This window comes from Allorhodopirellula heiligendammensis (assembly GCF_007860105.1).
GTDB lineage: Bacteria > Planctomycetota > Planctomycetia > Pirellulales > Pirellulaceae > Rhodopirellula > Rhodopirellula heiligendammensis.
The window spans coordinates 138,179-253,521 of the sequence record NZ_SJPU01000002.1 but is presented as its reverse complement, the minus strand read 5'-3'; the positions used below and the strand labels follow the sequence as shown (position 1 = coordinate 253,521).

Annotated in this window: 71 protein-coding genes, 1 tRNA gene, 1 other RNA gene and 1 pseudogene (2 of these 74 running past the window's edge); 31 read left to right on the top strand and 43 right to left on the bottom strand. The window is 57.1% G+C overall.

What is annotated here, in order from left to right; all coding sequences use genetic code 11:
- A protein-coding gene (locus Poly21_RS11270; RefSeq protein WP_146407154.1) for a sulfatase family protein crosses the window boundary here: on the top strand, window positions 1-856 show its 3' portion. It extends 809 nt beyond the left edge of the window; 856 of the gene's 1,665 nt are visible here — the last part of the coding sequence; its start codon lies off the left edge, out of view; its stop codon occupies window positions 854-856.
- 140 nt (window positions 857-996) lie between these two features.
- On the opposite strand, the gene Poly21_RS11265 is transcribed toward Poly21_RS11270, so the two are convergent.
- The 3 genes from Poly21_RS11265 to Poly21_RS11255 form a co-directional block, all read right to left on the bottom strand.
- Window positions 997-2,673, bottom strand: a complete 1,677-nt coding sequence (locus Poly21_RS11265) for an alginate export family protein (RefSeq protein WP_302118675.1) — start codon at window positions 2,671-2,673, stop codon at window positions 997-999.
- Window positions 2,674-3,075: 402 nt separating this feature from the next.
- Entirely contained in the window at window positions 3,076-5,682 is a 2,607-nt protein-coding gene (locus Poly21_RS11260; protein ID WP_146407153.1) for an alpha/beta hydrolase-fold protein, read from the bottom strand.
- Between the two features lie 219 nt (window positions 5,683-5,901).
- A complete protein-coding gene (locus Poly21_RS11255; RefSeq protein WP_302118674.1) occupies window positions 5,902-6,921 on the bottom strand; it encodes a glutamate--tRNA ligase family protein in 1,020 nt (339 codons plus the stop codon).
- 186 nt (window positions 6,922-7,107) lie between these two features.
- On the opposite strand from Poly21_RS11255, the gene Poly21_RS11250 reads away from it, so the two are divergent.
- The 5 genes from Poly21_RS11250 to Poly21_RS11230 all read left to right on the top strand — a co-directional run bounded on the left by Poly21_RS11250 (window position 7,108) and on the right by Poly21_RS11230 (window position 22,773).
- On the top strand, window positions 7,108-7,677 hold the full coding sequence (locus Poly21_RS11250; protein WP_302118672.1) for an RNA polymerase sigma factor: 570 nt from the start codon (window positions 7,108-7,110) through the stop codon (window positions 7,675-7,677).
- A complete protein-coding gene (locus tag Poly21_RS11245; protein WP_146407152.1) occupies window positions 7,674-10,541 on the top strand; it encodes a vWA domain-containing protein in 2,868 nt (955 codons plus the stop codon). Before Poly21_RS11250 ends, Poly21_RS11245 begins: the two co-directional genes overlap by 4 nt.
- Window positions 10,542-10,733: 192 nt before the next feature.
- Complete coding sequence (locus tag Poly21_RS11240; protein WP_302119748.1) at window positions 10,734-17,657, top strand: hypothetical protein; 6,924 nt, start codon at window positions 10,734-10,736, stop codon at window positions 17,655-17,657.
- A gap of 310 nt (window positions 17,658-17,967) precedes the next feature.
- Entirely contained in the window at window positions 17,968-21,504 is a 3,537-nt protein-coding gene (locus Poly21_RS11235; protein ID WP_146407150.1) for a PPi-type phosphoenolpyruvate carboxykinase family protein, read from the top strand.
- A 192-nt stretch (window positions 21,505-21,696) separates the two neighbouring features.
- The gene (locus tag Poly21_RS11230; RefSeq protein ID WP_146407149.1) at window positions 21,697-22,773 is read left to right on the top strand and encodes a transposase; all 1,077 of its coding nucleotides are present in this window, start codon (window positions 21,697-21,699) and stop codon (window positions 22,771-22,773) included.
- A gap of 1,058 nt (window positions 22,774-23,831) precedes the next feature.
- On the opposite strand, the gene Poly21_RS11215 is transcribed toward Poly21_RS11230, so the two are convergent.
- The 4 genes from Poly21_RS11215 to Poly21_RS11200 form a co-directional block, all read right to left on the bottom strand.
- Window positions 23,832-24,713: a rhomboid family intramembrane serine protease gene (locus Poly21_RS11215; protein ID WP_146407148.1), complete on the bottom strand. Its 882-nt coding sequence runs from the start codon at window positions 24,711-24,713 to the stop codon at window positions 23,832-23,834.
- Window positions 24,714-24,889: 176 nt separating this feature from the next.
- Window positions 24,890-25,591, bottom strand: a complete 702-nt coding sequence (locus Poly21_RS11210) for a YceH family protein (protein ID WP_146407147.1) — start codon at window positions 25,589-25,591, stop codon at window positions 24,890-24,892.
- Between the two features lie 250 nt (window positions 25,592-25,841).
- Window positions 25,842-27,686 (bottom strand): alkaline phosphatase D family protein, encoded by a 1,845-nt coding sequence (locus tag Poly21_RS11205; protein WP_146407146.1) that lies wholly within the window; start codon window positions 27,684-27,686, stop codon window positions 25,842-25,844.
- Window positions 27,687-27,731: 45 nt separating this feature from the next.
- Window positions 27,732-28,700, bottom strand: coding sequence for a hypothetical protein (locus tag Poly21_RS11200; RefSeq protein ID WP_302118670.1), 969 nt, complete (start codon window positions 28,698-28,700; stop codon window positions 27,732-27,734).
- A 318-nt stretch (window positions 28,701-29,018) separates the two neighbouring features.
- On the opposite strand from Poly21_RS11200, the gene Poly21_RS11195 reads away from it, so the two are divergent.
- The 3 genes from Poly21_RS11195 to Poly21_RS11185 are packed head-to-tail and all read left to right on the top strand — an operon-like array spanning window position 29,019 to window position 32,060.
- Window positions 29,019-31,304: an AMP-binding protein gene (locus Poly21_RS11195; RefSeq protein WP_146407145.1), complete on the top strand. Its 2,286-nt coding sequence runs from the start codon at window positions 29,019-29,021 to the stop codon at window positions 31,302-31,304.
- A 20-nt stretch (window positions 31,305-31,324) separates the two neighbouring features.
- On the top strand, window positions 31,325-31,888 hold the full coding sequence (locus Poly21_RS11190; protein WP_146407144.1) for an FAD-dependent monooxygenase: 564 nt from the start codon (window positions 31,325-31,327) through the stop codon (window positions 31,886-31,888).
- Window positions 31,875-32,060 (top strand): hypothetical protein, encoded by a 186-nt coding sequence (locus tag Poly21_RS11185; RefSeq protein WP_146407143.1) that lies wholly within the window; start codon window positions 31,875-31,877, stop codon window positions 32,058-32,060. Before Poly21_RS11190 ends, Poly21_RS11185 begins: the two co-directional genes overlap by 14 nt.
- Window positions 32,061-32,214: 154 nt before the next feature.
- Here the strand turns inward: Poly21_RS11185 and Poly21_RS11180 are convergent, their stop codons facing one another.
- The 7 genes from Poly21_RS11180 to tsaB form a co-directional block, all read right to left on the bottom strand.
- Entirely contained in the window at window positions 32,215-32,607 is a 393-nt protein-coding gene (locus Poly21_RS11180) for a hypothetical protein (protein ID WP_146407142.1), read from the bottom strand.
- A 182-nt stretch (window positions 32,608-32,789) separates the two neighbouring features.
- A complete protein-coding gene (locus Poly21_RS11175; protein ID WP_146407141.1) occupies window positions 32,790-36,101 on the bottom strand; it encodes a serine/threonine-protein kinase in 3,312 nt (1,103 codons plus the stop codon).
- Between the two features lie 99 nt (window positions 36,102-36,200).
- The gene (locus tag Poly21_RS11170; protein WP_146407140.1) at window positions 36,201-37,109 is read right to left on the bottom strand and encodes a 1,4-dihydroxy-6-naphtoate synthase; all 909 of its coding nucleotides are present in this window, start codon (window positions 37,107-37,109) and stop codon (window positions 36,201-36,203) included.
- On the bottom strand, window positions 37,106-37,963 hold the full coding sequence (dapB, locus tag Poly21_RS11165; RefSeq protein ID WP_146407139.1) for a 4-hydroxy-tetrahydrodipicolinate reductase: 858 nt from the start codon (window positions 37,961-37,963) through the stop codon (window positions 37,106-37,108). The genes Poly21_RS11170 and dapB overlap by 4 nt, the downstream gene beginning before the upstream one ends.
- A gap of 54 nt (window positions 37,964-38,017) precedes the next feature.
- Window positions 38,018-39,049 carry a ThiF family adenylyltransferase gene (locus tag Poly21_RS11160; protein ID WP_146407138.1) on the bottom strand — a complete coding sequence of 344 codons (1,032 nt, stop codon included), beginning with the start codon at window positions 39,047-39,049 and terminating at the stop codon, window positions 38,018-38,020.
- 48 nt (window positions 39,050-39,097) lie between these two features.
- An RNA gene (gene rnpB / locus Poly21_RS11155) (RNase P RNA component class A) lies at window positions 39,098-39,530 on the bottom strand.
- A 191-nt stretch (window positions 39,531-39,721) separates the two neighbouring features.
- On the bottom strand, window positions 39,722-40,531 hold the full coding sequence (gene tsaB / locus Poly21_RS11150; RefSeq protein WP_302118665.1) for a tRNA (adenosine(37)-N6)-threonylcarbamoyltransferase complex dimerization subunit type 1 TsaB: 810 nt from the start codon (window positions 40,529-40,531) through the stop codon (window positions 39,722-39,724).
- Window positions 40,532-40,667: 136 nt separating this feature from the next.
- Between tsaB and Poly21_RS11145 the strand changes: the two genes are divergently transcribed.
- Window positions 40,668-41,426: a metallophosphoesterase family protein gene (locus Poly21_RS11145; protein WP_146407137.1), complete on the top strand. Its 759-nt coding sequence runs from the start codon at window positions 40,668-40,670 to the stop codon at window positions 41,424-41,426.
- Between the two features lie 4 nt (window positions 41,427-41,430).
- The gene (locus tag Poly21_RS11140; protein WP_146407136.1) at window positions 41,431-42,189 is read left to right on the top strand and encodes a metallophosphoesterase family protein; all 759 of its coding nucleotides are present in this window, start codon (window positions 41,431-41,433) and stop codon (window positions 42,187-42,189) included.
- A gap of 317 nt (window positions 42,190-42,506) precedes the next feature.
- Here Poly21_RS11140 and Poly21_RS11135 read toward each other — a convergent pair whose 3' ends face one another.
- The 4 genes from Poly21_RS11135 to ilvB form a co-directional block, all read right to left on the bottom strand.
- On the bottom strand, window positions 42,507-47,144 hold the full coding sequence (locus Poly21_RS11135; protein WP_146407135.1) for an Ig-like domain-containing protein: 4,638 nt from the start codon (window positions 47,142-47,144) through the stop codon (window positions 42,507-42,509).
- A 265-nt stretch (window positions 47,145-47,409) separates the two neighbouring features.
- Window positions 47,410-48,324: a serine/threonine protein kinase gene (locus Poly21_RS11130; protein ID WP_146407134.1), complete on the bottom strand. Its 915-nt coding sequence runs from the start codon at window positions 48,322-48,324 to the stop codon at window positions 47,410-47,412.
- A 2-nt stretch (window positions 48,325-48,326) separates the two neighbouring features.
- On the bottom strand, window positions 48,327-49,184 hold the full coding sequence (gene accD, locus Poly21_RS11125) for an acetyl-CoA carboxylase, carboxyltransferase subunit beta (RefSeq protein WP_302119746.1): 858 nt from the start codon (window positions 49,182-49,184) through the stop codon (window positions 48,327-48,329).
- A gap of 111 nt (window positions 49,185-49,295) precedes the next feature.
- Window positions 49,296-51,077, bottom strand: a complete 1,782-nt coding sequence (ilvB, locus tag Poly21_RS11120; protein ID WP_146407132.1) for a biosynthetic-type acetolactate synthase large subunit — start codon at window positions 51,075-51,077, stop codon at window positions 49,296-49,298.
- Between the two features lie 179 nt (window positions 51,078-51,256).
- Here ilvB and Poly21_RS11115 point away from each other — a divergent pair, with 179 nt between their 5' ends.
- Both Poly21_RS11115 and Poly21_RS11110 read left to right on the top strand, forming a co-directional pair.
- Window positions 51,257-51,700 (top strand): fluoride efflux transporter FluC, encoded by a 444-nt coding sequence (locus tag Poly21_RS11115; protein WP_146407131.1) that lies wholly within the window; start codon window positions 51,257-51,259, stop codon window positions 51,698-51,700.
- Window positions 51,697-54,906, top strand: coding sequence for a DOMON domain-containing protein (locus Poly21_RS11110; RefSeq protein ID WP_146407130.1), 3,210 nt, complete (start codon window positions 51,697-51,699; stop codon window positions 54,904-54,906). Before Poly21_RS11115 ends, Poly21_RS11110 begins: the two co-directional genes overlap by 4 nt.
- Window positions 54,907-55,006: 100 nt before the next feature.
- Here the strand turns inward: Poly21_RS11110 and Poly21_RS11105 are convergent, their stop codons facing one another.
- Window positions 55,007-56,125, bottom strand: coding sequence for a DUF1559 family PulG-like putative transporter (locus Poly21_RS11105; protein ID WP_146407129.1), 1,119 nt, complete (start codon window positions 56,123-56,125; stop codon window positions 55,007-55,009).
- 884 nt (window positions 56,126-57,009) lie between these two features.
- Here Poly21_RS11105 and Poly21_RS11100 point away from each other — a divergent pair.
- Together Poly21_RS11100 and Poly21_RS11095 are read left to right on the top strand one after the other, a co-directional pair.
- Window positions 57,010-58,128 carry a hypothetical protein gene (locus Poly21_RS11100; RefSeq protein ID WP_146407128.1) on the top strand — a complete coding sequence of 373 codons (1,119 nt, stop codon included), beginning with the start codon at window positions 57,010-57,012 and terminating at the stop codon, window positions 58,126-58,128.
- A gap of 442 nt (window positions 58,129-58,570) precedes the next feature.
- On the top strand, window positions 58,571-59,068 hold the full coding sequence (locus tag Poly21_RS11095) for a DUF1569 domain-containing protein (protein ID WP_146407127.1): 498 nt from the start codon (window positions 58,571-58,573) through the stop codon (window positions 59,066-59,068).
- 363 nt (window positions 59,069-59,431) lie between these two features.
- Here the strand turns inward: Poly21_RS11095 and Poly21_RS11090 are convergent, their stop codons facing one another.
- Entirely contained in the window at window positions 59,432-60,760 is a 1,329-nt protein-coding gene (locus Poly21_RS11090; protein ID WP_146407126.1) for a Trx7/PDZ domain-containing (seleno)protein, read from the bottom strand.
- 182 nt (window positions 60,761-60,942) lie between these two features.
- The gene (locus tag Poly21_RS11085; RefSeq protein WP_146407125.1) at window positions 60,943-61,848 is read right to left on the bottom strand and encodes a metallophosphoesterase; all 906 of its coding nucleotides are present in this window, start codon (window positions 61,846-61,848) and stop codon (window positions 60,943-60,945) included.
- Between the two features lie 33 nt (window positions 61,849-61,881).
- On the opposite strand from Poly21_RS11085, the gene Poly21_RS11080 reads away from it, so the two are divergent.
- The 3 genes from Poly21_RS11080 (at window position 61,882) to Poly21_RS11070 (ending at window position 65,298) form a co-directional block, all read left to right on the top strand.
- The gene (locus tag Poly21_RS11080; protein ID WP_146408605.1) at window positions 61,882-63,606 is read left to right on the top strand and encodes an outer membrane protein assembly factor BamB family protein; all 1,725 of its coding nucleotides are present in this window, start codon (window positions 61,882-61,884) and stop codon (window positions 63,604-63,606) included.
- A gap of 18 nt (window positions 63,607-63,624) precedes the next feature.
- The gene (gene bshB1 / locus Poly21_RS11075) at window positions 63,625-64,365 is read left to right on the top strand and encodes a bacillithiol biosynthesis deacetylase BshB1 (RefSeq protein WP_146407124.1); all 741 of its coding nucleotides are present in this window, start codon (window positions 63,625-63,627) and stop codon (window positions 64,363-64,365) included.
- Window positions 64,366-64,506: 141 nt separating this feature from the next.
- Complete coding sequence (locus Poly21_RS11070) at window positions 64,507-65,298, top strand: endonuclease/exonuclease/phosphatase family protein (protein ID WP_146407123.1); 792 nt, start codon at window positions 64,507-64,509, stop codon at window positions 65,296-65,298.
- Window positions 65,299-65,586: 288 nt separating this feature from the next.
- Here Poly21_RS11070 and Poly21_RS11065 read toward each other — a convergent pair whose 3' ends face one another.
- From Poly21_RS11065 to Poly21_RS27430, 3 genes are all read right to left on the bottom strand, one after another.
- Window positions 65,587-66,324 carry a DUF8091 domain-containing protein gene (locus Poly21_RS11065; RefSeq protein ID WP_302118664.1) on the bottom strand — a complete coding sequence of 246 codons (738 nt, stop codon included), beginning with the start codon at window positions 66,322-66,324 and terminating at the stop codon, window positions 65,587-65,589.
- 198 nt (window positions 66,325-66,522) lie between these two features.
- Window positions 66,523-66,789, bottom strand: coding sequence for a hypothetical protein (locus Poly21_RS27435; RefSeq protein ID WP_302118662.1), 267 nt, complete (start codon window positions 66,787-66,789; stop codon window positions 66,523-66,525).
- A gap of 72 nt (window positions 66,790-66,861) precedes the next feature.
- On the bottom strand, window positions 66,862-67,029 hold the full coding sequence (locus tag Poly21_RS27430) for a DUF1559 family PulG-like putative transporter (protein ID WP_302119743.1): 168 nt from the start codon (window positions 67,027-67,029) through the stop codon (window positions 66,862-66,864).
- A gap of 391 nt (window positions 67,030-67,420) precedes the next feature.
- Between Poly21_RS27430 and Poly21_RS11055 the strand changes: the two genes are divergently transcribed.
- The 3 genes from Poly21_RS11055 (at window position 67,421) to pgi (ending at window position 72,849) form a co-directional block, all read left to right on the top strand.
- Window positions 67,421-68,593, top strand: coding sequence for an MraY family glycosyltransferase (locus Poly21_RS11055; protein WP_146407122.1), 1,173 nt, complete (start codon window positions 67,421-67,423; stop codon window positions 68,591-68,593).
- Window positions 68,590-71,157 (top strand): O-antigen ligase family protein, encoded by a 2,568-nt coding sequence (locus Poly21_RS11050; protein ID WP_146407121.1) that lies wholly within the window; start codon window positions 68,590-68,592, stop codon window positions 71,155-71,157. The genes Poly21_RS11055 and Poly21_RS11050 overlap by 4 nt, the downstream gene beginning before the upstream one ends.
- Window positions 71,158-71,223: 66 nt before the next feature.
- Window positions 71,224-72,849, top strand: coding sequence for a glucose-6-phosphate isomerase (gene pgi, locus Poly21_RS11045; RefSeq protein ID WP_146407120.1), 1,626 nt, complete (start codon window positions 71,224-71,226; stop codon window positions 72,847-72,849).
- Between the two features lie 481 nt (window positions 72,850-73,330).
- Here the strand turns inward: pgi and Poly21_RS11040 are convergent, their stop codons facing one another.
- Together Poly21_RS11040 and Poly21_RS11035 are read right to left on the bottom strand one after the other, a co-directional pair.
- Window positions 73,331-73,630, bottom strand: coding sequence for an FmdB family zinc ribbon protein (locus Poly21_RS11040; protein WP_146407119.1), 300 nt, complete (start codon window positions 73,628-73,630; stop codon window positions 73,331-73,333).
- A gap of 251 nt (window positions 73,631-73,881) precedes the next feature.
- On the bottom strand, window positions 73,882-74,115 hold the full coding sequence (locus Poly21_RS11035; protein ID WP_146407118.1) for a hypothetical protein: 234 nt from the start codon (window positions 74,113-74,115) through the stop codon (window positions 73,882-73,884).
- A 68-nt stretch (window positions 74,116-74,183) separates the two neighbouring features.
- Here Poly21_RS11035 and Poly21_RS11030 point away from each other — a divergent pair, with 68 nt between their 5' ends.
- Window positions 74,184-74,510 carry a hypothetical protein gene (locus Poly21_RS11030; protein ID WP_146407117.1) on the top strand — a complete coding sequence of 109 codons (327 nt, stop codon included), beginning with the start codon at window positions 74,184-74,186 and terminating at the stop codon, window positions 74,508-74,510.
- 8 nt (window positions 74,511-74,518) lie between these two features.
- Here Poly21_RS11030 and grpE read toward each other — a convergent pair whose 3' ends face one another.
- The 5 genes from grpE to groL (Poly21_RS11005) all read right to left on the bottom strand — a co-directional run bounded on the left by grpE (window position 74,519) and on the right by groL (Poly21_RS11005) (window position 80,338).
- Entirely contained in the window at window positions 74,519-75,109 is a 591-nt protein-coding gene (gene grpE / locus Poly21_RS11025) for a nucleotide exchange factor GrpE (protein WP_146407116.1), read from the bottom strand.
- Window positions 75,106-76,266 carry a molecular chaperone DnaJ gene (gene dnaJ / locus Poly21_RS11020; RefSeq protein ID WP_146407115.1) on the bottom strand — a complete coding sequence of 387 codons (1,161 nt, stop codon included), beginning with the start codon at window positions 76,264-76,266 and terminating at the stop codon, window positions 75,106-75,108. The genes grpE and dnaJ overlap by 4 nt, the downstream gene beginning before the upstream one ends.
- 216 nt (window positions 76,267-76,482) lie before the next feature.
- Window positions 76,483-78,105 carry a chaperonin GroEL gene (gene groL / locus Poly21_RS11015; RefSeq protein WP_146407114.1) on the bottom strand — a complete coding sequence of 541 codons (1,623 nt, stop codon included), beginning with the start codon at window positions 78,103-78,105 and terminating at the stop codon, window positions 76,483-76,485.
- A gap of 56 nt (window positions 78,106-78,161) precedes the next feature.
- Window positions 78,162-78,467, bottom strand: coding sequence for a co-chaperone GroES (groES, locus tag Poly21_RS11010; protein WP_146407113.1), 306 nt, complete (start codon window positions 78,465-78,467; stop codon window positions 78,162-78,164).
- Window positions 78,468-78,631: 164 nt separating this feature from the next.
- Window positions 78,632-80,338, bottom strand: coding sequence for a chaperonin GroEL (groL, locus tag Poly21_RS11005; RefSeq protein ID WP_146407112.1), 1,707 nt, complete (start codon window positions 80,336-80,338; stop codon window positions 78,632-78,634).
- Between the two features lie 500 nt (window positions 80,339-80,838).
- Between groL (Poly21_RS11005) and Poly21_RS11000 the strand changes: the two genes are divergently transcribed.
- Window positions 80,839-80,912 (top strand) — tRNA-Arg (locus tag Poly21_RS11000).
- A gap of 154 nt (window positions 80,913-81,066) precedes the next feature.
- Here the strand turns inward: Poly21_RS11000 and Poly21_RS10995 are convergent.
- Genes Poly21_RS10995 through Poly21_RS10985 form a run of 3 tightly spaced genes read right to left on the bottom strand, consistent with a single transcriptional unit; the run spans window position 81,067 to window position 84,639 of the window.
- On the bottom strand, window positions 81,067-81,720 hold the full coding sequence (locus tag Poly21_RS10995) for a hypothetical protein (RefSeq protein WP_146407111.1): 654 nt from the start codon (window positions 81,718-81,720) through the stop codon (window positions 81,067-81,069).
- A 27-nt stretch (window positions 81,721-81,747) separates the two neighbouring features.
- The gene (locus tag Poly21_RS10990) at window positions 81,748-83,766 is read right to left on the bottom strand and encodes a serine/threonine-protein kinase (protein WP_302118652.1); all 2,019 of its coding nucleotides are present in this window, start codon (window positions 83,764-83,766) and stop codon (window positions 81,748-81,750) included.
- Between the two features lie 42 nt (window positions 83,767-83,808).
- Window positions 83,809-84,639, bottom strand: a complete 831-nt coding sequence (locus tag Poly21_RS10985; protein WP_146407109.1) for a coiled-coil domain-containing protein — start codon at window positions 84,637-84,639, stop codon at window positions 83,809-83,811.
- A 365-nt stretch (window positions 84,640-85,004) separates the two neighbouring features.
- On the opposite strand from Poly21_RS10985, the gene Poly21_RS10980 reads away from it, so the two are divergent.
- The 3 genes and pseudogenes from Poly21_RS10980 to Poly21_RS27425 form a co-directional block, all read left to right on the top strand.
- On the top strand, window positions 85,005-85,232 hold the full coding sequence (locus Poly21_RS10980; protein WP_146407108.1) for a hypothetical protein: 228 nt from the start codon (window positions 85,005-85,007) through the stop codon (window positions 85,230-85,232).
- Between the two features lie 108 nt (window positions 85,233-85,340).
- Window positions 85,341-86,729, top strand: a complete 1,389-nt coding sequence (locus tag Poly21_RS10975; protein WP_146407107.1) for a VWA domain-containing protein — start codon at window positions 85,341-85,343, stop codon at window positions 86,727-86,729.
- Window positions 86,730-86,994: 265 nt separating this feature from the next.
- Window positions 86,995-88,143 (top strand): annotated as a pseudogene (locus tag Poly21_RS27425) (serine/threonine-protein kinase); the annotation flags it as partial.
- Window positions 88,144-90,519: 2,376 nt separating this feature from the next.
- On the opposite strand, the gene Poly21_RS10965 reads toward Poly21_RS27425, so the two are convergent.
- Window positions 90,520-91,152 (bottom strand): sigma-70 family RNA polymerase sigma factor, encoded by a 633-nt coding sequence (locus tag Poly21_RS10965; protein ID WP_146407105.1) that lies wholly within the window; start codon window positions 91,150-91,152, stop codon window positions 90,520-90,522.
- A gap of 207 nt (window positions 91,153-91,359) precedes the next feature.
- Between Poly21_RS10965 and Poly21_RS10960 the strand changes: the two genes are divergently transcribed.
- Window positions 91,360-104,541 (top strand): dockerin type I domain-containing protein, encoded by a 13,182-nt coding sequence (locus Poly21_RS10960; RefSeq protein WP_146407104.1) that lies wholly within the window; start codon window positions 91,360-91,362, stop codon window positions 104,539-104,541.
- A 56-nt stretch (window positions 104,542-104,597) separates the two neighbouring features.
- The gene (locus tag Poly21_RS10955; RefSeq protein WP_146407103.1) at window positions 104,598-105,293 is read left to right on the top strand and encodes a hypothetical protein; all 696 of its coding nucleotides are present in this window, start codon (window positions 104,598-104,600) and stop codon (window positions 105,291-105,293) included.
- Between the two features lie 210 nt (window positions 105,294-105,503).
- Here Poly21_RS10955 and trpD read toward each other — a convergent pair whose 3' ends face one another.
- Window positions 105,504-106,511, bottom strand: coding sequence for an anthranilate phosphoribosyltransferase (gene trpD, locus Poly21_RS10950; RefSeq protein ID WP_146407102.1), 1,008 nt, complete (start codon window positions 106,509-106,511; stop codon window positions 105,504-105,506).
- 110 nt (window positions 106,512-106,621) lie between these two features.
- Between trpD and Poly21_RS10945 the strand changes: the two genes are divergently transcribed.
- Window positions 106,622-107,563, top strand: a complete 942-nt coding sequence (locus tag Poly21_RS10945) for a nucleoside hydrolase (protein WP_146407101.1) — start codon at window positions 106,622-106,624, stop codon at window positions 107,561-107,563.
- A gap of 9 nt (window positions 107,564-107,572) precedes the next feature.
- The gene (locus tag Poly21_RS10940) at window positions 107,573-108,376 is read left to right on the top strand and encodes a TerC family protein (RefSeq protein WP_302118646.1); all 804 of its coding nucleotides are present in this window, start codon (window positions 107,573-107,575) and stop codon (window positions 108,374-108,376) included.
- 100 nt (window positions 108,377-108,476) lie between these two features.
- Here the strand turns inward: Poly21_RS10940 and Poly21_RS10935 are convergent, their stop codons facing one another.
- The 3 genes from Poly21_RS10935 to Poly21_RS10925 all read right to left on the bottom strand — a co-directional run bounded on the left by Poly21_RS10935 (window position 108,477) and on the right by Poly21_RS10925 (window position 111,997).
- Complete coding sequence (locus Poly21_RS10935) at window positions 108,477-109,082, bottom strand: nitroreductase family protein (RefSeq protein ID WP_146407100.1); 606 nt, start codon at window positions 109,080-109,082, stop codon at window positions 108,477-108,479.
- Between the two features lie 51 nt (window positions 109,083-109,133).
- The gene (locus Poly21_RS10930) at window positions 109,134-110,141 is read right to left on the bottom strand and encodes an alpha/beta hydrolase (protein WP_302118643.1); all 1,008 of its coding nucleotides are present in this window, start codon (window positions 110,139-110,141) and stop codon (window positions 109,134-109,136) included.
- Between the two features lie 74 nt (window positions 110,142-110,215).
- A complete protein-coding gene (locus Poly21_RS10925; RefSeq protein WP_302118641.1) occupies window positions 110,216-111,997 on the bottom strand; it encodes a sodium:solute symporter in 1,782 nt (593 codons plus the stop codon).
- Between the two features lie 183 nt (window positions 111,998-112,180).
- Here Poly21_RS10925 and Poly21_RS10920 point away from each other — a divergent pair, with 183 nt between their 5' ends.
- Complete coding sequence (locus Poly21_RS10920) at window positions 112,181-113,152, top strand: calcium/sodium antiporter (RefSeq protein WP_146407098.1); 972 nt, start codon at window positions 112,181-112,183, stop codon at window positions 113,150-113,152.
- A 349-nt stretch (window positions 113,153-113,501) separates the two neighbouring features.
- Here the strand turns inward: Poly21_RS10920 and Poly21_RS10915 are convergent, their stop codons facing one another.
- From Poly21_RS10915 to galE, 4 genes are all read right to left on the bottom strand, one after another.
- Window positions 113,502-113,813: a hypothetical protein gene (locus tag Poly21_RS10915; protein WP_146407097.1), complete on the bottom strand. Its 312-nt coding sequence runs from the start codon at window positions 113,811-113,813 to the stop codon at window positions 113,502-113,504.
- A 41-nt stretch (window positions 113,814-113,854) separates the two neighbouring features.
- On the bottom strand, window positions 113,855-114,307 hold the full coding sequence (locus tag Poly21_RS10910) for an HU family DNA-binding protein (RefSeq protein ID WP_146407096.1): 453 nt from the start codon (window positions 114,305-114,307) through the stop codon (window positions 113,855-113,857).
- A gap of 314 nt (window positions 114,308-114,621) precedes the next feature.
- Window positions 114,622-115,068, bottom strand: coding sequence for a YkgJ family cysteine cluster protein (locus Poly21_RS10905; protein WP_146407095.1), 447 nt, complete (start codon window positions 115,066-115,068; stop codon window positions 114,622-114,624).
- Window positions 115,069-115,081: 13 nt separating this feature from the next.
- Window positions 115,082-115,343: the end of a UDP-glucose 4-epimerase GalE gene (gene galE / locus Poly21_RS10900; protein ID WP_146407094.1), read on the bottom strand. 722 nt of this gene lie beyond the right edge of the window; 262 of the gene's 984 nt are visible here — the last part of the coding sequence; its start codon lies off the right edge, out of view — the gene reads right to left on this strand; it ends in the stop codon at window positions 115,082-115,084.

Here is a 115,343-nt window from a genome sequence, read left to right as displayed (position 1 = left end):
AGAGCATCTACCCGATACTCCCGACGTCCGGGAGGACTTGCGATTGTACTACGACGAAATCGGCAGACTCGACGGGTACGTGGGCAAGGTGATGAGTGAACTGGAGTCGCAGGGCATTGCGAACAACACCCTAGTGTTATTCATCAGCGATAACGGACGTCCCTTTCCACGCGACAAAACCACACTTTACGACGGTGGCATTCGCACTCCTTGGATCGTTCGCTGGCCAGCAAAGGTTGCTGCCGGGAAAACAACCGATGCCGTGGTCAGCTCGGTTGATATTGCCTCCACCCTGATGGAGCTCGCGGGACTGCGTACGGCCGCGAGATCGACGGAGGGTAAGAGTTTCGCAGCGGTGCTCGCCGACCCGACCGTGTCAGCGCGGCGGTACGCATTCGCGGAAGACCACTGGCACGATTACGAAGACCACGCACGCTGCGTCGTCGGTGAGCGATTCAAACTCATCCGCAATGACTACGTGGATCTGCCGGCGACGCCGTCGGCAGATGCGGGACGCGGGTTGTCATGGCAAAGTATGTTGAAATTGCAAGCCGCCGGCCAACTCACCCCAGCACAGCAAGCGTGTTTTCGCACGCCTCGGGCCAGGTGGGAGCTCTATGATTTGGTGCGCGATCCTGGTGAGCAGAACAACGTCATCGGTGACCCAGCCTACGCGGCAATACAATCTCGACTTCGATCCGCTATGGACACTTGGACAACGCAAACCGGCGACTATCTTCCCAGTAAACGAACTCCTGATGAATTTGACCGCGTGACAGGAGAGCCCGATAATACCGTCCGGAGACGTCCCAGACCCTCTAAGAAAGAGATGTTTGGGACCAACGGAAAGTACTGAGGCATACCGCATCGGGACGCTTGCGCGTGAGAGCGGCAGCGTCGTACTCGCCCCTTGGCATGTTCACGGCTGCCAGTTCCTATTTACCGCTTTACGCCGCGGTACTCCCACGGCGGATGGGGCGCCGAGCTGCTTTACGTTCAATAGCGAGTCGTGTATTGGAAGTAGAAAAAGTCCGCGTTGTTGTTGGCATTGGCGGGACGGATCCCGGGCGTCTCGTAGTAGTCGCCGGCATTGAAGTGCGAGTATCCCAGGACAACGTTGTTCCGCGGATTGACGTTGTAATTAAGTAGTACGTCAATTTCGTGTCCCAGGTCCTTTGATTGGGCCTGTGTGGTATCGTTGTACGGTGTCATCACGACGCTGTAAGGCGTGGTTTCTTCGACCAAGCGGAAATAGTGATACCATAAAATCAACGAGATTTTTTCCGTCAACGGCGTCTGTGCCAGCACATTGAAGTCGTCGATGTTGCGGCGACCAAACAAGTCCATGAAACCCAGGTATTTGTGAGCGAGCGGATAGAGGTGGTCGTAGCCCCCGTCACCGACACTGACTTCGTTGAAGTCCTTTTCCCCGGAGGCGTGGTCCCAGTAGCACCATACCGTTGGACTGAAAAGATTGGTCTCAATGTTACGTCCCAGCCCGGCGGTAAAGAATCCGGCCGAATGTCGGTCCGGTGTGGCGTCGGAACCGAACTGATAGGCACCTTCAAAATCATAAAGAGTACCTCGCTCGGTTGCGCCACTGACGCGGCTACCGATGGTGTGTTCACTGAATCCAGCAATATGATTGTCGGATCCGAGGTAGTAAGACTCCAGCGTCCCCAATGCGGTATCCTGCTTCGTCAGGTAGGTCCCATAAAACTGAATCTGCGAGCTGACGTCGTCGGAACCCTTCGGATCGACACGCACTAATTCTGTCCAGAACGCGTCGATCGAAGTATCGCCTTTTTTATACAATCCACGCACACCTTGGAATGTTCGACGGGTATTTGCCCAGTCCAGTGGCGAAACAGTGCGCTGGGCACCGTAAAGCAACTCCTGGCGACCGATCCGCGCCGTCAGGGAGCCATCGGGGCCGTCGAGAAGCTTGACGTCGACAAACAGGTTTTGAATGTCAAAGTCATTCTCCTCGATGGGGCGTGGTGCGAATACTTCGCCTCCCGAATTCGCATCGAGTGTTTCTGCATACACCCGAAATGTTTCGTTGATATGCCAATCAGCATACAACCGGTTTCGTGTCAGCCAAAACGTATCATCGTTCCCAGTAATGCCGAGACCGCGAAAATTGCGTTCATTATGATACCGGTACCGAGACTCGCCCCCGAGGCTGAGCGTACCGTAGCGTGTATGCATGTTCTTGAAATGATCTGAAAAGAACCTCGGTCCGTTGTAGTAGGGATCTTCGAGATAGGAAAAGTTGTTGGCGTAGAATACACCCGCATAGGCGTTCTTCATTTGCGCCATCGCGGCAGCTTGTTTCTCCTTGACCTCTGCAGCCGACAGGCACGCCGGGCCTGAGGATCTCGACCCAGCTGAAGGCATCGTTTGGTAAGACGACTCTAGCTGTTGGTCCGTTGGATCGAAGTCGTCGTCACTCGCTGGCTGTTGTAGCTCCGACGGATCGGCAGACGAGTTGGGATTCGACAGTTCCGCGACACTCTCGGAGTCCTGAGCATTGGTCTGCACAAATACGGTTTCCAAACCGCTCTCGCTGATTCCTTGAGCACCTGCGGGTACCGGTGAAAGTCCCGCAATTGCGAGCACGGGAAACGCTGCAATTAATAATTTTCGGCAGCGGTACAAGACAACTGACATGGAAAAGCATCCTTACTGGGGCGTGTCTTAGATGGCGAATCTCGCCGCTCACTAGCAAACTCGTTCATCATTTCGCCGCCCGCGATATGAACCGCTCGTTTTCACTCGAGATAGAATTCGACGTCGGACCCCCGTGTCCGCATGTTTCGTCGCAGATGAATCTCGTGTGGATCTTGTCGAAGGTCCTGGCAGTGCGAGGATCGTTCACAAGATCCTTGGCCACTCATTCGATTCTTTTCAGTGCCGCAACGTATCAGCCGCTGGCGCAAAGAGCACCAGTGAGGGTCGTCGTGTGTTGCTATCGACGGGAATTTGTCGTTGCAGAAGTTGATCTCTCGCCTAGCGAGTGTGTTTCGCCAAATTCCACATTTGAAATCACGAAATACACCACAATCGTTAAACTCAATCTCGCGATGCGGGTTTCACCTTGAGATGACGGCGATAAACGGTGTCGCCGTTGGTGACGTAAAGATACTCATGCCCGGGTCCCGCCAATACGCAGCTGGTAACCGGTTTGGCTGGATTGGGGCTGGGAAGTACCCCGCACAAACGTCCCGTCGGATCGAAGACTGCGATGCCGACCGCGCTGGTCACGTAATATCTATCGGACTTATCGACCGCGGACCCATCGCCGCGCGACGCGGATAGGTAAGGCGGCGGCTCGTTAAACCTAAACTCACCGTCCGGATTGATCGGCAACCGCATTGTCATCGACGGCAGTTTGGCATCGAGCGACGCATCCGCCGCTACGCGGAATGTCCAAGTGAATTCGCCACCATGGTCGGACACCACCAGCGTCCCCCCGTCGCGTGACAGAACGATACCGTTGGGGCGTGTGATCCCGGTATCGACGGCAGTCGTTTCGCCGGATGCCGGATCGATACGGGTTACTTGTTGAGCCCTCGTTTCCGTAATCAAGATGATTCCGTCATCCGTCACCGCGAGGTCGTTGGGCGCTACACCGTCTGCCACGCTGCGAATCTCACCCGTTTTCGTGTCGACGGCAATCACGCGTTTTTGTGCTCCCTGGCAGCCATACAATGTCCCGTCAGGACCGAACTCCAGACCACTCACTGCGACAGGGGCGAGCGTTTCACGCTCCCCTTGATTATTCGCAGGGACACTGTAGATCGCGGGAGCACGCATGTCTGAAAAATAGAAATTGCCGTCTGCATCAGTGCAGGTTGCATCGGCAAAACCAAGCTTGTCGGCCACGATCTCCCATGTCTCACCAGGAATCAATAAGTTCAAAAGCGTCAAGTCGCCACGCAGGTCATCCTGCGTGTCGATCGATGGGGTGTGGGCTTCGCTGCGCCACAGCCAGCGCATCGCGTCGGGGAACCGTGAGCTGCCATAGTCCGCATTGTGGGCGTAGCCCTCTGCCCAGTCAAAACGAGAGTCGTATCCCATGTACTGCAAACTCGAAGCCATCCGTTGGTTCGCCCACGGCCAGCTACCAAACGCATTGTCGATATCTCCGCTCGTATCGGCCATGTAGACGCGGATCGGTTTCGGTTCCGTCTTCCGCACTAACGCCGGATAGACATTCCCGCCACGCAGGTTCGTAAAGCTGCCGACACTTGAGTACACCTTTGAGAAGCTGTCCGGGCGTTCCCAGGCTGCCGTGAACGCGCAGATCCCTCCCGAACTTGAACCGCCGATAGCACGCATCTTCGGATCGTCAGAGATGTTGTATTTTCGCTCTACCTCTGGCAAGATTTCCTCTAGCAGAAATCGCGAGTAACGATCGCCGAGACCGTCATACTCGAGGCTGCGGTTAGACGATTTATTCTTGACACGTTTTCGATTTTTATCGTGACCAGGGTTGATCAACACGGCAATTGTCGGTGGCATCTCCCCCTGAGCAATCAAGTTGTCAAACACGATGGGCACTCGCCAGCGACCTTGCTCGTCGCCAAACCGTTGGCCGTCTTGAAATACCATCAGTGCCGCGGGCTGGTTGGCGTTGTACTGCGCTGGAACGTAAATCCACCAGTCCCGGATCGTATCTTTAAAAATTTTTGATTCCCATTCCGGCATCTTGATGAGCTCGCCTTGCGGGACATCGTCGCGGCGAACCGCTTCGGGGGCAGGTTGCCATTCGGGTTTCGTTTGCGGGTTCTCCGGTTGATCACTCTCAGCATCCTCGTCCCATAGCCAACGCAGGGCAGATGGAAGTTCGATGCCCGCGTGATGACCGGAGTGGCCACCTTCGGTAAAGACGAGCTTGCTCTGATAACCCGCGAACCGCAGTGCTGCAGCCATGTCATGGTTGGCCAATGGCCAGTTGCCATGCAGATTGTTCAGATCATCTTTACCGTCTTGCAGGTAGACCTTGATCGGTTTCGGGTTGTCTTTGGTTTTACGGATCAAGCCGGGGTAGGCCCAACCGCCGCGAATGTTCGTGAAACTGCCGATATTGCTGAGCACCTTGCCAAACTGATCTGGCTTTTCCCATGCGACGGTCCAGGCACAGATACCACCTGACGAGATACCGCACACCGCCCGATGCTGCGGATCGTCCGAGACTTCAAGGCCCTCCAACGCCACTGGCAGAAACTCATTTACTAAGAAGTTTGCATAGTGGTCCGACAGTGAATCGTATTCGAAGGAGCGGTTGCTACGATTACGGGCGCCCGGCTTCGTGGCGTTGATCGTGCCTGGATTTACGAACACGGCGACGGTGACCGGCATCTCACCCTTGGCAATCAAATTGTCAAACACCACTGGAACGCGGAAAGCGCCGTTCTCTTTGGCGTAGTTAATTCCGTCCATGAACACCATCAAGCTCGCCGGCTTTTTAGCGTCGTACTGAGCGGGCATATAAACCCGGTAATCACGTGTCGTGCCCGGGAAGATTTGGCTTTGGTCAAACACCCCCGAAGTGACTTTGCCGTGCGGCACGTCTGACTGAACCTCGCGATCAGCAGCGTCGGGCTGCTCGCCGAGGACAAGGTCGCCAGCAAGACCGATATGCCAGATGAGAGCGATTGCAACCAAGAACTTCATATTAGACGAACCGAAAACGCGAGGATGATCATTGGGAGTGTTGAGAATTCCGCCAGAGCGAAGCCGTATCATCGTCGCTGACGCGTCCATAATCAACAGTGGAGTTAGCACGGCAGCGTATTGCCGCGACGTCAGTCCGGTACAATGCTACAAGTGAGTGGATCGGTTACGGACGGGACAGCGATCTCATCCTACCGACCGATTCGAACGATAGCTTGTTTAAGAATACCGAACTTGCTCACGAGACAGACGAGTCCAGTCGATCCGCTCGATCATTTCAGCATGCCACCGACTCAGCTCCCAGGCTGCGGTTGCTTCTGGACTCGGCAAGCAGGCAGGGTCACTCATGGCGGAGCGGGCGGCCCAGGCGACGATTGACTCCGGTGCAACCCCTTGCTTGCGGTAGTGCGCCAGCCGTGTGTCGCCATGACGCTTGGCCAGCCGACGACCGTCTTCACCAACGACCAGGGGGACGTGAGCGAATTCTGGGGAGGCAACGCCGAGGTGCTCGTAGATTTGCAACTGCCGGAAAGTACTCAGCAGCAGGTCGTCGCCGCGGACCACTTCGCTCACGCCTGCATCGATGTCGTCGACCACGACGGCGAGCTGATACGCGGCCACACCTTCTTTGCGGGTGACAGGGAAGTCACCGATCGCGGTGCCGAGGTCGCAGCAGATACGGCCTGCAACGAGGTCATCGAAGCACCGGCGGGCAGAGACGATGCGAAATCGCCAGCAATACGTGCCGGGCGCCGGCAGTGGATCGCCGACGCGCCAGCCGCTACAGGTGCCGGGATAGATCGTCGACTCAGCCGTGATCGTTCGCTCCTGCCCGGTTGCCTGCAGCACGGTCGATGTTTGCGGCGGGCCCGTCGAATGCTCGTGGGGTGCCGAGGAGGCGGACTCGATATCTGTCCGGGTGCAGGTGCAGGGGTAGACGCGATCGTCAGCGATCATGCGATCCAGGACGGCTTGATACCGATCTGTACGCTGCGTTTGGATGATGGGTTGGCCATCAAAGTCGATTCCCAGCCACGCGAGATCCTCGATGACTTGGTCGGTAGCCCACGGTTTGACTCGCGGCGAATCAATGTCCTCAATCCGGAGAATCAGCTCAGCGTTCTGAGCCCGGGCACTCCAGTAGGCGAGCAAGAACGTCCGTGCGTTGCCGAGGTGCTGGGCGCCGGTCGGCGAGGGTGCCAAGCGGCACACTGGTGGTTTTATCGCGGGGATGGTCATGGCGGCATCGTACCATGAAGCTTTATGGGGATCGCAGGCTTGCTGGTGTACCAATCTCAACGATTTAGCGACCTAGAGCTATCCCGACCTTACACCGAACCCTGAGACCCAGGGGATTTCAACAATTTGTGAGTTTTCTCCTAATATAATCGGTCACTGCGAGTCTTCTCTGTTGAGAGGATGGCCATGACCGCAATAGCGACAAAATTCATGTTGGAACCGACTCCTGAGGTTGATCAACCAAGCAGCGAGGGTGAGTGCACGCTCACTCTACGCGACTTGTTTGACTCCGAGGAGACGCCGCTGCTGCGATACGCGTTCTCGTTGACGGGTCGCCGGGCAGTGGCTGAGGAGATTGTGCAGGAGGTGTTTTTACAATTGCATGGTCGTTTTGACGAAGTGGCATCACCGCGAGCCTGGCTGTTTCGCAGCGTCCGCAACAAAGCCTTCGATTATCACCGCAACCACCGCCGGGAGGTGTTCGTCGCCGAGCAGCCCGACTCACCCGCGGGCGATGAATCCCCCGAATCACTGGTGGTGCGGATGGAAGCGATGGGTGTGCTGCGACTGGCGATGCGGGAACTCAGTGAAACCGACCAGCAGCTCATCCGTCTGAAGTATTTCGAAAACCTCAAATACAGCGAAATTAGTGCTCAGTCGGGGCTGGGGATGGGCAACGTGGGCTACCGACTGCATCACATTTTGAAAGAGTTATCCGCAAGACTCCAACGCATGGGGGTCGACGCAGCGTCATGAACGATCCAACATCCAATTTATCGTCTGAGCAAGAACTTGAGACGCGCATTACCGCGCTCGTCTTGGGAGAGGCGTCCGCATTCGAACGCGATCAGATTGCCCGCCTGATTGAGCAACGCCCAGATCTCGCTGAGATGAAAGCACGGCTGGAGATGGTCCACGGGCTCCTACACGATGTTGGGAAAGGAGACTGGGCTGGCGAAGAGGCTGGCGATTGGAAATTGCCTGCGAGCAAACGAAACGCACTGATGGCAGCGTTGGAGTCGGAGACGATTGCCGATCTGACGGAGAGCTGGCGTCCTGTGCCTCGATTCTCCAGGTTCACGTTGATTGCCAGTCTGGTCTGTGCTGCGTGCCTAGTCGTTGTGGTGGGACTGTGGAAGATTTCGGGATCTCAACAAGTGGCGATGGTGCGATCGCTCTCGCAAGCCACGTCAGAATTGTCGTCTGGTTCTGCGGTCGAGTACGTGCTCGATGAGGAGAGTGTCGCCGAATATGCGGCTGCCGACGATGCACCCGCGGTTGCTTTTCAGCGTCCCGGTGGCCCCGAGGGCATGGGCTTCGAAATGGGCGGAATGGGCGGTGGAGTTGAGTTGAGTCTACCGATGAGCGAGGCAGAAGGTCTTGCTGAGCGGCGTACTAAAGACGTGGACGCACGCTTTTATCGCTCGGCCTTGAATGACACCGCGGAGTTCGACAGCGGTAGGGTGAGTGGACGGTTCGATGTGATGTTGGGAATGCCGCTGCAGGAGATGCCTTCGGCGGAGACGGCAACGAGGGACAAAGCGGTGGCCCCGTTGGCGGCGATGCCGCAAGCTCGCTCGCCCGACAGCAAGCAGGGATTTCCTACGGTGAATGATTTCGCTGAACCGCTCTGGGCTGCCGGTTCTCCGGTTCCATCCACTCAGGATACCGCCGGCTCTCGCGAGTACGCTGGCCGTGGATTGGGAAGATTGAGCGAGTCGGCCTCGGAGTCATTCGAGTTCGCCGACAGTTCGAACGGAGTCGCGCCCCTGTCAGCTCCGACCTCCTCGGTACAAACATTTGATCGATCGACCAACAACGGGCGTGGTTCGACCGTGGAAACGCTGGTGCCACAAGAGCCACAGGCCGCCGTAGCGGGTAAGCCTCAGTCAGGAGAGAGTGAACAAGAGGAGCGTGCGTTTGATCTTCGAACAGCTTCGGATTGGGACGAGTTGTCGCGGCGCAGGCTTTCCGATGCGGACGTGCGTGCACAGTCATCTGTCGAGAACGAGGTCGCCGAAATGGCTTCTGGACAACAGCAGGAGTTCAAGACCGATCAGCTCAGAGATTCGCTCGAGGATGACTTGGATTTATACTTTGGTCGTGAGGGAGGCGATCATCAGCCTCTGTCGAAGAGATCGGAGGAACTTTCAGCGTTAGACGCCGATCGACCACTCGAGCAGAAAGAGGCCAATCTTCCGCAATTGAGTGAAGAGGCCGGGAAGAAACTGGATGGAGTTGCACGCGGCGAGGTGCGGCGTGAGCTGCAAGAGCGTGTGGTGGTAATCCCCCCGGAATCGGACGCCGCTGCGGAGCCATTTTCGACCTTCTCGCTCCACGTCAGCGATGTTTCGTTCAAGCTCGCCGCTGCAGCGCTGGCAGAGGGCCAGTGGCCCGCTGCGTCCGAGGTTCGGATCGAAGAATTCGTCAACGCACTGGACTACGGCGATCCGCTGCCGAGCCAACATGAAAAGGTGGCCTGCCAAATCGAGCAATGTATCGATCCGTTTGCGCAACAACGCAATCTATTGCGAGTCTCGCTGCGAACCGCTGCTGCCGGACGTGCTGCGGCAACGCCATTAAGGCTAACATTGCTGCTGGATAACTCTGGTTCCATGGAGCGGATCGATCGTCAGCATACCGTTCGTCGTGCCTTCGTGACGCTTGCCGAACAGCTGCAACCGAACGATCAGATTACGTTGATCAGTTTTGCCCGGACACCGCGACTGCTCGCCGACCGAGTCAGTGGTGCGGGTGCGAAGGAACTGGTCGATCTTATTGAACATCTTCCCAGCGACGGAGGTACCAATATCGAGGCCGCCCTGCAGCTAGCGTGGGAAAAGTCTCGGGAACAGTGGACTGAAGGTGCGCAGAACCGGATCATTTTGCTCACCGATGGAGCAGTCAATCTTGGCGACGCCAACCCCGAGCGACTGGCAAATATGGTCAGCTCCATCCGCGATTCAGGAATTGCATTTGATGCAGCCGGTATCAGCGCCAACGGACTTAACGATGAAGTCTTAGAGGCGCTGACGCGAAAGGGCGACGGACGATACTACCTGCTTGATTCCGCCGAGTCGGTCGATGACGGCTTCGCTCGCCAGATCGCTGGTGCGTTACGCCCCGCGGCAATGAATGTAAAGGTGCAGATTGAATTCAATCCACTTCGAGTGGGGAATTACCGTCTGCTGGGTTTTCAAAAACACCGGCTTAATGAAGAGGACTTTCGCAACGACCAAGTCGACGCGGCCGAGATGGCAGCGGCGGAAGCGGGCGTGGCGGTCTATCAGTTCGAGGCCAAACCGGACGGCCAGGGGGATGTTGGATCGATTTCGGTACGATTCCGCGACATGGCAAGCGGACAAATGGTGGAACGTCGTTGGCCGATCGTCTATCAACCCAATCCGCCCCGTGCTGATCAAACCTCCGCCTCACTGCGGCTGGCGACCGTGTCGGCCTTGTTCGCCGCCAAGCTGAGCGGAGGGCCGGTGGGCGAGTCCGTTGACCTAAAAGTGCTTTCTGAGCTACTCGCGGGGTTGCCGCCACAAAATCGAGTCGCCAATCGAGTCCGGCAGCTTGAACAAATGATCCAGCAAGCTCGACAGATCAATGGACAGTGAAATTCCCACAGAGATGAGATTCCCAAAGAGATACGCGCCCTGTCGGTGGCTCACCAATCGTTCGTTTACGAGTTCCGCTGCAAGTCCACCATCAAGATCTCGACTTGTTTCAAGTCGTGAGCATGTTGTTCGAATCGTTGTCAGCTCGGAGAGCTGAGCGATCATCCTCAAGTCCGTACGTCCGTGAATACTATGTTTCCACAATTCTCCTTGCGTCTGCTCATGTCACTTGTGATGCCGTTCGTATTCGTCGCCAAGGGCGTCGGCCAGGAGACATCTGAGCGGGCGACGATCGACAGTTCTGTCGGCAAAGATGGCACGGGGGTGATTGTGATTGAAGCCCGCGGCAAGGCTCCCGAACCGCCCGTTTTTTATTCTGCGACGGCTCACGCCAACGTGGATGTGAATGCCGAACAGGTCACACAAACGATTGACGTGCGCTTCCGCGTGATCCAGGGACATGCTCAGACGTTGAGTTTGGGAATTCAGGGTAACGGTGAGATCAGTGATGTCTCCAGCGAAGTCGAGGGGCTAAAGTCTTGGTCGGTACGGCAAGCCGATGGGAGTCGATTTCTCGATCTGCAGTTGAACGAGGATGTCAGCGATCTGAAGGTCACGATCACCAGCCGATCAGAAGATTTGCACTTGCCCGCGGAAATCGAGCTGATGCACCTAACCGGCGATCAAGCTGTTGGATTTGATTCCGTTGTCGAGATTCATGACCGCGATGGTGTGCAGGGAGTGGTTACGCAGGCCAGTGGCTTTTCGCCGATCAAGTCAGACGGACAAGCACGGCGTTTTCAGACCAGTGTGGGTGGACAGCTCACGTTGTCAATTAGCCGTAGTGGGGCCGCTCCAGCACCGGTCGAGTTCGATGACTCAGAACTGATTGGTGAACTCGATCCCAGTGGTGATTCAATGCAATTCAAGCTTTCTGGCAATGCACATGTCAGCCAACCGGGAGTGGAACTCGTCATACTGAGGGGGCGGGCAGCAATCAGTGAGATACCACAAGATCCAAACTACCGCCTGAGCTTGACAACAGAAGGCGATCAACCGGTATACAAACTCGCGTTCCCGCAAACGGGTGTCTTCCCGGTGGAGATCAACTTTGTTGCTGCTCTTGGGACTGCTGAGAAGGTTGGACGCGGCTTAGATTTCACCGTCGCCGCTGGCGCGGTGGTCCCATTAACACTCGAGGGGCTGGAAGAGGAGCTACTCTTTGTTCGAGACCAGAAATTCGTTTCACCCGAGCACCGTGAAGATGCATGGATTGGATTTCTGCCGGCCTCCGGTCACGCCAAGTTGCAGTGGAAACCCGCCCGTCAGGCTGGCGAGGGAAAGTTGTTTTTCACATCGACAGGTCGTATCGAGGCGACCGTAGGCGCTGGGCTGCTCCGCCAAGATCATCAGATTCAGTACCGCGTGTTACAAGGCGAGCTGAAAACGCTGCAACTTGGCCTCCATGGCCCCGGCGAGATTCTCGATGTCAGTGGCGGCAATCTCGTTGGATGGAACATTACCGGCGAAGGCGAAGCACGAATCCTGAATATCACGCTCAGCCAGGCGATGACGGGGGAGAGCCAAATTGATGTACGGAGTCAAACGCCACTTGGGGCGTTTCCGGTGCAGGTGAAAGGTTTGCGGCTCGAACCGATCGGCTCGATTCGCCATTCGGGATTGTTGCGGGTGAGTAACGCCGGGTCGGTGCGGCTGGAACCGACCGATCTCGTCGGTTTGACACAGCTTTCACCGGATCAATTCCCAGGACCAGCAGCACGTCAAGTTTTCGTCTATCGTTTTCCCGCCGCGGAATACTCCTTTGCTGTCGTGGCCGATCGAATTCAACCAGAAGTCCATATCTCAGAACTCGTGACATATGAGTTGTCCGAATCCGATCGCGTGATTCACGCGGACATCGAGATGGACATTCGCGAGGCGCCCATTCGAGAATGGGACTTTGCCATTCCGCCGGACTACTCCGTCGTGGCGGTCACGGGGGCGAGTGTCGCCGATTACGTCTCCGCCACCGTGATTGAAAATGAGCATCGCAACCTGAAGGTGCTCTTTTCGCAGGACGTGAGTGGTCGTCAGCTCGTATCGCTGTATTTGGAAAAGAGCGAGCCCGCCTCGGAAGCAGACTGGGCGTTACCGCGAATTGGCTACCCTAACGCCAAGACGGTTCGAGGTGACATCGGTATCAGTGCGGCTGCGGGATTTCGCGTCACCGTCGCTGATACGGACCAGTTGACGGAGAAACCACTTTCATATTTCCCGAAGCCTTCGCCTCGTCTGCAACAGGCGTTTCGCGTTCGTCAGCCTGACTGGTCTGCGACGATGCATGTTGAGTTGCTTCAGCGGAGCGTCCAGGCGGATGTATTTCATTTGTACTCGCTCAGCGATGAAACGTTGTATGGCAGCGCACTGATCAACTACTTCGTAACGGGATCGCCTGTCTCGCAGTGGAAAATCTCGGTTCCCGAGACGCTCGGGAATGTCACCGTCGATGGTCAAGACGTGCGGACGTGGCGGCGCGAAGGCGACACGTTGATCATTGCTCTGCATCAGGGAGTGATGGGGGCAAGTACGGTGTTGGTGACCTTCGAGGAAAAAACGAACGTCGAACACCATTCGTTTCACGCGGGTGTGATCACACCACTGGATGTGCAGAGCGAACGCGGCTACATCCAGATCGTCAGTCCGATGCAAGTCAATGTCGATAGCCTATCGGTTTCCGATGACTTGTTGAAACTCGATCCACTCGAACTGCCGGCCGAACTTCAATTGTTGAGCACCGCACCCGCCCTGGGAACATGGCAGTACACCGAACGTCCGTTTGTACTCAACCTCAAGGTCGAATGGTTCCAGCCCGGCACGATGGTATCGCAGGTCGTCGAGTTTGCGGAGGCGGACAGCCACGTGTCAGTCGATGGCGAGTTGGTCACCAACGTGACGTACTTTGTAAAGTCTCGTGGGCAACGAACACTGAAAGTCAAACTGCCAGAGGCCCCGGTGCGTCTGTGGGAGGTCTCTGTTGACGGCAAGCCTGTCACAGCCCGGCAGGCCGACACATTCACACTCATTCCACTGCCCGGTGGCGCCGATCCAAACGTTCCTGTCGAAGTTCGACTGCGTTTAGGAAAACCAAGTGTGAGTGAATCGCGACCAATGTTGGCACTGCCAAGTGTCGACGCACCCCTGCTTAAGGTCGAGTGGAGTATCGCTGGCGATGAGAATCGTGTGCTCGCACCCGGAAGTGGTACTGTCTCCCCGCCACGACCGATCCTTCCTCCATCGGGTTTTCAGTGGACCGCCCGGCACGGCCTCGTCCCGTTATTGTTCATTGGACTCTTAGCGGGGGTTGGAGTCTGGGTATACGAGTGGACTAGGTATTGGCAAGCTGCGGGATTGGTTTGTTTGGCAATTTCAATCGGGATATCGTTGTTGACTGCTGCTGCGGCCGTTGCCGATATCCGCGCCGTACTGCCACTCCAACTCAGCCTGCCGATTTTATCCGCCGGTGCTCCCATCGAGTTGCAGGTTTCAAACATTCCTCGTTGGCGAGCCAACCTGTCATGGTTTGGTTTGGTGTCCATCATTGTCGGCGCGTCTTGTCTTGTTTGGTCTTGCTTCTCGGAGTCGATGCGTAAGCGGATTCGATGCGTTGGTGGCTTCTTAATCGCACTTGGAGTGCTGTGGCAGGGAGACGCCGCAGGATGGTTCTTCGCGTTGGTCGCCTGGGCAACTCTGCTGTTCTTGTTTCTTTCCCGAGCTACCCAGTCCATGCGTCGGTTGTCTGGTCAGAGCCGCGAATATCAACGCGACAAACAGTCCGGCGCAGGACGCGGCCCAGTGGGCCCTGTAACATCGGCCATCGTGATCTTCGCGTTTACGGTCGTTGCTTCAGGTAGTTCGGTGGCTGAGGTTCCCAGCGGTTTCTTGGCTGCCGATTCGATCAAACAGGAGTGGCAGCTGACGCATCGAGACGGACGTCTGAGTGCTGGCGGGACGATCACAGTCTCGGGGGACCCCGGAGATCAATTCGTGCTTGTTCGGGCCCCGGCGGTATTGACTCGATTTGAGGGGGAGGGTTTGCGGCTGACCAAACAAGAAATTCCTGGGATGGGGCTCGCTTACATCGTCTCCATTGCGTTGAAGGATGAGCAGGAAGAGTCCGTCCGCGTGGAAGCGTCGTTTGAGTATCAACTCGAATCGATCCAGGTGCATCAGAGTATTCCTGTCCTTACCGGAGATGCTGCGCTCGCGGAGATTAGCTTTCACTATGACGAAAGCGGTTGGGACATTCACAGTACCAATGCGGTTCGTATGGAAACGGTGACTGCTCAGGACTCGACCCAGGCCATCGTGTTGCTCGGACCAGGAGAGGCGAGTCTCTCGCTGAGCCCGCAAGCCCGTGATGCGGCAACCGAGCACACGCAGTTCTACGTCGAGGCGTCCAACTTGTATTTGCCCGCGCCAGGTGTGGTCGATGGTCGGCATCGTCTGCACATCCGCATGTCCCAGGGACAACTTCGTGAAATGCGGGTGGTGATTCCTGACGGATTGACGGTGAGTAGCGTCAATGGGCCGGTTAGCGCCTGGCAGTTTGATGCCGAGCAGGGCGACTTAAAGTTGGAGCTCGAACCACCCCAGTCTGATAGCTTCGATGTCACCATCGAGACGCAGCGGGGGATGGCATCGCTGCCTACCAACGTCACGCTCGCTCCACTGAGAGTTGCCGACGCGAATGGCGAGATTGGCTTTCTTGCAGTTGCCTTCGGCCCTGACGCGCAACCTGAGAAGCTCACTCCTCAAAGCATGTCAGTGGTCAATCTCAGCGACTTCGATGCCAGTCTGCTGCCAAACCGAGACGTCGTGCTGCACCGAGTCCTGCGCTACGGTGCCGCCGGTGGTGAGGTGGTCGCCCGTGTTGCACCGGTGGCTCCGGAGGTTCGTGTTAGCAGCAAACAGGTGATCTCACTCGGTGAGGAGCGGATTGTCATGGGAGTGAATTTCACTGCAGAGATCACCCGGGCGGGCCTGTTTCAACTGAGTTTTCCCTTGCCGAGCGGATTGGAGGTGGAGTCGCTCTCGGGGAACTCACTCCACCACTGGGCCGAGCGTAGCGATGGCGAGCAACGCCAGATTGTGCTGCATCTTAATGGTAAAACCATTGGGCCACAGAGTTTTGCTCTCACCCTCGCGGGCACGTCGCCGAAAGGCGTTCCCGAATGGAAAGTGCCCCGGTTCGAACTCCACGAAGCTGCTCGTCAGAGCGGGGAGTTGGTCGTCCGCCCCGCCACTGGCATTCGTTTGCGGACGATCACGCGGCAAAACGTTTCAGAGTCTGATGTCCAGCACATGATTGGACCAATGCCGACCTCGGCGACTCCCGGAGGCTTGGCGTTTCGTCTGTTGCAGCGAGACTGGTCGCTGGTACTGGGGATCGAGAAGCTCGATCCTTGGGTGACCGGCCAGGTTCTGCATGAAGTGACTTTGCGTGAGGGCCAAACTCGCACTGCACTTCTCGCAAAATTCGAAATTCAAAACGCATCGATTCGCTCTCTGAATGTCGTCTTGCCGGTTTCAGACGATGATGAAGTCAAGACCCTGCGCGCCAGCGGGAGTACTGTGAGCGATTTGGTTCGCACCGCTCCCAATTCCAATACGTGGGAACTGCGATTTAAACGTCGCGTGATTGGGGATATTGAATTTCGGATTGAGTATGAGCGGCGAGGCGATCGTGAAGAGGAACGCGAGCATATCACTCCGGTTGCATTCCCGCAGTCTCGCCAGCTGTCATACTTCGTCGCTGTGCGTGCGGGAGGCCGACTGGAACTTCACTACGACGACTTGCCGGACGGGTGGCAGCGCATCGATTGGACGAGTGTGCCCTCCGCTCTGCGGGATGCGGGGACTCGCGCCGCCCCCGTGTTTGTGCTACGAAGCGTTGCGGCGTCTGGAAATCTTACCGTCCATGCAAAACGTCATTCGCTCGCCGACGCGCTGAAGTTGCGCGTGTCCAAGGGCACTCTCACCACGGTACTCTCGGCGACAGGCGACCAGTTGACCGCCGTGGAACTGACCGTCGACGTGATCCAACGCAGCAGTCTGAGGGTCGGATTACCATCAGATGGCAATCTTTTTAGCATTTTCGTCAACGGCGAAAGCGTTCATTCCATCCACCAACGCGGGGACGCCAGCGTATGGCAGTTCACCATTTTGCCAGGGATCGATGACCGCACTGCAAATGTCCGCTTTGTGTACTCAGTTAGCGGCGACCAAGTAGGCAAGGTTGAGTTAACCAGCCCCGAGCTGAATGTGCCGTTGGAGAATATCGAGTGGAGCGTGGTCGCCCCGGAGGGCTACACTCTGTCGGATCACGACGGAAACCTCGAGTTAGTACGGTTGAGAACCCAAGGCCACTACGACCGCAGTTCGTATTTGTCAATCGCGAGCGGCGCTCGAAAAGCGAGAGCCGAGCAGGCAGCTGAACTATTCGCTAAAGCCAATCAGTTGATCCAAGCTGGTGAACAATCGAAAGCGAGCTGGGCACTGAACAGCGTCGCCAATCAGAATGCACTCGATGCGGCGTCGAACGAAGACGCCCGTGTGCAGTTAGAGAACCTGCAAACACGGCAAGCCATTATTGGTCTCAATACGCGTCGGCAGCGGCTCTACCTCGATAACAACCCGAGCGTTGACGTGTTTGCCGGGGACCAGCAACTTCGCGATGCAGCGACCGATAATCCCATTCTGCAGCAGAATCAACTAAACTTGCGTCCGGGTCAGTTCAGTGAGTTGCTGCGAGGCAATACCACACAAGACAACGCATTTTTACAACGCATCGCGACCAAATTGGTCGATCATCAACGCACGACCGAACCCGCTCCCCAAGCGATCGTGATCAGTCTGCCGCAAGAGGGCGTGATCTCGACATTCACACGCAGCGTGCAGGTTGATGAAGATTCCCCCATGGAGCTCGACCTCGAGTTCGACTGGAAATACGGCCTGCCGTTTTGGAGGTCAGTTTGTCTGTGCACATTCGTGGCGGTGATGGTGATGGCCTTCGTCTCAGTGGCCGGTCGCCCGGGGCGCTGGGCACAACGGGACTGAGAATGCGGACGGGCTATTGATGCGACGAAAGCGTTGACCCCAAAATTTGGTACTCCCGATTCATCTGATGCCCCATGAAAACCACCCGGTTAGGACAACGACCGCAGCGGTTGGGGGGATTGCTGACGTCGAGCTGGAATCCACTAAGAGTGGGTTAAAGGTGATCTGTACGCACAACCGGTCGTTGCTCTCAATCTGCCCGCTGTCTCTGGGGCGGCAATTTGTTAAGCTAGCAACGCGACGGGGTCCTGCTGCCGGCGGGATCTGCCGCTCTTGCTAAACATCGATTCCACCATTGAGAGGCCGCTCCATGTCCTTGCTTCGTGATTCCGCTGAACTGCAAAGAACCGTGGGTTGGGACGCTGAATTGGCTTCATCGCCTGCCGAGCGTCAGCGACGACAAAGTTACCTAACGTTTCAGCTTGCGATGGCGGGCCTCACCCCGCCTCACGAATCGGGGCAGGCGCAACCCGAATCGGCAATGCCTCGGGAATTGCTGGAAAGTTTTCGGGAGCGTAACGCGATCTTACGTCAGATTCAGCCGCCGATCGATGGCCGTATCGAGGCTTTTCTGAAGCGATACTTTGCAGATTGTGCGGGTGTTGGATCGCTGAAGTTGCCTAGCCGATCTCTTTCCCTGGACCGTCACGGACAGGCTCGCGAGCTCAGTCTGCCGCTGGGGGAAAATAGTTTCGAGAGTGACCTCGTTAAGTCCTACCGGTGTTTCAATGGTGTGTTGAACAATCCCCGCGCCGATCGCCGGACCACGGCGGGGACGTTCCATGTCGTCGAGGGCAGTCTGCCCATTCCGAATGACAAACGCGCCGTGCCTAAGTCCGTGTTTGTGAAAATGTTTGCTGCGGCGATGAATCCGCCCACCGAGGATCTTGAGCTACCGTACACCAGTGGTTCACCGGATCCAGCTCGAACGTGGGTGTCGTTGATGTTGCGGCCTCTCGTCGCGCCCAAGGTGCCGGGCGTTAGCGAGGCCAAGTCGATGGAGACGCGATTCTTTGCCCCCGGCGTCCATTGCAGCAACTTGGATTTTGTAGAGTCAATTTTTGGCAATGCAGGTGATCCGCTGGTCGCGGGCGCCGATGCGGGGCTCGATGCACGGCACTGGAGCGGACATACGGGATGCGTGATCCTGGCCACGCACCTGGTCAAATTGACCAAGAAGGAAGTTGGCCTGCCGCATTATGATGATGCGACAAAACGCCAGCGTCGCGATGGTATGTGCTGGAAGTCTGAGACGGAACTTTACAATGACGGCTCCGCGTTCAAGTTAACGTGTCGCGATGAATCGGGTGTGATTGTGACGCTGATTGCGGATAACTACTACGGTTACTGCAAAAAGGAAGTCAAAACACAACTCAGTTTCGCGGCTAACTTGATGGGGGGCGCCGAGGAGGAGCATGCTGGCGGTGCGCTCGCATTCGCTTCGTACTCACTCGGGGACCATTTCCAAGTCAACAGCCGCTTGTACAACGGCCAAACCTTCGCCGATGTTGCTGAGCGGTACAGTGATTTTGTCGACGTTCAACGCGAGGGGTATGGAATCGATAAGAACTTTCCTGAGGTTCTGTATATCCCTGAAAGTGCATTTGCTTCGCTGCACCATCGCCACATTCGCTGGAAAGATGCCAATGGGGTGACCCAATCCATCCCGCTATCGCCAGACCAGGTTTATATCGCGCCGAGCGGCTACAAACTGCAACTCGAGAAACACACGCACGCACCGAGCTGGCGGCTGATCGGGACGTCAGCGGAAGGCGTCTTTTGTCATAAGCCATGCACCGTCAGCGGCGGTGGGAAGAGTGAGATCAGCAAGAGCTTACGCGACTACATGCTCTACGGCCCAATTTTCGTCAAAGATCAAGAGAAAGACTTCGCGTTGGTCGACGAAATTTTTGCCAAAGATTACAGCACCCGATGGGCCGAGGGTGCCGAAGGACCCAAGGTGTACGCCAACCGTCCCAGTCGAGGCGTGCTCGACCACAAGCGTTCACTTGGCAGTGTGATTCAGCTGTTGACACCGTCACCGGAGTACAACGATGCGTACAATGAGTGGCTGCGTTCGATTCCCGAGCACGTTTACGCGATTGCATTGATCGTCAAGCGTTTCAGTGGAGCGACTGTCGACGTGAGCTGGCGAGAACATTTCCGCGTGGATATTGTCAACGGCTCGCCGGGGCACGAACTCAAACTCGGCGATCGTACGCTCGTCGGAAGTTACCTGCGGGTGGGACTCGAAGACACGCGTTGGCGCACCTTCAAGCTTCGCCAGGACTTCATTGCGGCTGCCAAGGTGCAGCGTGAAGACGACATCTCCTGCAGCGTTGTCGTCCCAGCGGGCAGTGTGCGTTCACTCGGCAACATGATTAGCGAAGCTGGAAGTTACAAGTTCGTCGAAAACTGTGAGTACCGGCTATTCCAACGACCGGATGACGCTGTTCATCGTGGCCTCGATAAGCAAACCGAACTTGATCTCTCAGGGCCGGGAAACTTCATCAGCAATTTCGAGCCGCTGACGAGCAAACAAGCACGCGAGATCATGCGTGACGCGATCGAATTCGATAAGTTCACGGGGCCGATGGAGCAGTTGATCGAGCAGGCTGCCAGTGCCAATGATGGTTTTGTCGTCAGCACTGCGGATCCGCGGATCGTCAACGGTGCTCGCACAAAGAATCCTCGTTACCTGCAAGATCGTCCCGACATGGTGCGAGAATTGGATACCTATGTGGCCATGCGAGGCATTCAATTGCACCGGAAACTCGAAGCCAACGAGAGCGTCCTGACGCCAGTGGGCGCCGTGCTGTCCGGTCGCCGTAATAATCCACCGGACCGGGAAGCTGGCATTCGGTCACTCGCGGTTTACTCCCCGCTGCATTACCAAGAGATGCCCGAATTGATCATGGATTGGGTCTGTTCGTTGACAGGCAAGAGTCCTAGTACGACGGGTGCCGGCAGTGAGGGTGCGTTGACGAAAGGGCCATTCAATGCCCTCCACCCAGCGATTGATATGAACTCTGCCATCGTTTCGATGATTTTGACGGAACTGGGTGGGTTCAGTACTCCGGCAGGACACGTCGGCTCAAACTTCGAGGTGGGGCACGATATTTCTCTGCTGATTCCAGAGGTATGGTGTCGGATGTCCGCGGAGGAACGCGATCCAGCACACCTGATTGCCGAGGGAATGCTCGAAAGGGTCAAGGATTTTGAACACAAAGGCACCTTGATTCCTGCGAGTCGCCTTGGCTATCGCGTCACCCAGAAGTTTGTCCGCACCTATCTGGCTCGAGTCTTTGATAACCCAGTCAAGATTTTCCCTGAGTCGATTTTGCGACCGGAGAAACAAGATTTGGATGCGTTTGCAGATGGGATTCTGCAGATTGCCGAGGCACAAACTCGAGTGTCCCAGAGTTACTTCAGCGATTTCGGCTACGAGTTGGCCTGCCCTCCCCTACGCGCCGTCCTTGATATCATGGTGAAGGGGGAGCACAACGGTCATACGATTGATTCGCCAGAGGTGCGAAAACTGTTTGATCGCGATGAGCTAATCGCCAGCGATTGGTATCGGCGGCGGTTGTTAACCAAGCAAACTCACGATATCGCACATTGGAAGTCCTTCGAAGAGCGATTGCAGAAGTTCATCGACCGACCCGAGAATGAGGAGGCCGTTGAACGTCTTGGTCTTCGTGAACGGTTGGCCTATGCCACCTCCCAGCGTGAGGCGGCCGAGTCAGACGCATATGTTGATTCACTCGTCGGCACCTTGGGACTCGATCCCATGAGTCCGGTAGCGAACGACCCTGTTCTACTCAATCGCCTCGCCGAAGCGAAATGATAGGCGAGCCTCGGGACCGCTCCGTGGGGTGTCGTCATGAGGTCAATCGTAAAGGCGGTGCTAGGCGCTGCTTGTCAAAGTAATCAAATAGGGACAGGCAATCTTTGGCTGACCGTGTGGCTTACTGCTGTAATATGGGGGGGGGTGCAGCGGTAATGCGGCCCTGATGTTCCTCTTTCCGGAGTCGATGTGATGCCTCGTCAAGCTCGTGGTGAAGTTCTCGATCCATCCGAGGTGCAAGTAGTGCATTGCATTCAGAGATGCGTGCGACGTGCGTTTCTCTGTGGAGACGATCCGTTGACGGGCAATTCCTACGAGCACCGGCGAGCTTGGATTCGTGATCGACTGGAGTTCCTAGCTTCGGTCTTCGCGGTGGATTGCTTGACTTTTTCGGTGATGCACAACCACATTCATCTGGTCCTACGCAGTCGGGCGGATGTGGCGGCAGCTTGGTCGGACGAAGAGGTGGCCCGGCGTTGGCTGCGATTATTCCCACGGCGGCGAAACGAAGATGGTTCTCCCGCCGAACCCAGCAAACCGGAACTTGATATGATTCTCAATCAGTCTGAGGTGCTGTCCGAACGTCGCACTCGACTGTCCGATATCAGCTGGTGGATGCGGTGCACCGCTGAGAATATTGCGCGGAGGAGCAATGCTGAAGACGAGGTTCGCGGGCACTTTTGGGAAGGTCGTTATCGAGCACAAATTTTGCTCGATGAGTCCAGCTTGCTCGTGTGTGCGGCGTACGTTGATCTGAATCCGATTCGTGCGGCGTTGGCGGAAACGCCGGAGACCAGCGACTACACCGGAGCGAAGGATCGGATCGATGATCTTAGCGAACGAGAAGATCGGAGTCGGCCGAGCACTCACGACTGGGAGCGGAGTCGTCGTCGACGGCGTAGCGGTTGGATGAGTCCCATCGAGATTGATGAGCGATTCGATGACGTCGGTCCCGCAGTGGAGCCATCTGGACGTCGGGCGAGCAATAAGGGATTTCTACCGGTACCGATGGCGAGGTATTTGGAATTGCTCGATTGGACAGGCCGCCAGTTGCGTGCCGATAAGATCGGTCGCATTCCAGATCACCTGACCCCGATCTTGCAGCGGATCGGCTTGGACACCCACGGTTGGTGCGACGTGGTGCGAAAGTTTGGTCGCATCTTCAAGCGGGCGGCAGGCACGCCGGAGAGTCTCGCGAGTGAAGCATGCCGTCGCGGTCAGAGTTGGCTGTGTGCTCGTGAAAACCCGCTGGGCCTCTCGTCAGTCTGAACCAACACTGGTCTTTTGGTTTCGCAGGAAGTCTTCGAGGTGCCCGCTGCGCAGTCAGTCGCTTTTGCTGGCATCGTCCGCATCAGATCGTCGTTTTCCCAGGGATGCACATGGATTTCAGTTGTCCATTGTGCGAGTTAGCTCCCTACAGGACTATTTACCGGCTGGAAAATACGGGCGGCCCTTTCTGAGGGTGCAGATCACCTGACCCCGATCTTGCAGCGGATCGGCTTGGACACCCACGGTTGGTGCGACGTGGTGCGAAAGTTTGGTCGCATCTTCAAGCGGGCGGCAGGCACGCCGGAGAGTCTCGCGAGTGAAGCATGCCGTCGCGGTCAGAGTTGGCTGTGTGCTCGTGAAAACCCGCTGGGCCTCTCGTCAGTCTGAACCAACACTGGTCTTTTGGTTTCGCAGGAAGTCTTCGAGGTGCCCGCTGCGCAGTCAGTCGCTTTTGCTGGCATCGTCCGCATCAGATCGTCGTTTTCCCAGGGATGCACATGGATTTCAGTTGTCCATTGTGCGAGTTAGCTCCCTACAGGACTATTTACCGGCTGGAAAATACGGGCGGCCCTTTCTGAGGGTGCAGATCACCTGACCCCGATCTTGCAGCGGATCGGCTTGGACACCCACGGTTGGTGCGACGTGGTGCGAAAGTTTGGTCGCATCTTCAAGCGGGCGGCAGGCACGCCGGAGAGTCTCGCGAGTGAAGCATGCCGTCGCGGTCAGAGTTGGCTGTGTGCTCGTGAAAACCCGCTGGGCCTCTCGTCAGTCTGAACCAACACTGGTCTTTTGGTTTCGCAGGAAGTCTTCGAGGTGCCCGCTGCGCAGTCAGTCGCTTTTGCTGGCATCGTCCGCATCAGATCGTCGTTTTCCCAGGGATGCACATGGATTTCAGTTGTCCATCGTGCGAGTTAGCTCCCTACAGGACTATTTACCGGCTGGAAAATACGGGTGGCCCTTTATGAGGGTGGGCTAGTAATAAGGGTGGCCCTTTCTGAGGGTGGCCGTTTCTGTTGCGTTTCCGTCCGATCTTGGCCTGGAAACCGCCAATCAGCTGTTCACCTAGCTCCAGCGGCCAGTACCCACGCAACCACCAAAGTGGCGAGGGTGGCGGTCGCCGCACCGAACTGCACACGCTCGCAGGTAAGCATGCGTGTGGGCAGTAGACTGCATAGACCGCCGATGACGAGTCCCGACACGAAACCTGACACATGGGCGAGCACATCGGTTCGGTCGCCTTCGAGGCCAAGTGTCGCCAGCAACAAGATTCCCGCGACCAGTGGACTCCAACGCTGCATGGGTGTCTCGGATCGACGATCAACCTGAGGTCGCAGCGCCAATGCAACCAGGGTGCCGAGGGCGGCGAACACCGCCGTCGAGGCACCAATTGAGATGTGAGTGGGGTCGCGCAGGGCTGCGTTAAGTAGATTCCCGAATCCACCTCCTAGTACGATCGCGAGCCACGCCACACCGCCGCCCAGAATTCGGCCTGCCAATAAGCCAAACACGCTGCCAAAGACAAGGTTGGAGATCAGGTGGAGCGCATCGGCGTGCAGCGTCAGTGCTGTGACAGTTCGCCAGAGCTGACCGGACATCACTGGGCCTGCACGCATCTCACCAGCCGCCATCCAATGCACACCATACGCGGAAATTTCGTTGAGTACGGCCACCGATACAAGAATCGCGACGTAGAAGATCACACCAATAAACGCGCCGCCGAGCAGTGGGTCACGCGTTGCGACCGATATCGGTTCAGAGGCCTTGTCTTGTCCATACGCATCAACTTCGGCGTTCGCCGCAGCAAGGTCATCATTGCTGACCACCACCCCCCAGCCCAACTCTGTCCGAGCGAGCTCGGACGCGATGCCGACGGACTCCAATACCATGCAAATCTCTTGGCTTGCGGCGCGGTGTCGAGATTGGAAGACGATGGCTTGCATGCTGGTCGGTGTTAAATTCGTGGTTGATTTTGTTGCCGGGCCGGCGATTTATTCGTATTCGCGAACCCAAGGTGCAACGACCAACCCGCATCGCGAACGAGGAGTGATGTGGGTTTCCTTACTGTCGCGTTGGGTTCGTCACTCAAGAGCAGGTCAAAAATTCCCACCATAGTTTCTCACTTCTCCCAGTCGGCAAGTTTTTGCTCGAGCGATTCCAGTCGTGTCACAACGTCTTCAAGTCGTTGCTGAATTTTGTCGATGCGACTCTCGTTGGCCGCGGACGCCGGTGCAGAAGATGGTGCCGCCGTCGACGGGGTTGCACCGGACTGCTTTTCGATCTTTGCCGCCAGGTGTTGTCGTTCGGTCGGGGTGTAGAGTGTGTGTGCAAATGTTTGACCTCGGCCCGGCGGCGTGATCGCGAACACCAGCTCTTTTTCGACAAGTGCATCTAGTTCTGCCTGAGTGGCGGTCAGGTCTACGAAGGGATGCATGCGTGAGGCGCGAGTGCGAATCTCACCCACCGTTTGTGGTCCGCGAAGCATCAACTCAGTCATGATGGATGCCCCTGGGCTATCACAGTCAAACCATTCGTAGGCAGCATGGCGATACTTTGTCACCCGGCCGCTACCCTGAATTTCTCGAACCGCGCCAGCTTCGCGCAGCTCGTCCAGAGCGAGAAGTGCGTCGCCCTCGCTGATGTTCATCTGGGGATCACGATTGGATTTCTGGTTGCTGCCAGTGACGATCGCCGCCAGACTGAGCGGATAGGAATCAGGGGTCGTCTTGGCCTTTTCAATCAGCACGCCGAGACAGCGACGAGCGATTGCGGAAATTGGTTTTGCAGGTGGTTTGGCGCCGGAGGCTGTGTCATCGCTCATGGGATGCCGTCGGGATGAGAGTAGGAATAGATTAAAAACGAGAGCGACAGGATTGCTCGAATTGCAGAGTCGTCTGGTCGCGAAACCCATCAATCGATTCGCGAACAATAAAGATTTACAACGGAACTCATCGAGAGTTCCGAAAATTCTTCAGCCTCATCGCTGCGAAGCGAACGCGACTCATGACGATGCTTATGCGGAACGGTAGAAGACGCTAGGAAACGCTTAGCCCATGCCTCGGTTGAGCGTTTCAGTCCAAGGACACCGTTATCGGGTCGCCGCCCACTTTGGCTTGCTTAGAAACGACGATGTTGGGTGTTTCCTTGCCGGCTTTGACAATGAAGCTCTTTCCTTGAGGAGCACCTGGGGTGAAGGTTTTGCCTGGGACGCGGACGGTGTACAGCACCTCGTTGCTGGCCGCATCGATCAACTGCACGACGGGGGCTTCCACGTCAAAGGTTAATTCTCCCAACTTTCCCCAGCTTGGCGGATTGTAGTTGTCGAATTGTGAGATCGTTCGCGGCCATCCGGGATACTGTTGCGCAGCGGGGTCGGTCACATCGACATTTCGCGGCCAACATTCCATTTCAATTTCGCGTTTCTTCGTATTGAACCGCACGATACCGAATCCAGCGGCGCGAGTATTGAGGAGCTTGCCCGCCGGTCTCTTGTCTGGATTGGCAGCAGCATAGTTGGTGATTTTGTTCGCAAAACCGTCGAGTTGATCACCGGTGTAGTCAGGGGCGCCGGGTTCGCGGTTAGCACCTGGTTCGCGCGGCTCCCACCAACGCAGGTACAGATTCGCAATGGAGGGTACGCAAAACGACCAAATGGCGTCGCGGTACTCGTCGATACCGTGATGAAAGAGTGTCGCTAGGTGCTGGTCGCCGGCGAGGTGAAATGCGAATGCCTTGCGGAGCCCGGCGAGGGCACGATTGCGGCCGGTTTGGGGCCAGCCATTGGAATCCATGTCGGCGTGAAGACGCCCATTGGCATCGCCGTGGATGTGGGCGCCACCACAGAAGATGGTTTGCGACAGAACAACTTTCATATCCGCATCCTGCCAATCCTGTGCCCATTCGTCAATGAACTTCAGTTGGCGATCGCCCAGCAGGATCGCCCCCGGAACATCCACACTGGCGGGATCATAATCTGGGTTACGAATATGGTCTGGGCGAGGACCTTGCTTAGGTACTCTACCTGCCGGACCGGTCTTGAACTTGCGGTCTTCCAGGATCGCGAAATCGATGTTTCCCCAATTCAAATTCGTGAAGTAGACACCAATGCCCTGTCCGACTTTGCGTGGATCCACCGGATCGGGAAGATGGCTGGTTTGGGCTCGTTCGACCTCTTTGACATAGGCGGCAGGCTTTGAGTATCCGCCATCGGCGGCACCGCTGAGGGTCGAGATCTTACCGGATTCACCCCACAGGTTTGGTTGGCCAGCGTCGTGGTCGTCGGGCAAGCAGATGGTGGGACGATCTTTAATGATGTCACCAAAATCGCGACCAAATTTGAGCCATGCGGCGAGATGTCGATTATGGTCGTAGACCTGGTCTCCCGAGAAAAACAGGATGTCGGCATCGACTTTCTTAACGTTGTCGATGAGGTCTTGACGAGAGATGTCGCCACCATGGGCGGGCTGGATCGAATTGCCAGTAAAACCCGCGACGACAATCTCATCTTTGTCAGTGGGATTTTTGCGAATGGTGCCCTCGTAGAACGCTTCGGTGCCGTGGGCAACGCGATAACGCGCGGATGTTGAATCATCCCAGTTTTCGACTCGGAAGGGTGCCGTCCAGCCCGGTTCGATCACATTCGTTTGGGCCACCTGGGTCCACTGTCCGTCTTTCTCAATCTCCAACCGGACCAGCTTCGGATCACTGGCCGATAGCGGGTACAGCTGGGCGGTGAGTTTGAGCGTGTGATCGTGGACGGTGTAGAGTGCGAAGCAAATGAGGTCCTGCTTCTCGACATCGGGGATACTCAGATCGGCACGCTGATTACCTCGCGGTCGATTCTGCTGAGCAAGGACAGGACTATAGGTCAATAACAAAGCCAGGCAGCCGAAAACGCTGCGATGGAGTAACTTCATGGTGCTTCCTGTAAAGGGATGTTCGGAACTCTGCGGTAGACGCGTTCACGCGGTGACGGTGGAGGAACTTTCGGTGATGCTGATCGAGTCGTGGTCAGAACCAATGTCAGCAGGCTGGGAAATCGGCTTCGCTGCGGGCTGGCGGCCCCACAGGATAACAAGATAGAGCGGTATGAGAAAATGTGGGGCTCGCAGCACCGCTTCATGCAGGAATTGGTCAGCTCCCCAGTAGTTCAGACCCCACGACATCCCCGCAACGGGCCGTGCGACGGCGGTGAGAAATCCCCACACGACCGCATACATCGCCGCTGGCCGACGCAGCGCTGGAATGAACATCGCAATACATACGGCGAAGTCGAGGACTCCGAAACAACGCAGCATGGTATGCGCTGTCTCGTACTCGACGCCCAGTGAAACACAGATCATCCCATAAAAGGTGCCAGGCGTCGGCCACCATCCCAGCGCATAACTGCCATGGCCAGCAAATGTCATCACGACAGCGAGAATCGCGGTACCGACCGTGATGCGATGGCGAGCTCCCAGTGCGAGGGCAATCACCAGCAGAATGGGCGAGAGCATTTGACCTCCGTGCTCAACGAACATGGGAAGCTGGTACTGAGACGAGACGTACTTTGCGTAGCTCAGAATAGTGAGCAGGCCCGCACCCCCGATCAGCGCGGCCATTTGCAAGTAGGATTTGGCACGTACCGTGAGCGTAAATACGGTGCAGGCGAGATAGAGCCACCCGATCCGCGCGATCCATTTTTGCAGCCATCCATCGTCATTGCCCGTACCGACGAATTCGTCCCAGCTGATGCCAAAGCGATTGGCGAGTTCGTAGGTGCTGTCGTGCCAGAGTAAAATCCCGTACGGGCCTTCCCAATAGAGATGCACCCACGTCCAACCCGCGAAGCACATCAAGGCAGACAAACGCAGCACGAAGACCAACGTGCGATCGGCGTTGCGTGGTTCGTCTACGAGGTGGCCGGCTGATTCCATTAAGGTTGCTTTCATCGTGAGCGGTAGCGAGAAACACACTGCGTCCAAACTAGCCGCGCTCGCCAGGGGGGCGGATCCACATTCTCAGCACGCTGAAACTCACGTTTGGGCGGATCGTCGCAGGGCGGTTGATTCCAACATGGGTGGTTTTCCGAAGGTGGAGAGAGCGTCACGGCGATGTGGAACGCACCATCATAGTCTTTTTTTGGCGCATCGGCCTCTGCGCCGTGGGCACTGAATTGCTATCATCGTGAGTTTGGCCTATTGTCGCGATACTTCCGTCGTCGCCAGGGCTGGCGACAATCACGGCGTGTTTGCCATGGGGATTTTGCATTGAATACATTTTATACCGTCCTGATTATCTTCGCGGTCCTGTTTGCGATCCTCGGTTTTATCGCGTGGAAATTCCCGCGGCGATTCGTGCGTGCCATTTTTCGCCCGCTGCTGGAGATATTTTATCGCGGTCGCACAGTGGGACTGGAGAATTTACCAGCCGAGGGCGGCGTGATGATCGTTAGCAACCATGTTTCCTGGATCGATGGAATCTTGATTTTATGGCTGCTGCCACGGAACGTTCGTTTCGTCGTCGATGGAGGTAATTTTCACTCCGCCCTGGCGAAGTACCTGTCGGGTGCCTTTGATACGATTCTCATGATGGGCGGGCCCAAAGCGATCGGCCGCGCTCTGCGAAGTGCCCGTGAGGGACTCAACAATGGAGACGTGGTCGGTATTTTTGCGGAAGGCACGATCACGCGGACCGGCCAATTGCAAGCCTTCAAGCCGGGGATGACCAAGATTCTGCAGAAGACGAATGCGCAAGTCGTGCCGGTGTACCTCGAAGGCATCTGGGGAAGCATTTTTAGTTTTTCGGGCGGTCGTTTTTTTAAGAAATGGCCGACTCAATTTCGTCGCACGATCACGTTGTACGTGGGGGAACCACTGCCGCCGGAAACTCCAATCTCGACAATTCGCACCCGTGTGCAAACCCTCGGCTCGAAGGCTCAGATTGATAATCGTCAGCAATTTCCGGTGTTGGCTCAGCGAGTCCTGCGATGCTGGCGTCGACGTGGCAGTCGGATGCAGGCAGCGGACTCGTTGGGCGTGGAAGCGGGCGGACGCACGCTGTTGATCCGCACGTTGGCTTTACGTCGTTGCCTACGGCGGGAAGTTTTCGCTGCCGACGAAAAGTTCGTTGGCGTTCTGTTGCCACCGAGCGTGGGTGCCGTTGCTGTCAACGTTGCTTTAGCGGTGGATCGACGCATCAGTGCGAATCTGAATTACACCGTTAGCAGTGACGTGATGAATCACTGTATTCGGTCGACGGGCGTCAAGCATGTCCTGACGAGCGATCGGTTCATGGAGAAGCTCGATCTGAATCTGGACGCGGAGATCGTCTCGCTCGACGATCTTAAGAAAAAGGTTTCCATGACGGACAAGGCGATCGCGTTTTTGCAAGCGACAATCGTGCCGGCATGGCTGCTCGATCGCATGCTTGGACTGCACAAGGTTACCAGTGACGATCTGCTCACCGTGATCTTTACCAGCGGTTCGACGGGGATGCCCAAAGGCGTGTTGCTGTCTAACGCCAATGTCAGCCATAACGTCGATGCCGTGGGCCGTGCTGTACGCCTCGACCAAGCAGACACGATCATCGGGATTCTGCCGTTTTTTCATTCCTTCGGTTATGCCGTCACGCTATGGGCGGCGCAGACGCTCGGTCCCGCGGGCGTGTACCATTTCAATCCGCTTGATGCGAAGCAGATCGGCAAGCTCGTCCAGAAGTACAAGGCAACGGTGCTGTTGGCGACCCCAACGTTTTTACGCGGGTATCTGAAACGCGTGCCGCCGGAGCAGTTCCAATCGCTCGATGTGGTAGTCGTTGGTGCGGAAAAGATGCCGATGGATTTGTTTGATGATTTCGAGCAGAGGTTCGGGGTGCGGCCCGTTGAAGGGTATGGCATGACGGAGATGAGCCCCTTGGTCAGTGTCAACATCCCGATATCCCGATCCATGGCCAAGTACCAACCCGATCGTGTTGAGGGCAGCGTGGGTAGACCGCTACCTGGCATTTCAGCCAAAATCATTTCGCCCGACGATGCCAGTGAGCTTTCGACCGGTGAGGACGGATTACTGCTGGTTACCGGGCCCAATGTGATGCGTGGCTACGCCGGCCAGGACGACCTCACGAAGAAAGCCTTGGTTGACGGTTGGTACAGCACTGGCGACATCGCCCACATTGATGCCGATGGGTTTTTGCATATCACCGGCCGCCTGAGTCGATTCTCCAAAATCGGTGGTGAGATGGTGCCGCATGTCAAAGTCGAAGAGGAGGTTGGCAAGCTACTCAAAGAGGGCGAGGATGACGATCAGTTACGTGCCTGCGTGACAGCGGTGCCGGACGAGAAAAAGGGTGAGCGGCTGATTGTGTTGTACACAAAGACGGCAAAGTCGGTTGATGAAATCCGTACGGGGCTGCGGGCAGCGGGGCTCGCGAACCTGTTCATCCCCGGCAACGAGGGATTTATTGAAGTCAATGAGGTGCCGCTATTAGGCACTGGCAAACTGGATCTCAAAGCCGTCAAAGACCTTGCTTTGGAAAGAACATCCAAAGCCAATTAGTGCCTGCGAGGAGGGACGCCATGGAAACGCTTACCACCACATGCTGCATTGTGGGCGGCGGGCCCGCAGGGGTTTTTCTGGGCTATTTACTCGCACGCAGCGGTGTCGATGTCATCGTACTCGAAAAACATGCTGACTTCTTGCGAGACTTTCGCGGCGACACAGTGCACCCTTCCACCTTTGCGCTGCTCGATGAACTTGGGTTGCTCGATGAGATGTTAGCGATTACCGAGTTTCGTGCCGATGAATTGAAAGTAAATATTAACGGTCGTTCCTATGTCGGCCCGACGCTGAAGCACCTAAAAACTAAGTGCCCTTTCATCGGGTTTGTCCCCCAATGGGATTTTCTGAACCTGATCTCCAGGCGTGCTCGGCAGTTCCCCTGCTTTGATTTGCGGATGAGTACGAAGGGTACCGATCTGTTGCGTGAGAACGGTCGGGTTACGGGCGTCCGTTGGCTGCTGCCATCGTTGGCACCCCTCTTGCGGAGAATGGCGGGATATTGGATAGGTATTGGGTTCCAGCCAGAGCACATCGCGACATCCCGGTACCGCTCGCAGGGAGCAGCAGATGCTAGCAATTGATCTATTGGGGTTCACCAGTCTGGCACTCGTTGTGGGCCTGGTGATTGGATACCGTATCGGCAAAGCCAGAGGGGCCGCCGATGGCGATGCTCGCTGCCGAGACAGCGAGCATCGGATGAAAGAAATGCAGAGTCAAGTCAAGCAGCTCCTGGGCGTGAATGACGATTCCTGACGGCCTGTTGCCGTGTAATCTGACGCCTCGGCGAGGCATTCCATCTCGCCGCTCGCTGGCTCTTCGGATGAGTGTTGGCACGTTTGCGTAGCGAACGCGACTCACTTAGCAGCAAGCAAGCAGCACGCCGTACAATCGAGCGACGAACGTGGGCCTAGATGCCGGCGTCGGTCGCTGGCAGTTCGTGAGCTTTGATCTTGGCTTCGAAAGTCCGTCCGTCGGTGCTCTTGGCTTCGTTGGCTTTCTTGAAGCCGGCAAGGATCTTGGCTTTGGCTTCTTCGGGGTTGCTCTTGATGTATTCCTTGGGGAAGTCTTCGGCGCTGAGGTATTTCTTGATCGCTTTGCCGTATTCGTTGCGAACTTCTTCCTTCTTTTCTCCCTTGACGTGGCAAATATAGCAATTGGCCTTTTTGACGGCTTTCTTGAACTCGTCGGGAGCGTCGGATTCCATCACTTGCTCCTTGAATTGCTTGCCAAATTCGCTAATGGCGAACGAGGGGGTCGCGAACAAGGCAACGAGACCGAACATGAGAGCCAAACGTTTCATCGAGATTTCCTGGGTTACTTAGGTGGGTTGGAAAAGGTGGGAGGGCGAACAGCGGAGCTGATCACGGCACTATTAAAGTCATGGGCAGGGGTAAAAGTCAAATGCGGATTGCGTAAATGACGCAAAAGTTGCGGTGAACGTTGCCCTTTCATCGTGAAAAGCCAGTCGAAATTCGCTGGACCCTAATCGGACTCGTCAACACGCAAATCCAGATCGGGCACCTGGAATGTTCGCTGCATCGGCAGTTTTGGCAGGTTCTTTTCACGAAATCCTGCAAATAATGAACCATCTTGGCGAAAATCCGCAGGGATCAGGTGACTGACCGGGACCGCATCGGGCAGCGGTTCGGACCAGCGGACCACCCACCGTGGGGTCTCATCGTCTGCCCAGCTGGGTGAGTTTGCAATGTCCGCCAGCGCGTTCATGGTCGTCGTCGCAGTTTGTCCGGTTTCATCGCGGATCAGCAGCAAGGGATCGCTGAGCGTGGTATCGGTCTCGTAGGCGTTTGACGCGCCGCGGATGCGGAGCCATGATTGGTCGCGGTCGTCGCGTGAAATGCCTGTAATCTCAATTTGAGGAACGCCCCGGTCAATGACAAACACACTCTCTTCGGCTTGCCTTTCAATCGAGACCGGGTAGGGCGTGCTGACGCCCAATCGCATCAAGAGCAAGCCTCGCGGAATGTAGGCGGTGAGTCGCTGCAAGGACAATCGAATCGAACCGGACTTAGGTTGGGGGCGGTAAATCGAGCCGCCAGTTTCAATCATGCGGCGGGAAACGGCCAACAATCCATTTTCCCACAATAATTGCAATTCAGCGGCCACATCCATGCGTAGCATCGATATCTGGCCACGGATGATCACGTTGTAAAGCTCCAGGGACACCAGCGGCATGGATTCCGCCAGAGTGTTGCCAGCGCGGCCACCATCGATTTCTTTGGCCGACGTGGACTCGGGATCGGTCACTACATTAAATGCATGGATATCGTCTCGGCGTGAGGGGTTATCTACCGTGATCGAACTATCAGTCAATCGAACTCGACGATTGTCGTTGAGGGCCAACATGGCACCGCCATCGGTCTCGCTCGCGGGGACAGTCCAGTACAGATGGATATCAACCAATTCGAGACGGTTCGACCCAATGGTCAACATGTCGCTGCGCTGCATGTCGACTTCAGTGTTGGAAGTGAAGACGATCGCGGTCCCGCCAGGTACCGATGATGAGATTACCAGATCGTCCTCGGCGATCACGACGGGCTTGCTGGCCAGCATCGGTGTATCAATTTCAATCCTCTCGACGTGATGTCGCTGCGCCAAATCCAATGCCTCTTGTAGCGTAGTCGCTAACGCCACACCATCGATTTCCACTTGGCGTGATAGCATCGATAGGGAGTCCGCCGCGACGATCCGGATTTGGTGCGGTGGATTGACGATCGTGGTCCGTCCCATTTCCAGAGCGTCACCAGTGACCGAGGAGAGGCCGCCCGTCATCGCAGTCGTATCACCTTCGCGGTTTTGATTTCCCATGCCTGCGAAAGACGGAATCCGCGGTGGGATAGAAAAGGTGTCTCCTGACTCATCGCTGACTCCCGAACCGATGGGCAGCGGAAAGTTTCGCAGGCTCGGCGGGTCACTGGGAAAGCGATTGAGGCTCTGCGGGTCGACACTCGCCCGCGGGGGCGAGGGATTGGTAGCCACCGCGACGTCACTCTGCAGCGAACTCGCGGCACTTGCAGGAGCCACGGGGCCGGGATTGAAGGTCGGCGAGAAGCGTTGTTCCGCGATCGCTTGCCCGGTCGCCGCACCAGCAGCCACCATGGGGAAGGCCGAACCTGGTGACGCGCTGCGCAGGGCATCTAAACCGGTCCGCGAATGAATTTCAGTTAAGTTCGCTGCTCGTGCGATCACCTCACTGGGGTTCGGATTGTCGAACTCTGACGAATCCGGGACCAGCACCGTGGGAGAGCCCGAGGGCAAACTGCGATTCGACGCGGCCGAGTTTTCAGGCAAGACTCCGTCGCGGGGAGATGTGGGAGCGGAGTTCGTCCCCGGCCTAGCCGACGACGATTCTGCCGCCGGGAATGGTGCCGAGCGATTTGGTTCCGAGGGGAACAGAGGTGGGCCGCCGGGGCGTTGGATGACGCGGGGGTTCGCTGTGGAAGCATTGACTGGGAGAGACTCAAACGCGGAGTCGGACACGGTGGCGGCGACTTGTGAACTGAATTCACGTCGCTGCTGAGACGAGAGCACTTCTAACGCGAGAGCACTGCTGACCAGCACAACGGCCGCAACCACCCACGGTAGATGTCGCAGCAATCGCCACACAAACGGGTTCTGCTCCGCAACCGTAACGACATCCACACCGCGGCTGCGGCGAAGGTTTTCTCGTAATGCTAATTCTCGCAGGTCTGCGATGAGTAACTGGGAGTTCTGGTATCGCTGCTCAGGTTTCTTGGCCAGCATCTTGCGCAGGATCGCTGCTAAGTCATCGCTCGCGTCGTCACGATGTTCACGAATATCCGGGATAGCCGCGTTGCCGTGATTGAGTAGCTTTTGCAGCATCGTTCCACCGGGAAACGGTGGCGATCCCGTCAGCATGTAATAGAACGTGCAACCGAGCGAGTACAAATCGCTGCGAATGTCTGCCAGTCGGGGGTCGTGGGCTTGCTCCGGCGAGATGTAGTCAAACGTGCCCAGCGTCACACCGCTGGCCGTCATGTCTTCGCTGGTATCAAAGTTCTCCGACCGAGCCAGGCCCATGTCGACGAGTTTGATCGAGCTCTCCTCGGTCACCACGACGTTGGAGGGTTTGATGTCGCGATGAACGATCCCACGACGGGAGGCGTGGCCAATCGCTTCGGCCACCTGAGCTGTGTAGAAAACGGCGTCATCGAGCGACAACGGCCCGTTCTGCGTCACGATGTCGCGAATATTCCGGCCGTCGATATATTCGAAGACGATGTAGTACCACGGCCCGTCGTTGCCGACCTCGAACACGCGTGCGATTAGCGGATGATCCAGTTTCGCCGCGCTCTGGGCCTCGTTGCGGAATCGCCGCTGCAGATCGGGATCACCTTCGGCAAACGGTACGACTTTGACCGCGACGGTACGTCCCAAGCGGTCATCGACGGCGCGGAACACTGCCCCCATGCCGCCACCACCAATCTGTTCGAGCAGCTCGAAATGATTCAGTCGCTGACCCTGCAGCTCCCGCGTCAAGGATGCTGGCGTATGATGAGTCGGTCCTCGCAAGGAACCGCTTCCGGAGCCTTCAGCACGCGATCGGCTTGACCCGCCGAGGCCACTAGCGGCGGGGGAGGGCTCGAGACGGGAGGACCCCCGCAGCGGATCTTGCCGGATGACGGTGTCGGCAGACTCGAGTTGTTCCGCCGCAACGACGTCAAAGTTCTCGTTCTGTTCAGGCAGAACGTCCCCACTCGGTGCGGGGCGATGCACCGTCGAGCCATCAGGTCGGATTGCAGACGAGGATTCCATGCAGCCGTGCATCGAGCGGGAGAAGAGAAAAGTCGCGGTCCGTCACCATCATGCAGCCTAGTTGCTCCACCTCTCGATGGCAACAATTTTAGCACTCGTTCATGATAGAACGCTCAACACCGGCCGACGTTCTTGGTTGTTTCTCATCTTCTCGGATAATTGCGCCATTTCCAGCAGTGCGGCCCGTCCAGTGTTGCCTAAATTCACCGTCCAGTCGTTGACATATAGGTCAACATGTTGCATCAAGACGGCGTCCTCCATCGACTGTGCGTACTTCCGCATGGCGGGCAATGCAGTCTCAGGAGATTCCAGAGCAATCGCTAAGGAACGGGAAACCAGTTGGCTCACCCGCCGCATGAGGGCGTGGTCGTGCTGCTGACGCATAACGAGACCACCCAGCGGAAGCGGACACCGCGTCTGCTGCTCCCACAGCTCTCCTAAGTCAGTTACCCGGTGCAACCCCGACGCCTCGTAGGTGAACCGACCCTCATGGATGCAAACGCCGAAATCTGCCGTGCCATCCGCCAAACGCGGCATGATATCCGAAAAAACCACGTGTTCGACCAGCGTGGTATCTGGATAGAACTGATCAAAGAGCCATTTCGCCGTCGTGTGTTCACCCGGGCAAAGCGTTAACCCCGGCCGCTCACCGGGCACCGGGCACCGGGGCGAGGTATCCGGATTGCTCGCCAGTAACAATGGACCGACACCGAACCCGAGGGCCGAACCGACCGGCAGGACCACGACTTGGTCACCTAGTGACAGAGCCGCGTTGAAGCTGACTTTTGCCAGGTCAAATTGTCCGGCGATCAATCCGCGATTGAGTTGGTCGATGTCGAGCAAGTCGATCTCCAGCGGCAGCCCCTCCGTGTCGACTCGGCCTTCCAGCAGAGCGGCGAAGGCGAATGTGTCATTGGGGCACGTCGAGATACCAAGATGCAACGGGCGCCCACTGTCGTGGGCAGTGTCAGAACCAACCCGAATCCGCTGCGGTGCCGGGTCACTCATTTCGCCGCGTCGGCCATGCCGAGCACATCGAACATATTATACAGCCCCGCCGGCATGGGTTGCCCGTCGTTTCCTCCGACCAACCATTTGGCGGCCGCGAGTGCTCCGGCGGCGTAGCAATCCCGATTGCTCGCGGCGACATTCAGCTCGATTCGCTCTCCGAGCATCCCGAATACGATCGTGTGCTCGCCAGGATTATCACCGACGCGGATCGCATGGTAACCGATTTCATTTCGTGTCCGTTGGCCGGTATGTCCTTCCCGCCCGTGGACGTGCATGACCGGTTCCTCGTCCGCCATGGCCTCCCCGATCAGCTCGCCAAACTTGAGGGCCGTGCCACTGGGGGCGTCAGCTTTGAAGCGATGGTGGCGTTCGAGAATTTCGATATCTAAGCCACCAGCAACATCACGTAGCGCTGTCGTGATCTGTTGCGCCACTCGCATCGATAGATTCACCGCCAACGACATGCTCGGCGCCCACACGATCGGGATGGAATGAGCGGCATTGGCCAGCGAGTTTTTCTGGGCTTCGCTCAGTCCCGTGGTGGCGACGACGAGCGGCCAGGCGTTGGCGACGCATTGCTCCACGCAGGCATCAAGGGCTTCGGGAAGGGAGAAGTCGATGACAACGTCAGCAGCACCGGGCCAGTCTGCTGCAACCGGCACGCCGATCTGGCTGATGCCAGCGACGGTGCCTGCATCCTGCCCAATTTTGGGATGCCCAGCATGATCGATCGCTGCCACGACGGTGAAATCAGCGGCGCTGCTCTCGCTCGCATCCGCCGCCAGTGCAACCACACGTTGTCCCATCCGTCCAGCAGCCCCGTGGACCGCAAGTTTGATTGTTTTGCTCATGCCCCAAATTTACCGCGAAGCGGTCTGCTCGCCCAGGACAGACATCGGTGGCAATCACGAACCGACATAGCGGTCAAATAGCGAACGGGCGTGGGGGATATCCCGCACACCGCTGATGACGGCCCGGCCGTCACGAAAGAGGGTTACCGTCTGCTCATCAGGCAGCGACAGTCGCACGAAAAAACGAGATGTTTTCACAGCGCCGAGGGACTGCCAAGCATGGGACATGCGCTGCAAATCAACGCTCTGTCCCGAGCCCGCAAGTTGAACGGCATCACGGCCGCAAAGTGATTCCGCCGTCGTTGCATTGGTGCCAGCGTCGAGAAAGTCGTAGCGATGATGGACGCAGGCTGGGCAGCTGGGAGTGGCTGGCAACCCAATCGAACGGAAGTGATTGTCCCACAGGTCGACCGACAGAATTTCGCTGCGAACGTTCGAGCGGTTCCCTGAGATCCATTTGATCGCTTCGCAGACTTGCAGGCTGGCGATCAAGTGCGTTGCCGGGGCGATCACGCCTGCGGTGTCGCAGGTTGCCGACTCTCCGGGCGCCGGCGGATGGGGTAGCAAACATCGCAGGCACGGGGCGACAGCCGTGAACAGTCGCACTTGGCCTGTGGCGCCGATACAGCCGCCATGCACCCAAGGCGTTTCTGTTTTCAGCGACCAATCATTGAGCAGCAACCGGGCTGCGAAATTGTCCGTCGCGTCGATGACAATGTCGACGTCTTCTAATTGCCGGGTGATGTTGGTGGGAGTGATGTCGACAACGTGTTCCTCAATGTTGATCGACGAGTTGATCTTTCGTAGGTGCGTCGTGGCGGCTTCGACTTTCGCCGCTCCCGCCTGCGCATCCGCTTCGGTGTACAGACTCTGTCGTTGCAGGTTACTCCACTCTACGAGGTCACGATCGATCAAACGTAGGGTGCCGACGCCGGCGCGGGCGAGTTGATCCGCAGCGACCGTGCCGAGGGCACCACAGCCGAGCACGGCGACACGGGCAGCCTCGATCCGACGCTGGCCCGATTCCCCAATTCGATCGAATTGAGCTTGGCGTAGGTAGCGTTCGTGGGACCTGGAACCGGTCATGGGGCGTTGGTCAGGGAAATGGGGGGGCGTGGCGGGCGCGAAAAGGACTGAGACAGTGGGCTTGTAAGCCGGGTTTTGTAACAGCCATCGGCTGCCAGTGACCATTTATCTGTGCACGACGATTGCTCGCCGCCTCAATTGCGACCTACCCGGGTGTCGATAGCGAGGCGGGCCGCCTCATGCACCCTGTTTGGTCTAGCTCCGGATGGGGTTTACCAAGCCGGCCGAGTCACCCCGGCCGCTGGTGCGCTCTTACCGCACCGTTTCACCCTTACCACGCATCTGCTACCACCGCTCAAGCGAGCAACTGGCAGCGAACCGTTCGGCGGTCTACTCTCTGCTGCACTTTCCCTAACCTCACGGCCGGTCGACGTTATCGACCATCCCGCCCTAAGGAGCCCGGACTTTCCTCCAGCAACGAAAGATCGCAGATGGACCAGCCACCGCGACCGCCGCTGCCAGCGGTCACCCCGCCCACTGTCTCAGTCAGCAGTTAGAATCCTCGGAATCCATCGCGGTGACAAGCCGTTGATCATTCACTGTCGAATGGGACCATTGTCCCCTCCGAGATTGTCCCCTCCGAGATTGTCCCCTCCGAAACTGTCCCGTCCGATGACTGTTCGAGAACGTCCGATCAAAACCGATGTGCTCGCTCAGGACAATGGTCCCCCGCTACGGCCCCACCTTTTCTTCCGCGGAACTAGGCCTGAGATAGTCCGGTACCAGTTTGAGCGGATCGATTGTTTCACCGCGGGCGAGCATCTCCGCTGCCACACGGCCCACGCCAATTGCTCGCACTTCGTCCTCCCCAGACCATTGGTCAGGATCGATAGCGGCGCCCGCAGACGAGAAAACGGTTTGATCGCCCGCGAAAAGAAATTTATTTTTGTCCTCTGTGAGGCCCACGTCACCGGTTGCTCGCGCCGACAATTGCAGTTCCGTTTTCCACTGGGCGGCAGAGACGATGTCGATACTGGGCGGCTGGCCTGGCGTAAACTTGCCCCGGTAGACCTGGCCTCGGTAGGCACTCAGTCCCACGAGAATCGAGCGTGACAGTGGGGCCGGGAGAGAAAGATCGCGATCGGCGGGGTTTGATTTTTGAGCAGCGACATCGGCGATTGCGACGAGCGAATTGACTGCCACAAGTGGGGTATCGAGCGCGTAGGCCAGTGTTTTGGCGGTTGTTACCGCAATCCGCAGCCCCGTGAAAGAGCCTGGACCTGAAGCCACCGCGATGCTGCCCAGGGAATCGAGGGTACCGCCGGGAAGATATTCAGCGGCGAAATCTGCGATCGTGGGTGCCAGACTGGATGCGGCCCGTGAATCACGTGTGAGCGTTCGAGCGGCGATTACACTGGTGCCTGAGAGCAACGCAATCGACCCTTCTCGACCGATCACTTCGATGGCGAGCGAAGTCAAGTCGCTGGAGTGGGGCGGTGGCCCAGATATTTCCTGCTGCATAGGTTGTTGCACAAATTTCATAAACGCTACAATCCCCACGTCGCCACCGACGATAGGACGATCGGGGAGCCAGGGCGCAGACAGCTGTTTGCGTGGAACTGGTGAGCGTGCGAGGTGTTTTTGAGTGTCCGAGTCTAACTAGGTTTCGAGAGTTTTCGTGAAGCGAGCATTGATCAGCGATATCCACGGTAACCTGGAAGCCCTGCAGGCCGTGATGGCCGACATCGACGCTATCGGCGTCGACGAGATTTATTGCTTGGGTGATATCATCGGCTATGGGCCCAATCCCTGCGAGTGCCTTGACATCGTGATGCGCCGCTGCAAGCGGACGATTTTGGGCAATCATGACCAGGCGGCCCTGTTTGATCCCGATGGGTTCAACCCGATGGCGTTGAAGGCGATTTACTGGACTCGCGACCAGCTCGACGCCGGGAATGGCAGCCAATCCCAAATCAACGCCCGCTGGGATTTCCTCGGTGAGTTGCCGCGATTTGTGAACGATGAACCGTATCGATTTGTCCATGGATCACCACGTGATCCGACCAATGAATACGTGTTCCCCGAGTACGTTTACGACACTCGGAAAATGGAGATTCTATTCGGTAAGATCGACCAGTACTGCTTCATGGGGCATACTCACTTGCCAGGCGTCTTCACGACATCGTGCGAGTTCATCCCACCGGAAGAATGCGACCACACCTATCCCTTGGGGGCGACGAAACTCCTGGTCAATGTTGGTAGTGTCGGCCAACCACGCGATGAGAACCCCAGAGCGTGCTACGTCATTCTCGATGCGGACGCCAAGAACATTACTTATCGCCGCGTGGCTTATGACATTAACGTCACGGCGGAAAAAATTTACGCACAGCCCGATCTCGACAACGCGCTCGGTGACCGGCTCAAACGAGGACACTGATCGGGTGACACGTACCGCAATCTTGAGTGACATTCATGGCAATCTCGCTGCGTTGAACGCCGTGATGGCGGATATGGAGTCGCAAAACGTCGACCGCGTCGTATGTTTGGGCGACGTTGTCGGTTACGGTCCCCAACCATGTGAATGCTTGGACCAAGTCATGGAATTTGACTTTTGTGTACTCGGCAATCATGACAGCAGCTCGCTGTTCGACCCCGAAGGGTTCAACGTGGCCGCTGAGCAGGCGATCTTTTGGACGCGTGCCCAGCTGGAAAGAGAAGGACATGATCCCGAACGCAGTCGCCGGCGGATTGAGTATCTTTGCGATCTGCCCAGAACCGTCCGCGAGGGCGATTGGTTGTTCGTTCACGGCTCCTCACGCGGACCGACCAACGAATACGTCTTCCCCGAAGACACTCAGAACGTGAAGAAGATGGAAAAGCTGTTTTCGCTGGTGCCGCGATTGTGTTTCCAAGGTCACACTCACGTGCCGGGCGTGTTCACTGTCGATCACCGTTTCATTCGCCCCGCCGAGACGGGCACCGGTTACTCACTTGCCGATCCCCACGCCAAGCTGATGATCAATGTCGGTAGCGTGGGCCAGCCCCGCGACAGCGATCCCCGCAGTTGCTACGTAATCGCGGATCCCGAGGTGCTCGAATTTCGCCGCGTCGAATACGACATCGAACGCACCGTCAAATTGATCGAAGCTGAGAGCGACCTCGACAATTTCTTGGGTTACCGGCTCCGCGAGGGACGCTGAGCACGAGTGTTGGTGGACGGGTTTTCCCCGGCCTCCAACCGGGCTGATTCGTAGCTAGGGACCATCGTTCCGAGCTCGCAGGCTGGCGACCGTTTGCCGAAAAAATTTCCCGGACGGGATAGCGGTCTCATCCTCCGTTCGGAAAAATGCTTCACAGCGGTACCCGCACCCGCGAAGCAGACTCGGTCGGGGCGAACAACACGCATTTCCATGTCGTGCGGCCCCCGATGTCGTTGCGTCCGCTCAGACAATAAAAAAATCGCCGCTCAGGTGAACCTGAGCGGCGATTTCAAGGGTTTCAGAACCGTTATGCTCTCTTAGAAGCTATTGAACAGTTCATCGATCGCATCCTGGTATTCTGGGTACAGGCTCGTCAGATCGCTCATTTCATCGACGTCGGTGAAGATGAAGTCGTTGGTGCCGCCGTACAGATCCACTCGGACGCCGCTGCCATCATCGAGCACGACGAGGTGGTCTGCGTCAACACTGGCGGACTGGGCGTTGAGGTCGCTGTCGACGATGACCAGCAATGCTTGGTCACGGTTCTCATTGAGCAACAATTCGACGTACTTCGCATCGCCGAAGTCTCTGCCGACCAACACGGCTTTCTGGACCAGCGTGCTATCGCTCGCAGGAGAATAGAAGAAGCTGGAGGTCTCGCCCACGGTGACCGTGGGCGGGAGGCCCTCGCGACTGGGGTCAGTCGACAAGACGTTTCGGCCGGCGTAATACTGCGAACCGAGATCTTCGATGACAAAGTCAGCATTGACAGGTGTTGGATTTTCCGACCCGCCGGCATCTGGGACGGTAATCGGGATCACACCGTCGGAACCTTCGCCGGCGATCTCCATACCAGGGGCCAGTTCAAATCGAATCTCATAGCTTCCCGCCGGCACGTTCTCGAACGAGTAGCGGCCTTCACGATCAGTGACAACGGTCAGGGAGCTGCCTGCGGCACCGCCAACACCGACCAGATGCACGCGGGCACCGACGAGTGTCGTTTCACCTGCTTCATAAGCACCGCTATGAATGGGAGCGGCACCATTGACGGCCACATCGTGAATGTTCGAGATCGAATCGAGGAACAATTGTCCGGTCACCTCAGTGCCGACGACAACATTGTCGTTGACGGTAAGGGAAACGGTCGCTGTGTCGCTACCGCCTTGGCCGTCGCTGAGTGTATAAACGAATGAATCAGTTCCCAGATAGTCCGTGTCTGGCGTGTACGTCACCACATTATTGGTGACCGTGACGGTTCCATGAGCAGGCTCGTCACCCGCTGCGATCGTGACGGTGATCGTGTCCGTTTCACTTCCTGGATTCGGAGTATCGTTGGCAAGCACGTTGATCTGCTTAGCGGTATTCTTCACCACGACAATACCCAGGTCATCATTAGCAATAGGGGCATCGTTGACTGCCGTGACGGTGATCGAAACGACGCCCGTGTCACTGCCCGCTGAGTTGGTCGCCCGATAGGTAATCGAATCGGTACCGAAATAGTTGGCCGCAGGCCGATACGTCAAAACACCATTGAGAAGCGTGGCTGTTCCGTGGCTAGCGGTACCTACAAGCGTGATCGTCGCTGGCGCTCCGGGATCGGTCGTTACCAATTGCTTCAGATCGTAGCTGGCAACTTCGTCTTCGGCGACAGGGAAGCTGCCATCTGCGGCCACGGGCGGCGCGACCACATCTGTCACGTCAATCGAGACAGTTGCTTCCACTGCGGGTGCGATGCCGTCACTGACACTAACGCGGAACGAATCGGCACCGCTGTAGCCAGTATTTGGCGTGTAGCGAATCAGCCCGTTCGCTAACAGAACTGCGGTTCCGTTCGTCGGATTAGTGACTACAGCCGCGGTCAGGTTCGTTGAGTCGATGTCCGTTGCCGCACCGGCAACGTCAATATCGACCGAACCATTCTCTGCGACCGTGCGTGAAAGATCGCCCAGTACAGGAGCATCATTGACCGCATTGACCGTAAATGTCAGCGTACCAGTGTCTGAACCCGCGGCATCGGTCGCCCGATAGACCACAGTGCCCGTGCCGTTGGCGTCCTGGGTAAGGGCAAGCACCAAGTTACTGCCGCTGATCGTGGCCACGCCCAGGTTGCTGGCTTGGGTGTCAACGGTGTAGACCACCGAGCCGGCTTCGGAGGTTGTCAACGCACTCAGGTCCACGGTGACGTTACCGGAATCCTCATTGACAGCGGGCACACTCGAATCAGCGGCGACGGGTGGGCCAAGCACGTCGACGATATTAATCGTGATGACGCCATTCTGCGAAACGCCACCATCAGCGTCCGTAACGCGGTACTGGAAGTCAAAGTCGCCTTGGGCGGCAGTTCCCAGTGAGGTGACAACAATTTGATTGTTGACGATGGACACGGTGCCCAGCGGCGAGAAGGTTTGTGCTGGCAGGGAGACGATCAAATCAGCCGTCGGTGTTTCGACGTCCGAAGGACCAGTTTGTCCGCTGCCAGGCTGCAGCACGTTGATGGTCCGGGTCGCCATCTCGTTAACATCAAAGCTCAGAGGCGGTGCGATCGGATTGTCGTTGACGGGCGTGATTGTGACAAAGATGGTTCCGCTATCGCTGCCCGCGTCGTTGCTGGCCGTATAAGTAATCGACACGGGCCCATTGTCGTTCTGGGCGGGCGTATAGAAAATTTGGTCCCCGTCAATGCGAACGGTACCGCGACCGGTAGGTGCCGTAGCACTATCGAGTGATATGTTGGTGCTGCCACTGTTGACCGAAATCAAGTTGTCGGCGCTGAGATCGGCGATCAAGACTTCGCTTGTGATCTCGCCACCGTTGTCTTCGGCGATGGTAATGTTTTTGTCAGCCGCCGAGATGCCCGTTGCATTGTTAACAACGCTAACAGTGACTGTCGCCGAATCGCTGAGTCCACCGGTGTCCGTGATCGTGTAGGTGAACGTGTCGGTTCCCGATGCTGCCCCGGCGTTGGGCGTGTAGCGAATTTCATCTCCGACGATGGCGATCGTGCCGAGCGTGGGGGCGAGCGATCCGGGCGTAATGGTCAACTCGCTGAGCGGCTCGGAGTTATCGCCACCGGCATCGTCATTGGCGAGCACAGGAATCAGGATGCTACTTCCGACATCAACAGACAGAGTTCCCGACGAAGGATCATCATTGGCAATCGGCGGATCATTGACGGCCGCGATGTTGACGGTCACCGTGGCAGTAGCGGTGCCGCCGCTCGTCGTCGAGGCGGTATAAACGACCAAATCCGTGCCAAACTTGTTAGCGTCGGGGACGTAGGTCATCACGCCGCCCGCATCGATTGTAGCGGTGCCCAGCGCACCCTGTCGTGCAGGCACATCGTACGTGATGGTTTCCCCAGGTAACGCGCCGGTTACCTGGAGTTGCACCGTAACACCGGCACTATCTTCGGTGACCGGTAAGGTCGCATTGTTCGCAGTCAGTTCTCCAGTGTCTTCCCCGACAACGTTGAGTTGAAACTCAGATCGTTCATCTAAGTGAATTCGATCGGGCGGCACGGCTTCCTTACCGTTATCAGTGCCGTAAACCAACACACCTTCGAAGCCCACACGGGGTTCGACTTTATCCAGTCTCACGCCCACGTTGGTGGCGACCTTGACCGCGCGGACCGGGATGCTGAAGGCGTCGTAGGCCGTCGTGTAGTCAAAGTTGCTAATAGTATCCGTCAGCTTACCGATCGGTCCAAGCGTTCCGACCTCATCGAAGACATCCGTGCCGTTGCCTCCGACGTCGATGTCAAAGGAGCCGGTATTGCGGTTTTGGCCATAGATCAATGGGCCGAGGCCATCGTTTACTGTCGGATTCGGCGGCACGTTCCTCCCATCATTCCGCATGAAGGTTTCATAGCGTGAAATCAAGGTTATTGGATTGAAGGACCCGTCGGGTAGAATCACATTCTGTTCGATCGTCGGCACTGCCTGGTCAACACTGTTGATTACCAGACGAGTTTCGAAACGTGGCACGTCGACATTGGCAAGGTCGAGCCCGTTGTACTCGATGCGAACACTGTAGGGACTCGTCGGAGACTCCGTGCCAGCTGAGACATCAATGTCGGCCGCAGTGATGTTCAATTCGCCGGCGTCGCTGCTCAATTGCACGATCGCATCGCTGATAAACTGCTCGGTCGCCGCGTCGCTATTGCCCAAGAAGTCGGCCAACGACGCCGAGACAACATCCGACGGATTGTCGGCGAAGAAGAATTCGATCGTGCTGTTGGGCGTGGAGGTATTGTCAAGAATGGAGCGGTCAAAGTCAAAACCTTGAATTTCACCCACCGCCGGAACCAGCACGCCGGTCTCGCTGACGAGAATATTCGTCACCGCCTGGAAAACGCCGAACGAACTACTCCGCCCGCGGTCGTCTTGGACAGCAACCTCAAGCTTGAAAATATCTCCATTGTCAACCGTGTAGCGCACACCGGTTGCCCCGGTGCTGGTGGTGTAGGTACCGTCCTGAGCGATCACACTGTCGTCGAGATTTCGAGGTGTGAGCTCAAATCGAACGTCATAGTCAGGAGCACCCGCGGGACCATTGAGTTGGTTGATCACCTGCAACGAGTCCAACGCCGAAACCTGGTGATCGGCGTTGACGTCCACAAAACCAACGCCCATCAGCATGGCAGCGGACGGCTCGCCCTCAGCACTCTCGTTCATGAAGTTGATCACCCGCAGTGCGTCCAGTGCGGTGACCTGGCCATCATTGTTGACGTCGAACTTGTTCCAGTAATTATGCGCCACCGCATAGTCGTCAACATCTTCGACGGGTGGAGCTGCGTCTAATCCCGATCCGAGGTCACCCGCGAATAGCTGGCGTTTTTCGAGTGTTTCCGTTAGCAGACGGCGATTATTCGAAAGTGGGCCACGCGACCGATCTTCGCTGGCTCGGCGTGACTTCGTCGGCTGCACGCGGCGAAGGAGGTGACGCAGATTGTTCATCTGTTTTCTCGGCAATACGGTGTGATGGGCTGGGTCGTTGGAAACTGTTGACGCTCATGCGCAGGCAGACAGCGTAATTACAAAAACTGTAAGCTGGTAGGGAATTTCAGTGAGCATCGCCATATTACCTAGGACGCCTACGTTATCAACGTTATCGGCGCTTTAGGTGACCGCCATTAGGCAGAAAGTTGGCAGTGGTGATGAATAGACGAATTGTTCCAAGCAATAGTTCCAAAAAAACTCATGGAATTCGTCGAGTGTGCCGCTATTTGACGAACGCGGACTCGAGCTTTTTGCTCTGATTTAGAAATTCGTCGATCGATTTGAGTCGCTGATCGACGTTCGGTTCGATCATTTTCATGATCAAACGGGCCAACCGAGGGTCGACGTCAGCGCGCCGCTCGAGTAGCTCGGTGGGATCGGACGAGTCGTGCTGCAAAGCCGCTCGGCCGCTCACGATTTCACCCTGCCAGGGATGAGAAAAGGTTAACAAACAGTAAAACGTCACTCCGAGTGAGAAAATATCGACCCGTCCATCGGTATGACGGCGGCGCACGATCTCCGGTGACATGTACAGTGGCGTGCCCGTGCGGTTGCCCGGCGTCATGAACGGCGGAGTGGCGGGAACGGTCAGTCCGAAGTCAATGAGCTTGACCCCTGAGACGACTTTTTGATTCTCCGCGGGCAAGGTGCATATGAAATTTCGGGGGCAGATATCCCGGTGGATGAAACCGCTGCGGTGTACATACGATAACGCTTCGGCCATCTCGCGCATGATCATCAGCTGCACGCCGTCAATCAATTCGATGCGTTTGCGGACGATCACGTCCTGCATGCTGGGCCCGCGAATGTACTCCATCACGAGGATCCGCTGACCCTTCGTCGTAATCCCATGCTCGTAGGTTTTCGCGATCAGCTCGTGCTGCATTTGCATCGCGATCTCGCCTTCGGTGGGCTTTTTGAGGCCCTTGAAACGAGCTTCGAAAAGCTCGAATTTCTCGGGGTCGAGAATCTTGACGCCGACATCCTCTTTGCGTTCGAGATCGTAGGCGACGAAGAAATTGCTCATCGTACCGGTAGCGGCGGTACGCGAACGGGCGAACCGCGCATCGACGTCAATTTTCTTCAGTGACGCACTGCCACCGGAAAACATGCCCTTGAGGGAATCGAGCAGGCTCACGGCTATTTCCCGCAGTAATCGATCGCGCTGGCGATCTCGGTCTTGAGGTTGCGACGCGGCACGATGCGGTCAATATAGCCATGTTCGAGTAAAAACTCGCTGGATTGGAACCCTTCGGGCAACTCAATCCCAATGGTCGCCTTGATCGTCCGCGGTCCGGCAAATCCAATCATGGCCTTCGGTTCCGCAAAAATCAGGTCGCCGAGCGACGCGAAACTCGCCGCGACACCGCCCATCGTGGGGTTCGTCAGCACGCTGATGAACAAGCCCCCAGCTTCGTGGTAGCGAGCGAGCGCCGCGGACACCTTGGCCATCTGCATCAATGACAGGATGCCCTCGTGCATGCGAGCTCCTCCGCCACTGGCACTGATGATGATCAGCGCGATATTTTGCTCGGTAGCATGCTCGACCAACCGCGTTAACCGCTCGCCCACCACGCTGCCCATGCTACCCATGATGAATGCGCTATCGGTGACGGCAAATGCCACGCGGCGAGCGCGGATCATGCCCGTCCCTGTCACTGCTGCGTCGCTCAAACCGGTTCGCTTTTGTTCACCTACAAGCCGTTCGGCATACGGCCGGCGGTCCTTGAATTCGAGCGGATCGGTCGGCCTCAGATGCTCATTCATCGGCTCAAAGGTGCCCTCGTCGAGCACTTGCGAAATCCGTTCGAGGGCGCTGACGTAGAAATGGTGACTGCATTTCGGGCAGACATTGAGCTGCTGCTGAACCTCTTTGCGGTACAGTGATGCACCACAACCATCGCACTTCAGCCATAGTCCCTCCGGCACGCCACGACGGCGTGGCGCGGATTTACCCGCGCCAGCGACATCGGTCGCCGCCGACGCTTCAGGAGGTATGGACGCGCCGGACGACGTTTTCGATGACGCGCCAGCCGAATCTGTAGGAACGGTTGTATCCACGGGATATCAGCTCGAAAGTTCGAGAAAAAAGTGTCGGAAGGGCTCGTCTCAATCCAAGATCATATCGTCGACGGTCGCGCCACCGGGGATCATTGGCAAGACGTGTTCTTGATACGGGACCTCCACATCAAGCAGGAAGGGGCCCTTGGAATCGATCATTTCCCGCATCGCATCCTTCAGATCTCCCTTGCGTTTCACTGTCGCAGCACCGCAACCGTAGCCCTTGGCAATTTCAACGAAATTGGGGTAGCGGTCAGTGGCGTATTCGAAACGGTCCGCCGAGCTCTTGCCCTTGGCTTCGTCGTGGTGAATTGGACCGAGGTACGTGTGGGCGCGATTCCGCTCCATGAAGCGATCTTCCCACTGCACCACCATGCCAAGATGTTGGTTGTTGAGCAACAGCACCTTGACTGGCAATTCCTCGCAAAAACACGTCGCGAGTTCCTGAATATTCATTTGGAAGCTGCCGTCACCGTCGATATCGACGACCAAAGCCCCAGGATGAGCGGCTTGGACACCCATCGCAGCGGGCAGTCCAAAGCCCATCGTGCCCAGACCGCTACTGCTCATCCAAGTCCGGGGTTGCCGGAATTTGTAGAACTGGGCAGCCCACATTTGGTGCTGGCCCACGCCCACGGTGATGTAGGTTTCGCGCTCGGCAGTCAGGTCACTGAGCGTGGCAATCGCGTGTTGTTGCAGGATACCGTCAAACTCGGTGTCGTATTTCAGCGGGAATTTTGCCTTCAATTCACTGCAGTGACGCTGCCAATCGGCAATATCCGGCTTCTGAACGATGCGGTTGAGTTCCGTCAACACCTGTTTGACGTCACCGCGAACGGGAATGTGGGCTGTTTTATTCTTATTCAACTCCGATGCGTCGATATCGACGTGAATGATTTTTGCGCCTTTGGCGAAGGCTTCAACCTTCCCCGTCACCCGGTCGTCGAACCGCACGCCCAGAGCGATCAGGAGGTCGCAGTCCTTGACGGCGTAGTTCGCGTAGGCCGCCCCGTGCATGCCCAACCAGTCGAGTGAGTGGGGATTTTCGGGTTCGACCGAGCCGAGGCCCATCAGCGTGGTCACTGTGGGGATACCCGTTTTGCTGATCAGACTCCGCAATTCTTCGGTCGCTTCGCCCAAGATGATCCCGCCACCGGAATAGATGATCGGTCGTCGCGCCATTTTGATGGCGGCGGCGATCTGCCGAATTGTTTCGGGCGGCACGGAGGGCGTCGACGCGTCGTAGCCCGGCAGATTCATCGGTGGATCGAGATCTTCAGGCATTTCCCCTAACTGCACGTCTTTGGGCATGTCGACGAGCACCGGGCCAGGACGGCCGCTGGCGGCGATGTGGAACGCCTCCTTCATGATCCGAGGCAGATCTTTGATATCCGTCACGAGATAGTGATGTTTCGTGATTCCACGGCAGATTTCCACCATTGGCGTCTCTTGGAACGCATCGCTACCGATCGCGGCAACAGGCACCTGGCCGGTGATGCACACCAGTGGAATGCTGTCGAGTTTGGCGTCCGCGATAGCCGTGACCAGGTTGGTTGCTCCTGGACCGCTCGTCGCCATCACAACGCCGACCTTGCCTGTGCTGCGGGCGTAGCCTTGAGCGGCGAATGCACCGCCCTGCTCGTGTCGAGGAAGAATCGTGCGAATCGATTCGCCAAACCGAGTCAGCGCCTGGTGCATCGGCATGCTGCAGCCGCCGGGGTAGGCAAATAGTACTTCGACACCATGGTCGACCAACGATTTGACCAGGACATCGGCTCCGTTCATCACATGCTGCGTGGGCGCGGGTGACGTGCTCGAAGCAGTACTCATCAGCGGTATCTTTCAGTTCAAAAAGGGTGTGTGTGGGGAGCGACGACAACAATTCTAGCCACTTTACTGCGGTTTGCTGCAGATGGACCTTGCCCCCGCGCGGAAAAACTTCCGATTCTTAACCCCTCAAAGTAAATTCCCCGCAGCGAACTGACAATGGTGAAAACAGGGAAGTGTCCATGATGGGTTGGTCAATGAACGTGCTCGCAGTCGCGATCGGCGGTAGTTTAGGCGCTTTGTGCCGCTACGGCCTCACGGTTCTGTTTGCGCAGGGGCCACTACAGCGACTTATTGGGGGAATCAGCCACCTCGTGGGTGGAGAGGCTGGTTTCGCCACCACCCTCGCGAATTTATTAGGCTGTTTACTGCTTGGATCACTGTATCAATGGACCGAAAGTCTTGCGGACCTCGGCGAAACACCACTGAGCCCGCACATGCTGTTGGCAATTCGCGTAGGCATCCTCGGCAGTCTGACTACGTTCAGCACCCTGGTTGGCGATATTACCGTACTGTCGAGCGAGGGACGCGTGGCTGCGAGCCTGACCATGCTCAGCGTGAATTTGGTCGGCGGGTGTGCACTATTCCTGCTCGCGGCCGCCTCCGTGCGAGGGCTATTGTCATGATGCGGATGGCGATCAGTACATGGCCGCTGTCCATGACAGGTACGCCGAGGCCGGTGTCTCCAACGGGCATTTCCGCGCCCCGCCCGCTGCGTCCGAGGACGCCTGCGCGGGGGAACTCAGGGAACGGCACTGCTAGTGGCCTACGGGGATTGGTGCGAGGGCTGGCACTGGGGATGGCACGGGGCATGGGACTGGGGATGGCCCGGGGATTCGTAGGCGGGCTGGTCATTGCTGCGATGGTGGCAAGCCCCTTCCATCTGACCGTCTCGGCAGGCGAAATTGACCGGTTTGACTTGGATAGCATTTCACTTCAGCCCGCCTACATCTCAGCGTCTTTGCTGCGACAGAGCAGCTGTTTACGCGCCGTCGCGGTATCTCCGCCGCGGCGGACGCCCAATGCGCCCGACACGCGGGTTGTGGTCGCTGTGGGAGATGCTGGCACCATCCTCCGCAGTGCTGACGATGGCGAGACGTGGCGAGCGGTGGAAAACATTCACCTCGACACACCTGCCAGCGAAACGCCTTTTGGTCAATCTCCTCGCCGCTCCGAGCAACCGCCGTCGATCCCATTTTGCGAATTCACCGACGTATTGTGGGCTTCACCACTCGACGTGATTGTCGTCGGCGGCGGCTACGAGCCGGTGACCGGAATCAGCCGGGGAATCTGCGTGCTCAGTCGCGATGGCGGCCGAACCTGGTATTTGGGCGATGCTCACGAGCTTCCTCGACTGCAGAAATTGCGGATGGGCGGTCCCTCCACCGTTGCAACGGCTCGCCCCGGGGCACCGCGTGAATTGGCCCCAGGTGTGCTCGAAGCCACTGGTGACGCCTCCGAGGCCAGCGGTGTGGATCGATTTTATAGCTACAATGGCGGTCAAACCTGGGTCGAAGACATTCGTGCGTCAGGGGCAGAGAATTCGTCCGCCAGCAGCGTCTCTCACTCGCAGGCGGCCCACCCCCCGCACGCGATCCAGACCGCTGCGGGGAGCATGTCCGTCTACGATCTCACGAGACCGGACGATGGACTTCAGTTTGCAGTCTCCACTCACGGTCGTATTTGGCGTCGCGGTGAACCACAATCCGCTTGGCAAGCGGTGCGGGGATCAGGCCGCGGGACAGCCGTTTTATTTGTCGCGGCATCTCCGGCAGCAGTCCCATGGTCGCTTGTCGGACGAGAATCCCTCCACGAACACCGTCGCACTGCGGTGCTGCTCGATAACGCGAAATCAGGAGTTGGGCCAGAATCAGGAGTTGGGCCAGCGCAATCGGGCGACCGCAACGACCTCGGCCGCTGCCGCGCTGCCGCTGCGATGCTAGGGAGTTCTGATGTCCAGTACGTTGCGCATGATGCTGAGCGAAGCAATTGGCTGGCTGAACACCGCCCGGCCGTCGTCGTGCTCGACGAGAGTCTGACTCCCGCCACTCAGCGGGCTTGGTGGGCCCTGGTCCAGCAGTTCCGAACCCGCCCTGCCTCCCCAACCCAGCCGGTCGCGGCGACCGATTGGAGTGGTCCCCAACGCGTGATACTCACCCGCCGCGTGAACGCCAGCGAGGATCAATCCCGCGATGCCGCGCGGGCGAGCAAGGCGTGGTACTCCAGCGAAGCCGATCCACGTTGGCAGCGGGCGTGGAATCATCCCTCCATGCTCCGTGGCAACGCTCTACTGAGCCGCCCAGGCGTGTTGGCGAATGACATCGCCACCGACGCTTTCATGTTGGCGGCGCCGCAACAATCCGCACCTCCTGCGATTGAAATGGCGACCCTGGACGACGCGTCGGGAACGGTGCGCCGCGACGTGGCGCTGGCTGCCGGACTCGCTCTGGACGATGGGCAAAATCGTGGTGCTGCCGAAACCCTGACGGCGTCGAATCGGCGCCTGCAAATCACCACGGCACGCATGAACTTAACCCGCCGGCTCCATGAAGAGATGTTTCATCCCAGCCAAGTCCGACGTTCCCGCGCCGAGCAGTCACGTTTGAGCGAACGAATCGAACAGCTCCTCGCGGGCACCGCAGCGGAAGACCGTTCCCGATTGCTATGGGATGCCATGTCGGTGGCAATGACGACCGAGGGCGAGTTCTCGCACGTGCGGGAGGTGATACTGTCTCTGATCTCGCGGTATGGCCAACCTGCGGCATTGCAACGATGGGCGGATCTTAACATCGAGGTGCTCTCGTTGAGTGTGGAGAGACGCAGCCCGACGTCGCCCAATCTGATTGCGAACTGGCATCGAAACACGCCGCAGGTGCTTGGCAACGTTGCGGGAAGTTTGGTGCGCTCGGCGTCATCGAACGAGCCCCCGACGACCACCTCCAAGCAAACCGAGGCAAGCCAGTCACTCTCGCCCTTCCAGATTTCACCGGTCACCTACGAGGAGGACGCGAGTCCACTTTCGCAGACTTTTAGCCCGGCGTACTCGACCGCTGCGTCAGCACAGCGGACCGCACCGGCGGTTATTTTGGTGCCCGAGAGTAAACCAATTCCCTGGCAACCTACGCGTGGTTGGAATGCACTTGCTACTCCGTTCGGAAACAGACCTGGGACAGACGCCCCCAGTAGAACCGACGAGGGCACCGGCGATTTCCCCGCGCGAATTAACTGGGACTATCACCCGGTTGTCATGGCCGCCCGCGGGATCGCACCCGCTGACCATGGTAGTGGCACGCTACTGCCTGATTCTCGATCGGCGAGCGATTCCGAACACCGGGTCGCCCGCTACTCGCCCCCTCGAACCGCTGACCGGCCGCTGCTCGACGGTGTCTGCGACGACCCATGTTGGTCCGTCGCGGATTGTTGGTCCGGTGACAGTTACGAGGCGCGCTGCGTGGCTGATAGTGAGTACGTCTATTTCGCCATCTCTGCCGCTGGCCGAGATGGGGTGCGACTATCACTCGATTGTGACGGTGACTACTTCACAGCCATTCGATTTGAAATCAGTCGGGATGGGACTCACCGCGTCAGCGTGGACGCTGTCGGAGCGATCTCACCGGTGTGGTATACCGCAGTAGCGAATAAAACGGATTCTGCCACCTCCGGTCCAGCAGACGGACCGCTGCTCGCCGAAGTTGCGATCGCTCGCTCAAGCCTGCCCGCACCGATGTGCCGCGTTCACATCCGGCCTGGTCGCCCCGGGGCACAGTCGCAGTGGGAAGTCATGCCCCAAGCTTCCCAGTGGCATCCAGCACACGCGAAATCGATGCCGTAGAAATCGATGCCATAGAAATCGATGCCGTCGAATTTGAGTTCTGCGATCGAGCGATGCGGTTCCGACGGCAGATTGGTTGCGAGTATCACGCTCTGGCGAATCAATATTCGCCAGGGAGTTGCCTGTCGTCTCGCAACATCAGGTTCAAAAAGACGCCCTGGTCAATGGTGTCGGTGATCGTTCGCGACGAACCATCACAAAGACCCACATGGACAGAACTAGCATGAAAACTAAATGGCTGACTCTTGTTGGTATGATTGAGCGACCGGTAGGTTCCACAGGTATCGATCGTTGCCTCCCAAGCCGATGTTTTGCTGCAATCGGTCGGTGCATCGGGGAGGCTCAAGTCTGCGCTGGTTGATTTGCCGCTATTGGAATTGGAGGTATCTGCCAACATATTGTCAGCCCGATAAGCACGCATTTTCACGCCATCGCCAGCACCTGCCCACGCGATACTGGCTCCGCCGGTAGTGCCAGCCATCTTGCCACGTACGAACAATTCGGGGGAACCGAGGCATTCGTAGTACATCAACGTGTGGGAAAGTCCGTCCAAGATGCTACTGGCTCTACCACCTTGGTTATTCGGATTGCGATTCCGCGATCCTGAGGCAGGCGTCATCGCGGTGCTGAACTGCATTTGCGGTTCGCCGCCGCGGTAGTACAGCGGATGTCCCTCGGGCCGAAGCGCGGGAACCCGCGGTGTCGTGTAGTCTGCCACACCCAGAGCAAGTCCGTCGCTGTCGAGGATGGAACTGGAGCCGGTGCGACTGGGGCACTGAAACACGGATAATTCCGCAGCAGCACCTTCGATCAAATCGTCTTTGTTACTCCAGTCAGTCGACAGACTACCGTTGTAGCCCCACTTGTACTCCGATGCCGATGGAATATCAAAATTAGGGTGCTTTGCAGCATTAAATTTCTGCCCGAGATCTGCTTGTTCCACAAACGGCAAGATCCGCCACAATGATCCCGTTCGCGAGTAGGGATAATGTCGAAACGTGTGCTCAAACATCGTCATCCCCAGCACGATCTGTTTCATGTTGTTCTTGCACTGCGTCCGCCGGGCCGCTTCGCGTGCGGCTTGGACGGCGGGCAATAGCAAACCTACCAGAACGCCAATGATGGCGATCACCACCAATAGCTCAACCAAAGTAAATCCGCTCGCTCGATCCCTCGGGCTAGTCGCGTGAGGTGTCGACTGGGTGATCGATGTCGTCATGTCTAAAACTCTGTGCAGGAGACCGTGTGGAAACTTCGCCGCGGATGTCGCGGACCGATGTCTGGCTGGCTGTACAAAGTTGGCTGGCTCGACGTATCTGCTATTGATACTAAATCTCAATAGCGGGACAGATCCTAGAGTGGGTGTGCCCGGGCGTCAAGCAATGGCACGCGCACCTCAGATCAGGAGCGTGTACGCAAGTCATGAGGGGCCATTAACTTACTGATCCGACGCGGCCGCGAGAAAGTCAACGGGACCGCCCGCTCGCGTTTACGGTCGGTATTTCAGCGTAGGCATTTGGACGCGCAAAAATGTCACAGCCCGCCTGGTCACCAAAAGATTGTGGAGAGAAGTAGAAAGGGGCAAACACATCTTTGGCTGTTCAATACTCCCGCCCGGACTGTGTGCTCTTAAGCGGTGGAGATCGCCCCCAGCAAAAGCTGACGTCTCGCCTGCACAATGCCAAGTCAGCTGGCTGCGGGTTAGTGATTCATGGAAAAACCGAACGGTAGACCCCTCGCTTGTGCTCGATCTCGAGGTGATGACGCTACCGTCGACCAGGAATTGAAGGCGGTTACACCAGTCCGCCGTATGGGGGGTTGTATTCGCATTACAGCAGCTGAAAACGCAGCAGGCACGCCCGGGACTGGGGGCGAATTCTAACCGTGTGTGCTGGCGACACACAACACGCTCGAGACATGGGGCCGAGCTGCGAATCGTGGCAAAATACCACTTCGGAGTATCACGCTCGAGGGTTTTGTGACTATGTTTTCGGCTTCAACTTGGAGCGGACGCTCCGGGTTGACCGCGTGAAACGTCCGATTTTTGAAGCCGTTAGTACCCGGTTCAGGCCTCAGAGAGCCCCTTACATTCCAACGACAACCATGAGCACTGATTCCCAGGACAGCGGATCGTCCTCCACGGCACCGTCAGATCGGTCCACACGGCGTGTACCTGCTGCTGGCCTCGAAAGGCATTTATTCGATCGCATCCGCACCTGGACGGACGTCTTCCCCTGGTTACGACTGGTTCGCGTTTGCCGGATTGCTGGGGGGCCGGTGTGGATCAGTCATACGTTGATCGTTTCCCTCATCTGGTTACTGGGATTCGCTTGGCTTGCCGATTCGCCGGTGGACATGATGGGATCCTACGGCGGGTTGTCGTTGCTTGGATTGCCCTTGGCGAGCGCAACGATGCCGAGTGACGCTTGGGCTGTCGTGCCGGGCATCAATCTGGGGTCGTGGATTGGTGTTTCGCCAGATTGGAAGACAGTTGTGTGGACTATTTCAATGTGGCTGCCGACGATGATGGCGCTGGCGCGTGTGGGAGCGATCCTCACTGCGGGACGCGATCTCCCGTCTTATCTTTCCACGTTTCGTGCCGTCGGCAGGCGTTTGCTAGGGGCTGCTGTGATTGTGTTGCTGCCAGCGGTGGTTGCCGCGTGCTTGTGCCTTGTCGCGTGGTGCGCGACGTGGGTAGCGGTCGCCATCGGCGGTGATTCCATCGCAATGACATGGGCCACTTGGTTGAGCCAGCTCATCGTCTTGCCCGCGACGCTGATTGCCGGCCTGTTGATCTTGGGGGGCAAACTGGCGGTCCCCTTAGGGCTAACCGCAACGATGATCGAACCGGATGCGGACCCGATTGATGCTCTCAGCCGCGGATACGAGTATACGCTGCGGCGACTGCCGCAATTCACGCTCTTGGCGATCATCGCGGGCACAATTTCTGCAGTGGTCGTGCTGGCATGGGTCGGTGTCTCTATGGCTGCTCGCGGTCTGGCCGTCTCGCTGGAGCCAGCAAACCCACCGCTGCTCCTCTGCCTCGCGTTACTGCCCTCGGTGATCGCGGTGATGATGCTGTGGGCAATGGTGGGCGGCATCTACCTGTTACTGCGTCAATCAGCCGGCGGTCAAGAAGTCGAAGATTTGGCAATCGATCCAGGCCACTGGAAATCTCCCGCAATGCCCTCAGTCCAGCAAGTTAACCAGACTGCTGGTTGATCGTCACCAGCGAGAGCAGGCGATCGAAGCGCGGCGTCCATAAAATGCGGCGGCCGACGTCAGCCCGCTCAAGGTCTGAGCGATCTCCCTCGGGACGGTTCCACTCTCTCAACGAGCGTCGCTTGCTGAAGGACGAGGTGGTACGTCCAGGCATATCCAGCACGTCCCGAGCGGCCCTCACGTCAGGAGATGGTGAGCTGCCGCGGAATTGAGGGCTGCTCGCGCTGAATAACATTAATGGACAAATTAAACCCGAAATCATGGGTTCTGCTTCGGATATGAATGGTTAGAATGTTGGCTGATGAACCCAAGCTGGCGGTTGACGAGGCTTTGCGAGCGAACGGCGGTGTCGGTCTCGGTAAGAGCGTCAACGCGGCCCTCGGGTCTAATCTGAAATTCATTTAGTTGCGAAACTCACACCAGCGGCAGTCGTGGTCCCAATATGCTCCGGAAACCTGAACACCTAACGGCAACCGCCCAGCGGCGAATGGATTTACGTTACCCCGACTTGGGTGCCGCGTGTGCCGACGTTGCTCAATTGCGCCAAGGCGGATACGAACTGGTTGGCACGTGGAGTCTCGCCCAGATCCTCGATCATTTGAACATGTCCATGCAAATGACAACGGACGGTGCCCCCTTTACGTTTCCTGCGCTGATGCGACCTGTGATGAAGCTGATGTTCATGCCAACAATGCGAAAGGGCAAGCCATCCAAGCTTCGTGGCAAAGCACCTCAGCAACTTCAGCCTGCGCTAGCTCTCGATGAGGATGTCTGCGTAAACAGGTTTTACAAGCTTGCGGAATCACTCATGGACCCCTCCACCCCATTCGTTTCGCACTATCCGATGCTGGGACGACTCAATCGTGAGCAATGGCTGTTGCTGCAACAATGGCACGCGGCACATCATTTAAGCTTCGTTGTGCCGATCGCCTCAACTTGAACGCCGTCTGATATGCGGGCAACATATCGGTGGACCGAAGCATCTCTCTCCACGTCTGAGATACGCTCTGGCTTCTGTAATCGCTTTCGAAATAGAGAACTATGCTTCAGGCCAGCGTCCTGGATTCGTCGCTGTTGGTCGGAGGAATCGCCGGAGGATTAGGCACTCTTGGTTTATTTGCGTTTTGCTACGCTAAGAAACTCCGGTTTGGACATGCTCTTCGTGCCGCAAAGAGTACGATAAATGGATCAATCCAGTCGGCGAGGCAGATTCTGACGCCTTGAGATAACACTGTCTCACGTCGGCACGCAGTGGCCATGACGAGTCTTTCAAGCACCTGATAAGGACGCAATCGTCGGATGGCTATTTTTGCATGGGTAGCAAAAGAGTTCTTTTTTCTCCGTCGCGGAATACGGTAACGGTGACCTTGTCACCCGGTTTAAGCTGCGTAACACCGTACTCCAGCAGGTCCGTTTCACTTCGGAGGTCCGTTCGTCCATCAATCTCCGTGACGATATCGCCGACCTGAAATCCCGCTTTCTTAGCTGCGGCATGCGGTCCGTATTGACCAACGCTCTTCACTTTCATGGCGGCCGGCCCCGGATCAAATTGAAGCGCAGCACGATCCTCGTCGCTCAAGGGGTCGAGTCTCATCCCTCCACTCGCCATTCGCCGCAGTCCCCATGTGCTGACCCGCCAAGAAATGTCGTCGTTTTGACGCCAGCCTTCTGGCAGTACCAAATCGATCGTTTGTTCAGTCTGTTCGCGCTCAATGAGCACCTGGATCGCGGTGTCCTGGGGAGACGCATTGTGCAGCACCCACTGAATGTCAGCGGTGGAGAGTATCAGCTGGCCCTGCATGCGAAGAATCTGATCGCCGTTTTGGAGCCCCGCGTTCTCGGCCGGAGAAGCTTTGAGTACCTCGCGAATCGTGCCCCGCGTGGTGGGATCGAGTATCAAGCCGATCGACTTGGGATGAGGGTAGGGATAGAGAATTTTCTCTGGGATCGGCTCGCTTGCACTGCGGAATTCATCGCGGATCGCATCGCCGATTTGGTGGCAGTGAATGCAACTTTTAACCACGTCTCCTGAATAGTTCAGTTTGGAACTGTATTCGTTTCGTTGCTGCAGTGATGGTAATAGTTCAGGTCGGGCGTATTGCGGCGGGGTTCCAATTTTCGAAATCAACGCACTTTTTTCCGTCGGCCAAGTCTGATGCAGTTCTAAGGCACCTCGTAAAGCTTCGGCAAACCCCAGCATCGAAACATCGCCCAGCCAATCGGTACGGTGAGACCTCGTTCCGAAGCGGCCGTAGATCGTGTGTTCGTCACGCAGCATGAAGACAGCGAAGGATTGGTCTGTGTCGAATTGAAATAGGGAGAGGTCCAGGCCGTTGGTCGAAACGACTCGAACGCAAACGAATTGCTCCAGCAGTGGACGGATGACGGGATCGTGATCGACGACCTCGTCGTCGAGCTTCACGCATTCTTCGCAGGGCAAGCAACGCAGTACCACCAGGATCGGTTTGCCGTTCCGACGCGCCTGTTCAAAGGCAGCAGGCAAATCGTTGTAGATCCAAAACCCCTCCGCCGTGATCTTAGCGCGATCGGCGAGCACCTTCTTCGTCCTTTCGTTGACCTGCGCTTCAACGGTTGAGCAGGCAAGCAGGAACGTCGCGAGCAAGATCGCCATCGTTGCTATACGATGGGAACAAAGAAATCCGCTGGAGTGGTGGCGAAACATGGTGTGATTAGCTCTGAAAGTAATGGAGGGGAAATCTGTCAACCATGGTAGTCGATCCTCAGGCGACGCAGGTCGTCTCTTCTTTGAGCATGTCGGCGTTACCTATGAGGAACCCGGATGGACCTATTTTTCTATCCGGATCTTTCTGTCGAGACTTCCGTTTCGAGCACAATCGGAGCGAAGGGTACGTGTTTGACGGTGGCGCCTCCGTTGTAGAACTCGTAGCCAGCGATGTGGACACCACGTAAGCGACGATGGGTATGGCCGAAGACGATGCGGCGAACACCGTCACTCACCCAGTCCGGTTGGCTGCGCGTCCATCGCAGCAAGCGCAGACAGACATCTTTTCGTCGATGAGCCACCCCGGCAGTGGCCAGGTGCAATCGCGCCTTCACGGCGGCGTTGTACACGCTATTGCGAATCGCCGGTGGTCGATCGGCTCCGGTGCGTTCGTGTTGCCACCTGGAGCGATAGGCAGCCAAGCCACCATCCATGCCGCCGCGTTCAATCACGTCGCCATGGACCATCAGGCAGTCGCCGATGCGCACCGCGTCCAGACCGACATGAACTGCTGCTGGCTGGATCGATAGTTCGGGCCGCGGCGATTGATCCGATGAAATTTGGTGTGTATTGCCCGACCATTGAGCGAGGGCGTCTTGGAATTCCGGTTGAGCATCGTGATTTCCAGTGAGGTACACAAATGTTTTCATGGGAAATTCACGTTTCCAGCGGTCGAGCCATTCGATGGCGAGCCGACGTGACTTGGGACCATCGCCCTCACACGACCAGCAGAAATCAAATAGATCACCGCCCCACACGCAGACATCGGCAGCCTCAATGGCGTTGCGAATGGCGAATTCGTGGTCGCGGTAGTTGCAGCGTGAACTCAGTAGATGCAGATCGGAAATGAATGCGGCAGTACAAACATTGTTCGCATCGAGCGCGTCAGCGGGATCGCCCGCTAGCGTCCCCTCCGGGCGTACCAATGTTGCGATGTTGGGTGAGCTGTTATCATGAGGGGCGTGGTCGATAGACATTCGCTCGCCTGGGATATTGATACCGTGACAAAGATGACCGAATCGAATGACGGATATTCTGTTTCGGGCCAGCAGTCTGCTGAGGATAGCCCTGCCGGTAAACCATTCTTACGTCGCGGGACCGTCTCGGCCATCGTGGGTCTAGTTGCAATCGCGATCGTGCAGTTCTTTGCACCCAGTTTTGATTACCAAATTGCCTTTCTGGTGTGCGTGGTGATCGGCGCGATTTCCCTTGGATTGACGCTGCTTTTTCTGCAGCGAGCAGCGTGGCAGGCTGGACACGCATGGATTGTGCCCCTCTCGACTATCGCGGTGGCACTCACCCTGTTCGGATTGGTACGCATTCGCACGCTGTCGGGTGAGATGATTCCGCAGTTCGAGTGGCGCTTCACGTCTCACCGGGTTCCTGATTTACAAACCACGGTCGCTGGTCCGGCCACTGCCAATGAGCTAGCCGGAGGCCACGACGCCGAGATTGCTGGCGAGGGCGATGCGACGGGCGGCCCTGAGGGTGGCATAGTCGGTCCGACACCCTCGGCAACTTGGGACCAATTTCTCGGCGGGGATCGTAACGGAATCGCAGCTGACAGAGAGTTCGAGATACCCAAATCACCGGCGGAGGTGCAGACGCTGTGGAACATTGGCATCGGTGCCGGCTGGTCATCATTTTCTGTTTCCAACAATATCGCGGTGACTCTGGAGCAGCGGGACGAACGCGAATGCGTGACCGCCTATCGGTTAACTGATGGTGAGTTGCTGTGGATTGTTGATCACGAAGCCGTCCACACGCATCCTCTCGGCGAGACCGGGCCACGATCAACACCGACGATTTGGGATGGCCGCGTGTACGCACAGGGCGCTACCGGTATGCTGTGGTGCATCGATCTAAACAGTGGCGAGGTGCTCTGGGAAGTCGATCTGCTGGACCTGGCTGGTTGGAACCAGACTGAGTCAGAAGCCGCTATCACCTGGGGACGTAGCGCTTCACCTTTGCTCGTCGATGGACTGTGTGTTGTGCCGTTGGGGGGTGATGAACTCGCCCCGGAACGCTCCCTCGTCGCGTTAGACGCCTTCAGCGGCGAAGTGCGCTGGAGGGCGGGTCCGGATCAGATCAGCTATGCGTCGCCGCAATTCCTGACGCTCGCGGGTCAGCCACAGATCGTTATCGTCAATGAGAGCACCATTTCGGGTCACGCGATTGACTCCGGTGCACAGCTTTGGCAGACCGATTGGGCTGGCCAAAGCAACGGTGGCGCGAATTGTGCCTCGGTGGTACCGGCGGGCGAGAATCGGTTCCTAATCGGTAAGGGATACGGTGGTGGTAGCGCCCTCATTGAAGTCAAACCAGATCAGTCTGGCGAAGGTTACATTGCCGAAGACGTATGGCGTTCCAACCGAATCATGAAAACAAAGTTCAATCATGCGGTTGTCCGTGAAGGTGTCGCCTATGGGATCAGCAACGGGGCTCTGCAAGCAATCAATTTAGAGTCAGGTGAGCGGCTCTGGGAACAGTCTCGTCGCAACCGCTCGGGGCAGGGGCAGGTCATCTTGGCGGGTGATACTCTGATCGTTCAAGAAGAGATGGGAGACGTTGCGCTCGTCGCGGCCGACCCTCATGAGTATCGCGAACTGGCGCGTCTGAAGGCCCTCGATCACAAGACGTGGAACGTGCCCAGCCTCGTGGGCAACGTGCTGTTGATTCGCAATTCCGTCCAAGCCATGGCTCTCCAACTTCCTGCCAAGCAACCTACTCGATAATCTGAGCGACGCTTCCCCATGATCAACACGCTGCCGCCGAGCGAGTTTCCGAACCCAGACGAGTTCGAGCCGCTCGATTTTCTCGTCGTCGCCCCTCATCCCGATGACGCGGAACTCGGTATGGGCGGTACGATCATGCGGATGATTGACCAAGGCATGCGAGTTGGCGTGTTGGATCTGACGTCAGGAGAACCGACTCCACACGGCAGCATGGAAATGCGAATCCGTGAAACCGCGGCCGCGACGGCGGTGATGAAGTTGACCTGGCGAGGGAATGCTGGGTTGGTCAACCGCGGACTCGAAAATACGCTTGAGGCTCGCGAACGGATCGCCAGCTATGTGCGGTGCCTTCGTCCGCGCTGGTTGTTTGCGCCGTATTACCACGACGCACATCCAGATCACCTTGCAGCCACCCTGCTAACAGAAGCAGCTCGGTTTCACGCGAAGTTAAGTAAAACGGATATGCCGGGACCGCGACATCATCCCGAGCGATTGTATTATTACTTCTGCATCCATCTGCGATTGGCGGTTCAACCTGGTTGGATCGTTGATATTTCCGAGCAATGGGATCGCAAGATGGCGACAGTTCGCGCCTATCACAGTCAAATGGTCACAGGCCGCCCCACAACGCCCCCCACACTGATCGATCGCATTCGCCACGAAGGCGAGCATTGGGGCCGATTGATCAATCGCAACTACGGAGAGCCCTTCGATACCAAAGAACCGCTCGCCATGAGCAGTCTCCGTGACTTAATCTGAGTAGCCGAGTCTCTCCGAGACTCGGAAGTAGTTACTGGCTTGGTATCTCGGAGAGACACGGCTGCTCGGAAGTATTTTCTGAATTCGTGTCTCGGAGAGACACGGCTACTTAGCCTCTTATGTTTTTCTCAAGATCATCAAATGAAATCTATCTCTCTCTCGCTTGCGAGCCTTGTTTTCGCGATTCTGCTTTCGGCTCCATACAAGGTGCACGCAGAGGACTCAGCTCCTGTCTACCAAGTGGTTACTTACAATATCAAACACGGACTAGGAAATGATGGAAAGCTCGATTTGGCTCGCACCGCGGAGGTGATTAGCAAGCTCAATCCCGACTTCATTGCCTTGCAGGAGGTCGACGATGGCACTCAACGCAGCAAGGGTATCAACGAGCCACTCAACTTGGCGAAGCGTCTGAACATGCATGCCGCCTTTGGATCGTTCATGACCTATGATGGTGGTCAGTACGGGTTGGCGATTCTCTCGCGGTATCCAATCACCAAGAAGGAATCGATTCGGCTGCCCGATGGAAACGAACCCCGTGTCGCGTTAGCAGTGGAAGTGGAATTACCCACTGGCAAAGCGTTGAAATTAGTCAACGTGCATTTCGATTGGGTGAAGGACGACAACTTCCGATATGCGCAAGCTGAGAAGGTCTGCGAGTACTTAGATTCCTTGGACATGCCCTACGTGGTAATGGGTGACTTCAATGATCAACCCCTATCCCGCACCGTGAAATTATTTCGCGAGCGAGCGTTAGAAGCTCATAAACCTGTGGATGATCATTTGACATTTTCGTCTACGGAACCTTCCATTGAAATCGATTTCATTTTTGCCGCACCGCGATCTCGATGGGGCTTCGACAACGTTAATGTGATCGATGAACCGCATGCATCGGATCATCGCCCCGTCGCTGCCAGGCTACGACAGAAGTAGCGTACGGACCAACCGCATTGCTGCCTGCCAGCTTGATCACGCCCAATTGATGCAGTTAGCTGTCTTTAGGGCTGGAGAATCATACGCATGCTTCAAAACCGGGAGGACGCTACAGGATGCGGTGTTTCATCATTCGTCCGCTTGGACTGGAAATCGTCTACCGTGTAGAGGATTTTCGCTGCCAGTACAGCGCTCGTTGCCGTCAGGATCATCCCGACGAGCGAGACGATTGTCAGGACTGTCGAATCGGTGTGAATTGGTGAATTGCTCGGCAGTCCCGCTAACCAATTAAGCGGCGCGGTAGCGAACGCCGGATTTGTCGCGGGAGGTGGACTCGATCGCTCCGGCGTGCCGCATCACATAAGCGATTCGCTGAGCGATCCAGCGTGGGCAACCGATGGAGCAGGCGAGATCCTGGGTGTTGAATTCAGCCTGCGCAAGTTCGTCGAGCGGGATGCCTTGGGAGGCGACTGCGGGCGGGAGCAGTCGCCACAAATCGGCTGCTTCACGGAGCTCAATCGCAGCGTGTACTTGGGTCAGTTCGGTGTCTTCGATCACGTAGCCCGGGTCACGGCGTCGACGCCCTTTGACTTTGCGAACCCAGCGATGTTGATCGACATCGACGATAGGTATTTCCAGCGTCAGACGGGGATGTGGAAACACGTCGCGTAAATAGATCAGTTCTTCAAAGATCTCGTGAGGATGACCTCGGCGCGGGCTCAAGCGGCGTGAGACGGTGTCGCCACCTCGGCAATTGCGACGACAGATGCGTGTGCGATGAATCGATGGTTTGACGATTCGGACGTCGTGTCGTTGCAGCAAGTCGAGTGTTTTACGTCGGATCGCTGACAACGAGGCGCACTGGATTTCGATCAGCTCCTCACCTCGGACCACATCGATTCGATATGCCCCGATCGTCACCTCGATCTGATCGGGTGAGGTCGAATAATGGGATTTCAGCTGGTGGTGGAGCGATGTTTCCACAGTCGGATCGAGGTAGTAGTCGGGGCGGGAGTGACGTCCCACTGTAGTTAGCAGAAATCGCAGCAGAAACACAGGCCGATTGGCTACCCGATGACTGCCGGCGACGCCATGGACTCCCCTGCCGACGCCGCGATCCTAAGCGGGCTCGGCTCGACATATTCTGCGAACTTCTGGATGTCCATGTCACCTTCTGGCGACGGCAGCTAGCGGGAGCATCACTGGGCGGTTTCGAGTCGCGAACTATTTGGGAGGTGGGTTAATCTCGCCAGCCTTCTTCGCAGAGTCCGCGATTTGCTTTTTACCCGCCCATACTTGGCCGACGCGTTGCGTGTTGTCCCACCACACCCACGATCCATTGGGTTGAGCGTAGCTATCACCCAGGCACACGGCATAGTTCGTCCGCCCATAGGCTGGGGCACCCCGACCGGGATCGCTCGGGCAACGGTACGTCTTCACTTCGGTGGTCCATGGAATATAGCGATCGTTCCCGTCGACGGTCGGTCCCATCGCGGGCCATGGATCGGCTGCTGCGCGTGTCGAACCATCCGCATTTTGAATACTGGGATTGGAAATTTGTTGCTACAGGGCCTGCTGTTCGATAAACGGCAGAATTCCGACCAGCGGACTGAGGTTGTAAATGTTACTGTTGTCGGAGTACCCGGGTGGCCAGTTGGTGCTGGGGTCGTTGCTACCGTCGCGATACATCGGCAATTGGTTATATGCAGAGTGATAGTTGTGATATCCCAGTCCAAAAAATTGCCAAAAAAGTGTTGGAAACGCTGCGAGATCGAGCCGGTCTCTACGAACCAGCAGGGCTCCGAAGCCGTTGCAAAGGAGGCATCGTCATGCATAAATGTGCTGTAACGGACTTCGTACACCAATTATTCTCAGTGAGAGAGTAAATTTAATCAGCGGCTTCCCAGCGAGATATTTTTCATGAACGTGCCCTTTAGCGAGTATTTGAGGCGCTCCCGGTTCACTCATTGACAGCTCGGGTTGGCATGAGCTGAGCTTGTCGGGGGAGGTGGACGCCATCCGCGGTACAGTGCAAAATCACACATTCTGCGGGATGACGCCTAACGCGTCTGTGCCAGCTCACCTTCTTCTCTTTCCTGCTCCCTCTGACCCCTTGTTCGCCATGTCCGCTACCGTCGTGCTCGTATTGGCGGCTGCTGGAATCGCGGGAGTGATCAGTGGATTGGTGCTCTTTCCGGTGCGGCGATTTGCGCAAGGACTGGGGTTGCTCGATCGGCCGGGCGGGCATAGCAGCCACACCGTGCCGACTCCCTTGGGCGGCGGGATAGGAATTTATCTGGGGGTTGCCGGTACGGTCGGTCTGGCACTCCTGGCCGCCTGGTGGCTGCAGGACGCTGCCGGGGATCCCGATTGGCAGCGACGGATGGCGGATTTGCAGATTGAGGCACTTTGGACTGCCGCGACCACGCATGCGGAGGGGGTGTGGTCACGTGCTGGCGACGTGCTGTGGTTGCTAGCCGCAGGTACGGTATTGCTGGTATTGGGCTTGTGGGACGATCGCCGGGGATTGTCCGTGATCGTTCGATTGGGCGTGCAATTTGGGATTGCCGCCGCAGTCGTCCATGGACTGGGAATTGAATTGACCGCGTACTTCCAGGCAGGCTGGCTGACGAAGTCACTGTCGGTATTGTGGATTGTTGCCGTGATCAATTCATTCAACATGCTCGACAATATGGATGCGCTCTCAGGCGGTATCGCAGCGATCATTGCGGGCGCGATGGCGGTGGTGATGTTGACGACGCCGGATCCAGATACCCATCACCCTCAATTGCTCGTGGCAGCGTTGTTAGCTGTTGTCGCCGGGGCCCTGGTAGGATTCCTTTTTCACAATCGCCCGCCAGCGAAGATATTTATGGGCGACGGGGGCAGCTACTTCGTGGGCTTCTTGATCGCCGTTTCGATGTTGATGGCGACGTTCGTGGGCGGACCAGCACCCGACGGTTCGCTGCGACCGCACGCGGTGCTGGCGCCGCTATGCGCGATGGCGGTTCCGCTCTATGACATGATGACGGTGTTATGGATCCGCATGCGTGAGGGCCGCAGTTTGTTTCAGGGGGACCATAGCCATCTGTCGCACAGGCTCGTCGAACTCGGATTGTCACGTACCGCCGCGGTGGCGACGATTCATCTGATCACCGCGACTTGCGGGCTCTCCGCGGTGTTGCTCACGCACGTTGACACGGTGCAGGCGATCATGGTGTTGGGGATCGTGGGCTGCATGCTGACGCTGGTCGCAATTCTGGAATCGACTCGCAGTCGGCGATCGAAGTCGTGAGTCGCAAATTTGACAGGAAGCCCTCCGCCTCTCGGCAGGCAGTTGATGCAACCGCTCCCCAACTGAAGCGACTTAATAACGCCAGTGGGCGGATGCGTTGGCGTGATGTCTCTGTTCTAGTCACATTGGCAACCGCTGCAGCCTTACTGGTTTGGACGACGTACTATCCCGCCGATTCGACTGCTGTTGAGCAGGGAGGCTCATTGGGCTTGACCTGTTCGTGGATGATATGGGTGTTCGCTGGGGCAATCGTTTCGCGGATCAGGCCAGTGCTGGACGTTCGCCAATCGTCTTGGTGGCTAGATGTTTGCGCATGCGGGCTAGCCAGCTGGGTGTTCCTGTCTGCCTGGGTGACCGCGGGCGTCTTCTCGGCATCATCGCCGGACGTGGGAGGTGACTTGCGTGCGGCGACGAACGAAGGCTGGTGGTGGATCGCGGCAGCCGGCTTTCTGGTGGTGATGCGACGATTGATGGCGAGACCCGATCGTATCGTCGCAGTGTTTGGATTGATGTTGGGACTGGCGACGCTGCTGGCTGTGCATGCGTTGCACCAACACTATGTATCACTACCAGAGACGATGCGGGAGTATCTTCGGGATCCAGACGGTGCACTTGAGATGATCGGACTCTACGCACCGGCGGGTTCGGCGGCCCGAATGATCTACGAGAATCGATTGCGAGACGGTGGCCCGACCGCGACCTTTGCACTGGCCAATTCGCTCGCGGGTCCGCTGGCGATGATGGCAACCCTTTGCGGTGGCTGTCTGGTGTGTCTATTGGGCTGGTTTCAAAGCGATCGATGGTCGTCGACGACGAGCATGCCACAGGTTGCCGAGGATGGTGGCCAAAGGGCAGGCGACGATGCTGTAGGTGTGAAGCACAAGAAAATGGTTCTGGTGGCGTTGCTGAGCGGTGTGCTCGGCCTGTTGATCATCGCACTCATGGCGACCGGTAGCCGCAGCGGGGTGCTGTCGGTCGTGTTTATTGGAACGTGGTACACCATGTCGGCAGTCTGGATTCGGTCGAGGCGACCGGTCCGTATCGTCCTGACGTGCATGATTGGACTTGGCTTCGCCGCGGTCGTGGCATGGTGGCAATCCGGCGCCGATACGTGGCTCGGCCAGTTTGCCCAGGGCGCTCGCGCAACACTCCACTTGCGTTTACTGTACTGGCGAACGGCACTGGAGATGGTTGTTGATCGTCCGTGGTTCGGTACCGGGCCTGGCAATTTTCAGCTTGTCTACCAGAAGTATCGTGATGTTCAAGGGCATGAAATGATTGCGGAGCCTCACAATTTCATCATCGAAACTTTGGCGTGTGGTGGTTGGACGGCGGCTGTATTACTGACGGCTGGTTTGATTGCGGGATACGCGGCTTACCGCAGCTCGATGCGACTGGTCAATGAGCGAGAGAGTGGATCGGTCGTGCCTGACAGAACGCGAGCAGAATCAGCACATCACGCGATTCTGCTGCGGCGAGACTGCGGTGGCGCGATTGCAGTGGCGATGGCGATTGGAGCATGCGTGGGTTTACTGGCAGTTTGGTATTACGGAATTCTTAGTGATTCGTTGCCGGATTTCGAAGCCCACCAATATGCGATTCCTGCTGCGCTGATTGTGATGGGGATATGGTGGCAGGCGAGTCCATCGGGTGCCACCGGTTTGACGATGCGCCAATGCCGGGAGATTGCTGCCGCCGCAACGGCGTGCGGCTTGGTGCATTTATGCTTCTCAGGCGGTTGGACCATTCCGGGCGTGAGCATTGTCCTGCTCTGGTTGGCGGGAATCGCCACCAGCGTGCCATGGCAGGGATTCATCGCAGGAGACAATTCGCAATCACCAAGAGTAAAGGAATGGCAGTTTTGGCTTCCCTCCTTCGCGCTCGGTTTCGTGTGGCTTGGTTTGGTTGTCGTCTTGGTGCACTTCTCATTTAGTCCCGTCCGGGCGACGCATGCCGCCATGGCGGAGGCATCCCGGCAGCTCAATACTCATCGCATCACCCAGGCCGAATCGACTTTGCGAACTGCACTGCAGAATGATCCGCTCGCACAGGATGCGGCTGTTTGGCTAGCGGAGATCGAGAACCGCAAATGGTTGCGGAGATTGGCGATGTCGGGGACCCCGTTAGATGGCCCCTCGCAAGTTGCCGAGGCAGCGCTCGCTGATGCCATTTTGCGTGCCGGCAATAACCCGACGCTGTTGCGAGCTATCGGCGAGACAATGGTTCAGCGATATCAGGTCGGCGGGCGCACAACCGACCTCATCCAGGCCAACGAGATTTTTTCAAGGGCAATTTCTCGATCGCCGACTCAGGAAGCTCTCGTTGCCCAGCGAGCCGAAATTGTCCGCGAGTTGACCGCCCAAGGCGTACCTGTCGACGGTGACTCAGCAGGCCAACTGGTCGCTCGCGCTGAGCAGTTGGCGGCGTCGGGGGAGATGGTTACACGCAAACTCGAATTGCAGCCAATTCTGCCTGCTCGCGTGATTGGCCAAGCTGCTTTGGCGGCACCTGTTCGTGCTCCGGCAGCGGAAGTTCTACGTGGGCAGGCGGATGGTCCGCAGTAGCGAAATCGCGCAGAATGAAGTTGGCGGTCGCCTCTCCTCTTGCACCCTTCCACTGTAAAGCCAACCATGACTGACACTCTCAAAAACCTGCCGCAGTACCGGGCTCTCGCCGAGCACTACGACGCGATCCAAGGCAAGCATCTTCGCGACTTGTTCGCCGAAGAGGCAGAGCGTGGCAGTAAACTATCCCTGGAGGCAGTGGGGCTGTACCTGGACTATTCCAAGAACCGCATCACGGACGAAACGATGGGGTTGCTCATCGATTTAGCTCGCGGGTGTGAGTTGCCCGAGGCGATTGAGGCCATGTTCTCCGGTGAGAAAATCAATTTGACCGAAGGTCGCGCAGTACTGCACACCGCCCTGCGGGCGCCGGCGGGAACGTCGGTCGTGGTTGATGGCGAGAATGTCATCCCCGATGTCCATGCGGTGCTCGACAAGATGGCTGCTTTTTGTGATTGCGTCCGCGGCGGCGAGTGGGTCGGCCATAGCGGCCTGCCGATTCGCAACATCGTCAACATTGGCATCGGCGGTTCCGACTTGGGCCCAGTGATGGCCTATGAATCGCTGAAGTATTTCAGTGCTCGGGAACTCAACTTTCGCTTCGTCAGTAACGTCGATGCAACCGATTTTGCTGAAGCGGTGGCGGATCTCGACCCGATGGAGACGCTGTTCATCGTGGCATCGAAGACCTTCACCACGATCGAAACGATGACCAATGCCAACACGGCTCGGCAGTGGCTCTTGCACCGCATCGGCGGCGACGAGTCCGCGGTGGCCAAGCACTTTGTGGCGCTGTCGACCAATGCCGAGAAGGTCAGCGAGTTCGGAATCGATACGGCCAATATGTTTGAATTCTGGGACTGGGTTGGCGGTCGCTATTCGATGGAGTCGGCAATAGGATTGTCGACGATGTTGGCGATCGGCCCCGCAGGATTCCGGGACATGCTCGCGGGATTCCATGAAATGGATGAACATTTCCGCAACGCCCCGTTGGAGGAGAATTTGCCGGTCCTGATGGGCATGCTCTCGGTGTGGTATGCCAATTTCTTCGGTGTCGAAACCACCGCCGTGCTGCCTTACGAGCAATACCTCAAACGATTCCCTGCCTACCTGCAACAGCTCACCATGGAGAGCAATGGCAAGTCGACGACCGTCGATGGGCGACCTGTCGACTACCAAACCGGATTGATTTACTGGGGCGAGCCTGGCACGAACGGTCAGCATTCGTTCTATCAGTTGATTCATCAAGGGACGCGACTGATTCCCTGCGATTTCATTGCGTTCGCGAAATCGCTCAATCCCATCGGGGACCATCACGATATCTTGATCGCCAACGTGCTGGCACAAAGCGAAGCACTGGCTTTTGGAAAAACAGATGCCGAAGTTCGCAGCGAAGGCACGCAGGATTGGTTGGTGCCCCACCGTGTATTCGAAGGCAACCGTCCGTCAAACACCATCGTCGCCGAGCGGATGTCGCCCGCGATGTTGGGCAAACTCGTCGCACTCTACGAACACAGCGTCTACGTGCAAAGTGTGGTCTGGAACATCGACGCCTTCGATCAATGGGGCGTCGAACTCGGCAAGGTGCTTGCCAAAGCAATCATTCCCGAACTGGCGGTTGATGCTGACTCCGTGCTCGATCACGATAGCTCGACGAACGCGTTGATCGAGCGGTATCGGAAAATGAAGTAGGGCGACTGGCAACCTGCTTAGTAGCTTGGGACCATTGTCCCGAGCGTGCATCAACGGAATCCCGGATGGGACGATGGTTCCATCCTACGTGCGGAATAATCGTTCCTGTGTGGCTGGCAGTATTGCAATAGAGCAGACCTGTTATGGGTGACTGCGGAACTAGTTCTCTAACTGGATCCCACCGAGATCAAACGGGGCGTCCTCTCGTGCTGTCTCCAGACTTTAGCTAAGGTTGACATCTGAATCAGTCGCGGCAGGGGAACGGCATGCCCGTCCAAAATCGACGCCACGCAGCTCGAACGATTGCGTGGGGCTCTGGCGTCTTCGACCAGTTCTCGCCCCTGGGAGAAACGCAGGCTCACCAGCGAGTTTGCCAGGAGAATAGTGAGCAGAATCCAGACTGCTCGCGAGACTGCCAGATTAGTCTGCTTCATCGCCGCACGACAGAAAACCATCTGTCATTTTGCCAGGATTCAGCAGCCTATTCCGCTTTCTTAGCTGGGGTACTGGATTTGGATTCTTTGCCCGATGATTTTTCGGGCTTGCTCGCTGACTCTGATTTTTTCGCCTCGGCCTTGGCGCCTTTTTTGTAACTGTCGCTGCGATAGTCGGTTTGATAAAAACCGCTGCCCTTGAAGACGATCGCGGCTCCAGTTCCGAATTGCCGTTTGAGTTTTTTCTTTTTGCAAGCCGGGCACTTAGTTTCTGGCTCGTCATGGATGCCTTGAAAAATTTCCAACGTATGGCCGCAGGCTTCGCACAAGTAATCGTAAGTGGGCATCGTCGTGTTACAACGCAGAGAGATGGGCTGAGGAATCGAAAAAAGCGAGATGGGTGGCGACTGCGAAGCAGTCCAGCACGGCACCGACTCTACGGTAGCTTTCAGGCGACAGAATGTCTAGGGATTCGCCTGTGACGCGAGCAGGACTCGCCTCTGCCAAACCAAAGTCGCGTCTGGCTCGGACCGGAATCGTCTTGCGCGTGGATGCGCGGTTTGTTCTTTCATGAATCCTCCTGTGAGTCCCACCCCTCTCAGGAATCCGTCGTGGCGAATATTGTCTGTTTCCGCCCGGTCGGCAGCCGGGTGTCGCGAGAATGATCCGCGTCACTCTTGCCTATCAGTTTGCCATCATCGGTGCGTTCATCGGCACAGTGGCGGTTGTGGGGAACGTTGTTGCCCAACCGCCTGACACTGGACCCGACTGCGACGACGATCTTGAGTATTGTGGCTCTTTGGGTCCCGTTGATATTTGCAAGGTGAATCATCACTCTGTGTTGCAGGAGACGTAACCATTCGATTTCCAGAGGTCTGTGCGACATTCGACTGCTATTAATTGTCGCGTCGCTTCGCCCAGGTCAAAATGGGCCCGAAAGATGTCTTTTTCGATCATGGTACCGGATACCTTTCATCAGGAGCCGATAAGAAGGTACCGGACACCTTCATGAGCGAAGGGCGGCGCCGCCGCGCAACGCCGCGATCCGTGTTTGAGGAGCGTCCACTGGCGCGTGTTCACCAACGTCTTGGCGATCCGTTGGCGAAGGCAGGCTGTGTCGTAGATCGACCCAAAAGCTGTGTGTCGCCGTACCTCGACCCTCCGACGCGTGATGCGACCCTGCCCGAACCGCGTTCGGGCAGGAAGACGTTGCGTAAAACCATGTAGAAAAGTGGCTACGGAGCGCCCGTGCTGACGACGACTTGCGCGGGGCGGATGACTCGTCCGTGCATACGGAACCCACCGCCGGCGACATGGGCGACCTTGCCAGATTCAATCTCGGGGTGCGGCATTTGTGAGATCGCTTCGTGATAGTTTGGGTCGAACTCTTCGCCCTCAGCGGGGATCGGTTCGACGCCATACTTGGCCAGCGTATCGTCAAGTTGTTTGACGACCATTGCAACGCCATCCCGTAGGCCGGCCGAGGTTCCGCCGTCGCCGCTCGCTCCAGCGGCATCGATGGCGCGGTGGAGGTTGTCGCGGACTTGGAGGATGTCGTTGATCAGCGGCATCGCGGCAAACTTCAATTGATCTTCGTAGTCACGTCGCATCCGCTTGCGGAAGTTTTCCGCGTCCGCTTGAGCTTGCAGTACGCGCTTATCCGCCGCATCGACATCAGCCCGCAAGCGGATCATTTCCTCGTCGCGCGTCTCTGGCGCGTCGAGAGATTCGTGTGCCTGATCGGTTGCCGATTCAACTTCGTTCTGCGCTTGGATGTCGCCGCCAAAGTCAACATCGTCTTCAGGGTGAGATTGGGTTTCGTTCATGATGATTTTGTGTCCGACGTGATTTCAGGTTCAGGATCAAAAAAATGCCTGAGTTTGTCTAGAAAGGAGGTTCGCTGAGGCAGGACGGCCTCGTGATCGAGGTCGGCGAGTTGACGCAATATTTTTTCTTGCTCGGAACTGAGCTTCTTCGGCACTTCAATAAATACTTGGACGAGCAGATCGCCATTGCGGCCACTGCGGTGATCCACGATGCCTTGCCCACGAACGGTAAACACTTCACCGCTCTGCGTGCCTGCAGGAACGGTGAGTTGATGAGGACCGTTGAGCGTAGGAACCTCAATTTCCGCTCCCAGTGCCGCTTGGGCATAGGCGATCGGCAGTTGCAGAACGAGATGCTTGCCATCGCGTTTGAATAGACTGTGTGGCTTGACCGCGATGAAGCAATAGCAGTCACCTGCTGGTCCGCCATCGGGGCTCGGTTCGCCTTCGCCCTGCAGTCGCACACGCATGCCATCGTCGACGCCGGCAGGGATCTCTACATTCAGTTCGGCCTTTTCGTTCTGCAAGCCTGTGCCTCGGCAGTTCCCACAGGGTTGGCTGATCTGTTTTCCCGCACCCTGACAGGTGGGGCACGTCGTTTGGACGCGGAGAATGCCCGCCGACTGGATGACTTGGCCATGTCCGCCGCACATCGTGCAGGTGACCGGTTCACTGCCGGGAGCGGCTCCACTGCCGTCGCAGGTGTCGCAGGCGACTCGGCGGCGGAACGAGATGTCCTTATGACAACCCCGCGCAGCTTCCTCAAGAGTTAAAGAAACATCACAGCGAACATCGGCACCGCGTCGGACACGTTTGCGACCACCACCTCCGCGACGACCTCCGCCACCAAAAAAGTCCCCGAAGCCGCCGCCAAAGAGATCGCCGAAAGCTTCAAAAATGTCTTCGACGTCTCCGTACTGTTGCGTGGAGCCTTCGACGCCCGCGTGTCCATACTGATCATAGCGAGACCGCTTCGACTGATCACTGAGTACCTCGTAGGCTTCGGTCGCTTCCTTGAAGCGTGCCACGGCGTCTTCACCCTTGTTGGAATCAGGGTGGTACTTAATCGCTAGCTTGCGGTAGGCACGATCAATCTGTTGCTTGGTGGAAGATCGCTCGACGCGGAGGATCTCGTAGTAACAAGTCTTGGTTGCCATGGAACCGGGTGCAAGTGAAGGGGATTTGAAGGCCTGGATGAACAGATACCCGCGGTGAGTAGCCGAGTCTCTCCGAGACTCGGGCATATGTATCGGAGACACGGGGCTATGTCTCGGACGCGCGTCTCGGAGAGACACGCCTACTCGAAGGCCTTAATTTTGGAACAAAACCACCTTCCCCGACAGGGCCGGGGAAGGTGGTGTGATTGATCCAGACTAGCTAACAACGCCTTCAACGGGTCGTTTGTCCTTGTCTTCCTGCTCGTAATTGGTAACGAGCGCTTCGGTGGTGAGCAACAATCCGGCGATGCTGGCCGCGTTGGTCAACGCTGTACGAACAACCTTCACTGGGTCGATGACGCCAGCCTTGATCATGTCGGTATACTCACCGGTGTGAGCGTTGAAGCCGATCTTGGGGTTGTTCTTCTGCAGTACTTCGTCAACGACCACGCTGCCGTCGATGCCACCGTTGTCAGCGATCTGACGCATGGGAGCGTCGAGAGCGCGGAGTACGATGTTGACACCAACCTTTTCGTCGCCCTTGGCTTTCTTGAGTGCCGCTTCGACTGCCTCGCGGCAGTAAACGAGAGCGACGCCACCACCGGGCAGGACGCCTTCTTCGACCGCTGCACGGGTCGCGTGAAGAGCGTCTTCCAGGCGAGCCTTGGTTTGCTTCATCTCAGCTTCGGTTTCCGCACCGACGCTGATCACGGCGACACCACCGGCGAGTTTGGCAAGCCGTTCTTGGAACTTTTCCTTGTCGTAATCGCTGTCGGTTTGCTCGATCTGAGCACGGATTTGTGAAACCCGCTTGTCGATGTCCTCGCGTTTGCCAGCCCCTTCGACGATGGTCGTGTGACCCTTGTCGACGGTGACCTTTTTGGCGCGACCGAGTTGTTCGAGCGTGACATTTTCGAGCTGAATGCCGAGATCGTCGCTGATCAGCGTACCGCCGGTCAGAGTGGCGATGTCACCGAGCATGGATTTGCGGCGATCGCCGAAACCGGGGGCTTTCACCGCACACACGTTGAGCGTGCCCCGGAGTTTGTTAACAACGAGCAGCGTGAGTGCTTCGGCGTCAACGTCTTCGGCGATGATCAGCAGAGGCTGGCCGGTTTGCGCCGACTTCTCCAACAAGGGGACGAGATCCCGAATGTTGCTGATCTTCTTCTCGTAGAGCAAGACGAGGGCGTTCTCGAGAGACGCTTCCATCGTGCCTGGTTCATTGATGAAGTACGGCGAGATGTAGCCCTTGTCGAACTGCATGCCGTCAACGTACTCAACTTCCATCGAGCGGCTCTTACCCTCTTCAACAGTGATCACGCCGTCCTTGCCCACACGCTCGAGCGCGTCGGCGAGTAGGTTGCCGATCTGGCTGTCATTGTTTGCAGAGATTGCACCGACGTGGGCAACTTCCTCTTTGCCACTGACCGGGCGACCCATTTCGACGAGTTTCTCGCAGGCAGCCGAAACGGCTTTTTCGATGCCGCGGCGAATCGCCGTCGGGTTGCTACCGGCGACGATGTTTCGCAGACCTTCTTTGAAGATCGCACGGGCGAGCACGGTGGCGGTGGTGGTTCCATCACCAGCCAAGTCACTGGTCTTCTGAGCGACTTCGATGACGAGCTTGGCACCCATGTTCTCGAACCGGTCTTCCAGTTCGATTTCCTTGGCAACGGTCACGCCGTCTTTGGTGACGGTAGGGCCGCCGAAGGATTTGTCGATGATCACGTTGCGGCCGGTGGGGCCCATGGTGACCGCGACCGCGTTGGCGAGTTTATCCACACCGGCCAGCATGCGTGCCCGAGCGTGGTCCTCAAATAGCAATTGTTTTGCCACGGTTGAGATTCCTAAGTGAATGTAAAATGGAAGGGAGGAAAGCGAGCGAACAGATCTCAGGCAATCTTGGCCAAGATGTCGCTTTCACGAAGGATCTTCAGCTCTTGGCCGTCAACTTCGATTTCACTGCCGCCGTACTTGCCGTAGATCACTACGTCACCAACGGCCACGCTGAGTTCGCCACGGTTGCCGCTATCGAGCAATTTGCCAGGGCCCACAGCCACGACGGTGCCACGCTGTGGCTTTTCACGGGCCGAGTCGGGAAGCACGATGCCGCCAGCGGTGGTTTGTTCGGCTTCGTTGGGTTGCACGATTACGCGGTCGTCGAGTGGGCGGAGGCTGATGGTCTTGGTCGCTGCCATGTGTGAAATTCCTAAATGTTAAGATTGGTTGATTGATTGAAGATGAACGTGTGGGCCCGGTGAGGGATCCCAGGTAGGGATCCTTTGTTAAGATCCGCTACCGAAATTGCGGGAGCTACCGATGGTGGCTCGGTTGCAGAGACGGGAGTGCTCTGCGGCATGAACTACATCATGCCGCCCATGCCACCCATTCCGCCCATGCCACCCATGTCCATGCCGCCCATTCCTCCCATGCCACCGCCCATGCCGTGGTCATGGTGGTCGCCGCCGCCGTCTTCTTCCTCAACAGGAATTTCCACGATCAGCGATTCGGTCGTCAGCAAGAGTGCGGCTACAGAGGCAGCATTGGTCAGCGAGGTACGAACCACCTTGGCTGGGTCAACGATACCCGCAGCGATCAAGTCGCAATACTTGTCGGCGTTGGCGTCGTAGCCTTCGGTCTTGCTCTTGAGTTGCGAGACACGATTGACAACGACTGCACCGTCGAGGCCGGCGTTGTTTGCGATTGCCCGCATGGGCTGGTCGAGTACGTTGCGGATGATCCGAACGCCGAGTTTCTGATCGCCTTCGGTGTCTTTCTCGAGTTTCTCGACGGCTTTGCGGCAATGTAGGAGTGCGGTTCCACCACCGGGGACAATCCCTTCTTCCAGGGCGGCTTGGGTGGCGGCGCGAGCATCGTCAATCAATGCTTTACGCTCTTTCATCTCGGTTTCAGTTGCGGCGCCGACGTTAATCTGGGCCACACCACCGGCAAGCTTCGCCAATCGCTCTTGAAGTTTCTCTCGATCGTAGTCGCTATCCGTGTTGTCGATTTCGCGACGAATTTGCGTCACGCGACCTTCGATATCCGCTTTCTTGCCCGCACCGCTGACGATCGTGGTCGCTTCGCTGGTGATGCGAATTTGTTTTGCACGGCCGAGATCGGAGAGCTTCACGCTTTCCAAATCAATTCCAAGGTCCTTGAAGATAGCCTTACCACCGGTCAACACGGCGATGTCGCCGAGGATCGCTTTGCGGCGATCGCCGTAGCCAGGTGCCTTCACCGCACAGACCGAAAGGATGCCACGCATCTTGTTGACGACGAGGGTTGCCAAGGCTTCGCCTTCGACGTCTTCGGCGATGATCAGCAATGGTTTCTTCGATTCGCTGATCGCTTCGAGCAACGGGATGAGCTTCTTGTTGTTGCTGATTTTTTCTTCGAAGAGCAACACGTAGCAATCATCAAGCTCGACCGACACTTCGTCTTGGTTGGTAACGAAGTGCGGCGACAGGAAGCCGCGATCGAACTGCATGCCTTCGACGACGTCGACGTAGGTTTCATTCGAGCGACCTTCTTCGACAGTGATGACGCCGTTCTTACCGACTTTAGTGAACGCATCGGCGAGGACGTCGCCGATTTCTGGATCGTTGTTGCCCGCGATTGTCGCGACTTGCTTGATATCCGAGCGGTTGCCTTCGCGAATGGGTGTCGACATCTTCGCGATTTGAGCAACGCAGACATCGACGGCCTTTTGCATGCCGCGACTCAGTGCCATCGGGTCGGCGCCAGTGGCGACCATCTTGAGGCCTTCGCGGAAGATGGCTTCGCTCAGCACGGTAGCGGTGGTGGTACCGTCACCAGCGACATCGTTGGTCTTGCTGGCGGCTTCCTTGACGAGTTGGGCACCCAGGTTTTCGAAAGGGCAGTCCAATTCAATATCTTCGGCGACCGTCACGCCATCCTTGGTAACCTTGGGCGAACCCCAGCCTTTGTCCAAGACGGCGTTACGGCCACGCGGGCCGAGGGTGCTACGGACAGCGCGAGCCAATTTACTGACGCCAGCCAGCAAGGGGCCTCTCGCGTCATCGTCGAAAACGATTTGCTTTGCCACGGTGTGAATCTCCTGAGACAGGCCTTGCGGCCCGGGAAAGGTAGGGGGTGAATGAGTTGGGTCAAGCAACGTGCGGTCCCGTCATATCGGTCAGACGGACAGCAACACGCCACGGTCACGCCCATAGAGCAATCGCCGTACCGATCGCTGGAGGCAAGTCGCAAGTCCTTATTTGCGAATGGCTTGCGTAAGATGGTGGGTAAGCCAGCAACGCGGGCTTCGCAGCCGTGGTGCCAGCCTGGCAGATGCAAGCCAGAGCACCTCCACACCGCACGGGTGGAGCACTCTCGCAGTGGCTCATGCCGGAATCGCTGTCGATCGCCCCCGGAATCGACCCCAGCCCACGCTCAGAAATATCTGCCGCGGTGTTAAGCAGGCTGTCAGGACGCGGCAGCGAGATCACGCCTTTGCTAGGGGATCACGCAGCAAGGGAATTTCGTAGCGGGGCGGTCTGTTGCCGTTCCCGCGCATCGAGTGATCGAGTAGACTCTCGACCGCTCGCCCTCGTAGCTCAGCTGGATAGAGCAGCTCATTCCTAACGAGCAGGTCGCAGGTTCGAATCCCGCCGAGGGTATTTTCTGTAAATGGGCCGGACGCTCCGGTCTGGCACCGACGCCGGGCCATGTCCGCTAGCCCGTTGCGTCTCGGGCCGCTGGAAGGACAGGCCGCTGCATCAACAGGCCGTTGACCAAACCACTCTCTTCCCTTGGCCTACTATCTTTGAATCGTCAGGCTGCCGCGCGCGGTCGTTGGCGGGAGGCGAGCCAGCCCAATCCAACGGATCCGCTGAGCAAGCCCGCGAAGCCGATCAAGGCGATGGCGCCAACGGTCGAAAGGCGTCCCTCCAGCTGATAGTTTTGGATCGATCGCGAGAGTTTCTGTTGTTGCTCATCGCTGATTCGCAACAGACAAACGCTTTCGTACTGCACATCGTCACCAATCCCCACGGTGCCTTCGTAGCGTCGCGAGATCAATTCATCTCGGACCCAATCCATGTCGACATCAAACCGTTCAGCAGGGATGACTTCGGGGCCATCTTGCGCAATCTGTTCAAGATAATTCTCCACCGCACCGCGTGCCATCACGTCCATCATCTCGGAGGCCGCTTCCGGCGAGGCAGCGGGCCCAGAACCAACCGATATCAATAAATCTGCGCCGTCACTGGGCGGGGTCGGGACGCGGTGCTCTTCGATCCAGCTGGGGCGATCGAGCGGATAGTCGATGTGGTCAAGCGGTGCCACGCTTAGCGTGGACGACTCGTCGGTCAGCTGGGCGGACGAAGGATCGGTTTTCGGAGCATCAGCCCTCGTGGTGGCTCCACAGCACGCCAAAGTAAAGACCAACCCTGCCACAACTGTCGTCCTGGAGGTTGAGGTTTTCATTCGAGAGACCCTGGTTTGGAAGAGTGTTCACGGAGAGGAGATTGTTGCGATTGAGTCGGTTTTCAACCACGGTGCCGAGATCTGCGACATCAGAACAATTCCGCCGGCAATCAGCATGCCAGCGGGTTGCGGGATCGGGATGATCTGCTGCACGATCCATTCGCCTACTACGGCGACCGCCACTGCCCACGGGCTCAGCCGTCGACGGCGCAGCGGGTCGACAGGTTTCCACATGCGCAACAGCGCGAAGAGCAGGGCGAAGTGAGCCATCATCGCCGCGGCAGTCGGCACCCCTGTCGCCTGGTAAAAGGTCGACGGCAGTGATGTAGCATCAATTTCGCGACTGAGCCCTTGGTTCAGCGGTACCATCAGTGCGTCGGCAAGTACGAAAGCGGCGACGCCAATGCAGCCGCCCAGCACTGCGGCGGTTAGCCGGCGTGGCAATCCCTCGCCGTCACTCGATTCCCATGCCTTCCCGACCGCCAGCAGCCCTGCGGCGCCCAGCCACACCACGCTCACCATCCATACGAAGGGCGCGATCGTGATCGCTGAGAGCTCTGCATGCCGCAGGCCAATGACCGCCGTGACCAGTAGGAACGTGGCGGCGACCACGAGGGAAATCACACCCGAGGTAGCCCACTCCGCAGCGAGTGCTAACCGCGTTCGTTCGGCAAGTGAGCGGCGGAGCAGACTCCGTGTCTGCGTTTTCGACAATCGCATGGGCGTCGGCCGCGGCGTCAATGTTGGGGATGGCATTGCGTGGTCATGCCGATAGGAATCGTAGTACTTCGTGTACCTATGGTCCTGGGAATAATGAGTTGCACGAGGGCTGGTGCGGGTAGCGTCCGCGCCCCCGATTTGCAAGACAATGTGCCTGACGATGAAGTAGGGGACATAAATGAATGCGAATAGCGAGAGTGCGGGCAGCAACCAGTGGGTGTTGATCAACAGGATTGCTGCTGCGGAGATAGCAATCACCATTTTCGCTACCGGAGAACATTCCAGATTTGCCCACCAGAGTCGGGTATCCGTCACTGCGTTGCCGACTGCGCGGGCGATCGGCTCGTCGGTCGCGCGATGACGCAGGACTACCCGTGGACGAATAGGGGAAGCTGGTGCGGAATTGCGAGGTTTGTCCGAATTCAGAGCAGACGTGTGCGGGCCAGCCACGGGGGCTGCGGAGGTCCATGTGGTAGGGGCATGAAAATCTTGTGCCCACGGTGTCATCTGCATCATGGCGGCGATATCACGAGGGCGCGATGCCGGATCCTTCTGCAGACATGCGGCAATCACTTGATGGAATTCACGCGGGACGGCAGACAGGTCAGGTTTGTCTGTCAAATGTTTCACGATGATTTCTTGCGGTGTTTCACCGTCGAAAGGTAGCGATCCCACCAGCAGTTCAAACAGGATGACACCGCATGCATAGACATCGATTTCTAGCCCATATTGTCCGCGCCCAATCTCCGGTGCCATGTAGTGCAGCGTCCCGATGCTCTCGGTGTGACCGCTACGATGTGACAGCGAGATGAACTTGCTCAACCCGTAATCGCCGACCTTAATGATTCCGTTGTCATCGAACAGGTTTCCCGGTTTAAGATCCCGATGTACCAATCCTGCGGCATGCAGATGAGCCGTTCCTGCAGCCATCCCACAGAACCAGCGTCGGACTTCATCGATCGACAGTCCGCTGGGCAAGGCTGCCTCACCGGAAGCCGTTGCTGTGCAAATCCGGCCACTCGGGTCGGCGTCATCGAGCACTTCACGCAGGTTCTTGCCAGCAACATATTCCATCACCACCCACGCCTGGTCATCTTGGTCACGACAAATATCGTGCAGTGAAACCAGGTTGGGGTGTTTCAGGTTGAGGCAGTGCGAGACACCCCTGAGTTCGACAGCTAGGTTTCGCTGGATTCGCTTCAGAGCCACCTCTTTGCCAGCTTGGCTGACGGCAAAGTAAACTTCACCGAAACCGCCCATGCCGATGCCACGACGAATCGTGTACCGGCCGAGGACGGTATCGTTGGGAGAGTAGGTGAAATTCATGACGGTCGGTTCCAGGGTAGCGAACATGGCGATACATCGAGCTCAGAGAGTGTCGTCGTCGTTATCATTGAAGTCGATCGAAACCATCGTATTGGAATTCGATCCGCTCAGACCGTCGATGTAGGCCGAAATGTCATCGAGCAGGTTCTCGTCAGAAGGTTCATCCAAATCGATCTCACCAAAGTACTCGACGTCGACATTCATGGTCTCCTCCTCGACGTCGATACGGGTAGCGATTTCGTCGAGCAGCTCCCGTGAACGGGAGAGGGCACTATCGTCCAAGTTCAGTTGACTACTCGTTTGCGCGACCCGCAGGGCGCCCAGTCGAGCTTGCAAGTTTTCGACTTCCACCTCAAGTTGCCGACGCGCGTCGAGCATCGCTTCCATCCGCTCGCTCGCCGCTCGCAGGGTGGCTTGGCGTGCAGACAGCATTTTTTGTAACTTCTCCGAAGTTTGCTGACGAGTTTTGAAGCGTTTGAAGCGGTTGCTGAGGTCCGACTTAACCTGTACAGACGTGTATGTCTTGCCGCCGTAGGTGTAAGCAGAGTTTTCCTCACGGAGGTCGTCAGTGAGAAGTTCGATTTCGTCCTGAGCCTTCGCCAAGCGAGCATCGGTTTCAACAACTTGCCGTTCGAGTTTCACCACTTCGATCTTCTCTTTGGCGATTCGCCGGGCGTTGTTCTGAATTTCTGGTTGCAGGTCAGCGATCATTTGTCGGGCCCGTTTCAGTTCCCACTCCAAGGGCACCGAATCACCTGCCGAATCGGTCACATAGTTCCAGGCGCAGCGGGCGTAGGAGCCCACGGGCGTAGCAAAGGTGAGCCCGGACAGTAGTGCCAGGGTCGTCCCGGCCATAAAAAGCTTGCGTAACATGATGGATTTCCCCAATTGAAAGTGATGTTTTATCCCACCGGTCTGCCGCAATCGGCAGTTTTGTCGCTACGGGGCGGCAAAACGAGTCCGAATGATTTTGGACAGCTGTGGTCTCTGATGGGTATTCGTTCTAGGCGGGGAATCTTGGTAAATTGGCGCAAAAATTTTGGGAATTCCTCGACTGATGACGAATTCCCTTGAAATTCGGGCTGGACTTGGAGGGCTGGAGAATCCGAAATATGAGATAGTCGTATTCCGCAGGGCGGGGGCGGAACCATCTTGGAATGAAATCAATTTGCCGAACTTTTTGCGAGTTCGTTGCATCTTAATAGTGTCCGCCCAACGCATTCATCAGGGAATTGAGCATGTCATTCTCCTCGGAAGCTGAATTCGACGCCAACACCCCTTCATCTGGGGCTGATTGCGCCCATGACGCGATCGCTCCCTTGGATTGGCACTCGTTATCGCAGCGATTCGTCGATGACGTGATCGAGACAGAGTTCGGGATGGAGATCGAGCGAGATCTGGCCGTCATGCACGACAAGCTTTCCCAATTTGCCACCCCAATTTCGGCGCGTCGCGAGCGTCGCTAAACGCTCAAAATTTTTGTCCGTGTCAGTCAGAATTCGTTAGAATCGACGTTGTTTCAAAGGCGGTCGAACTCTCGCTGCCGTGCATTCTGTGCCACACGGGGAACTCAGATGATTTGGAAATGGACGGCGCTGGTGCTGTGTCTGCTGACGTTTGTTGAGGGTGGGAGGCCGCTCGGCGCCGCTGATTCTGCCGCAGAGAATATGAAAACTGCGACCACGTCTGCTCAGAAGCGGATGATTCGAATTCTGACTGGACGTAGCGAACCTGCCAAGCTGAAGCTGATCTCACAACTAAACGCTCAACGCTCCCAACTCAATGCCAACCTCGGTGCGGTGATCGACGCTACCGAGCAGTTGCTTGACGAGTATGCTGGCAGCGTCTCCGATGACGAAACGCTCCGGGGGAATGGTGGTGAGGCAGGTGTCCCAGTAAGTCTTAGGCAGTTGCTCCAAATTCTAGGCAATTGTCCGCATGAAGAGGCTCATGCGGTCGTTGTCGACGCTCTTGATCATCCTGATACATACGTGTCGATGATCGCGATGGACACGATCGGCGAGATGCAGCACGTTGTTGCCATCGAAGATATTGTCAGGCAGATCAGGCGACCAGCGTTCGAAGAACAATATGCGTTCCGCTTTGCACTGGTGCGCGCACTTGCGAGACTGCACTGCCCCCTGAGCATCGAGTGGTTGCAGCGGCTCGCTGAGCAAATCGATGGGCAGCTTCGCCATGAAATAGAAACGCGTTTAGCAGACGTGGACTTGCGAGATTTTGATGGCGACCGCGAGCGATACCAAGGTTATCTCGAGCAACTTGAAGAGGGTGCCAAGATGGCCGAGCTGGGGATGCCACCGAGATCGATGACGCCCGCTCAGCCCGCCTCGGCGGTTACCCGCTCCGGGGCAGGAAAACTGCAATTGCAAGATGCTCCGTCGGAGTCGCAGGGGAAATTACGACTGACGAACGGCGAATATTATGGTATTGAACTGAACGCCGGTCGGATGCTCTTTGTCATCGACCGCTCTGGAAGCATGCGTGAGCCAGCCTACCACGAAACCCGTCTGCAGAGTGCAAAGCGGGAACTCATTCGTGCACTCGATCAACTCTCGCCGGACGCGGAATTCGCTATCATGCTGTTTGATACCGAAATCCAGTCATGGCGCAATAAACTGACGCCAGCAACCCAGGAGAATAAACTCCACGCCATCGAGTTTGTCAAAGGCATCGAGATCGGTGATCGCACCAACACGCACGGTGTCCTCACCGAATCGCTTCGCTTTGACGATCAACTTGAGGCTGTATTCGTGCTCACCGATGGACGCCCAACAGCCGGTGTCACGATCAGCCCCCAAGTGATCATTCACGACATTGTGGGCCGCAATCACATGCGTCATCTGAAGTTCAACACGATCGGTATCGGAGTGAATCCAACGACGAGCGAGTTTCTCAAAACACTCGCAACAGAAACTGGTGGCGAATACCGGCGGGTAGACTGAGCAAACTTGGGAACCTACCCGTGCTTCACAGGGGTGTAGTTGATACCACAGAACTTGGGTAGCCGAATCCCGCGTTAACCAGCCGGTGTCCGACCGACCGTCACCGCGCATTCCAACCCGCCCGGCGCCAACCATCGCTGGGTAAATTGGGTTCCGATCCACTGTCAACGGCCGGAGTAGTCGGCGTCCCAGGATCGCATGCACCCAATCGAATGGCGGTGATCGGGAAAGACTGAATTGTTCATCGCCACGGTTTGCGGGTAGGATGGATGCTTTGCACTTGTGGCTTCTTCTTCGACTGTCACGCTCAACAGCTTTACCCATGTTTGATCCCGGTCCTACCGGCGACGATGACGTCATCGAGGCGGTGGCGGCGTATATGCGGCAAATGGGGCGATCCAATCCGCCTGGTCGTGACGAATTTTTGTCGGGGTGCCCGCCTGAACTGCGTGCTGAGATCAATCGTGCGATTGAACAGGCTTTGCATATCGATGGCTTGCTGATGGGGGATCGGTTCATCGACTCGGAGCCCCACATTTTTCAAAGATCAGAGAACAGAGGCACAATCGCGCCGCTCGGATTTGCTGAGGCCGGACTTCTGGGCGCGGTGTTTGATGACTATCAGCTGACGCGGTGGATCGGACGCGGTGGGATGGGCGTGGTCTACGAGGGTCAGCTGGTGGAAACGCGACACGCGTTGACGGCAACTGGGCCAGGCGATGTGGAAGTCGGTATACGACGTACCGCGGTGAAGTTGATCCGCGGCAATGCGGGGGAGCTCGCCATTAAACGATTCTGCCGCGAAGCGGAAGCGACTCTGCAACTTCACCATCCCCACATCGTTCCGGTCTACCGCTGGGGCCAATCGGAGACGTATTTCTATTATGTGATGAAGTTCGCCAGCGGTGGAACGATTGTGAGTTGGCTGAGCGAACTCAGAGGAGAGTCCACTGATCGCAGGATGCGGCGCATTGCCGCCGCCGTCGCCCAGGCAGATGATGGTTTGCAGTACGCACACGATCGTGGAATCCTTCATCGCGATGTCAAACCCACCAACCTGCTCGTCGAGCAGAACGGGACGGTCATGTTGGCCGATTTCGGACTCACTCGGCGGATCGATGACGAAACTTTGACGGCCACTGGCGATCTGGTCGGGACGCTGCGTTACCTGCCGCCCGAAGCTTTTGATTCCGGAGTCGACTATCGTTCGGATATCTACGCGCTCGGTGCGACCCTGTTTGAGCTGCTGCATGGCCGGCCCCTGCATGACGCCCAAGAGCCCATATTACTGATGCGTTCGATCACTCACCGCCTGGGCCAATCGGTGAAGCAAATTAATCCATCGCTGCCGCGACCGCTGGTGGGAATCATTGACCGCGCGGTCCATCCCAATCCTGCTCGGCGGTATGTCTCGGCGGCAGCGATGGCGGATGATCTGCGACGCTTCGCCAGCGGGCAACGCGTCCACGCTGTGCCGATCGGTCGATTGGAAGAGCGATTGATGCGTTGGGTTCAGAATCCAGCGGCGCTGAAGATTGCCGCCATCCTACTGGCTGTTTTGGTCGCGGTGGCGGTCGCCGGCCCTCTTTTGGCGGTGCGATTTCGTCGGTTAGCCAGCGACATTCAAACGGCGCGATCGCAGGTTGAACATTCGCTACAAGAATTGAAGGAAGAATCTCGACGTCGGCAGCACACTCTCTTGCAGTCCTGGTTGTCTGATGCGGAGTCGAGGACTGACAGTGGAAGGATTGGCCAGCACACCGAATCGCTCGAACTGATTAGTCAAGCGATGCAACTTGCCACCAATGACCCCAGTCTACGATCGGAAGTAGCTGAGCGTTGGAACCTACCTTGGGAGGGCCTTATCCAACGAATGTATTTTGCGGCGATCTCAAAACCGGATCTGCAACTGGTGCATCGCTGGTCGGCACCACACGCTGCCGACAGTCCTGTGGCATTCTCGGGTGATTTGATGCATCACATTCGCCATGACTACACACCGGGTAACCATCGATTGGTGATATTCGACACTTTGGGGAACATGCTGCGGCAAGTAGCCATGCCCGACGAGGCATTCACCAACTGGATTGGATGGTGTGCCCGTGCAAAGAAGGTCTGCCTGACGGTTGTCCGTCCGGATCATGCAGAGGTTTGGATATGGGATCTCACCACCGACGAGTTTCGTCCTACCGGTTGGCGAACCACTCCGACCAATAAGAGTACAATTGTCGAACACACCGGGGAGCTGATTTATCTTGCAGAGAATTTGCAATTATGTCGTGTCTCGCTAATTGATCACAACGCGGAGCCGGCGGTCCTGATGCCGCCGCAATCGGATCTTAATCAGTTCATTTCTGCACCCGACGGACGGCATTTGGCGGTGCACTATCATGACCGCCACAGCGTCGATTTGATTGACTTGGAAACGGAGCAGATCGAGACGCTTGCTCTCGATCAATCCATCGATTGTTTGGCCTGGCGGCCCGATGGTCGCTGTTTGGCGGTTAGCGGCGATACCACCGTGATCTATGATTTGGCGACGCACCGCCCGCTTCATCGTCAGCCGAACCGTCACGGCTTATACTTTCAGATGGTGTACTCGGCGGACGGAAAAATGCTGTTCTGCAACGGTCGGCGTGGGTTCATGGAATGCTGGGACGCAACCTTGTCGACATCATTGCTGCGCTGCGAAATGATTCCCGTAACGCTTTCAACCGATGGGAGCTTGATGGCGTTGAGCCAACCGGATGGATTTGAGATTCGTCGTCCGATCACGCCATTGGGAGTTCAGATTATCTCGCTCAGCGAGGGCGACGTCCGTGAGGCTAGCTTCATGCGGGGTGATGAAAAGGTCGCCCTCTCTCATTCTCGGGGCGTTCGCGTATTTGATCTGGCGACCCAAATATTCAGTGCCAATCACGATTTTAGTGATGGCCCGTTCACACCGCTCGAACCAAGCGGTGCGAGTACCGTCTTCGTCGCGAAAGAGCGTGATCTTTACACGCTTGATTCTTCAGATGCTTTCACGGATGGCCATCTGGATTCCGATATTGTTGGGGCGCCCGACAGCATTCAAAAGGGATTGCATAAACTGTCGTTTTCGGGCGACGGTTCGATCTGGTCTTTGGCCTACGATGCAACTCGAAATCGCATTGCGGTGCTGACCCATCCACCGTTCCAGTTATCCGTTCACCAGCTTCCCACCGGCCGTGTCGTGTGGACGCAAGAACTGGATTTCAATTCGTCGTCGGTGCGTTTCGACGAGCGCGGCGACCGGTACGTGGTGAGCACGTTTGCACCCGGAATTTGCCGTGTACTCGACGCAGCGAATGGACAGAACCTGTTTAGAGTCGACGGCTTTCGAGCGGACTTGATCGGATGTCCAACCAAAGGAAAGTTTGTGATTCAAAGCGGTGGCAACCTGCGGTTGTTGGAGGCAAGCGCGAGTGGCTACCTCTATCCCAGTTCCGTAGCGACCTATGATGCGGATCGGTATCCGTTGGGAGATTTCGCATCGTTGGTGACCACTCGAGACGGTCGCTTGCTGGCGACCGAATCGCGGCGACCGAGAGGTTGCCTGGTCGTGAACGTGGAGACCTTGCAGCCACTGAAATGGCTTCGCGGAGACGTTCGGCAGCCGGAGTCACGCCCACTGGCATTCAGTAGCGATGGACGATACTTGGTGACCGAACGAGGCCGTACCGCAGTTGCGGTGTGGGATCTGAAGGAGTTAGCAGCGAGATTGGACGCATTTGTAGGTACTACATCATTGTCAAAGGCACGCGCGCCTTCAGCTCCGACCATTCAGCATTTCGGACAGCCGCAGGAGGGCACGCACGTGCCTCTTGCTGGCGGCCGCGGACGTGACGCCAAGCACATCGGCCGATTCCACGTTGCTGAGTCGATCGACGTAACGCAAGAGTAGAATCTGTTGATCGGCGCTGCTTAGCCGCTGCACTGCCGTGCGGACCTTGTCGATAGACTCATTGCGTCGATCGGTTGCATCTTGATTGCCTTGGTAGCCAATTGTTTTTGCTAGCGTCATGGCGGACCCATCGGACACGCCGACTTCGACCAAGACGCTGCGTCGGGCGGCGTAGTGTCTGCGGCGCAGATCGATAAGACGCTCCAGTGTCATTCTGCGCAGCCAAGCGGCAAACGGGATTGCGGGCTGATTGAGAAACTGATCCAGGCGGCGGTGTGCAGCAAGCAATGCCTCTTGGACCACGTCGGAAGCGTCGATGCGCCTTCGCAAACGCGGCTCGATGCGAGCACGGACCATCGCGCGCAGTGGTGCACGGTGCTCGGCCACCAACGACTCGAACTCTTTTTTGAGTTGTGCGTTATCGCACTGCCTCAAACGCTGCCTCACGCCCGAGTCGCCCGCGTGTGCGTCTATCGATTCGAATTCACGCTCTTCCACCGAAAACTCTCGTAAATGGAATCAGAAACCACCAAGCCACCGTCGCGGACAGCTCCACAAGCATCCGCAAGAAACATTCCGCACATTCCACCCTTTCTTTTACATTAGATCATTTTCCTGTCTCCGGACCGGGGCAATTTGCCGGCTAACTAAGTGAGCGGTCGTTCCTCACGACCGTGCTTTTCGCCCGCCAGCAGGCAAGATTCGATGAAATCGTCAACGCCCCACACTGAAGCACGCCCAAAACGAACACGTTGGATCCAGCGATCCCGTATCGCCAAACGAGCTAGAAACCCTTACGCATATCAAGCTCGAAGGCCTTTTGAAGTTCTCGAACGTCGCGATCTGCTGGCCGCTGAGGTGACCGGGGGCGGCACCGCGGTCGAGAATCTGTTGCCCGGTCAAGCGATAAGCGTTGTGTACGGGGCGATCAATCAATTGGACGTCATCGGACAAAAATTTGAACGCGGCTTGGATAATTTGGACGACGCGGGATTGATTGGGACGGCGGGCAATACCGCGATCCAGCTACTGGGCTTGGACGATATTCCGATTATCCAAGAGGGCCTAGGTGAGTTGGCCGACGTCGGCGGGATGCTCCGATCCCTCGCCGCTCGCGCGGGGACGGCGGCGGTGGCTGAGATGGCATCCGAGAACGTTGCACCGACCTACGGACCGCTCGCGGCCAATCAGCGAATCTCGGTGCTTACCGACACCGGTGTGACGCGGATCAACGTGCCCGCTTTCACACCGTCGGACTCCAGCGTGGACGACATCGACGAGTGGGCGGCCGAACTCAACGATCATTTGCGTGGAACGACCGTAGAAAACACAGTGGAGTGGATTGTGCTCGATGAGCTACTCGATCCAGATGCTGATCCGGTGCTGGCACTGGTCGTGCAAACCGGTGACGAGGGACCAGTCAGCTCGACATTGAGTGTGACCACGGCGGCGATTGAATTACCAACCCCAGGCGAGTTTGGGCGACCGACGGGGGATGTCTCATTCAATATTCAGTTCGAAATGGAAACATTGATCGGTGAGAGTACCGATACCCCCGCGACGCTATCGTTTCCTGCTGGCGGGGCGTTGGAGGTTCATCTGAACGGGGCGGCGCGGTCGGACTCGCCCGCAGTTCCGCCGACTGGAGATAATGTCGGATTGCAAGATTTGGCGGACGACTACAACGCGGCGATGGCAGCGATCGCGGTCGAGTATCCAGCGGGTACATTTGTTGACGGTACCCGTGCCGGCGATGCTGAGGAGGCAGGCGGCGACCCACCGATCACGAGGAGTTTGTCGACGTTCTTTACGGTGGTTATGGACGACCAAGGCACCTCGTCGGCTGGAGATGATCGACTGGTGATGGTCGCTATAAACGCTGAGTTGACTGAGTTTACCATCGAGAACTACCGCGTCACCGATGACGACGACGCGGTCATTTCGACGTTCAATGGGTCGACGAATGAGACCGATCTACCTGTCTATGGAACTTTGGGAATTCAAGGCGTGCGTGGGACCGCCGGTATCGACCGGGCGGCGGCAATCGCGTTGGAAGCGGCGGGTGTGGATGGGACGAGCGAGGAGACGCACGACGAGATCATTGAGGGGGCGATCGGATCATTGATGGATCGATTGGGCATTCCCATGGTCGTCGGCGATTTTGCGGATGCGTCAGGCTGGCGATATTTGCCCGCATCCGACGAGCTACGCTTTCAGTTGGTGCTCGATGAATCGTTTGCACACTTGGTCAATCTCGATCTCGACCGCTCGATTGAACTCGGACCTCTCGGGAATTTGGAATTGGTTGCCCAGGCGAGTGCCGGTGTGATCGCGGGAGTTGGTCTCAAAATCGAGTTTGGCGTGTTCCTGGGGGCGGTCCCGGGAGCTTTGCCGATCACGGCGGATACTCCGGTGCAAACATTGGATGCCGGTCGTGGACTGCGAGGTTCGGTTGGAATTGCTGCGGCCAGCCCACCGGAGTCATTCATATTGGCATCCGATTTGACTCTGCCGATCGATGTCGACGGTGAAACGGTTGTCATCGTCGTTGATGATGCAGCAACGACGGACAATCTGACCCTCGCAGATCTGGCGAGTGACATCACCGCGGCCATTGTCGGCACACCTCTGCATCCCGATGCCACGACCAGGGGTGGGCGCATCGAGATTGCGGCAGTCGACGGGGCGCTGCACATTCGCGCCATCGACGAATCGATTCGAACGGTAACGCTCGGTGAATTGGAAGACGAGGCAGTGCGAGCCAGCGGATTTCGAGCATTTCAAGCGTCTTCGAATCCGGTGGCGAGTCTGGGGGGACGGGTCGCGTATCCCGATCTGCGGATAGCGGAAACGGATTCGGATGGGATGGTAACGGAGGTGTTCCTCGTTGACCTCGATCAAGCCAATACGATCGCGGAAGTCGCCCTGGCGATCTCGGCGGCGTCGGATCACATCACCGCTGTGTTTGATGGCACGTGTTTCATCGTCACCAATACCGCATCGGAGTTCACGATCGATGCGGCGGATCGATACGGTTTGCGTTCGTTTGCCCCGACGGCGCTGCGCATTTCGGGTGATAGTGAGCCGCGCGAGGGCACGACCGATCATGTACTAACGGGAACCTCGCTGCGGACCATTCCGCTGGCCGATCGGATGTTTGTGGCGGTGCCGCCGGAGGGATCGAATGTCCTGAACGTCTCCCTCGAACTGGCGGCCAGCGATTTGGAACTCTCTGCGGCCCTCGGGTTTATTGAGTTGGCAGCGGTCACCAGTACGAACGCAGCCGGCGAGGTCGATCCACTAACAATCGATGTTGATTTCCCAATTCGCCTACAAGCTCCAGCCGATGCCGTCAGCGCGGACCGGATCTCGATCGGTGAACTGTCGCGTCTGGAGATCGGATCGCTGTTCGCTCCAGTGGCTCCGGTGATCAACGAGCTGTCAGCGACGTTTGGATTGCGGGCGGATCTATTCGATTCCGTCGATGTCACCGACGTAGACGGTTTGAGTGGGAATGAGCTGGCAAAGATCAGCCTTGGGCTGGCAGTGCCAGGCGATTTGTCGAGCATCACATTCACACCCACGGTGGTGGATCCAGATCAGATCCTCGAACAGTTGCGTGAGATCAGCATTGAACAGGTGATCGGAGTGGCCCGAGATGCCATCGAAAGCCTGACATCGGGCAGTGAGGATGGGATCGCGGACAAGATCTTTCAAACCGATCTGCCCTTGGTGGGCGTTTCGCTGGAGGACATCATTCAGTTGGCCGACGATTTGATCGATGCGGTCGAGCGAGTGGTCTCATCGGTCGACACGGACAGCGTGATTGAAGCGCTCGATACGGTGGAAACGGCGATCGTGAATTTCCCGGTGCCGAGGGAGCAGAAATCGCAGGTGTTGGAATCGGTTCGCAGCGTACGGGGCGTTGTGTCGCGATTGATTGAGGCGACGGAAGCTGGAACCACGGAAGCGTTGGCGTTGATCCCAAAATTGACCAGCCGACTGATTGCTGCCGGTGGGCAGTTGGATCGCTTCGTGGGCAATTTGTCGGATTCAATGCCGCCGGGCGAAGGAAGTGAATTTGATTTCGATGTCAGTGGCGATTCTTACGTGACGGCACTCGATGCACTGATGATTATCAATTTACTCAATCGTACTGATTTACCTGACCCGATTGTCGTAGATGCATCGAACAGGCGGATGGATGTCAACCGCGACGGATTTGTGACTGCCTTGGATGCGTTGATGGTGATCAACGCGATCAACGAAACAGGGTCGTCTACCGAGTCCGATTCGGGAGAGAGTTCGGAACCGGTGGCGGGTACGATGGCTGCGGAAGATGACAATCCACTGCGGGATCAATTGCTCGCGGCAATCGCGGGCCTGCGGTTGTTATTGCCATCGATCAACGACATTACCGATCGGATCGAATCGGCGGTGCGGTCGCAGTTACCCGCAACCAGCGAACTGGAGTTCACCTTCGACATCGTGCCAGACTTTGATGGTGATGCGAGCGCGACCAGCGAACTGGCGGTGATCGGCGGCATTCATGGCGACTATGACTTTGGACCCTATGAGTTCGATCCCGAACTGGATTTCGGCGACCTGGGCCCCATCTCGCTCGATCTCGATACGATGGCATCGTTTAGCGGATCGATCGAGTTCGGTGTGGGGTTTGGAGTCCGTATCGATCCATCGGAGCCTTCGAACATCACGCCATTCGTGGTTGCCGGCGGTACCGATATCGAGAACATCACGGCGACGCAGCTTTCCGTTCGGGGCGGTTTCGATGCCGATGTAAATGCCGCAGTGTCGATCGCGGGGACGGAACTGATTGGCTTGTCAGGCGAGCTATCGCTGTCCGATCCCGATGATGAAACAGACGCGGATTCTGGCACCGAAGGCCTGGCCTCATTCGATTTAAAATTGCTGTCGACGGCGACCGTCGGACCGTACGGATCGATCGATGACTTTTCGACACTGACGATTGATACGGAACTGGACGGAGAGATCGCCGCCAGTATCGACGCGAGCCTGTTGGGACGGACCGTGGAAGATATCCTCGAGGTGAGGATTCCGCTGTCGGATCTGTCGGCATCAAGTTTCACCGTTGATACCGATCGCTTGTCGTCCCTGTTCAGCGAACTTGATTTTGATCTGCTCACGATTCTGGCAGGCATCGAAACGTTTTTGGGAACGTTATCGACTCAGTTGACAGACAACCTCGATGACGTGCCGCTGATTGGTGGCGGGTTGGAGGATGTCGGTGAGCTGATTGAGCAGCTCAATGATCGCATCGTGACACCGATTCGCGAACAACTCCAAAATTTTGGCGGAACGCTCGATGCAGTGAAGTTCAATCTGGATCGCGAACTGACCGAGGCGTTGCAAGAATTCGGATTCATTCCAGCCGAAGACGCAATGGGGAACCCGATCGATGCCAGTGGCGATCAGATTGAGGTTGTCTTGGATCAACGAACGTTCGAAATCCGAACCAACTTGTCGAAACGATTCGACCTTTTGAATGTTGATTTTGATTCCAATTTTGGACCGCTGCCCCTGTCGGCCTCCGGCGGTGTGACCGCTGCACTGACGCTTGGTTTGAATCTTGGCATGGGCGTCAGCCGCGATAATGGGTTTTATCTGATCACCGGTGATCTGCCGGAAATCACGGCGTCAATTGATGCAGGAATCACGCCGGGCACCGCGTTGGAGATGGATTTATTCATTTTAAATGTGTCCGCGAGCGATGACATCGAGACGGACGAAGAGATCGCGGCGGGGGCCGACCCCATGTCAGATGAGGAGCAGACTCGGGCCCATGCGGATCTGGCAATCGATTGGGATGCCAATGAAACGTTGGCGGTGACAGATGTGTTCAGCAGTGCCACGATCTCGGGTGGTGGAGGAGTGAATATCGATTTGGACGTGCGGGCGAGGACCGGTTTTGATCTGGCGGAGGTCAGCACGGAGTTGCAGGCTGGCTGGGGATTCACGTTCAGTACAGGCAGCGGGTTCGTCAACGAGGGACTGTATTTCGCACTCAACAATATCGAGTTGAATCTGGGCGAATTCTTGGGCAAGACGATCGCGCCGACGATCCGAAAACTGGACGATGTGATTGGTCCGGTCCGCGACGTAGTGGACTTGCTGACGACTCCGATTCCCGGGGTCAGTGATTTGGCGGTGCTGGCGGGTGCGGACCCGGTGACGCTGCTGGATTTGGCACTGGCCGAGATGTCGCCCGGGGCGGCAGCGGCGGCACGGAAGTTCGTGTCGGTGATCGTTGGCATTGACGACGTGACTGGCAAGATAGCGGAGCTACTCGGCCCCGAAGGCCCAGACAGCGAAGATTTAATCTTGAACTTTGGAAGTATTCAGTTCAACGGCGACGGTGTGGTTTCCAACGACTTGGCGTTTGGCACTTCGCTCGATGGCGGTGATGGCTTATCAGTGGACAACGATACCAATGACGATCCCTTCGGTAGTTTGGGCGAGCGAGCGACCTCGCTGGTCAGCAGTCTGTCGGCGGAACCGGCAGGCGGCGAAGAAGACGATGATGGACTGGGGATTTCGTTTCCGATCTTTGAGCCCTCCAATATCATCAAACTGCTGTTGGGACAAACGGTCGACCTCGTAGTCTGGGACATCCCAAAACTGGAACTCGATTTTGGTTGGTCGCAAACGTTCCCGATCTTCCCCGTGCCGCCGATCTCGGTTGGCGTTGGACTGGACGTCGGATTCAGCATCGATCTGCTGGTCGGCTTGGACACCCGGGGTTTGAAAACCGGTGGGTTGCTAGACGGATTTTATTTGGGCGATTTGGACCCGGACACCGACGTGGACATCGAAGAGTTTGTGTTTTCACTAGGCGTTTCGCTAGCCGCACTATTGGATGTAGGCGTGGCATCGGCGGGAATCGAGGGTGAGATTCGCGGCGAACTGGGAGCCAATTTTCGCGATCCCGATAACAATGGCAAACTCTATATCGACGAACTCATTGGCATCATTGAAGACGAGGGCATCCAGTGCGTGTTCGATCTGGAAGCCCGCGTGCGTGCAATTTTGCGAGTCGTTTTCAAAGTGTTGTTCTTTGAAGGTTCAATCGACATCATCGATGTGATCATTTTCCAGGCTGATAACGGTGGTTTGTGTCCCGCCGTCAATCCAGCGCACGTCGCCGATGGTGGCGGTGAAACAGATGGTTTCAGCAACGTTCTGCCCGATTATTTACGCTCGCTGGTAACAGGCCCAATGGTAGATGGACAGGAGGTCGCTCGCGAAGGCACGTTGATTGTTCACTCCGGTGCATTCGCGCGACAACGAGGCAGAGGTGCCAGTGACACGTCCGAAGACTTCACGCTCCGTTGGATCGCTCCCGGAATTGTGCAAGTCATCGGCATGGGGCTGGACCGACAATACGCTGGTGTCACCCAGATTCTGTTCGACGGTGGGCTGGGTGTCGATCAATTGAATCTGCGGGTGGGCGACGGCGACGAAGCAACCGCTGCCAACTTCCCACTGCCGATCTTTGCCCACGGAGGGGCGGGCACCGACGTTTTGGAGGGTGGCCGCGAGCGTGACACAATCCTTGGCGGGTTGGATGACGATGAGATCAGCGGAAATGGCGGTCGCGATATCCTGGGCGGCGACGGAGGCAATGATCTGATCGACGGCGGCGATGGTGACGATATTATTGCTGGCGGACCAGGACGCGAAACGATTGATGGCGGCAATGGTGACGATCAGATTTTTGGTAATTCTGGAGACGACACGATCAATGCGGGGCCGGGGAACGATCTGGTCTTGGGCATGAGAGGCAACGACACCATTCGTGGCGGGTCTGGAAATGACTCCATTCGTGGTGACGAGGGCGATGATTTCATTGATGCGGGTGCCGGTGATGATCCCTACGTCATCGGCGGGATCGGGAATGATTTGTTGATCGGTGACGATGGGAAAGATGATCTGTTCGGCGGTTGGGGCAATGACGTGATCATTGCCCATCGGATCGAAGTCGGCGGCGTCGGTGGTCCTGATGCGGACTACATCGAAGGTGGGCCTGATGATGATTTCATCTGTGGGTCGGCAGGTCAAAACACAATTCACGGTGGTACCACCGACCGCGGCATCGATGAGGCGGGAGTTTCGTTTGAGGCGATCGTGCCGCTGACCCCCGGTGGCTACTCGATCACGTCCTGTTCGGCAGCGGCGCCCCCGCCGCCGATCGAGTCTGTACCGATTCTGCTTTCCGGCAACGTGTTTCGCGATCTGGACCGCAACGCCGTGCGAACGCTCGACGCCGCCGGTCGACCGCTGGATTCCGAACCACTTTTGGACGGAGTGACCATTCGAATTTATGATGCCGACAACCTGATCGCCGCCGAGATCACAACAGGCCCAATCGATCTCAATGGCGACGGCACGATTGACCCCAAACTGGAGATTGGACAGTGGTCGATCGATTCACTCGACGCGGGCAGCTATCGAGTTGAAGTCGTGTTACCGCCGCTTTCCGCAGCGACTGCGCCGTTCGCCCCATTCGGCACCGATCCGTCCTATTCGGTGACTTTAGCGGCACGCGAATCTGCCTCGTCTCTCGACTTCGGACTTGCTCGTGCAGCCATCCTGAGCGGCATTCAATTCTTAGACCTTAATAGCGACGGGGTGCAGCAAGCCAATGAGCCCGGCATGGCGGGCGTGGAAATGAACTTGGTAACCAGGGGCGGGTTGGGAACATTGTTTCCCATAGGAACCTCGGCGGACAATCCGACCACTGCTGAAGTCGAAACGGGGATGTTCGAATTGACACTGCCCCCGGATACGTATTCGCTGACCACGGCCACCAACGCTGCGGGGTTGGTGATTGCGGCCGATCCGCTGTTACCCAGCACGGTTGCGACATCGCCGCTGGGCGGATACTTGTTGGCGGCCGATTACGAATCGATTTTGAACAACACCGATTTCGGCAACACGCCGGCTTCCGAAATTCACGTCGTGCTGACGCAAGCTGCCAACCCGGATGTGGTACTCGCGCAACCACCGGAAACTCGAACAGCGATTGGCGAAGGAGAGAATTATCTGGTCGAGCTGTGGGTCAGCGGCGGGGGCGCAGAGGGCGATGCTGATTCGGTAACGACCACGCTGAATTATCAAACTCAGTTCACGACGGCGTACGAAAACATCCTTTATGGCGGCGCGTTCACGGATGATCGTAGCATTCCGACGTTTGATGATGGGCCCGCGGAGGAGGCAGGTCGCGGAACGGTTGGCAACCTTTCGGCGTCATTGGGAGCCAATACGACATTCACAACCGGTTACCGAAAGTTCGCCACACTGGTATTTGGTGCCGAGGATGGTGAAACCTCGCAAGACGATCAACTCCAACCGCGTCTTTCGTTTGCACCGGAGTTCGCCGCATCATCGATTGTGGTTTCAACAGTCGGCCAGACGCGGCCTCAATTGTACATACCCGACGACCCACGCATCATTGTGGATCGTTTTGACATGAACGACGACAGCGTGGTCGACGACGTGGATCTGGATCTGGTCGCTGAGGCGTTGGGGTTATTTGTGGAGGATGCGGGGCGGTTGGGTCGGCGGTTGGATCTCAACGAGAGCGGGCGAGTCGATGTTGGTGACGTCGCGATGATGAGAACTCGCATCGCAAGTGGGATCGATCCAGCGGTCGAGGTGATATTATCGCCGACCATTCCAGTCATTGATATTGCGGCGTTGGATAATCTTGAAGCAGCGGCGAGTGTTGCTGCTGGATTTGACTCGGGCACATTCGCAGCTCCTGAGATGGCTTCCGTCCTGTTGGGAAGGTTGGAAGTCTCAGAACTTGATCTCGTAATGTTACCGATGCCGCACGGCATACGAGGCGAAGGCGAATTGCTGGACCTCGGAGTTGCCGCCGACGCGCTCACCGCGGCAGACGAATGTCTGACCTCACAACTTGTCTGCGTGCCCGATGGCAGCGATATCATTCAGGGACACGGCGAAGACGATTTGATTCGAGGTGACAACACAGTCGATCCTTTAATGTACCAATCGATTGGCCAATCCGACACGATCTACGGAGGTGCCGGTCGCGATGACATCAACGGTCAAGATCGCGACGATATTCTATGGGGCGGCGATGATGTCGATCCTGCGACATTGCCCAACGATGAATCAGAGAACGATCATATTGTCGGCGGCGACGGAACCGACCAACTCCGTCAGCGAGCCGTCGGAGATCAATCCGTGTTCGCTGCGGAAGTGAAGGGCCAGGGCACTGACACGTTCGAATCGATTGAGGTCGTTTACTTGTTTGCAGACGATTCCGGTCCGACATTGCAAAATGAAACGTATGCCGGACCCGTCGTTCTGACAGGCGGTGCAGGTAAAGACACATTGATCGGGGGCCCAGGCGACGACGTACTCAATGGTCTGGCGAACGACGACATATTGGTAGGGAACAACGGCAACGACCAGTACGTCTTCAGCGGTTCGGCAGCGGCCCCATTCGGAACCGATCAAATCGTCGAGACGGGTTCTGACAAAGGCGACGAGGTGAATTTCTCTCTTGTTGATGTCGCAGCGTCGCCAATATCACTGGCACAACTCGCACTGTTTAGTGACCCGGTTGTCGGAGCCGTTACCAGCACGTCGTTCGCCAATTTGGAAAATGTGGTCGGCACTCATGGAGATGACAAGATTCTTGGGAATGGGGGCGTCAATCGCTTGGATGGAAATATCGGCGACGATGATATATCAGGTGGAAGTGCCGGCGACATCATTATCGGCGGCCCCGGGAAAAACATGCTGCGAACGAGTCCTGGTGGTGACACGTTTGTGTTCTTTGATGCGGTCTCGGGTGATGATGATTCCATATTCTTGGACGGCAGCGCGTTCGCACTTGATTTTTCTGGATTGGTAGACGACGTCGGGGTTGATGTCGATTTGTCCGATGGCGTGATCGCGTCGCATGGGTTTCGCGACATCAGCGCTGTCAACCATTCGATCGCCAGTCTCGATAACGTGACCATCATCGGTTCGGCCTATGCGGACCTGTTTGTTGACATCGCAGGCCGCCAGGACTACCGCGGCGGCGACGGAGACGACGTGTACAGGTTGGATGGATCGAGCATTGAACAGGATAAGGTGCGTGAGTTTGCCGGCGGTGGAGACGATACCTTGGAACTCTCGTCCTTCACCAATGATTTGACGATTGATATCTCCGGTGCGAACAGCAACGTGGTCCGTTTCGGCACGACAACTCGCGTGGTCGCAACCGGCGCGACCCAGTTCGAAAACGTGGTCGGCGGCAGTGGGGATGATTCCATCACGGGCAACGCTGCTGATAACTCGATCTTTGGCGGTCCCGGCGATGACACGATGATCGGGCTTGCGGGGAACGACGTTTACCGCTTTGGCGACGACCATACCTCACAAGACGACACCATCCTCGAAGCGGCGGGTGGCGGGGTCGATCGATTGGACTTGTCAGATGTCCCGGATCAGCTTTTCGGGGGCGGTTCGTCGATTGTCGATATTGATTTGGCAGCCGGCTTTGCCGTCTATTCCTCTACGTCAATCATCTTCGATGCGGCTAGCATCGAAGATGCAGCAGGCAGTCGCGGAACCGACATCATTCGCGGATCCGATGGAGATAATCATTTGTTCGGTGGCGATGGCGACGATGAACTGTACGGAGGATTCGGTAACGACGTACTCGATGGTGGCGACGGTAACGACTCCTATCGATTCGATACGTTGCGGCGATTTTCCGGAGGGACCGGAGCGGTGCCCGAAGTCGAAACCATTTTGGATTCAGGCGGCAGGGATGAAATCGTGTTCTCGAGCTTGTCGGCGGCCGATGCGGTCGATCTGCTGGTCAATCTCAATTTTGACGAGACCGATTTGGTGATCGCGTCCCATGGCAGCACGACGGCAGGCGGTTCGCGAACGGTTTTCGTAGGCGATCTGTCGACCAGGATCGAAGACGTCCGGGGGTCGATTGGCGATGACACCATTCTGGGCGACGATTTTGCGAACGAATTGTCTGGCGGCAGTGGGAACGACCTACTTCGCGGCGGGCGAGGTGACGACGTGTTGGACGCGGGTTCGGGTGACGACGATCTTGACGGTGGACGCGACCGTGACGTGTTGTTTGGTAGTGCCGGACGCAACCGTCTAGCCGGTGGTCCCGGCGATGATACCTACATCTTCCAAAAGCTGTTTGGTTCCGTCGACGCCGATAATATTTTGGTCGAGTACCCGGCGTCGGTGATGGACGGATCGTTGGTCGACGGGGGCAGCGATACTATTGTGCTGCCCACGTTCGTGAACACCTTTTCGCTAGCCAATTTTGCTGCAGCTGGTACGGCCGATCCCCCTGAATTGGTTCCCGGATTCAGCAGTGGAGCCAACCGCATCACATTCGACTTGATCGGCGATGGCATCCGAGATGGATCGCAATTTGAAAATCTGATTAGTGATTCGGCCGTCGCCTTCCTCACGGGCAATGCATCGGACAACCTGATCTATGGGGGACAGATACTCTTCGGTGGCAATGGAAATGATGTGTTGATCGGTCGCAGTGGCAGCGACACGATCGCGGGCGGGAGCGACGATGATCTGATCATTGGCGGTGACGTTCGGTTTTTCCCGCCGACATTTGATTCCAACCGGACCGAACTGATGAAGCGACTGTTGCTGATCCAACAGGAATGGAATCGTGACATTCCGGTGTCCGAACGGATCGCGGCGCTGGTGAGCGGTGTTGGTGAAGCATCGTTGAACGCGCGTTTGATCCAGGGTGATTCGACGATTGCGGACACGGTGATCGACGATGGATTGGTCGATGCGATCACAGTTGGCATTGGCGAATTTTGGGTGCTGCCTCCGGACGTGCCATCGGATCCTCCAGCGGGTTCTACGACGATGTTCGTGGCCGGACTCTCCACCACACAGATAGCGTCCGACTCCGACGTGGGAGCCATGGCGAGCCTCGGCACGATCAGTGATGACGTTGCTTCAAAGATGGACATCTCGCCATCTCTTGAAGAGTTACAGTTCAGTAGGATCCCGGCCGAACCAAACCGCGCAGAAGCATCGCTACAGCGAGTTCGAATTCGCGCGGTCTCCGTGTTCGCGTCCTCCACCGCGTCGACTCCGCCAGTGGGATTGGAAAGGCTCGATGAGGGCAAGGCGTTCATGACTGAAATCTGGGTGCAAACGACGAGTGGAAAAGATCCCGGACTCGCCGGTCTATTTGTAGACGTTTCGATGAATCCGGCGCAAGTTGGATTGACGGCGGACTCGATTCAGCTCAATGGAGCATTTGCGATCTCGCAGCGAGGCAGCATCGTGGCGTCGGCGGGCCTAGTCGATGATGCCGGGGGCCTGACCCAGGACAGCGATTTTGCGGCGGGTGGATCGTGGGTCCGCTTGGCCACCATCGCGATGACGGCAGTCGGTCACGGTAGCGTCCGCATCTCACCGCTGCCCGGCATCCTGTCACCAGCCCTCATTGATGGGACCTCAGTGCCTTGGACGGAGGTTGTGTTTGAGTCGGCATCGCTTGTCATTGACACACCGTTTCCGAACCAAAACCCAATCAATCGATTCGACGTCGACAACAACGGTGTTGTCGATCCATTCGATCTATTCATCCTGAAGAACTACTTGGAGACCCATTCGGAAACCGAACCACCGCCGGTCGACCCGCAAAATCCCATCTACCTCGATGTGGTTGGCGACAACCAAATTGATCCGCTTGATCTGTTGGCCCTGGCCAATCATCTCAACGAATCATCGCGACCCAGCCGCAAGCCCACCGATGACGAACTCACTTCACTGACCGAAGCCGTTGACGCTGTGTTTGCTTCACTCGCTTGAAACAAACCGCCGATCACATCCGTCCGCACACAACACCCTACGCTGAGCAGTCTGTCATGAACGTCCCATCGTTTCTTTCATCCGTCCGTATCGCTGTCATCGTGCCACTGTGTTTCGCTGTTGCCGTGTGCATCGGTAGCGCTTCCGTCTCCGCGGGGCTGATCCTATCGTACGCGCCGAATGAGACTGTGGACGGGACGGCGCCATCGCAAGTATTCAGTGCTGGCATCATGGCGAACCCGTTAACTGCGATCGGGCTGACATACCGGCGTGGCAGCGGCACTCTTGCGTACCAGGGTTTCTCAACTGGTGCAGCCACCCCCGGTCAATTCATCACCTTTGGATACGAAAGTACGTTGCCGATTGACTTGGGCACTTTAGACATCGCGTTCAGTTCGGCGCTCGGTCCAGAGGTGGTCGATATTTTTGCAAGCTTCGATGGTGCATCATTTGAGAACCTGCTGTCGCTCAGCACACCCTTTCGACTCGATCCCTACATGCCGCGGATCGACTTGACAGCTCGCACCGCTCGCTCGGCCGAGTTTCGTTTGATTGGCAGTCAGGCCGCACGCAGCGACGGAGTCTTCGGATTCAGTCCACTCGCAGGTTCAACACCCGCAGCAACGATTCAACTGACCGGCGCGATCGCCGCGGTCCCTGAACCGGCCGCCCTCACGACGCTGATTCTCATCGCGGGCTGTTTCTACAGCCAACGCAAACGAGCTGAGCGACGGCGAGTCACGCCGTATTGAGGGCATGGCAAAACGCGGAGTCCCTGCGGACGTCTCGGCATATGGTTCTAACGTTTCAGCGAGCCAATCCCACGTTCATTGACCGAATTGCGAGCAGTGCGGGGTGATGTTGGAAAGGTAAATGCCGATTTGCAGTCACGTGCAGCTGCAGCTTGGACACCCCGGCCTACCGACAACAGGCGAATGACATTTCCGTAGTCCCATTCGCGCCTACCTTCGACAGAGTTGTCGCATTTTTTCTTGGGCCGCGCCGCTGTCGATGGCGTCTGCGGCGATGCGCGCGGCTTGCTGCAAATTGTCCGATTTTCCGACTAGGAGGAGTGCGGCGGCGCAGCCGGCGATGACGGTGTCGCGTGGAGGGCCGGGTTGACCTGCAAAGATGTCGCGAATGACTTGAGCGCTCTCGGCTGGGTCGGCGACGACGAGCGCCTCCGCCTTCGCTGCAGGGAGTCCGAAGTCAGTGGCGGTCCAATGATGCTTGGTTTGCTCTGACGAGCAGACTTCGATGCACTGCGTGATTCCATCGAGTGAAATTTCGTCTTGACCATCTTCGGCACGCACGACGAAGCTTCGCTGAGTATCGAGCTGGCTCAGCGCTGCCGCGATCTTAGCTTGCGCGATCGGTGAGACGGTACCGAGAAGTTGATGCGTGGCGGCGGCGGGATTGCATAGCGGTCCGAGCAAGTTAAACAGTGTTGGCACGCCGAGGCGGCGCCGAATGGCGACGACGTGACGCATTGCTGGATGCAATTTTGCGGCAAAGCAGAAACAGATGCCGATATCGTTGAGGCTGCGTGCGACTTCGGCAGCGTCGGATTCAATGGGCACTCCGAGGTGCTCGAGAACGTCGGCCGATCCCGAGCGACTTGTGGCCGCCCGGTTACCATGTTTGGCGACTGCCACGCCGCACGCCGCTGCCAGGATTGCCACCGCGGTCGAAATGTTAAAAGTGCCCGATCCGCTGCCACCCGTACCGCAGGTATCAAGCAGGATATCGTGCCCATGCTCGATGCGCGTCATGTGACCGCGCATCGCCGTGGCCGCCCCGACGAGTTCGCTGACCGACTCGCCTTTCTCGCGAAGGGCAAGCAGCAACTCGCCAATATTCTCCTCAGCGGCTTCGCCACGCAGCATGGTGTCAATCAGGTGGCCGGTCTGCTCCGACGTCAGATCGGTGCCAGCAAGGGCGAGAGCGGTTGCGGTAGGGAAGTCGAGCATGTGGGAGCGTGGGAGAGTGGGAGAGTGGGAGAGTGGGAGAGTGGGAGAGTAGGCTTATCTTGTCCCTTCTCCTCTTCTCCACCGGGGGCGGAGTTCCTAGACTGAAGGGCATGTCACGAAAAATCATACTCGACTGTGATCCTGGGATCGACGGTGCAGTTGCCATCACGATGGCCTTGTTTGACCCACGCTTGAATGTGTTGGCAGTCACTTCCACTGCCGGGACGGTGGACGCAGAGCAGGCCAATACGAATACGGCGGCGATCATTGCCAAGCTCGATCCGGCGCGGTACCCGCGGATCGGCTCAGCAGTGCCGCCTTTGGATGCACCTGTCCTCGATGACCTGCATCTCAATGGGCCCGATGGATTAGCGGGTTGTCATTTTCCTACGGCGACGCGTCAGAACGATCACCCCAGCGATAAGGTGATGGCCGATTTGATTCGGCGGTATCCAGGTGAGGTGACCATTGTATGTTTAGGGCCCTTGTCGAATCTCGCCCGCTTGCTGCGCCGCGACCCGATGTTAATACCCCTGATTGACAAGGTGATCGTCAGCGGTGGAGCGGTCGCCCATAGTGGGAATGCCAGCGCGGTCGCTGAAATGAACTTTTTCTTCGACCCCACCAGTGCTCGTGAAGTATTTGCCTCACCAACGACGAAAAGTCTGGTGCCGCTCGATGTGACCGACTCGATCACCTTTGGGCTTGATCTGATCGAAAATCTGCCGAGCGAGGCGACACGTGCCGGATGGTTGCTGCATAAAATATTGACCTATAAATTTCGCGTCGGACACCAGAAACTGGGGCGTGAAGTGATGCCGCTCCAAGACGCTGTCACGATGATCTCGCTGGTGGAACCGGAACTATTCCAATGGGAAGAGATGGCGGGTGACGTTGAAGTGAGCGGTACGCTCACGCGTGGAATGACTTTGTTCGATCGCCGTATGCGACCGGAGTGGAAAACCAATATGGAAGTTGCGCGGCGTGCGTCTGCTTCCGACGTTCGTGACGCGATCATCCGTGGCTTGCGGTACGCTGGTCAACAAACTTAGAAAATATTTATGTCGGAACTCTTTTCTGTATCTGGGCTGTTTACCCTGGGCATGCTTGTGCTGCTACAAGCGGTGTTGGGGTTTGATAACCTGCTATACATCTCAATTGAGAGTAAACGGGTTGCTGAAGACAAGCAGTCCATGGTTCGCAAGCTTGGGATTGGGGTCGCGATCGTCTTGCGGATTGCACTGCTGTTTGTGGTCGTCAATCTGATTCAGTTGCTTGAGGATTCGTTCTTTGAGATCCACAACGGGTATGTTGACATGGCAGTTTCCGGCCATAGTTTGATTGTCTTGTTCGGCGGCGCGTTCATTCTGTGGACGGCGATGAAGGAAATTCATCACTTGCTGTCAGATCCCAATGTAGGGTCCGGCGAAGAAAAGCCGACTTCCAGCGTGGGCAAGGCTGTGACATTGATCATCGTGATGAACCTCGTGTTTTCATTTGACTCCATCCTCAGCGCGATGGCACTCACGAAGAATCTGTGGATCATGTCTATAGCGATCATCATTTCGGGTGTGATGATGTTGCTGCTCGCTGATCAGGTCTCTGAGTTCATCAAGAAGAACCGAATGTTCGAGGTCCTGGGGCTGTTCATCTTATTCATCGTGGGTGTCATGTTGGTCAGCGAAGGCGGGGAACTGGCACAGGTGGTTCTATTCGGACATGAAGTCCACCATATGCCCAAGAGCACGTTCTACTTTGTGTTGGCGACATTGATTGTGGTCGATATCGTGCAAACACGTTATCAGAAACGTTTGATGGCAAAGCAGGAAGCGAGAGAGTCTGCCGCGAAGGTCGCCGAGGGCTAACCACCCAAACCGGTCCTCGAAGGCGTGCAGGCTATCGAGGCAGAGTGAATCGTTCCAGACTGAACCGACAGTCGGACGATTGGTTTCGGCGTCTGAATCGCTACGCCAGATCGTGCGACTCGCCCCACTTATCGCCAAACACAAACTCCTGCAGAGGCTTTCGCTGGCGTGGTTTCAAATCGCGATCTCGAAGCTCGTCGGGAACGGATTCGACCGGCGCCGCGTAGCCGATCGCGAGCCCCGTTTTGGCTTCCACATCATCCGGAAGACCGTACAGGCTCCTGACCCGGCCGGGAAAAATCCCGATCATCTGGTGTACGACTAGCCCTCTCGACGTCGCTTCGAAAGTCAAATTGGCGCTGGCGAGACCCAGGTCATGTTCAGCGGCGGCATTGGTTTGACCGTTGCGTGAAAACTTCAAACTGATGCATCCGATCGCCAAGACGGGGACGTGCTTCGCCCACTCCTGGTTCCCTTCCACGAGGCAAGACAGCAGACGCTCAAAAGCGTCGGTGTCCTCACGCCTTGCCACGAGGTAGCTCCACGGCTGCTCGTTGTATGACGACGCTGCCCAGCGAGCAGCCTCAAAGAGCGAACGCAGATCCTCTCGGGAGACGCCCCGGTCAGCAAACGCATAGGGGCTCCAGCGACGGGTGATTAAGTCGTGGACAGGATGATTCGGCTCGGCGTGTTTCGGATGAGTCATGTCAAGTGCTTTCAGTTTGGAAGGTCAAACGTATCCAAGGCAGTCCGCGGTTTAGTTGGCGGTCGTCATGGCGTGGCGGATGAGCCATTGCTGACATAGGTCCGCCCACTGCGAGGCGCCCGGAGTGGAGGCGGCCAATCCCAAGCCGTGGCGTCCGTCATTGAACAAGTGCATCTCCACATCGACGCCGTGGGCGACGCATGCTTCGTAATAAACCAAGCTATTTTGCACAGGAACGGCCTTGTCGGCAGCGGTGTGGAATAGAAATGTCGGCGGTGTTTGTTCGCTCACGCGAGTCTCATTGGACAGTGATTCAACCAGATCCGCCCCGGCATCAGCACCCAATAGGTTTTTTTGACTTCCCTGATGAGTGAACGGTTTTCCCAATGCAATCACCGGGTAGCAAAGGATGCAAAAATCGGGCCGAGATGAAACTCGCAACACCGGGTCGGTAGCGTTGGGGTCGACTTGGGCAAACTGAGTCGCCACCGTCGAGGCCAAGTGCCCACCAGCGGAAAATCCGATCACGCCAATCCGATTGGGGTCCAGATTGAGCTCCTGGGCGCGGCTTCGCAGCGTCTGGATGGCACGCTGGGCGTCGATCATCGGTGCCGGATGGCCGTACCCCTGGCCCTCATTTCCCTTGCCACGCATTCGATAGGTGCAGATCGCCGAGGAGATCCCCATGGAGTCAAACCACTCTGCGAATGCATGCCCCTCGTGACCGATCGCATGATGGCCGTAGCCTCCCCCGGGCAAAATCACTACGCCCGCAGTTGGTTGATCGGAAACCACTTGGTGGATGATCAGTTCCGGAGTGTCACCGTCTTCCTTCAAGTCCGAACCCGGAATCCCGTCTTGCCAAAGCTTGACCGTCGTTGTCGATCCAGACGACTGAGCGGAGCATGGAACTATGTAAATTAGGCTCAGGCAGGAAAATAGAAAAACAGAGACGCACAATCGCATCGAAGGCTCCGGTGGGATTTTCGGGGGAAGGTAGAAAGCGGGAGAGCTCGATTCTAACGAATGGCTGCCTGTCGTGGGCGGTTCGTAAATCATGGGGCCGTGAGTAGCGTGGACGCGGAACGTGCTAGGGTGAGGGTCCCAAGGGAGCAGGGGGATCCAGCGACGTGTCAACGAAATACCCAATACAAGCCTACCATCACGACAACTAACCCGAGCGACAGAATTCTAGGGTCGCCTAAACGAGTCGGGGCGGGGATTTTGAGGGCGGCCAGGGGAGTCTCCCAGGCCAGGTCAGCGCCCATCAATTGGCGCCCACTCCGCGGTTCTGCACCGGGTGATGCGTCGGAACTGATCCGAGGTCGATCAGGCCATAGGAGACTGAGACCGACCTGCAAGATGCAGCAGATGACAAACAAATTGAACGCCATCATCATGAAACCACCCGGTAGATGATTTAATTCACTATCGGGGCGCAGTGTATTGTTGGTGAACACGGCCACTCCTAGTAGCGAGCCGGCAATCAACGTCGTCGCGGCAGCACGTGAACTCGATCCCCGCCAAAACACTCCCATTACGAGCACCGCACTAATCGGTGGTGCGATGTGAGAAATGATTGTCGCCATGCCATTGAAAATACTCTCGAACATGTTCAGTGCCGGCACCAACGCCACTGCAAATATGAGTGCGACGGTGGCTGAAATCCTGCCGAATCGAACGAGCGACGTGTCATCGACCGTGGGACGAAACCGCTTGATCAAGTCATAGCTAACCAGTGTCGAGATTGAATTGAGTGCCCCCGAAACGGTGCTCATCAGTGCTGCCATCAAGGCTGCGACTAACACGCCGCGTAAGCCGATGGGCAACAGTTCGGTGATCATGCTCGCATAGATACCCTTGCTCTTCACTTTGCCGTCGACGGTAATCAGCGACAGGTCCAATCGTCCGTCGAGGTGCAACGCATATGCCAGCAATCCAGGTAGTACAAACAGGAACACTGGCAGGATTTTGAGCACCCCTGCAAATATCGGCCCCTGTCTCGCGTTGAGTTCGTCCTTGGCACCGAGTACCCGCTGGACGATCGTTTGATCAGCGCACCAATACCAGATACCGAGTACGGGGTAACCCAGCAAAATTGCGTACCAGGGCATGTTGTCGGGGTCACCGTGGGGTCGCAGCATCGATAATTTTTGCATTTCGTCTTCACGGCCGAGTAGGGAGGTCAGATTCGACCACCCATCCCAACCCCCCGGCGAGTCCGCTGTTCCGCCGAGTTGATAATAGGCTAAGCCAGTGATCAGCGCCGCGCCGGCGAGCAACACTACGGTCTGAATGCACTCTGTCACGACGACCGCCAACAGTCCGCCCACAATGGTATAGACACCCGTTAAGACGCACAGCACGACGATACTGAGCATCATCGAAACGCCGAGCAGTTCCTCCAAAATGATACCACCGGTGAGCAGTGCAAACGCGATGTGAATGACGATCGCAGACACGATCGAGATCAACGCCAACACATCGCGGCAGATCCGGTTGTAACGTCGCTCGAGAAAATCAGGCAGCGTCGCGATCGATGAGCGGATGTAGAAGGGAGCGAAAAAAAGTCCTAAGAGTATGAGCGTGAACCCGGCCATCCATTCAAAATTACCGTTGAGCAGCCCAGTGTCGAAACCGTTTTGCGCGAAGCTCACCAAATGCAGCGTTGAAATATTTGTCGCAAAGAGCGCCAAGCCGATACTGAGCCAACCGAGGCTCTTGCCGGCGAGAAAGTACTCCTCGGCAGCGCCCTGTTTCTTTTTGTGACGCCAAGCAGCGAACAAGCCGATCGCGACGATGCCGATCAGGTACGTGATGGCGGTGAGCATATCAATCGCGCCGAGCCGGATACTGCCAGCGTCAGAGCTTGCGTGAGCCTCAGTATAGATTGCCGAGAGGAAAAATGCGTTCAATGGACCAGCTCAAGAAAGGGCAACGCGGTTGGGTGGGGACGAGATACTTTAACGCGGATCTCTCTTGATTTGTAAAATCTCACATTGACATTTTTTGGGCTTCAGCAATCTTGTTCGTTTCGAGCGGTTTCGTTCTGGTTGGCGTCTGCCAATCCGTGATCGCGGCACTTTGAAATGTGCGGTATGAACGAGCATCTTCTTTCGGGTTTGCTGATTCTCTCTGGGTTGGTGGCACTCATCATTGGCGGCGAGGTGCTCGTGCGAGGTGCCTCGGCTGTCGCGGCGGCATTTCGGATACCGCCGCTTGTCATTGGACTGACCGTGGTGGCTTTTGGCACGAGTGCCCCTGAACTCGGCGTCAGTTTGCAAGCGGCATTTTCGGGCGCCTCCGATGTCGCAGTGGGGAACGTCGTTGGGAGCAACATTTTTAACGTGTTACTGATCCTCGGCATCTCGTCGCTCGTTACCCCGTTAGTGGTGTCGAGCCAACTCATCCGGTTTGATGTGCCTTTGATGATCGCTCTGTCCTGCCTGACCTGGGGACTTACGAGTGACGGCGTGCTCAGCCAAATCGATGGGATGGTGCTGTTCTCGGTCCTCATCGTCTACCTCGCCATCTGCTTGCGAACGGCGCGGAGGGAGTCCAAGCAGGTCCAGCAGGAGTTCGCGGCGGAGTATGCCAGCGACAGCAAAAAACCAGTTCGTATGTCGGTGCAATTCGCGTTGATCGCCGCGGGTCTGGTTTGTCTTGGGTTGGGAGCAAAGTGGCTAGTCAGTGGCGCTGTGGCGATCGCGACCTGGTTCGGCGTGAGCGAACTGGTTATCGGACTGACCATCGTTGCCGCGGGCACGTCGCTACCTGAGGTCGTGACGTCGGTGGTCGCGAGTATTCGAGGCGAGCGGGATATCGCCGTTGGCAATGTTGTGGGCAGCAACATTTTCAATCTCGCCTGTGTTCTCGGTTTGACCGGTGTCATCTCGCCAGCTGGGATTCCGGTGAGCCCCGATGCGATTCGCTTTGACATTCCCATCATGGTTCTGGTGGCGGCAGCGTGTTTGCCCATTGTCTTTACAGGCAGTCGCATCTCTCGGACTGAGGGAGTTGTGTTCTTGATCGGCTTCGCAGCTTACAACTACCTGCTGATTTGGGCATGATCCTAGCGTCAGCGTCGAGCAAGCTGAGTCGAGCAAGCCCTAGTTAACCGCGATGGTGCCACCAGCCCACAATGTACCGCGGTGGCGGAGTCGTTACTGGCAGTCAATCGGGCAGGTCGCGGAGGTCGTCAACGGGCGGTTGATAGCATCGACCTTAGTGACGTAAGGGTGAGCCGAGTCGAGGGTGAGCCGAGTCGAGGGTGAGCCGAGTGCTGTCATGCACTGAGCCGTGGCGCCAGCCCAGCCGCCGATGTGTCTCCACCCTTGAGAATCCACCTGTGGGAGTGACCCAGGGTAAATTTGGATGGACCTACCAATCTCGCAGCCTCGGAGTAACGTTGGTCCCCCGTTAGAGCACGCCGCCGTGAGTTCGAATGGGTGTCAGGTGACTCGGGGCGTCGAGCTGCCAGAATCGTTCCCACTCGTCAACCATTGCACGCAAGTTTTCCGAGGTATACAGCAACTGCTGAACCCGGCGTTCGGGGCGGGCGGAGTAAATTGGAAGAAAACATCCGACCGAAGTCGTGATCACCATCATTAAAGCGATGCCGAGGATCAATCGGGAAGCGAGCGCTCGAAGTGATGCCGAGGGACTTCGCTTTGCCCGGCCGGTCGTTTCGGTCGCTGGGGTGGCGTCGATCGCCGTGGTCGCAAGTTTCATGGGGAGTTCCTCCGTGAACAACATGGGCTCGCGAAATTGAATCACCCCCACTCGCCGGTAGGGCGAATCGGACGGTCAGCTTCGCGAGCTGGTTTCGAATTTTGGCTGTGCGTGGATCGAGCGGATTGCTCGGTTGCGTCGGCGGTCGGTTTAAGCGGTGGCGTGCCCTGCGGTTCATGGTCTGAATCGAGCCATGCCGGACGTCCGGGTTGCTCGCTCAGATCCTGCACTCGTTGCTCCATCTCCTTACCGGGTTTGAAGCTGACGACGTATTTTTCAGGAACATGAACTTGTTGACTGGTCTTGGGATTTCTCGCACTGCGAGCGGCTCGAAGTTTCACCTCGAAGACGCCAAAGTTTCGCAGTTCAATTCGTCCCTCGCGGACCAACATCTCGATAATCGAGTCGAAGGTCCGTTGCACCACTTCTTTGGTCTGTTGTTGCGTCAAACCGAGTTCTTCGGAGATGACGCGTACGATCTCTTTCTTGGTCACTCCGCTGACACTCCCATCCAGTTGACTCGTTCAGATGCACAGCTAAGTCAGCATCGTGTTGACGCAAACCTTTAAAGCTGCTCGACTTAGGAGTCGTCACTGTATGGACGTGAGCGGGCGAGTGTCAAGCGGCGTGGGGGCAGAAAGTCAGGCGAAACAGAATTTTGCCAGCTGACTGCCTGTCGTTCACCTCGTTACCGAGGCTGTAGACTCCGCGCCACATTGACCCGCAATTAGGGTATCGACCGTCACAATCGTCAAAGTCCAATCAAACTGAGAATAATTTGAGTTTGTTGGCGTCGCGTCGCGAGCGTTCAGACAGATTTCTCTCGGCGGCGGATTTCGATCTGGTCCAAAGTGTACAACTGACCACTTCCAGCGCCCGGGCACACATCGCAAGTATCCTGCCAATCAGCGGGTGTTTCCAGCGTACTGTCCCAAAACGGCCACGTTCGGCACTGGATTGGGCGTGCTTGGTAGACCAGGCAATGTCGCGATTTGGGATCCAAAAAGATACAGTCGCCGTCGGGATACTCGATCAGGCTGGTTTGGTTTCCCACCGGGCGGGTGAATTTTCGCTCAAATTCCGCAACGCTCAATTCAAGTTCTTTCGCCATCGCGGCGGTCTCTGACTCGTCGATGAATACGTACCCGGGTTCGCCACTGCAACAGGCACCACACTGGGTACATTCAAAACGCAGTCCATCTGCGTACCACGGCGAGCGGACGGGTGCGGTCGAGCGGGATTTCGGTGTTGGCATGGGTCTCAGTTGACTAGGAATCGTATCCGCGCGGATGGGATTGGTGCCACCGCCACGCCGTGTCGACAACTTCTTTGACGTCGGTGTATTTGGCATTCCAATCTAGCAATTCCTCTGCCAAGCGTGCATCGGCGACCAGTTCGGCAGGGTCTCCAGGACGGCGATCACCCATCACGACCGGGATCTCATGTCCGGTGACCTCTCGGCAAGCTTCAATGATTTCCCGAACGCTAATGCCTTTGCCGGTGCCGAGATTGACACAAATTCCTTGGCCT

What these genes read in the sequence shown, in the direction of transcription:
- Poly21_RS10960 (WP_146407104.1), top strand. Translation starts at nt 91,360, where the DNA reads ATGAAATCGTCAACGCCCCACACTGAAGCACGCCCAAAACGAACACGT.
- Poly21_RS11240 (WP_302119748.1), top strand. Translation starts at nt 10,734, where the DNA reads ATGTTTCCACAATTCTCCTTGCGTCTGCTCATGTCACTTGTGATGCCG.
- Poly21_RS11105 (WP_146407129.1), bottom strand. Translation starts at nt 56,125, where the DNA reads ATGACGACATCGATCACCCAGTCGACACCTCACGCGACTAGCCCGAGG.
- Poly21_RS10940 (WP_302118646.1), top strand. Translation starts at nt 107,573, where the DNA reads ATGTCGGAACTCTTTTCTGTATCTGGGCTGTTTACCCTGGGCATGCTT.
- Poly21_RS10915 (WP_146407097.1), bottom strand. Translation starts at nt 113,813, where the DNA reads ATGAAACTTGCGACCACGGCGATCGACGCCACCCCAGCGACCGAAACG.
- Poly21_RS11190 (WP_146407144.1), top strand. Translation starts at nt 31,325, where the DNA reads ATGGAAACGCTTACCACCACATGCTGCATTGTGGGCGGCGGGCCCGCA.
- pgi (WP_146407120.1), top strand. Translation starts at nt 71,224, where the DNA reads ATGACTGACACTCTCAAAAACCTGCCGCAGTACCGGGCTCTCGCCGAG.
- Poly21_RS10930 (WP_302118643.1), bottom strand. Translation starts at nt 110,141, where the DNA reads ATGATTTACGAACCGCCCACGACAGGCAGCCATTCGTTAGAATCGAGC.
- Poly21_RS11085 (WP_146407125.1), bottom strand. Translation starts at nt 61,848, where the DNA reads ATGTCTATCGACCACGCCCCTCATGATAACAGCTCACCCAACATCGCA.
- Poly21_RS10985 (WP_146407109.1), bottom strand. Translation starts at nt 84,639, where the DNA reads ATGTTACGCAAGCTTTTTATGGCCGGGACGACCCTGGCACTACTGTCC.
- Poly21_RS11200 (WP_302118670.1), bottom strand. Translation starts at nt 28,700, where the DNA reads ATGAAAGCAACCTTAATGGAATCAGCCGGCCACCTCGTAGACGAACCA.
- bshB1 (WP_146407124.1), top strand. Translation starts at nt 63,625, where the DNA reads ATGATCAACACGCTGCCGCCGAGCGAGTTTCCGAACCCAGACGAGTTC.
- Poly21_RS11260 (WP_146407153.1), bottom strand. Translation starts at nt 5,682, where the DNA reads ATGAAGTTCTTGGTTGCAATCGCTCTCATCTGGCATATCGGTCTTGCT.
- Poly21_RS10905 (WP_146407095.1), bottom strand. Translation starts at nt 115,068, where the DNA reads ATGCCAACACCGAAATCCCGCTCGACCGCACCCGTCCGCTCGCCGTGG.
- Poly21_RS11230 (WP_146407149.1), top strand. Translation starts at nt 21,697, where the DNA reads ATGCCTCGTCAAGCTCGTGGTGAAGTTCTCGATCCATCCGAGGTGCAA.
- ilvB (WP_146407132.1), bottom strand. Translation starts at nt 51,077, where the DNA reads ATGAGTACTGCTTCGAGCACGTCACCCGCGCCCACGCAGCATGTGATG.
- Poly21_RS10980 (WP_146407108.1), top strand. Translation starts at nt 85,005, where the DNA reads ATGTCATTCTCCTCGGAAGCTGAATTCGACGCCAACACCCCTTCATCT.
- Poly21_RS10935 (WP_146407100.1), bottom strand. Translation starts at nt 109,082, where the DNA reads ATGACTCATCCGAAACACGCCGAGCCGAATCATCCTGTCCACGACTTA.
- Poly21_RS11035 (WP_146407118.1), bottom strand. Translation starts at nt 74,115, where the DNA reads ATGATTCACCTTGCAAATATCAACGGGACCCAAAGAGCCACAATACTC.
- Poly21_RS11245 (WP_146407152.1), top strand. Translation starts at nt 7,674, where the DNA reads ATGAACGATCCAACATCCAATTTATCGTCTGAGCAAGAACTTGAGACG.
- Poly21_RS11180 (WP_146407142.1), bottom strand. Translation starts at nt 32,607, where the DNA reads ATGAAACGTTTGGCTCTCATGTTCGGTCTCGTTGCCTTGTTCGCGACC.
- grpE (WP_146407116.1), bottom strand. Translation starts at nt 75,109, where the DNA reads ATGAACGAAACCCAATCTCACCCTGAAGACGATGTTGACTTTGGCGGC.
- Poly21_RS11110 (WP_146407130.1), top strand. Translation starts at nt 51,697, where the DNA reads ATGATGCGGATGGCGATCAGTACATGGCCGCTGTCCATGACAGGTACG.
- groES (WP_146407113.1), bottom strand. Translation starts at nt 78,467, where the DNA reads ATGGCAGCGACCAAGACCATCAGCCTCCGCCCACTCGACGACCGCGTA.
- Poly21_RS11070 (WP_146407123.1), top strand. Translation starts at nt 64,507, where the DNA reads ATGAAATCTATCTCTCTCTCGCTTGCGAGCCTTGTTTTCGCGATTCTG.
- Poly21_RS11080 (WP_146408605.1), top strand. Translation starts at nt 61,882, where the DNA reads ATGACCGAATCGAATGACGGATATTCTGTTTCGGGCCAGCAGTCTGCT.
- Poly21_RS11210 (WP_146407147.1), bottom strand. Translation starts at nt 25,591, where the DNA reads ATGAGCGATGACACAGCCTCCGGCGCCAAACCACCTGCAAAACCAATT.
- Poly21_RS11265 (WP_302118675.1), bottom strand. Translation starts at nt 2,673, where the DNA reads ATGTCAGTTGTCTTGTACCGCTGCCGAAAATTATTAATTGCAGCGTTT.
- Poly21_RS11090 (WP_146407126.1), bottom strand. Translation starts at nt 60,760, where the DNA reads ATGGCGATCTTGCTCGCGACGTTCCTGCTTGCCTGCTCAACCGTTGAA.
- Poly21_RS11055 (WP_146407122.1), top strand. Translation starts at nt 67,421, where the DNA reads ATGTCCGCTACCGTCGTGCTCGTATTGGCGGCTGCTGGAATCGCGGGA.
- Poly21_RS11235 (WP_146407150.1), top strand. Translation starts at nt 17,968, where the DNA reads ATGTCCTTGCTTCGTGATTCCGCTGAACTGCAAAGAACCGTGGGTTGG.
- Poly21_RS11135 (WP_146407135.1), bottom strand. Translation starts at nt 47,144, where the DNA reads ATGAACAATCTGCGTCACCTCCTTCGCCGCGTGCAGCCGACGAAGTCA.
- tsaB (WP_302118665.1), bottom strand. Translation starts at nt 40,531, where the DNA reads ATGAAATTTGTGCAACAACCTATGCAGCAGGAAATATCTGGGCCACCG.
- Poly21_RS11100 (WP_146407128.1), top strand. Translation starts at nt 57,010, where the DNA reads ATGAGCACTGATTCCCAGGACAGCGGATCGTCCTCCACGGCACCGTCA.
- Poly21_RS11095 (WP_146407127.1), top strand. Translation starts at nt 58,571, where the DNA reads ATGCTCCGGAAACCTGAACACCTAACGGCAACCGCCCAGCGGCGAATG.
- Poly21_RS10955 (WP_146407103.1), top strand. Translation starts at nt 104,598, where the DNA reads ATGAACGTCCCATCGTTTCTTTCATCCGTCCGTATCGCTGTCATCGTG.
- Poly21_RS11215 (WP_146407148.1), bottom strand. Translation starts at nt 24,713, where the DNA reads ATGCAAGCCATCGTCTTCCAATCTCGACACCGCGCCGCAAGCCAAGAG.
- dnaJ (WP_146407115.1), bottom strand. Translation starts at nt 76,266, where the DNA reads ATGGCAACCAAGACTTGTTACTACGAGATCCTCCGCGTCGAGCGATCT.
- Poly21_RS11255 (WP_302118674.1), bottom strand. Translation starts at nt 6,921, where the DNA reads ATGACCATCCCCGCGATAAAACCACCAGTGTGCCGCTTGGCACCCTCG.
- Poly21_RS11115 (WP_146407131.1), top strand. Translation starts at nt 51,257, where the DNA reads ATGATGGGTTGGTCAATGAACGTGCTCGCAGTCGCGATCGGCGGTAGT.
- dapB (WP_146407139.1), bottom strand. Translation starts at nt 37,963, where the DNA reads ATGAGCAAAACAATCAAACTTGCGGTCCACGGGGCTGCTGGACGGATG.
- Poly21_RS11205 (WP_146407146.1), bottom strand. Translation starts at nt 27,686, where the DNA reads ATGAAGTTACTCCATCGCAGCGTTTTCGGCTGCCTGGCTTTGTTATTG.
- Poly21_RS11160 (WP_146407138.1), bottom strand. Translation starts at nt 39,049, where the DNA reads ATGACCGGTTCCAGGTCCCACGAACGCTACCTACGCCAAGCTCAATTC.
- Poly21_RS10975 (WP_146407107.1), top strand. Translation starts at nt 85,341, where the DNA reads ATGATTTGGAAATGGACGGCGCTGGTGCTGTGTCTGCTGACGTTTGTT.
- Poly21_RS11040 (WP_146407119.1), bottom strand. Translation starts at nt 73,630, where the DNA reads ATGCCCACTTACGATTACTTGTGCGAAGCCTGCGGCCATACGTTGGAA.
- Poly21_RS10920 (WP_146407098.1), top strand. Translation starts at nt 112,181, where the DNA reads ATGAACGAGCATCTTCTTTCGGGTTTGCTGATTCTCTCTGGGTTGGTG.
- trpD (WP_146407102.1), bottom strand. Translation starts at nt 106,511, where the DNA reads ATGCTCGACTTCCCTACCGCAACCGCTCTCGCCCTTGCTGGCACCGAT.
- Poly21_RS10945 (WP_146407101.1), top strand. Translation starts at nt 106,622, where the DNA reads ATGTCACGAAAAATCATACTCGACTGTGATCCTGGGATCGACGGTGCA.
- Poly21_RS11250 (WP_302118672.1), top strand. Translation starts at nt 7,108, where the DNA reads ATGACCGCAATAGCGACAAAATTCATGTTGGAACCGACTCCTGAGGTT.
- Poly21_RS11170 (WP_146407140.1), bottom strand. Translation starts at nt 37,109, where the DNA reads ATGAGTGACCCGGCACCGCAGCGGATTCGGGTTGGTTCTGACACTGCC.
- Poly21_RS11175 (WP_146407141.1), bottom strand. Translation starts at nt 36,101, where the DNA reads ATGGAATCCTCGTCTGCAATCCGACCTGATGGCTCGACGGTGCATCGC.
- Poly21_RS27435 (WP_302118662.1), bottom strand. Translation starts at nt 66,789, where the DNA reads ATGGGACCGACCGTCGACGGGAACGATCGCTATATTCCATGGACCACC.
- Poly21_RS10995 (WP_146407111.1), bottom strand. Translation starts at nt 81,720, where the DNA reads ATGAAAACCTCAACCTCCAGGACGACAGTTGTGGCAGGGTTGGTCTTT.
- Poly21_RS11185 (WP_146407143.1), top strand. Translation starts at nt 31,875, where the DNA reads ATGCTAGCAATTGATCTATTGGGGTTCACCAGTCTGGCACTCGTTGTG.
- Poly21_RS10990 (WP_302118652.1), bottom strand. Translation starts at nt 83,766, where the DNA reads ATGAATTTCACCTACTCTCCCAACGATACCGTCCTCGGCCGGTACACG.